The following is a 112440-nucleotide window of genomic DNA, read 5'->3' on the forward strand; positions in this document are numbered from 1 at the left end:
CTCCGACATCATCACGCCCTTGAGCGGGGCGTACGGCCCGTCGTAGGTGACGTGCGCCATGCTCGGCTGGAACCAGAACGTCAAAAACGTGCCGGTCAGCAGCAAGATGACGAAGGAGTACAGCGCGATCTCACCCAGCAGGAACGACCAGTGGTCGGGGAACATCTTGCGCAGATTGCGCTTGAGGAAGCTCCCCGCCCCCAGCCGGTCGTCCAGGAAGCTCGACGGCCCCGCGATCGCCTTGGGGACTGCGGTCATGTGCCACCCCCCGAGTGTCCGGGTGCGAAGGCCCTCCACGTCAGGCGGGCCGCCCAGCCACCGGCGGCCAAGCCCGTGACGACCGACACGGCATAGAGCACCAGCCGGTAGGTGTCCGCTCCGGGGACGTATCGAGCGCTCCTCGCCAAGACGGCCAGGAGCATCGCCGTCAACAGTGCCACGCAGATCGCTGTGACCAGCCCGTACGCCAGCGCACGCAGCAGCCGCCGCCACTTCGGCCTGCCGGAAGGCACCTCGGCGGACGACCACAGCCGGCCGGCGACGGTACGCGGTGGCTCGCCGATCCGTCCCACGACGCCGTAGGAGGTCAGGCCGGAGGGCCCCTGCTTGAGGCAGACCCAGCGGTCCTCTTCCACGAACAGCAGCGTGGTGTCGCCCTCCGGCGGGGTGAACCGGATGAAACGGCCGCCTTCGGGAAAGCGTCTGATCCTGCACCGCGCGTACGGTAGGCGCTCGCGCAAGGCGTCAAGGATCTCAGCCAGCTGACGGTCTTTGAGGCTCATGACCGCTACCTCCTCTGTGGTCCTTCGTCCCGGCACGCCGCGTGGATGCATCCGCGGGCGATGTACCTGTGCGCGACCGGCGTGCCTGCGGGACCGAAATGGTGGAGGAGCCGATCAGGTGCCCACCGGTGGTCTCCATCGGGTCCGGCTGATTTCCGTGGCCCGAAACGGCAAAGGCCGCATCCGGCGCCACCCCCTCCGCCGAAGTCCTTGTCGTCAGAAGGAGGGGAGAAACGATGAACGCCGGATTCCTCATCGTCATGGCACTCGCCGTGCTGCTGGTGACCGCCATGGGAGGCACGCTGGTCGTGACGGTCCTGCGGCAGGTCAGGAACGGGGACCTGCCCGCCCGTCACCGTTGACGCAACCGCCGCGGCTCCTCCGCCGAAGAGATGTTCAGGCTGCTGAACATCTACGGAGGAAACCGCACATGCAGACGGTGACAGCGCCGGCCGTACGGCTGCGCGAGATGGTCGACCGGCGACTGGAAGCCTTGCTGGCTCAAGGCCTGGGCGAACTCGGCTTCCTCGGCGCCGACGCGGCCGTGGTGCGCGACCACCTGGCCAGGTTCGCCCTGGACGGCGGCAAGCGCCTGCGGCCGATGTTCGTCTACTGGGGCCACCGCGCGGCCGGCGGCGACGGCAGGCAGGAGGCGGTGCTGGCGGCAGGCTGCGCGGTCGAGCTGATCCACGTGGCCGCCCTGCTGCTGGACGACGTCATGGACCAGACCGGCGCCCGCCGGGGGCGGCAGAGCGCGCACGCCGGGCTCGCCGCCCTCCACCGGCGGTCGGGCTGGCGCGGCGACCCCGCGCGGTTCGGGGAGTCCGCCGCCTCGCTGCTGGCGTTGCTCGCGTTCACCTGGGCGGACGCCGCCCTGGCGGAGACCGGCCGCGACCTGGGCGAGGCGCTGGACGTCCTGACGCGGCTGCGGGTGGAGGTGATCGGCGGGCAGTACCTCGACCTGGCCTGCTCGGCGCGCGGCACGGCCGACGCCACCCAGGTCCGCGCGATCGCGGTCTACAAGACGGCCAAGTACACCGTCGAGCGTCCTTTGCACCTGGGCCATGCCATCGCGGGCGGCAGCCCGCTCACCCGCCGGCTGCTGACCGCCTACGCGCTGCCGGTCGGCGAGGCCTTCCAGCTCAGGGACGACATCCTGGGCGTCTTCGGCGACCCGGCCGTCACCGGCAAGCCCGTGGGCGAGGACCTCCGCCAGGGCAAGCAGACGCTCCTGCTGGACGAAGCCCGCAGACGGGCGCCCGCCCGCGGCGCCGCGGTGCTGGCCGACGTCCGCGACGAGCGAGACGTCGCCGCCGCGCGCGAGCTGATCGCCTCGTGCGGCGCACTGGAGGCGGTCGAGCGGCGCATCGGCGAACTCGTGGACCGGGCGGCCGCGGTGCTCGACAGCGGCGAGTGGCTGCCTCCGGACGCCAGGGCCGCCCTGGTGGAGCTGGCGGAACTGGCCACGGCGAGGAGCGCCTGATGAGCCGGACCGTGGTGGTCGGCGCGGGGCTGGGCGGGCTGTCGGCGGCGGTGCACCTGGCGGCGGCCGGCCGCGAGGTGGTCGTGGTGGAGGCGCGGGAGGAACCGGGCGGCTGCTGCGGCACCGACACGGCGGGGCCGTACACCTTCGACATCGGGCCGTCGGTCCTGACCATGCCCGGCGTCCTCGCCGCCACCTTCGGCGCGGCGGGCGAGGAGCTGGATCGATGGCTTCCGCTGCGCCGCCTCGACCCCTCCTACCGGCTGTGCTTCGACGACGGTTCGCATCTGGACGTGCGGGCCGGGGAGGAGGCCATGATCGAGGAGGTGCGCGCGGTGTGCGGGCCCGCTGAGGCCGACCGGTACCGGCGCTTCCGGCGGCTGGTGGAGAGGATGTTCCGCCTGGAGTGGCCGGCGTTCATCGACGCGGACATGACGGGGCCGGGCGCGCTGGCGCGCCCGCTCCTGTTGCTGAGGCTGGCCGCGATGGGCGGCCTGCGCCGGCTGGACCGGCTCGCCGCGGCGTACCTGACCGACGAGCGGCTGATCAAGGCGCACACCTTTCAGGCGCTCTATGTCGGCCTGTCACCGGAGCGGGCGCTCGGCATGTACGCGGTGATCGCGTACATGGACACCGTGGGCGGCGTGTACTACCCCGAACGCGGCGGCATGCACGCCGTTCCGGTCGCCATGGCCGGCCTGCTGGAGAAACTGGGCGCCACCATCCGGTACGGCACGCGGGCCGTCCGGGTGACGGCCGACGGCGAGGGCGTGAGCGGCGTCCGCCTGGACACGGGCGAACTGCTCCCGGCCCGCCACGTGGTCGTGGCCGCAGACCGGCTGGCGGCGCAGACGATGCTGCCCCCGGCCGCCCGGGACTGGCGGCTGCGCCGTCCCCGCCTGTCGCCCTCGTGCCTGGTGCTGCACGTCGGCCTGGAGCGAGAACCGCCCGGACAGGCACACCACACCCTGCACTTCGGGCGCGGCTGGCGGGAGACCTTCGCCGCCCTGGAGCGGGGCCGGCCGCAACCTGATCCCAGCCTTCTGGTCACCTGTCCGGGCGACGGCACCCTCAGCGTCCTGGAGCCCGCGCCGAACCTGTGCGGCGCCGACTGGGACCGGCTCCGGCCCCGGCTGGAGGAGAGGCTGCTGGCCCGCGTGGCCGCGCTCGGCTACGGCGACCACGGCACGGCCGCCCGCCTGGTGATCGACCCCCGGGACTGGCGGCGGCGCGGCCACACGGCGGGCACGCCGTTCGCGCTGGACCACCGCTTCACCCAGACGGCGTGGTTCCGCCCCTCCGGGCGCGCGCCGCGCGTGCCCGGACTGCACTTCGCCGGAATGTACACCGCGCCCGGTGTCGGCGTCCCCCCTGTCCTCATCTCCGGGCGGCTGGCCGCCCACCGGATCCTGGAGGACCCCCGATGAGCCTGACCGCCAGTTACGAGCGGTGCCGCCGGCTGCACGCCGCCTACGGCAGGTCCTACTACCTGGCCACGCGGCTGCTTCCCGCCTGGAAGCGGCGGCACGTGCACGCTCTGTACGGCTTCGCCCGCTACGCCGACGAGATCGTCGACTCCTTCACCATGACCGCCGACCGGGCGACCGCTCTCGACCGCCTGGCCACCGGCGTCGCCGCCGCGCTGGCGGGCGAGCCGGTGCACGATCCGGTCCTGCCGGCGTTCGCGCACACCGTGCGTTCCTTCGGCATCGACCGCGGTGACATCGACGCCTTCCTGCGGGCGATGCGCGCCGACCTGACCGTCACCCGCTACGACACCTACGACGACCTGCTCGGCTACATGGAGGGCTCGGCCGCCGTGATCGGGACCATGATGCTGCCCATCCTGGAGCCGCTGCCGGGCCTGGAGACCGCCGCCCGCGAACCGGCCCGCCGGCTGGGCCTGGCCTTCCAGCTCACCAACTTCCTCAGGGACGTGGCGGAGGACTTCGCCAGAGGCCGCGTCTACCTGCCGCTGGAGGACCTGGTGGCGTTCGGGGTCAAGGAGGACGACCTGCAGGGGCCGCCGACCGGTCCCGCCGTGCGCGAGCTGCTGGCCTACGAGGCGGATCGCGCCCGCCTGCACTATCGGGCCGCGCTGAAGGGCGTGGACATGCTAGTGCCCTCCTCCCGCCCCTGTGTCAGGGCGGCCTACGAGCTTTACGGCGGCATCCTGGAGTCGATCGAGCGGGCCGGGTTCGACGTGCTGCCGCGCCGTATCCGCGTGCCGGTCCACCGCAGGGCCGCCGTCTTCGCCCGCCACCTGCTTGCCGCGGCGCAGGCCGGCCGCGCCGAGCGCCGTGTGACCGTGGAGGTGCCATGAGCCGGGTCGTCCTGGACGCGATGGGCGGCGACCACGGCCCCGCCGAGATCGTCGCCGGCGCCGTGGCCGCCGTCCGCGAGCACGGGGTGCCGGTCACGCTGGTGGGTCCCGAGCCGCTGGTGCGCCGGGAGCTGGCGCGGCACGGCGCCGCGGACGACGTCGCCGTCGTGCATGCCCCGGACGCGGTGCCGATGGCCGAGCGGGGCCCGGCCGCCGCCCACGGCTCTACGACGAGCCTGGCCGTGGGCTGTGAGCTGACCGCCGGGGGCGGCGGGGCATTCGTGTCCGCCGGGTCCACCGGGGCGGTGGTCTCCTGCGCCGTCCGCCGGATCGGCCGGGCGCCGGGCGTGCTGCGCCCGGCGCTGGCCGTGGCGCTCCCGACCCTCCCCGGAGGCGCGAGCGTGCTGATCGACGCGGGCGCCACGGCCGATCCGACACCGGAGATGATGGCGCAGTTCGCGCTGCTCGGCGCCCGCTATGCCCAGGCGGTCCTCGCGGTGCCGGAACCGCGCGTCGGGTTGCTGTCCATCGGCTCGGAGCCGGGCAAGGGCAGCCGGCTCGCCAGACGGGCCGAGCAGCTGCTGTCCCGGCTCCCGGTGCGGTTCGCCGGCAACGTGGAGGGCCACGACGTGCTGGCGGGCGCGGTCGACGTGATCGTGACCGACGGTTTCACCGGCAACGTCGTGCTCAAGAACGTCGAGGGCTGCGTCCGCACCGTGCTGACCATGGCCGCGCAAGCCGGGGCGGCGCCGCGTGCCCTGGCCGAAGTGGCCGCGCTTTACCGGCCCGAGACGCACGGCGGGGCGGCCCTGGTGGGGTTGCGCGGCACGGTGCTGGTGGCGCACGGCTCCTCGAGGGCCACCACCGTGGCACGTGCCTGCGCCGTCGCGCACGCGCTGGCGTCCGCCGGCATCGCGGGCGCGGTCGGCCTGCACACGGCCGGCCTGCACGCGGGCGGCCTGCCTGCGGCCGAGCCGGTACGGTGACCGGGCGCTCCCGCTCAGGCGGTCAGCGGGTCGGAGCCGTCCCAGGTGCCCTCCTGGGCGTAGGGGGCGAAACGAGCGAACAGCTCTTCGCTGTACCAGTTGTGCGCCCGCACCCGGGCGATCACGTCCCGGTGCGCGGCTCCCCGGTAGGCGAAGCCGTGCACGGCGGCCTGATCGCGCCACAGCGAGAAGGTCGCCTGACGCGCCAGCGGCCACTCCCCCATGCCGACCGAGCGCAGGCAGCCCTCCTGGTCACGCAGCGACGCGTCGACCGCGGGCACCGAGCGGTAGAAGGCCACCAGGCGGCCCGGCCTGATCGCCGCGCGGGTGAGCACGGCCACCGGCCCCGCCCACTCGGCGGGACGCGCGGACACGTCGGCGAACGGATCGGTCCCGCCCCAGCGGCCGCGGGCGGCCAGCGGCAGCAGCCGTACGTGCCAGGCCTCCCGCGCCTCCGCCCGCCACCGGCCGGCGACGGGCGAGGCGCGCAGGAACCCTTCCAGGTCCTCCTCCGACCGCCAGACCGCGAGCAGCGCCCAGCGGCGCAGGTCCGCGCCCGGCGTCGTCGATCGGCCGCGGCCGGTGCCCAGCAGCCGCCAGAACCGCAGGCCGGCGGTACGGCGCAGCAGTGGCCGGTCGAAGGCCGCGTGCCGCATGGAACCCACCGTGTCGTACCTGATGAGGTGAAACGAAGCGATGCTTGTTGTGCTGGTCCCGGCCATCGCCGGCTACCTCCTCGGCTCGGTGCCGGTGGCGGTCCTCGTGGCGCGTCTGCACGGCTTCGACCCGCGTGACGTGGGCGACCGCAATCCGGGGTTCTGGAACGTCAAGGAACGGCTGGGCTGGCGCGCCGCCGTCCCGGTGTTCGCCGGCGACCTGCTGAAGGGCACGGCCGCCGGGATCGTCGCGCTGGCCGTCAGCGGCTTCCACACCACCGGCTCGGGGGTCGTGGCGGGCGCGAGCGTCGTGCCGGTGTACACGGCGGTCGCGGCCGCCATGGCCGGGCACGCCTGGCCGGTCTTCGCCGGGTTGCGCGGGGGGAGGTCCGTCCTGACGTTCGCCGGCGGGATCGCCGTGATCTGCCCGCCCGCGTTCGCCCTGGCCGTGGTGGCGCTGGCGGCGGTGGCGCTGGCGACCAGGTCTTTCGCGGTCGGCGCCAGGGTGGCGGTCTTCGGGGTGCCGGTGGTGCAGCTGTTGTTCGCGCCGGTCTCGCACGTCGCCGCCACGGGTCTGCTCATGTGCCTGATCGGCCTGCGCTTCGGCCAGGCCGCGCTGGCTTCGCCGCGGCGCTGAGCGGCCCGCGGACGGAGTAGGCGCGCCCGCGCCAGGTGCGCACCGGGCGGAGCGTCGCCCATGTCAGCCGTACGGCTGCCGCCGGGTCCAGCAGAGGCGACACCAGGACGCTCAGCCCGGGCGCGCGGTAGCTGCCGCGCAGCGCCACGGTCAGCAGCAGGCGCACGGCCAGCAGGGTCAGGTCCAGCCGGGTGGGCCTGCCCGCCAGCAGTCGCAGCACCGGCAGGGCCATGGCCAGCCAGATCACCGCCAGGTCGGCGGCCCGCCGGCCGGGCGTGGTCACGTCGGCGAGCGGGAGGGAGCGGCCCCACTCACGCCAGACCTCGCGTGCCGAGTCGTGCATGTCGACTTCCAGCAGGCCACCGGCGTCGAGGAAGCCCACACGCCGGCCGCGGCGCGCCAGCCACCGGGCGAGCGCCACGTCGTCGGTCATGTGGCCGCGGACCGCCGCGAAAGCGGCCGACCGGACCATCGGCTCGCGTCGGAAGCCCATGCACTGGCCGTTGGCCAGCACCCGGTGCGGCGCCGCGGGGCGGGTCGTGTCGGCGGGACCGAGCCGGTAGACCAGGGTGGCCAGCATGGAGGCGTGCAGGGCCTGCTCCACGAACCCGTCGCAGGAAAAGCGGGGACCGACGCTCACCAGGTCGTAATCCTCCAGCGCGGCTGCCAGCGCCCCGGCCAGCCCCGGGCGGGGGCGGGCGTCGGCGTCCAGCGTGACGACGATCTCCCCGCTCGCCGCCGCCACGCCGTGGTGGAGGGCCCACTGCTTGCCCACCCAGCCCTCCGGCAGGGGCGGAGCGGCGATCACCTTCGCGCCCATCGAGGCGGCCAGCCGCGCCGTCCCGTCACTGGAGGCGTCGTCGACCACGACGACCTCCGTGACGGCCGGGTCCGCCGCCACGGCCGCCAGGCAGGGGCCGATCCTGCGTTCCTCGTCGCGGGCGGGGATCACCACGGAGATCGTGGCGGTGACATGCCCGGCCGCGCGAAGCGGGGCCGCCCGCCGCCTGCCGCGCGCCAGCCTGGACAGGGCCGCGGCGGCGGCGAGCGCCTGGGCCACGGTGAGCGGCCTCATGCCGGTCCGCCCCGCGCCGCAGGGCCGAAGTCCTCGGCCACCATGCGGGCCACCATCCGCCCGCCCAGCGCCACCATCGGCAGGCCGCCGCCCGGGTGCGTGGACCCGCCCACCAGGTACAGCCCCCGCCGCGGGCCACGGTTGCCGGGACGCAGGAACGGCGCCAGCCTGCCCCGGTAGGCGGTGCCGTACACGGCTCCGCCCCAGGCGTCGTACCTGTCACGTATGTCCGCGGGCGTGAACATGTCGACGAACCGCAACCGCCCGGCCAGGTCGTGGCCGCGCCCGGCCAGCCGCTCCAGCACCAGGTCCCGGTAGGCCTCGGGGCCGACCGGCCAGCCGCCGGGGTCTCCCGCGGGGACGTTGACGAGCATCACCCAGTTCTCCGCCCCCTCCGGCGCCTGGGACGAGTCGTCCACGGCCGAGCAACCGATGTAGACCGTCGGGTCCCGGGGCGGGCGGCGCCGGTCGAAGATGTCGCCGAACTCCTGCTCGTAGTCTGCGGAGAACACGATCGAGTGATGGGCCAGCCCCGGCGTGCGCCCCTCCACCCCGGCCAGCAGCAACAACACCGACGACGACGGTCCCAGTCCGGCGATGCGCCGCATCCGCCGCCGATCCGGCAGCAGCCTGCCGTACAGCGTCGCGGCGTCGGCGTTGGCCACCACGACGTCGGCCCGCACCCTCTCGCCGCCGGCCAGCCGTATGCCCGTGACCTGCCGGGAGTCGGCGAGCACCGCCTCCACCTGGGTGCCCGGCCGTACCTCGGCCCCGGCCTCTTTGAGCAGGGCCGCCAGGTCGTCGGCCAGCCGGGGCAGGCCGCCGGGCACATACCAGCCGCCCTGCTCGTGCTCCAGCGCCGGCACGCATCCCAGAGCCGCGGGCGCGCGATAGGGGGACGAACCGGCGTAGGTGGCGTAGCGGCCCACGTACTGGCGCAGGCGCCGATCATGGAAGAACCGGCGGGCGAGCCCGGCCAGGGTGCGTCCCGGGGCCACCGCCGCCAGGTCCGACAAGTGTGCCCGCTCCGGCAGACGGGTGGGCGGGCCCGCGAAGAACGTGCGCTCGGCGGCGCGCAGGCAGCGTGACGCCCAGGCGTGGAAGGCCCGCCAGGACCTCCCCTCGCCGGGCGCCAGCCGTTCGACCCGCTCGGCCATCCGGTCCGGATCCCGGCAGGCCGACAGCGCCGACCCGTCCGCGAAGCGGTAGCGGCACAGCTCCTCCGGCTCGACGAAGGTCCTGTGCAGGCCCAGGTCGCGAAAGACGTGCGGCATCGTCAGCAGGGACGGTCCCAGGGAGAAGGTGAACCCGTCGCGGTGGTGCTCGGCCAGCTTCCCCCCGAGCCGGGGGAGCCGTTCGATCACCAGCACCTGGTGGCCGAGCCTGGCCAGCGACAGGGCGGCCACCATGCCGCCCACCCCGCCGCCGACGACGATCACCTCTGCCATTGGATCACCTCTGCCATCGCCGCCTCCACGCCAGCACGACGAAGATCCCCATGCCGATGCCTCCGACGGTTGCGACCAGCGGATCGGGCGGACGGAAGACCACAGCGAAGCCCAGCGTCTCCATCACGGCCATGACCGTGTACAACCACAGCAGGCCACGCCCGGCCAGTCCGGCGCCGGCGACGCGGTCGAGCACCGCCATGATGGCCAGCGAGACCAGCAGCCACCCGGCGAAGTTGCTCCAGGGAATCCCGTGGTAGGGGCCGTCCTCGCGCCACACCCACACGCCCTGCCTGACCATCTGCGGATCCAGGAACAGGTCCCACGCCGTCAGGGCGAGAGCGCCGACCGCCAGGCGCAGCCATCGGCGGCCCGGCACAGCCGCCCGGGCCACGGCGTAGGCGGCCAGGCCCATGCCCGCCCATGCCGCCGCCACCACGACGGGCACGCCGAAGAGCCGGGGATGCAGAGCGTCGGTGTACTCGTACTCGCCGAACGGCCAGCCCGTGCCGACCCCCACGAGCTCGGCCGCATACCCCAGCACCGCCGCCGCGGCGAACCCCGCGGCCGCGCGGCCGGCCCCCGCCGTCGAGGCCGCCAGACCCACCGCGCTCGCCGCGAGCAGGACCACGATGACTTCGGTGAACCGTCCGGGGTCGGCGCTCAACCCGGACGCGACCTGGCACCCGACCATGGCCGCGAGACACGCCAGCCCTGGCGCGATGCTCCACGTATGCGCTTCGCGCGTCACCACCACGTCTTGGCTTTCGCCGAGGGGGCGCCGGCGGTTGCCGATCCTGTCGACGGCGTCTCGTACGGCATGCCGAGCCCGAGCTCCATCCCAGGACACACCGGCACCCCGTCCACATGGCGGCCGCTCGCCGGTCACGCCGCCGCCAGGAGCGAGGACAGGCGGTGCAGACCGCGGGCCGTCCTGGCCTTGACGGTGCCCAGCGGCACGTCGAGATACTCGGCGATCTCCCGCTGGCTAAGCTCGCCGTAGTAAGCCAGGGTGAGGGCCTCCCGCTGGACGGCGGGCAGCGCCGACAGCGCCTGCCGCACCCGGTCGCGGTCGGCGAGGGTCTCGCCGGGGTCCCGGCCATCGCGGTCCGCGGGGTCGCCGATGACCTCCAGCGGAATCGTCGCAGGTCGCCGCGCGCGCAGATGGTCGATGGCCCGCTTGCGCGCGATGCCCAGCAGCCACGCCTCCGGGCTGCGCGTGGAGTCGTATCGGTCACGGGCGCGCCATGCCTCGGTGAAGACGACCTGCAGCACGTCGTCGACGTCCTGCCACGACACCATCCGGGCCAGGTAGGCGCGGATCAACGGGCCGTGGGCGCGATACCAGCCGGTGAGCGGGTCCATGCGGGCTACCTCTCGGCAGATAACTTATTCAAAAGTTATTCAATCCTTCGGGAGGCGCGCACGCAACAAAGAGGGGGGAGATCGCCCCATGGCCGCACCAAAACCGATTTCAGAAGGGGAACGCGGGCCGCGGTGGCACGTCGCCTGTGGTGATGGGCCCACTCACGCATCCGCCGCCGTGCCTGCCCCGGCTCATGCCGACAGGTACGTCCCGCGCGGCGTCCGGTCTCATGCCGTCAACCGCAGGTCGTGACGACGACCACGCCGATCAGCGGCGAGGAGCCGCGCCCGCGCCGCCACCGGGCGGGACGCCGAGGGCTCCGGCGATCCACTCGGCGGCCGCCCTCAGGGAGGTCACACGGGTCAGCCGTGCGGGCAGGAGCTCCGGCCACCCCGGACCGCCCACGAGAACCCTGCAAGGCGGCCGCAGGGACGGCAGCCTGGTGAGCGGCAGAGGATCGCCTGTCGCGGCCAGCTGGGAGTAGACGAAGACCACCGCGGGCCCCAGCCGCCGCATCGCGTCCGCCAGCGCCGCATACGGGGTGCGCGCGCCCAGCACCCGGCCTTCCACACGGTGCTCGGTGGCCAGCGTCGCGGCCAGCGCATGGACCGGAAGGCTGTGCTGCTCCTCCTCGGCGCAGGCCAGGAGCACGAGCCGGGCGTTCGCCGGCTCGGCGGGCCGGCGCGCCAGTCCGTGCAGGGCCGCCAGGACCTGGTCGGAGAACAGGTGCTCGATGTCGACGTCGGCACCGCTCGCCGCCTGCCGGCGGCAGATCGTCTCGAAGGCCGGGCGCACCAGGCGATCCCACGTCCAGACCACGCCGTGCCGGGCCAGAGCGGCAGCGAGGCCTTCCGCCACGGCCCGCCCGTCCAATGCCGCCGCCGCCCGGGCCATCATGGCGGCCGAAGGCACCCCGCCACCGGCAGGATGTCCGGCATCGAGTCCCATCGGGCCAGGCGAAGCCCTCTCCTCGGCGGGTACGGGCTGCACCGAGCTCGTCGTCGACAGCAACGCCCGGCGGGCCGCCTCGGCGGGCGGCATGCCCGCATGGATCAGGCGATTCATCTCCTCCAGGCGGCGCAGGTCGTCCTCGCCGTACCGGCGGTGCCCGCCGGGACTGCGGCGGCTGGGCCCGATGCCGTACCGCAGGTTCCACGTCCGCAACGTCGCGGACGGCACGCCGAGCCGCCGCGAGACGGCCCCGATGCCGTACCCCTGCTGCTCCTGATCGGTCACAGACCTTGCCTTCCTCGCATCCGCCCGCCGCTCATTCTTTCGGTCACGACGACCGTCCGGTTCGCCGGCGGACCGGACCTTCGTGGTGTGGCGGTGGCGCAGTGGGCAGGTAGCGTGACGGGCGGCACCCGCGGCATCGGACGCGGGCGGGTGGAGCGGCGGCGCCGACGGGCCCGTCCGGGCTCATCTGGGCTCGTCCCTGTCACATCCCTGTCACGCCCCGGCCGTCTCGCGGACGACGACGACCTCGCCTGGCGCCACCTCCACGCCACCGTCGGCGGGGCGCGCCGCCCCGGTGACGACCGTGCCGCGCACGGGAACGAAGACCGTCTCGTCGGTGTGATTCATCACGAACAGGTGGGCCGAGTCCGCGCCCGCCCGGCGCACGGCCTCCACGCCCCCGGGCGCCGATACGGCAGGCGTGACGCCGGCTTCGCCGCAGGCGTCCATGAGGATGCGCTCCAGCGCGTCCGCCTCGGGGCGGGTGGCCACGTACCAGGCCGTGCCCCGGCCGTGGGCGTGCCGGGTGAGGGCCGGGCCGCCCGCGGCGGGCCCGCTCGCAAAGGTCCTGACGGCCTGGGCGCCCTCCAGGACGATCCGCTCGCTCCACACCGTGCCGGTCGTGCCGTCGTCGAGGGCGACGGTCTCCTTCTCGCGCAGCGGGAGGAACTCGTCGACGAGCAGGCCGAGCAGGCCGCGGTAGGCCCCGGGATGGCCGCCCAGCCGTACGTGGTCGCGCTCGTCGGCCACGCCGCTGAAGAAGCCGACGACGGCGTGCCCGCCGTCCTCGACGTACCGGCACAGCGAGGCGGCGTCGGCGTCGGTGACGAGGTACTGACTCGGGACGAGCACCAGGCGGTAGCGCGACAGGTCCGTGCCGGGATGCACGACGTCGCAGGTGACGCCGCCCCGCCACAAAGCCGCGTACCAGTGGCGGATCAGGTCCAGGTAGCGCACGTCCACCGACGGGCGGGCCTCCAGCTCCAGAGCCCACCAGGCGTGCCAGTCGAACAGCATCGCCACCTCGGCCTCGACCGCGCCGCCCGCCACGGGCCGCAGCGTCCGCAACTCGGCGCCCAGGTCCCGCACCGCCCGCCACGTGGTGGTCGCCGTGCCCCCGTGCGGGAGCATGGCCGAATGCCACTTCTCGGCCCCCGCCCTGGACTGGCGCCACTGGAAGTACATGATGCCGTCGGCGCCCCTGGCCAGGTGCGCCAGCGAGTTGCGGCGCATCTCCCCCGGCGCCTTGGCGATGTTGCGCGGCTGCCAGTTGACCGCCGAGGTCGAGTGCTCCATCAGCAGCCACGGCCCGCCCCCGGCCATGCCCCGGGCGAGGTCGGCGTTGAGCGACAGGTCGATGTGCGCCTGCGGGTCGGCCGCGGTGAGGTAGTGGTCGACGGCGACCAGGTCGCATTCGCGGGCGAAGGCGAAGCCGTCGACCTTCTTCTCCAGCGTGCCCATCAGGTTGGTGGTGATCGGGACATCGGGGCTGAGCCGCCGCAGGACGGCCGCCTCGGCCCGGTGCAGGGCCAGCAGGGCGTCGGAGGAGAACCTCCAGTAGTCCAGCTGCTGGCCGGGGTTGCGGAAGGCCGGTGTGGCGCGCGGCGGCATCACCTCCGCCCAGTCGCCGTACCGCTGGCTCCAGAAGGCCGTGCCCCAGGCGTCGTTCAGCGCGTCGAGGTCGCCGTAGCGCTCCCGCAGCCAGTCGCGGAACGCCGCCGCGCTGGCGTCGCAGAAGCAGTGCGCGTTGTGGTTGCCCCACTCGTTGTGGACGTGCCACAGGGCCAGCGCCGGGTGACCGGCGTAGCGGGCCGCGAGCTGCTCGACGAGCCTGCCGGCCGCCTCGGCGTAGGCGGGGCTGCTGGGGCAGAACCCCTGCCGGGAGCCGTGCCACAGCCTGACCCCCTCGGCGGTCACCGGCATGGCCTCGGGGTGCCGCGCGAGGAACCACGGCGGCGGCGAGGCGGTGGCGGTGGCCAGGTCGACGGCGATCCCGTGCTCGTGCAGCAGGCCGAGCACCTCGTCCAGGAAGCCGAACTCGTAGCGGCCGGGGCGCGGCTCGATCCACGCCCACGAGAACACCCCCACGGTGACGAGGTTGACGCCCGCCTCGCGCATCAGCCGGGCGTCCTCCTTCCACACCTCCCTGGGCCACTGCTCGGGGTTGTAGTCGCCGCCGTAGGCGATCATGCCGCCCAGCCGGGCGGTCAGACGTGCCATCACGTCGCTCACGACTTCACCGCCCCGGCGGCGAGCCCGGCCCGCCAGTAGCGCTGGAGCAGCAGGAAGGTGATCACGATCGGCACCACCGACACCAGCGACCCGGCGACGGTGAGGATCTGCAGGCCGGGCTCCCGGCTGACCTGGGACTGCCAGGTGAACAGGCCGAGGGTCACCGGATAGAGCCGGTCGTCCTGCAGCATCACCAGCGGCAGCAGGAAGTTGTTCCAGATGACGACGAACTGGAACAGGAAGATCGTCACCAGGGCCGGGGACATGAGCCGCAGCGCGATGGTGAAGAAGATCCGCCACTCTCCCGCGCCGTCCAGCCGGGCCGCCTCGATCAGCTCGTCCGGGACCGAGGCCGCGGCGAAGATGCGTGACAGGTACACCCCGAAGGGGCTGACGACGCTGGGCAGGAACACCGACCAGAAGGTGTTGGTGGCCTCCAGCTTGGCGAACAGCAGGAACAGCGGCAGGGCCAGCGCGGTGGCCGGGACGAGGACGCCGCCCAGGATCACCGAGAAGACCAGTTCCCGGCCGCGGAAGGGGAACTTCGCCAGCGCGTAGCCCGCCAGGGCCGCCAGCAACGTGCCGACCGCCGCCCCGAGCCCCGCGTACAGCAGGCTGTTGACCATCCACCGCAGGTAGACGCCGTCCTGCTCGGTGAACAGGGCCCGCAGGTTGTCGGCCAGGTGCATCTCGGCGAACCAGAAGCCGAAGGTGCTCACCAGGTCGCCCTGGCTCTTGGTGGCCGACACCAGCAGCCAGAACACCGGCAGCAGCATGTAGACGGCCACCAGCGCGAGGAAGACGAACGCCAGTCCCACGGCCGCCGGGCTGTCCCGGCGGCCGCCGAGCCTGGCGTGCCGCGGAGGATGCGCCCCGGCGATGTCGGTGAGCATGCTCATGAGCGGGCCTTTCGACTGCTGAGCTTGAGGAAGCCGAACGACAGGACGAACGTGGCCAGCGCCAGCGTCACCGACATGGCCGCGGCCTCGCTGTAGTTGTTGGCCGACGCCAGCGAGTAGGCCGCCAGGTTGGGGGTGTAGGTGCTGGTGACGCTGGTGGAGATGGCGCGGAAGACCTGCGGCTCGGTGAACAGCTGCAGGGTGCCGATGATGGAGAACACGCCGGTCAGGATCAGCGCCGGGCGCACGATGGGGACCTTGATGCGCCAGGCGATCGTCGTGCCGCCCGCGCCGTCGGTGCGCGCCGCCTCGTAGATGTCGGCCGGGATGGCCTGCAGCGCCGCATAGATGATCAGCATGTTGTAGCCGGTGTAGGTCCAGGTGACCACGTTGGCCATGGACCACAGGATGGTGTCGGCGCCGAGGAAGTCGGGCCGGATCCCGATCCGGCCGAGCAGGTCCACCACCGGCGACAGCCTCGGGTCGTACAGGAAGCCCCACATCAGGGCCGCGATGACGCCGGGGATGCCGTAGGGCACGAAGTAGGCGATGCGGAAGAACCGCTTCAGCCGTACCACGGCCGAATCCAGCAGCAGCGCCAGCAGCAGGGCGAGCAGCAGCATGAGGGGGATCTGCACCACGCCGAACAGCAGGACCCGGCCGAGGCTGCGCAGGAACTCCGGGTCGGTCAGCACCTCGCGGTACTGCGACAGCCCCGCGAAGACGGTGGTGCGCCGGCCGAACGTGCCGCCGACCCGCCTGGTGGCGAACAGGCTCTGGTAGGCGGCGTAGCCGACGGGCGCCAGCGTGAACAGCGTGAACGGGATGAGGAAGGGAGCCAGGAAGAGCCAGGGATCCCAGCGGCGCCTGCGGTGCCGAACGCTCATGGGGGACTCCTTCGGTCAGGGGCGCGGGCGGCCACGGCGCGGCGCGCCGCCCGCTGCCGGCTACTCGGCGACCTGCAGGGACTGCTTGCGCAGCGACTCGGCCGTCTTGCCGTCGACGTCCTGCAGCGCCTGGGCGAGGGTGCCCTTGCCGCCCAGCACGCCGGCGAAGGCGTCGCTCATGAACCGGTAGGTGTCCACCATGGTCGGGCCCCACGTCCACGCGGTGTCGACGCCCTTGCTCGCCTCGGCGAAGACGTCGAAGATCTGCTGCCCGCCGTAGAAGTCGACCGGCGCCTTCAGCGCCGGCAGGTCCAGCCCCGCGGTGGCGGCCGGGTACAGCCCGCCCTCCCGGTTGAGGATCTCCAGGGACTTGGGGTCGGAGTTGAGCCACATCGCGAACTTGGCGGCCTCGTAGGGGTGCTTGCTGCCCGCCAGGACGGCGGTGGTCGAGCCGCCCCAGTTGCCGGCCTTGCCCTCCCCCGCCGACCACTGCGGCATGGGCGCGACGGCCCACTTGCCCGCGGTGGACTTGGCGTTGTCGCGGATGGTGCTGTAGCCCCAGGCGGCGCTGATCCAGGTGACGACGTCGCCGGAGTTCCACGCCTTGTACAGCGCCGGGGAGAAGCCCTGCAGGTCGGTCGCGACCAGCTTCTCGTCGATCATCTTCTGCCAGTAGTCGGCGACCTTGCGGCTGTCGGGGTTGTCCACGGTGACGCTCCACTGGTCGCCCTGCTGGGCGAACAGCTTGGCGCCGCTCTGCCACAGCAGCCCGGTGAACCAGTTGGGGTCGGTCTGGGAGAAGTGCGTGATGAAGGCGTCGGGGTCGGCGCTCTTCAGCTTCCTGGCGGCCTGGTAGTACTCCTCCCAGGTCTTCGGTACGGCGATGCCGTGCTTGTCGAACAGGTCCTTGCGGTAGTAGAGCGCCATGGGGCCGGTGTCCTGCGGGATCGCCCAGACGCCGTCCTTGCCGCCGGAGCCGAAGGTCACCTGCGACCAGGTCCACGGGGCGAACAGGCCGGCGGCCTGCTTGACGGGCTCGCAGGCGGCGATGTCGGTCAGTCCCTCCTGGAGGCGGAAGCTGGCCAGGGAGTCGAACTCGACCTGGCCCAGGTCGGGCGCGTTGCCCGCCTTCAGGGCGTTGTACATGTTCTGGTAGGTGCCGGCGTTGCCGGCCGGCGTGGTCTTGACGGTGACCTGGATGTCGGGGTTCTGGCGGTTCCACTCCTCCACCGCCTTCTCCACGCCGGGCACCCACGACCAGAACGTCAGGTTCACCTTGCCGGAGCTCTTGGGGCACGCCGCGGCCGGGGGCTGCTGCTCGGCGGGGGCCGCGCCTTCACCGCCGCCTCCGCCGCACGCCGTGACGGCAGCGGCGAGGGCCAGGCAGGCCAGGGCTCCCAGGAGGCGCCGGGGCGCCGGGCTGATCGTGCGCAAGGACATCGCGCTCTCCTTGAAATCTCCACGTGCCGCTCCTCGTTGAGCGGCACGCGTCGCAGACGCTTCGTCTGCTTTGCTGGGAAAGTTGGTTGTGAAAAATCCGTCGCCGACGTCGGCTCCGGCACGGCCGCCGCGCGGAAGGCGACGACGAGACACCGCGAGGAATCGAAGAACGCCTCGCGGCCGTCCAGGAATCAGTGATCAAGCAGCGGGCAATGCCGCTTCGATGCGCCGTACGCGCGTAACTGTCGAGAAACCCAGCGGGCGACGCCCCCGTTCACCTCAGCCCCTTACCACCTCCCGGGAAGATGAACTCCTGCACGGCGACGGCTGCCGCCCCGCGGGCCCATTCGTCGAACGGCAGCGGGTCCACGACGATGGGGCAGTAGGCGGCGGCGCCGAACGCCTGCCGGGCGAAAGCCGTACGGATCGGCTTTTCGAACAGGTCGTAGGCGGCCACCCCCTCCCCCGACACGACGATCTTCTCGGGGCCGATGAGGTTCGCCATCGCCGCCAGCCCGCGCCCGATGGCCTCACCGGCACGCCTGAAGACCTCCTGCACGGCGGCGTCCCCGTCGCGGGCCCGCCACACGGCCTGGTCGATGGACAGGTCTGCCTGGCCGGTGACCGCGCGCGCCGCCTCGACGATGGCCTGGGTGGCGGCGATCGCCTCCACGCAGCCCGTGCCGCCGCAGTGGCAGTCCGGGCCGTCGCCGGACACCGGCACGTGGCCGATCTCGCCGGCCACGCCGTTGGCGCCGGCCACCAGCGAGCCGTTGACCACCAGCGCGCACCCGATGCCGGTCCCGATGGTCAGCAAGGCGAAGTTGGCCGTTCCCGCTCCGGCGCCGAAGAGGTGCTCGGCCACCGCGAGGGCCTTGACGTCGTTCTCCAGGGTGACGGTCAGGCCGGTGACCTCGGCCACGAGCGCGCCCAGCGGGACCTCCCGCCATCGCAGGAACGGCGAATATCTGACGAACCCCCGTTCCTTGTCGACGTCACCCGAGACGGCCACGCCGAGGCAGTGGACCCGGCCGGCGTAGTCGGGCGACGCTTCGCAGAGCTCGGTCACCACCTCGCCCAGGGCGGCGACCACGTCCATCACCTCGTTGGACGACAGGGGACGGTGGACGCGGGTGCGCACCTGGCAGCGCAGGTCGGCCAGCACGCCGATCAGCTCGTCGGTCGTGATCTTCACGCCGGCGAAGAACTCCCGGTCCGCGCGGATGGCCAGCGGGCTGGCCGGCCGCCCGGCGCCGCGCCCCACCGGCGCCTCGACGGGCACCTCCTCCAGGTATCCCGCCTCCACCAGCGGCCGGGCCGCCTTGGTGACCGCGCCGGACGACAGCCCGGTCAGCCGGGCGATCTCCGTGCGCGGCACGGGGCCCCGGGCCAGCACCGTGGTGAAGACCTGGGCGGTGGCGCGCGAGGTGATCGGCACTCGCCGCGAAGCGCGTCGGGGCATGGACACAACCTAGAGGCTCGTATTAGCTTCCACAAGACTTTAATTGTGAGATAATCTGCTTCGGCCTCCAGGGGGACACGTGACGTCCGTGAGCTTCGACTCCCACAGCGGCGTGTGGCTGCTCCGCACCAGGACCACCGCCTATGCCATGCGCCTGGACGGCGACGGGCTCCTGCGGCACCTCCACTGGGGAGGACCGCTGTCCCTGGAGGACGCGCGGCGCCTGCCCCCTCCCGCTCCGCCGGCCAGCAGCTTCGACGGCGTCACGGGCGAGGAGTACCCGTGCGAGGGGGGCGCCCGCTTCGGCGTGCCCTCCCTCCAGGTACGGTTCCCCGACCGCAGCCGCGACGTGGAGTGGGACTACGCCGGCCACGACATCGACGGCGGCGAGCTCACGATCCGCCTGCGCGACCGGCACCATCCCCTGGAAGCCGACCTGTGCTACCGCGTCCGCCACGACTGCGACGTGATCGAGAGGTGGACGGTCCTGCGCAACACCGCCGCCGGCGGGCCCGCCTTCGAGCTGCTGCGGGCCGACTCGGCCTGCTGGACGCTGCCGGCCCTGCCGTCCTGCCGCCTCAGCCACACCACCGGCGGGTGGACGGCCGAGGGACGCCTCCACCGCGTCCCCCTCCCCCACGCCGAGACCACGCTCACCAGCAGGCGCGGCGTCTCCAGCCACCACGTCAACCCCTGGCTGATGATCGACGCCGGTGACGCCGACGAGCGGCGGGGGGAGGTCTGGAGCGGCGTCCTGGCGTGGAGCGGCAGCTGGCGCATCACCGTGCAGCGGACGGCGGGAAGCGTTCCGTCCTTCACCGGCGGCGCCGGCCACGAAGGGCCGGCCGTCCTGCTCGGACCGGGCGAATCCTGGCAGACCCCGGTCTTCGCCGGCCTCTACAGCGCCGAAGGCTTCGGCGGCGCCAGCCGTGCCTGGCACCGCTACATCGCCGCGCACGTCCTGCCGCACCCCGACGAGCTGCGCCCGGTGGTCTACAACTCCTGGGAGGCCACGGGCTTCGACGTCGACGAAGAGGGCCAGCGACGCCTGGCCCGGCTCGCCGCCGCCGTCGGCGCCGAGCTGTTCGTCGTGGACGACGGCTGGTACGGCGAGCGCCGCAGCGACGAGGCCGGCCTCGGCGACTGGACGCCGAACCGCGAGCGCTTCCCCCGGGGACTGGCGCCCCTGGCGGCGGAGGTCAGGCGGCTCGGCATGAAGTTCGGGCTGTGGGTGGAGCCGGAGATGGTCAACCCCGACAGCGACCTCTACCGGCGGCACCCGGACTGGGTGCTCCACCTGCCCCACCGCGCCCGCACCACGCTGAGGAACCAGCTCGTCCTCAACTTCGCCCGCCCGGACGTGGCCGAATGGGCCTACTCGTGGCTCGACGACCTGGTGACCGCCCACGGGATCGACTACCTGAAGTGGGACATGAACCGGGCCCTCGCCCAGGCCGGCTGGCCCGGCCACGCCGATCCCGACCGCGTGTGGTCCGAGCACGTGCGCAACGTCTACCGCGTCATGGACCGCCTGCGCGCCCAGCACCCCGCCCTGCGCATCGAGGCGTGCGCGGGCGGCGGCGGCCGCCTCGACCTCGGCATCCTCGCGCACGCCGACCTGGTCTGGCCGTCGGACAACACCGACGCCGTCGACCGCATCGCCATCCAGCACGGCTTCAGCCAGATCCATCCGGCCAGGACCATGTCGGCCTGGGTGACCGACAGCCCCAACCCCCTCACCGGACGCTCGCTCCCGCTGGACTTCCGGTTCCACGTGGCGATGACCGGCGTGCTCGGCATCGGCGGCAACCTGCCGGCGTGGGACGACACCGAGCTCAAGCAGGCCGCGACGCTGGTCGCCGCCTACAAGCGGGTCCGCCCCGTCATCCAGCTGGGCGAGCAGTACCGGCTGCCGGACGCGGTGCAGTACGTCCACCAGGACCGGGTCGTCGTCATCGCCTGGCGCCTGCCCTCGGGCCGCGGCCTGCCCGTCCCGCCCCTGCGCCTGGCCGGCCTGGACCCCGAGGCCGCCTACCGCGACGAGGAGACCGGCGAGGTCCACCTGGGGGCGGCGCTCATGAACCACGGGCTGACGCTCGCCCTGGCGGGCGACCATGCCAGCACGCTGGTCCGCCTGGTGCGGGAGTAGCGGCTCAGGACCAGTCGCGAGCCTCGAAACGGGGGCGGTAGCCGCGCGCCCACTCGGCGAAGGTGGTCGCGGGACGGCCCAGCAGCCCGGGCAGCTCGCCGCGGTCCATGATGTCGACGCCGTGGGTGGAGACCGCGCGGCACAGGTTCTGCATGAAGTAACCGCACCGCAGGAAGGTGTGCCCCACGCCGGTGGCCTCGATGTGCCGCTCCACCGCGTGGTGCGGGATGATCCTGCTGCGGTCCGCGGCCGGCACGCTGACGTAGACGATGTGCCGGCAGCCCGCCCGCACGGCGGCGTCGATGAAAGGGATCATGCTGGTGCGCACGGTGCGCGGATGCGGCAGCGGGAAGAGCAGGAACAGGGTGCTCACGCCGTCGAGCACGGCGTCGAAGGTGGCCGGGTCGTCGTAGTCGAGCCGGGCGACGGGCGCGCCGGGGAACCGCTGCGGACGGTGGGCGGCGATGCGGTACTCCAGCTCGTCCTGTTCCCGCAGGAGCTCGACCACCTCGGCGCCCACGTTGCCGGTGGGACCGGTCACCACGATCATGGTCTCGCCTTCCGCGCCGATGTCATCTCATGATCGCACGGGCGCCGAAGACGGCCAGGGTGCGCCTGGTGCATTCGACCCCGAGATGCAGTTGCTCGACGGCGAGGTGCTCGTCCGGGGCGTGGATGTTGTCGGTCGGCAGGCCGTACCCCACCATCGTGACGGGCGCCCCGAGGACGTCGAGGAGCTCCGGGACGACCGGCTCGGAGCCGCCTCCGCGCAGGAACACCGGGGCGGCGCCCACCACCTCGCGATAAGCCCGCACCGCGGCGAGCGTGAGGGGTGCGTCCCGGTCCATGACGGCCGGGCGGCCGCCCGCCAGGCGGCGCACCTCGACGGCGACCGTGGGCGGCGCGACGGCCAGCAGATGGTCGCGCAACCGGGTGAAGACCTCCTCCGGCCGCTGGTCGGGCACCAGGCGGCAGCCCAGCTTGGCGACGGCGGCCGCGGGGATCACGGACTTCCTCCCGGGGCCGGTGTACCCGCTGACCATGCCGTTGACCTCGAGCGTCGGGCGGACACTGACCCGCTGCGCCAGCGGGTACCCGGCCTCGCCGGCCAGCGCCCTGGCCCCGGTCATGGCCAGGCCCACGGCGTCGTCGACGGGGTTGCCGGCGAACTCGGCCGGGTCCACGTCGCGGACGTCGTCGTAGAACCCGGGGACCAGCACCCGGCGGCTCTCGCCGTCCATCAGCGAGGCGAGCATGCGGGCCAGCACGAGAGCGGGGTTGTCCACGGCGCCGCCGTAGGTGCCCGAGTGCAGGTCGCGCGGGGTACCGCGCACTTCCACCTCCGCGTAGACGCAGCCGCGCACGCCGTACAGGATGAGCGGGGTGCGCCGGTCCAGCATCGGCTGGTCGGCGATGAGCACCGCGTCGCAGGCCAGCCGGTCCCGCTCCCGCCGCAGCAGCTCGCCCGCGTGCGGGCTGGAGATCTCCTCCTCTCCCTCGGCGAGGATCTTGACATTCACCGGAGCGTCGGCGGCCCCGGCGATCAGGGCGAGCAACTGCCCCTTGTCGTCGGAGACGCCGCGCGCTCAGATGGCGCCGTCGCGGACGACCGGTTCGTACGGCGGGCTGGTCCAGGCGTCCAACGGCTCGGCGGGCTGGACGTCGAAGTGACCGTAGATCAGCACGGTCGGGGCGTGCGGGCCGGCCCCGCGCTCGGCGTACACCGAGGGGTGGCCGGGCGTCTCCAGCAGCCGCGCACCGGTGTAGCCGCGGGCGGTCAGGTGGTCGCGCAGCCACAGCGCGGCGCGCCTGACGTCCGGGGCGCGCTCGGGCGTGGTGCTCTCGCTGGGGATGGAGCAGAACTCCAGCACGTCGGCGACCAGGTCAGTCATGGGAGATCCCCAGCGCACCGGCGAGGTGGGCGGTGAGCAGGGCGGTGAAGGCGGCCACGTGCTCGGGACGGGCGGGGTCGTCGTGGCCCAGCCGCCAGTCCAGCGGCCCGGCCAGGAAGTAGCCGTAGAGCAGCCAGGTGACGCTGGACAGCAGCAGTTCCCTGTTCTCCGCGGCGTATCCGGCGTCGGCCAGCCGGTCCAGCACCTTGCCGAAGGCCCGGTAGGGACTCAGCGTGTACTCCGGATCGAGGTCGGCGGGCCCGTCGAGCCACTGGCGGACCCACAGCCTGGGCACGTGCGGCCGGTCACGGGTCATCCGCACCAGCACCTCGGCGGCGTGGCCGAGGAAGGCCAGCGCGTCCGCGCGGGAGCGGAGCGGCCGGGAGTCCAGGTCGGCCAGCAGCGCGGCGGCCACGTCGCGTTCCTGCTCGGCCAGGCGGGCCAGGCACCTGCGGTAGAGGGACGCCTTGCCGCGGGCGTGGTAGTCGACGGTCGCGACGCTGAGGCCGGTGGCCGCCGCGATCATCCGGATGCTCGTCCCGGCGTAGCCGTGCTCGGCGAACAGCGCCGTGGCCGCTTCGACGACCCTCTCCTCGCTCATGAAGCCATCCTCACTCGTAGATCCACGGCAGGCCGGAGACGGCGGTGCTGGTCTGCCGGCGGTCGGTGGCGACGTCGACCACGGCGGGGCGGCCGCAGGCCAGCGCCCGTTCCAGGGCCGGGCGCAGCTCGGCGAGCTCCTCCACGTGCTCGCCGTGGCCGCCGAGGGCGACGGCGAGCTGGTCGTAGCGGGTGGGGTTCAGCTCCGAGCCGGTCAGCCTGCCGAAGCGGCGGCGCTGCCCGTCGCGGATCTCGCCCCATCCGGCGTCGTTGGCGACGACGACGGTGATCGGCAGGCCGTGCCGTACGGCGGTGTCGAACTCCAGCCCCGACAGGCCGAACGAGCCGTCGCCGACCAGCGCCACCACGGGCAGGCCGGGGTGGGCCAGCTTGGCCGCCATGGCGTGGGCGACGCCGACGCCGAGGTGGCCGGTGGAGCCCACCCAGCTCACGCCGCCCGGGATGTGTGCCTGGAGCAGCTGGAGGGCGAAGGCGGCGATGTAGCCGCCGTCGACGACGGTGATGGACTCCCGGGGCAGGACGTCCTGGAGCGCGGCGACGAGCTGGATGGAGTGGATGGGCCCGTGGTGGCCTGCGACGGAGGCCGACAGCTCCCGGCGGGCGTCGAGCACGGAGCGGCGGACCGCCTCCGTCCATGACGGGGCGACCCGCTTGACGCCGGTGAGCTGGGACAGCACCGCCCCGGCGTCGCCGGCCACGGCGACGTCCACGGGGCGGGTCTTGCCGATCGCCTCGGGCCGGATGTCCACCTGGGCCACGGGGGCGTCAGGGGCGAAGAGCGGGAAGCGGCCGTTGCCGATCGTCCAGTCCAGCCGGGTGCCGACCACGAGGAAGGCGTCGGCGAGGGCGGCGGGGGCGGGGAAGAACCCGACGGCGCACGGGTGGTCCTCCGGCAGGATCCCCCTGGCCAGGTTCCTGGTGAGGACCGGCATGCCGGTGGCCTCGGCGAAGGCGACGAGCTCGGCCTCCGCCCGTGACCACCACACGCCGGACCCGGCGATCAGCATGGGCACCTGGGCCTCGTACCCCACCTCCAGCCCGGGCAGCGCGTTGACCAGCCCGGGGGCGGCGTCCACGGTCACCACCCCGACCTGCCGGGTGAAGCGCGCCCAGCCGTCGGCCAGGTGGGCGGCCTGCTGCTCGTGGCGCACGTCGACGAACCTGACGCCGTGGTCGGCGCAGGCGTCGGCGATCTCGTAGTTGTGGCCGCCGACCAGGCCGAAGACGGCGGTGACGCCGTGGGCGGCCAGCTCGCGGACCACCAGCTCGCCGCCCGTCACGCCCGCCTGGGGCCTGCCGCCGCCGGCGGCGACCCGGCCGAGGAAGGCCAGGAACTCCTCGTCGGGCACCTGGCGGCGCAGGGCGACGAGCCTGGTGCGCTCGGCCGGGCCGACCGTGGTGCGAAGCGGCGGGTCGGGGTGCGCCACCAGGTTCACGATGGCCGTGGCGACCAGGTCGGGGTCGGCGGCGTGCTCCCATTCGGCCCGCATCCTGGCGGCGGTCTCGGCCACCACCTCCGCGTAGGGGCTGTCCTCGGGTACGGCGACCGCCGCCACGGCCTCGCGCGGCATGTCGGTCCTGAACTGGCCGCACGGCTCGACCAGGCAGACCCGCACGCCGAGGCCGGCCAGCTCCAGCCGCAGCGCCTCGGAGAACCCCTCGACGGCGTGCTTGCTCGCGTCGTAGACGCTCTGGAACGGAAAGCCGATGCGCCCGCTGTCGGAGGAGACGTTGACGATCGTCCCGCAGCCGCGTGCCACCATGTGCGGCAGCACGGCCCTGGTCACGGTCATCACCCCGAGGGCGTTGACCTCCATGAGCCAGCGGGCCTCGGCCAGATCGCAGTGCAGGAACGGCCCGCCCAGGCCGAGCCCGGCGTTGTTGACCAGGACGTCGATCCGGCCGAGCCGCGCCACGGCCTCGGCCACGACGGACTCCACCGCGCCGGGGTCGGTGACGTCCATGGGCAGGCACTGCTCGCCCGGCGCCACGTCGGCGGCAACGACGTGGTCGCCGGCCGTACGCGCCCGGTCGGCCAGGCGGGCGCCGAACCCGCGGGCGGCGCCGGTGATGAGCCAGACCTTGGTCACACGACCTCCTCGGCGGGACGAAGACGATGGACGCGCAGGGCGGCGAAGCCGAGCACGACGAAGCCGAGCACGCAGCACAGCAGCGGCACCCCGGCGAACAGGAACCTGATGCCCGCCAGGGCACCGGCGGGCTGGCCGGCGCCGGGGACGTAGCCGGTGAGCGGCAGCACCGTGGCGACCAGGAGCCCCTGGACGGCGAAGGCGGCCTTGCTCAGCATGCCGTTGAGCCCGAAGTAGGCTCCCGTCCTGCGCAGGCCGGTCCGTGCGGCGTCGTCGTCGGCGATCTCGGCGAGCAGGCAGAGCCGGGCCACCTGCATCCCCGCCAGGCCGGGGGCCAGCAGGGTGGTGCCGGCGAAGGCGGCCTCGAAGCCGGGCGCCAGCAGCAGCAGGACCACGCCGGGAACGAACACCGCGAAGGCCAGCCGGTAGGACTTGGCGGCGCCGAGCGTGCGCACGATGGCGTTCCACGCGGCATCAGCGGCACCACCAGCACGAACGGCGTGCCCAGCAGGACCGCCTCGGTCAGGCCCCGGCCGACGGTCAGCCCGAAGAGCGTCGCGCCCTGGGCGGCGCCGAGCACGTACTTGATGTAGAAGGGCAGCAGCGCCGGCATGATCGTCCAGATCAGCCAGGTGAGCACGCTCGCGACGGCGAAGACCTGGAACGGGCGGTGGGCCAGGCACATCCGCATCGACCTCCACAGCCCGGGGGCGAGCGCCCGCTCGGCCCGCCGGGCCGGCCCCGACCCGAGCGCGGCCAGGTAGAACACGGCTGTCGCCGTGCCGAGGACCGCCCCCATGGCCGGGTATCCCAGGCTCCTGGACAGCTCCGGCGCGGCCACGAAGGCGGCGAGCAGGGCCACCCCGGCCAGGGCCTCGCGCCAGGCGGCCAGGCTCGCCCGCTCCCTCACTGCCGTGGCCAGCTCGGCGAAGTAGGCGTTGTAGGCCACCGTGACCAGGCTGAAGACGGTGTCGAAGAGCAGCAGGCTGCCCAGGAACCACAGCGGGAGGAGGCCCTGCGGCGGCACCCACAACGCGAAGAACGCCGCGCCCAGCGGGACCGCCCCGAAGAGGATGTACGGCTTGCGCCGCCCCAGCCTGCCGGTGGTGCGGTCGCTGAGGGTGCCGGCCAGCGGGTCGTTGACCGCGTTCCACACGCTGTAGGCGATCCAGGCCGTGCCGGCGAAGGCGGGCGACAGCCCGAGCTCGTCGATGTAGTAGAACTGCAGCAGCAGGCCGGCCGTCTGCTGGCACAGCGTGTTGGCGAAGTTCCCCGAGGCATACGCGATCTTGTTCGGTAATCTCATGCCGGCGCCTCTATCGAACGACCGTTAGAGCGAGTGTGACGCAGCCCCGGCCGCCTGACCAGCCCTGGCGGCCGGGGCCTGGCGGTCACCGACCCGAGGGGGCCTTGCACGGCGCGCCGCCGCAGGTGTCGATCACCTCGCCGGTCGCGAAGAAGTGCGCGAGCTGCGCGCGGGCCTCGGGCGAGCCGCCGGTGTCGCCGTGCGGGTCGTGGCCTTCACGGGGCGGCGTGTTGGTGAGCGGCGGGGGCGGGCTGCCGCTGTCCCACATGACCAGCGCCGACCCGGCGTGGGGAGAGGACGGGACGGCCGGGATGCCCCAGAACGGCGTGACGTCCGGGCTGCGGCCCGGCTCCAGCGCGGGCTGCCTGACGCGGGCGCCCATGGTCCGGGCCAGCACCTCGGTGGCCACGTTGGCCACCTGGTGGTCGCCGAACGCCTCGTGGATCAGCACCCGCTTGGCGGGCGTGCCCGGCAGCGGGTCGGAGGCCAGGTGCGCCGCGTAGCCGTTGCCCTCGCCGCGGTCCCACAGCATCTGGATCAGCCCGAAGACCAGCTGCTGGTCGAGCTTGTCGGGATAGGTGGCATCCAGCAGCGGCTGGAACTGGTCGAAGTCGACGCTGCGGTTGAGGAGCGTGCTGTAGTTGATCGCGGGGACGATCAACGCGGAGCGGGTGAAGTCCTGCGCGACGCCGGTCAGCGCGGCCCCGAGGATGCCGCCCTGGCTGGCCCCGGCGTACACCAGGCCGTTCGGGTCGAACCTGCCGCGGAACGCGGCGTGCGAGGCCAGGCCGTCCGGATGCTTGAGCGCCCGCCCCAGGAACAGGAAGTTCAAAAAGCCCTGCTGGGTCCGGTCGGGGATGGTCTTGAAGCGGCTGAAGTCGCCGAAGACGGTGACGACGTTCGGCACGTCGGCCGAGGACATGCCGATCCAGTCGGTCGCGCACAGCATGATGTTGTGCTCGAAGCTCGCCTGCTTCAGGTCGCCGGCGTCGATCTGGTCGGCGGTGCCGAGCAGGCCGTGCCCGAACAGCGCCGGGCGGGCGGGAGCCGTACCACGTGGCAGGTTGCAGACGAAGCCGGCCGTCTGGGTGTTGCCGCCGGCCTGTGCGGGCAGGCCGTTCGAGCCGTAGGAGAAGGACGATCCGGGCGGCCCGCCGGGCTGGTCGAGGTAGCTCGGCAGCGTGACGGTGCCGCGGACCTTCCGGGCGATCCGCGCGTCCTGCTCGGGCGTGTAGTCGGTCACCTGGGTGACGGTGAAGGCGGGCGCGGCGGCGCCGAGCTTGGCGAAGGCGTCGTCGCGGATGTGGAGCATGCGCGAGGTCAGGCCCCGGGTGCTGGCGACCGTGAAGTCCCAGGCGAGGTAGACGCCCTCGGTCGACACGCCGAGACGCTGGAGTTCGGAGACGGTACGGCGCAGCCGGTCGGACCGCTCGCGGTCGGGGCTGTACCAGGGCTCGCCGTCGAGCAGGTCGGCGGTCTTGGCGCCGGGCGGGATCACGGCGCCGGAAGCGGTGCGGAGGTTGCGCAGGAGCACCAGGTAGCGGTGGCCTTCGGCGAAGTTGCGGGCGGGCCGCACGATCAGCGCCCTGCGGCTGTCGGGAGCGTTGGCGTCGAGCTCGGCCCAGTACGGGTGGCGCTCGCCGGTCGCGGCGTCGACGATGACGATCGGCGCGTCGGGGGCGAGCGAGCGCGCCATGTCGGTGATCGGGGCGGCGCCGGTGGCTCGCAGGTCGATGCCGGGGACCCGGGCGAGGACGGCCTGGCCGGGCGAGAAGCCGTCGTTCTTGTTCCACTCGGCCGGGTCGATCGGGATCAGGCCGACGCTGCGCGGGGTGGCGAGGATCGACAGGTCGACGCGGCGGCCGGTCGGGCTGCCGGCATCGGCGCGGGTGAACCAGTCGTTGGGGAACGGCAGCAGGCAGGCCGCCGGGTCGACGGGGTCGCAGATGTGGTTGGCCGGGATCGCCGCCGCGGGGGCGGCGTGGAGTAACCCGGAGCCGAGGACGAGCGCTGCTGCCGTGGCGACGGTCAGCAGGCGGGATCGAAGGCGCATGGTGGACCTTTCCGGTGGAGGGCGCCTCGATAGCACGCCCTCCCACCAGGCCGGTCAAGTCGCGAAAAGTCGCCAGAAATCTGGTCTAGGCAGGGCCTTGGCCGTGCGCCACACTGGAGTGTCTAACGGTCGTTCGATAGACCTCGGTGAGGCGCCAGGGTCCCGTCAGGCGATGCGCTGGATCATCGTGTTGCTGATCTGGTAGCGGTAGCCCGCTTCGCGGACCGCCGCGTCCTGCTCCGGGTTCATCCCGTACGGCGCGCCGTACAGCCACACGAACCCGGGGGCCTCGCGGCCGGTGACCCGCTCGACGGCCCGGCGCGGCTCGAAGATCTCCCGTTCGACGTCCTCGCGGGTGACCACCTTCGAGATCTGCTCGTGCGAGCCGGTGTGCGGGATCACCACGTGCCGCTCCGCGATCCGGGCCACGTCGTCCCAGCTCATGGCGAGCCGCTCGGCGGCGAGCTCCTCCTCGACCAGGTCGATGTGGTGCGCCTCGGCGAAGGCCCGCTGGTCGGGCACCGGGCAGTCGACGAACCGGGTGATGATCGGGAACCAGGCCACGATGCCGAGCTCGTCACAGATGGGCGCGGCGACGGTGGCGTTGTTGAGGTAACCCTCGTAGAAGACCGGGATGAAGCCCGGCCGGTCCAGGTGCCACTCGCCGGTGGCGTAGAACCGGTCCAGGTCCTCCAGGGTGACGCAGGCGAAGGCGGCGGCGTACGCGGCGAGCTCCGCGCGGAGCTGGTCCGCCGTGGACTGCGGCGTGTTGTGGTAGTTGACCACGCGAAGGTACCGGCCCTCGCGCAGCGCGGCCCGGTGCTGGGCGAACCCGTACCCGCTCACGCCTTGCTCCCCTCGTCGAAGTGCGCCCGCGCCAGCACGGTGAGCACCGAGGCCAGCGCCTTCAGATCGTCGTCGGCCGCGCCGGGGCGCAGCCGCTCGCCGTAGTGGCCGAGCAGGCGGGCCAGCTCGGGCCCCTCGGCGAGCGCGGAGGCGTCCCGTACCGGCGGCAGCCCGCCGGTCAGGTCCTCCAGCGCCAGGACCATCGGGATGCCCTCGCGCTCCAGCGCCCGCTGCTCGCAGTCGGCCAGCACCGTCTCGGGATCGGGGTGGGGAACGTATCCCAGGCTCATCTGTCCTCTCCTTCGTCCACCGGGTCTTCGTCCACCGGGTCGATGACCCGCAGCAGGTGCGCGACCTGCTCGGCCACCGCCTCGCGCGCCGCGCCCAGATAGCCGCGCGGGTCCACCTTCCGCGGCCGGGCCGCCAGATGCTCGCGGACGGCCGCGGTGAACACCTTGTTCAGCTGCGTGGAAACGTTGATTTTCGTCATGCCGTGCCGTACGGCCTCGGCGAGGCCCTCGTCCGGCACGCCGGAGGAGCCGTGCAGCACCAGCGGCACCGGCACGGCGTCGTGCAACCGTGCGATCAGCCCGAAGTCCAGGGCGGCGTCGCGGGTGAGCATCGCGTGCGAGCTCCCGACCGCGACGGCGAGCGCGTCCACGCCGGTGGCCGCGACGTACTCGGCGGCCTCCCCCGGATCGGTGCGCGCTCCGGGCGCGTGCACGCCGTCCTTCCCTCCAATCTCTCCCAGCTCCGCCTCGACGAGGACGCCCCGCGCGTGTGCCGCCGCGACGACCCCGGCGGTGGCGGCGACGTTCTCCTCGTACGGCAGCGCGGAGGCGTCGAACATCACCGAGCCGAAGCCCAGCTCGACCGCCTCGTCCACCAGCGTGGTCCGGGTGGCGTGGTCGAGGTGGACGGCCACCGGCACCGCCGCCTCGCGGGCCACCGCCAGCAGCGCGGCGCCGATCGGCGCGAGCGAGCCGTGGTAGGCGACGGTGTTCTCGCTGAGCTGGAGGATCACCGGACGGCCCGCCCGCCGTGCGCCCTCGACGATGCCCTGGGCGTGCTCGATCTGGATGACGTTGAAGGCCCCCGCTCCCCTCCCGCTGCCGCGGGCTTCGGCGAGGATCTCGGCGGTGGATGTCAGCGGCACTGCGGGGCTTCCTCTCCCGCCCTTAGGGAGACACGTCCGAGGTTGTCGTGATAGGCGGCGAGCTCGACCTGGCCGGCCAGCGGAGCCGTGGCGGCCGCCGCCGACAGTGCGGCCGCGTGGGCGAGCGTGCGGGGCCAATCCCAGCCCTCGGCCAGCCCGACGGCGAGCGCGGCGACGGCCGCGTCCCCCGCCCCGGTGGGATTGCCGCCCACGACCCGCGGCGGAACGGCCCGCCAGGATCCGTCGGGGGTGTCGGCGTACAGCCCCCGGGGCCCGTCCGACACGACGACCGCGTGGGCGCCGTCGCGGCGCAGCAGGCGGGCGCCCGCCTCCAGGCCCGGCAGGCCGGTGGCCCCGGCCAGCTCGGCGGCGTTGGGCTTGACGACCCGCGGCCCGGCGGGCACGGCCTGGCGCAGCGCCACCCCGTCGGCGTCCAGGACGACCGGCACGCCGTGCCGCTCCGCCTGCCGTACCAGCATGGCGTAGGCGTCGTCGGGCAGGCCGCGGGGCAGGCTGCCCGACAGCACCAGCACCGACGCCCCGGGGAGCCGGGACTCCACCCGGTCTCGCAGCGCCGTCCACTCCGACTCCGTGATCACCGGCCCCGGCTCGTTCAGCAGCGTCACGGTTCCCGCCGCCGGATCGACCACGGCGACCGTGCGCCGGGTCTCGCCGCGGGTCGCGACGAGGTCGTGCGCGATGCCGCGGGCGTCGAGGCCGGCCCGCAGCGCGTCGCCGTCCCGGCCGCCCGCGAAGCCCAACGCCGTCGCGGGGACGCCCAGGGCGTGCAGCACGCGGGCGACGTTGATGCCCTTGCCGCCGGCGCGGGCGTCCGTCCCGGCCACCCGGTTGACCGCGTCCACGGTCAGGCCGGCGACCCGGTAGGTGACGTCGAGCGCGGGATTGGGGGTGACCGTGAGGATCACGTCAGCGCTCCCGCGCCGGTGGCGGCCGTGCCCGGGTCCGGCCAGGAGACGAACACCAGGTCCGGGTCAAGTCCGAGGCCGGCGGCGAGCAGCGCCCCCACCCGGGTCACGGCCTCGCGCATGGCCGCGGGATCGCGGAGCCTGCCGCGGACGACGGCGACCGCCCCGAGATCGACCGGCCGGTCCCCGCGCGCCGCATCCTCCGCGGCCAGGGCGGCACGCTGGACGACGACCGCGCCGTCCGGCAGGCCGAGCGCCCCGGCGACCTCGGCCGCCAGCCGCGCCGCCAGCTCGGCGGAGACCGGCGCGGCGGAGGTGATCTGGACGAACGGCACGGTCACTCCACGACGACGGAACGGGACAGGTGCATGGGCGCGTCGCACTCCAGGCCGCGACGGCGGGCGTAGGCCACCGCCAGGCGGTGCACACGCACCAGCTCGGCCTGCGGGTCGGCCGAGGCCACGCGGAGGGTGGCGCCGGTGCCGGCGATCGCCTCGACGACGTCCTCGGGCAACGGGGACAGGGCCCAGACGAGGCTTCGCGGTCCCGCGCAGGCGATGGGGCCGTGGCGGTACTCCAGCGCCGCGTAGGACTCGGTCCACAGCCGGGCCGCCTCCCGGCACTTGAGCGCGGCCTCCTCGGCAAGCCCCCGCGTCCATCCGGTGCCGAGGAAGACCAGGTGGTCGTAGTCCGCCGGGTCGGCCACGAGCGGCTCGGCCAGCGCCGCCCTGGCCTGGGCGGGCAGGCCCGCCACGTCGTCGCCGATCGAGGCGCGCAACAGGGTCAGCGCGGAGGTCGCGTAGCGGGTCTGCACCACCGACTGCTCGTCGGCGTAGTCGAGCAGCACGTGCCGGTGGGTGACCTCGGTGATCGGCGAGCCGGGCGTGCCGGTGATCGCGACGGTGGTCGTGTGCTCCGACAGCTCGCGCGCCAGCCGTACCAGGTCGCTCGTGGTGCCGGAACGGGACAGCAGCACCACCGCGTCGTAGCGGTCGGGGTCGTCCAGCTCGGAGGCGATGGCCGCCCGGGTCTTGCCGTGGCCGAGCCGCTGGCGGCGGTGAGCGTAGGAGTCGAGGATGTAGTAGGAGGTTCCGCAGCCGACGGCGAGCACGCTCGCGCCGCTGCCGGGCAGCGCGGCGCCCAGGCTCTCGGCGGAGTGGATCACACGCTCCCACGTCTCGGGCTGGCTGACGACCTCGCTTTCGGTACGGCGGGCGAGTCCGGACTCGGTCGTGGTGGTCACTGCTTCTCTCTTCCTTGTCCTTCTGGCAGGGGTCCTTCTGGCGGGGTGACGGTGAGCGTTCCGGCGAGTGCGCGGGCCTGGTCCGCCGTCGGTTGCGCGGCGGTGCCGCCCCGGCCCTGCGTGGACAGCGCGCCGCAGGCGGAGGCCGTGCGCAGGGCGGTGGCGAGATCGCCGCCGGTGAGCAGGGAGGCGAGCAGGCCGGCGTCGAAGGAGTCTCCCGCGCCGGTCGTCTCGACAGGGGTGATCCGCGGCGCGTCGACCGTGAGGACCGTGCCGTCGGGATGGTGCAGGAGGGCGCCGTCGCCGCCGCGCTTGACGACCGCACAGGCGCCCCGCGCGGCGATCGCGGCCGCGGCCTCCTCCACGCCGTCCGCGCGGGCGATGCGCACGGCCTCGGCCTCGTTGGGCAGCAGGTAGTCCACGAGCGGCAGCAGCTCGGGCAGGCCGTGGCCGAAGTCGCGGGCGGGGTCCCAGTTGGGGTCCACCGACGTGGTGGCGCCGCGGTCCCGCACCGACCGGAACAGGCCGGGCAGCCCTGCCCACAGGTCGTACTGGAGGAAGTAGGAGCTGACGTGCACGTGCCGGGCGGCGGCCAGGGCCTGCGGCGCCACGTCGGCGGCGGCCAGGCGCCCGATCTCACCGGGGAAGGTGAGGATCGACCGGTCGCCGCGGGAGCCGAGCACGATGCTCATGCCGGTGCGCCGGCCCGGCCTGCGCAGGCAGTGAGTCGTGTCCACGCCGCGCTCGCGGAGCCGCTCCAGCACGAACTCGCCGAGCCAGTCGTCGCCGACGACGCCTACCATGGCCACCCTGGCGCCGAGCCGGGCGGCGCCGCAGGCGGTGATCGCCCCTGAGCTGCCGAGGACGATCTCGGCGTCCTCCACAATGTCCTCGACCTGCCCGAACGAGGGGCGGGTGTCGCCGCACTCGACGATGACGTCCGCGTTGAGCTCGCCCAAGACGAGGAGATCTATGTCAGCCATGCCACCTCACGTTCTGGTCGTCGGGGGTACGGGCATCCTCGCTCCGGCCGTGGAGACGCTGGCGGCCCGCGGAGCGCTGGTGTCCGTCGTGTCCCGCTCCTCCGGGCGGGCGGCCCGCCTGGCGGGAACCGCGCACCCGGTGGTCGCGGACGTCACGGATGCCGCGGCGTTCGCGCGGGCGCTCGACCGGGCGGTCGAGGAGCGCGGCCCGATCAGCCTGGCGCTCGCCTACCAGCCGTTCGCGCCGGATGAGGCCTGGCACGTGCTGGCCGCCCGGGTCGAGGGCCTGCTGGTGGCGCTGCTCGTCAGCGCCTATGCCGCGAAGGACGCGCCCGCGCCGCCGCTGGCCGAGGGCAGGCACGGGCGGGCCGACGTCCGCCACCTGCTGCTCGGCTGGCACCGTGACGCCGGAGGCGTCCGCTGGCACACGCCGCGGGAGGTGTCGGCCGCCGCGGTGGGCGTAGCCGACCGCGGGGAGAGCGCCGTGCTGGGGGTGATCCGCCCGTGGAGTGAGCGGCCAGGGTCCTGACCGGGACCGGCTGTCACGCATGCGGCTCCTGTTCACGGGCGACGATCAGCCCGGCAAGCAGTTTCTCTCAGAAACACTCAAAACTCTCAAGCAGAGACCGTACCGGAGCGCAGGCATGCACTGTCAAGCGGCAAAGGTGTCCGAAACAAGCAGTGATTGCATCAATAACGCGCAGATCTGCAAAGCTTCTGAGAGGTATTGACGCTTAATGGATGAAGTTGATAGGAACGGCCCTACTGGTCGGAACCCCCCGAGGAGGCCCCATGAATCTCAGCCGTCGCCGGTTCCTGCGCGCGACAGGTTCCGCGGTCATCGGCGCAGCAGCCGCGAGCGGCCTCGCGGCCTGTGGCGGCACGTCGTCCACGAGCGGCGGCGCGTCGAAGGGAACGCTGACGTTCTCGGTCTGGGGCTCCGACGCCGAGATGGGCGCCTTCAACGCCGTCGCCCGGGCCTTCGAGAAGCAGCACCCGGACATCAAGATCAAGGTCGAGCGGCTGCCGTACGAGCAGATGCGGCAGACCCTGGACGCCCGGCTGCAGTCCGGCCAGGGCCCGGATCTGTTCCGCGTCACCTACAACGACATCGGCATCTACAGCTCCCAGGGCGTGCTGCAGGACCTCAGCTCCACCATCGGCGGCGAGAGCTCGGCCTTCATCGACGCGCTGTGGGCGGGCGTGCAGTACGAAGGCAAGCCGTACGGCGTGCCCCACCACACCGACACCAGCGCGGTGCTCTACAACAAGGAGCACTTCGCCAAGGCCGGCATCAAGGACGTGCCCGCCACGCTGGAGGAGGCGTGGACCTGGGAGCAGTTCATCGAGGTGGCCGAGAAGCTCAAGGCCGTCAACCCCGGCGGCGCGGCGTTCGGCGTCAACTGGCAGCAGTACGGCGCCTACCGCTGGTTCAACTGGCTCTGGCAGGCCGGCGGCCGGGCCCTGGCCGCCGACGGCAAGAGCGTCGCCCTGGACTCCCCGCAGGCCCGGCAGGCGCTGGCCTTCACCAAGTCGTTCTACGACAAGGGGCTGATGCCCAAGAACATGCTGGTGAAGACCAGCAACAGCCCCGACCTCGTCTTCCCGTCCGGGAAGATCTCCATGGCGTTCGCCGGCGACTTCCTGCTCCCCGACATCACCACCCGCGTCACCGACTTCGAGTTCGGCGTGACCTTCCTGCCCAGGGGAGCCGCGGGCGCCGCCGCCGACCTCGGCGGCAACGCGATCGCGGTCACCACGCAGAGCGCCAACCCGGAGGCGGCCGCGCAGTTCGCCAAGTTCCTGGCCTCGCCGGAGAACATGAAGATGTTCTGCGAGAAGACCACCGTGCTCCCCGTGCGCAAGGACCTGGCCGCGGCCAAGCTCGACTACGCCGTCCGCCCCGATCTGATGCCGGTCTTCCAGCAGCAGGCCACCACGATGCCGCCGGACCTGGTGAGGCTGGTGACGCTGCCCGGCTTCTCCGGCGTCAACGACGCCCTGGTGCAGCAGCTGGAGGCGTACTTCGCCGGAGGGCAGTCCCCCGACGACACGCTCGGCGGGCTGACGGCGGCGATCCAGAAGGCGATCACCGCCTAGACCTGAGGAGGCCACAGGCAGATGGCATCGGTGAGCAGTCTCCCCCGGGAGACACCTGCCGTCCCGCCACCGGCGGGACGAGGAGTGCGACCGGCACGACTGCGGTCCCGGCGCAGCCGCGAGGCGATCGCGGGGCTGCTGTTCGCGGCCCCGGCCATCGCGGTCTTCGCGGTCTTCATGTTCTGGCCCCTGGTCAAGGTGGTCTGGATCAGCCTGCAGAAGACCAGCGGGTTCGGCATCGCCCGGTGGGTGGGCCTGCGCAACTACCAGGACATCCTGGCCGACCCGATCTTCTGGCGGGCGCTGCTCAACACCACGCTCTACACCGCGCTGTCGGTGCCCCTCTGCCTGGTCGCGGGCCTGGCGGCGGCGCTGCTGCTCAACAAGCGCATGCCGGCCCGCGGCCTGCTCCGGGCGATCTACTACATGCCCGCGGTGATCTCGGGGGTGAGCAGCGCGCTGATCGCCGTGTGGATGTTCAACGAGGATCTCGGCATCGTCAACCGGCTGCTGGACCTGCTGGGCCTCGACCCGGTGCACTGGCAGTCCGAGGGGCTGCCGGCGATGCTCTCGCTGGTCGCCGTCGGCCTGTGGATCGGGCTCGGCTTCAACATGGTGGTCTACCTCGCGGCCCTGCAGGGCATCCCGCGCCAGGTGTACGAGGCCGCCCGCTGCGACGGCGCGTCCCGGTGGCAGACGCTGCGCTCCATCACGATCCCCTCGCTGGCCCCGACGACCTTCTTCCTGGTGGTCATCGGGATCATCAACAGCTTCCAGGTGTTCGACATCGTCTACGTGATGACCGGCGGCGGCCCCGGCAACTCCACGACGATGCTCGTCACCTACGCCTACACCACCGGCTTCGAGCAGCGCCAGCAGGGCTACGCCTCCGCCATCGGCGTGCTGCTCTACCTGATCGTGCTGGTGATGACCATCGTCCAGTGGCGGGTCAACCGCCGCAGGGACACGCCGTGAGGAGGGACGCCATGACGGTTCCAGGTGCGGGCTCCCCCGGGAGCCGTACGGCGAGGCTGCGCTTCGCGCTGGCGGCCACCGGGGCGCTGGCGATGCTCTTCCCAGTCTACTGGATGGTCGTCACCGCGCTGTCCTCCCCCGCCGAGCTGCGCAGCGCGGAGCTGCGCCTGTGGCCGAGCGCGATCAACTGGGCCAACTTCACCGGTCCCTGGAGCAAGTTCCCCTACCCGACCTGGTTCCTCAACTCCGTCGTGATCGCCGTCACGGCCGTGGTGCTCACCGTGGTGATCAACCTGATGGCCGGGTACGCGTTCGCCAAGCTCCGCTTCCCCGGCCGGAACGTGCTGTTCATCCTGATCCTCAGCACGTTGATGGTGCCGGTGCAGGTCGTGATGGTGCCGCAGTTCCATCTGGTGGTGGACTTCGGCATGCTCGGGTCCAACTGGGGAGTCATCGTGCCCCGGCTGGCCGAGGCGTTCGGGCTGTTCATGGCCCGGCAGTTCATGATGGCCATCCCCGACGAGCTGGTCGAGGCGGCGCAGGTGGACGGCGCCGGCCAGCTGCGGATCTTCACGCGGGTCGTGCTGCCGCTGTGCAAGCCGCTGATCGCCGTCCTGGTGATCTTCACGTTCATGTGGCGCTGGAACGAGTTCGCCTGGCCGCTGATCGTGCTCAAGGAGGCCGAGAGCTACACGCTCCAGGTGGGGCTGCTGTTTCTGAAGAACCAGTACGGCCACGACTACGGCGCCCTGCTGGCCATGTCGCTGGTGTCGATGATCCCCATGCTCGTGGTCTTCGCGCTGTTCCAGCGGCACTTCGTCGAGGGCATGGCCCGCTCGGGCATCAAGTGATGGGAACGACATGATCAACGTCTGTGTGACGCTCGACTTCGACGACGCCTGGCTCGCCGACGTGGCCGCGGTCTCCCCCGAGGTGCGCGTGCACAAGCACCTGGCCGCCTCCGCGGATGAGCTCCCGGCCGGCCTGCTGGCCCGCACCGACGTGCTCTACACCAACACCGCCTTCCCCACGCGCGCCCAGGCGCCGCGGCTGGGCTGGGTGCAGCTGGACACCTCCGGCTGCGACCACGTCGTCGGCACCGACCTGTGGGCCGCCGAGACGCCGATCACCACCATCGGCGGCGTCTCCCCCAAGCCGCTGGCCGAGTACGTGCTGATGATGATCCTCGCCCACGCCCACCACCTGCCCGAGATCATCGCGTTGCAGGGCCGGTCGTTCTGGCCGGACCTGGACTACCGCTGGAACCGGCTGATGCCGCGCATGATCCCGGGCTCGACGGTCGGCGTCGTGGGCTACGGCCGGATCGGCCGCGAGATCGGCCGGCTGGCCCACGCCTTCGGGATGAACGTCATCGGCATGCGCAGGGGCGGGCCGCGGGCCGGCGAGCGGTACGGCGAGCCCGCCCAGGAGGCGCAGGCCGAGGTGGTCGGCCCCGAGGGGCTGCACGACCTGCTCTCCAGGTCGGACTACGTCGTGCTCACCGTGCCGCACACCCCGCAGACGCACCACCTGCTCGACGCGGCGGCCTTCGCCAGCATGAAGGCGGGAGCCGTACTGATCAACGCGGCCCGGGGCGGGGTGGTCGACGAGGAGGCGCTGCTCGCCGCGCTGCGCTCCGGCCAGGTCGGCTTCGCCGCGCTCGACGTCTTCGCCACCGAGCCGCTGCCCGCCGGCAGCCCGTTCTGGCGCGAGAGCAATGTACTGATCACCCCGCACGTGGCAGGATTCGCGCCCGGCTACCGCGATCAGGTCCGTGCGCTGTTCACCGAGAATCTGCGCCGGTTCATCGCGGGCGACCCCCTGTTGAACCTGGTGGACAGAAAGGCCGGGTACTGATGCTGAGTGAGAAGCGCAGGAGCAGGCTCCTGGAGCTCGTGCGGCGCAACGGCTCGATCGGTGTCGACGAGCTCGCGGAGCTGCTCGGGGTGAGCGTCTCGACCGTCCGGCGGGACCTGGACGAGATGGACGAGCGCGGGCTGCTGCGCCGGGTGCACGGCGGCGCGGTGGCGATCGACCAGCCCGAGCCGCACGAGAACTCCATCACCGAGCGGGCCGTGCGCAACCTCGAGGAGAAGACCCGCATCGCGGCCCGCGCCGTCGAGCTCATCGCCCCCGGCAGCACGATCCTGCTGACCGGCGGCTCCACGACCGCGCAGCTCGTGCCCCACCTCAAGACGGTTCCCGACATCACCGTGGTCACCAACTCCATCGCGATAGCCCACGCCATCGGCACCACGGCCGAGCCCGTGCAGGTGCTCGTGCTCGGCGGGCTGATGCGCAACGTCGAGCTGTCGCTGCTGGGCCACCTCACCACCCAGGCGCTCGCCGACGTGCACATCGACACGGCGTTCTTCGGCGCCTACGGCATCGACCCCGACTACGGCGTCCTCGGCGCGCACCTGGCCGAGGCGGAGACCGACCGCAACATGATCGCCGCCGCCCGCCGCCTGGTGGTCCTCGCGGACCACAGCAAGTTCAGCCAGCGCAGCGCGGTGCGCATCGCCCCCATCTCCCGCGTCGACACCGTCGTGACCGACCGCCTGACCCCGGACAGCGCGGTGGCCGCGCTGCGGGCGCAGAACGTCACCGTGATCCAGGCCTAGATTGGAGCTCTTCCCGGCATGACCGACTCCCGAGTACTCGTCCTGATCGGCGCGGGCAGCGCCGTGTTCACCCGAGGGCTGCTCGCCGACCTGATCTCCGCCGACGACCTCGGCTCGTGGGAGATCCGCCTCGTCGACGTCGGCGAGGAGGCGCTCTCGGTCGCCGCCCGTCTCGCGAACCTGATGGTCGAGGCCCGCGGCGCCCAGGAGAGGATCGCGGTCCGGGCGTCCACCGACCGCGCGGCGATGCTGCCCGGCGCCGACTACGTCGTCACCTGCGTGGGGGTGGGCGGCCGTCCGGCCTGGCAGGCCGACCACGAGATCTGCATGGAGCACGGCGTCTTCCAGCCGGTCGGCGACTCGGTGATGCCGGGCGGCATCTCGCGCCTGCTGCGCACGGTGCCGGTCATGGTGGAGATCGCCCGGGACGTCGCCGCGCTCGCCCCCGGAGCGTTCTTCTTCAACTACAGCAACCCGATGACCGCCAACGTCATGGCCATGACGAAGTACGCCGGAGTGGACGTGGTGGGCCTGTGCCACGGCATGCACCACGTGCAGCGCGAGCTGGCCGCGTTCGCCGGGCTGCCGTTCGAGGAGACCTCGACGCTGTACGCGGGCATCAACCACCTGACGTTCATCTACGACTTCCGGCACAACGGGCGCGACGCCTGGCCGATCGTCCGCGAGCGGATGGAGCGGGAGCTCTCCCAGCCGGCCGACCCCGCCGACATCGGCTCCATCTGGGAGAACGGCAAGGCCTGGCACAACCCCTTCTCCTGGGAGATCTTCCGCCGGTACGGCGCCTACCCGGCGGCCAATGACCGGCACGTGGTGGAGTTCTTCCCCGAGCGCTGGGCGAACGGCGACTACTACGGCAAGAAGCTGGGCGTGGACGCCTTCTCGGTGCCGGAGATCCTGGAGTGGGGCGAGGGCCGCTACCAGGCCATGCGCGCCCAGGCCGAGGGCGAGGCCCCGCTGGATGAGTCGATCTTCGATCGCTCGACCGGCGAGCAGGAGCAGCTCATCGCGATCATCCGTTCGATCACGTTCGACCGGCGCGAGATGTTCTCGGTGAACGTGCCGAACCGCGGCGCGGTGCCCGGCCTGCCCGACGACGCCGCCCTGGAGATCCCGGGAGTGGCCACCGCCCGCGGCCTGCGCCCCGTGCAGGTGCCCGACCTGTCCGCCCCGCTCACCTCGATCCTGGCCCGGCGGCTGGCCTCCGTCTACCTGGCGGTGGAGGCCGCGATGACGGGCAGCCGCGACCTCGCGGTGGAGGCCGTGATCGCCGACGGGGCGGTGACCGATCCGGCCGCCGCCGCGGCGCTGACGGACGCGCTCATCGCCGCGCACAAGCGCTTCCTGCCGAACTTCGCCTGACCACAGACGGCCATCAGGCCCTTGGAGAAGACATGAGAATCGCCCGTGTACGGCGCGGAGACGGAAAGATCTTCGTCGCCCGAGTCCAGGACGGCCTCGCCGTCCCGGTGGCCGAGCAGCGGCCCGCCTTCATGGCCGACGCCCTGCGCGACCTGATCGCCGACGGCGCCGCGATCGCCACACTGGAGCCGGTCGCCCCCGCGCTGCCCCTGGCCGAGGTCACCCTGCTCAGCCCGCTGGCCGCCCCGCAGAAGATCGTCTGCATCGGCCTCAACTACGCCGACCACATCCGCGAGACCGGACTGGAGGCCCCGCAGCGGCCGCTCGCCTTCGTCAAGACCGCGCACACGCTGGCCGGGCCGTACGAGGAGATCGTGATCCCGGAGGGCGCCACCGGCCAGCTCGACTGGGAGGCCGAGCTGGCCGTGGTCATCGGCAGCGCCGCCCGCGACGTCTCCCCCGCACGGGCCCTGGAGCACGTCTTCGGCTACACCGCCGCCAACGATCTGTCCGCCAGGGACGCGCAGTTCGCCGACGGGCAGTGGTTCCGCGGCAAGAACTTCGACGGCTTCTGCCCGCTGGGCCCGTGGATCGTGACTCCCGACGAGCTCGGGGACCCGCACAGCCTGGCCGTCGGCGCCCGCGTCAACGGCGAGACCGTCCAGGACGGCTCCACCAAGGAGATGATCTTCGGGGTCGGCGAGATCGTCTCCTACCTGTCCCGCTACCTGACCCTCCATCCCGGCGACGTGATCGCCACCGGCACCCCGCACGGCGTCGGCATGGGCCGCAGCCCGCAGCTGTGGCTGAAGGACGGCGACGTGGTCGAGGTGGAGATCGAGGGCATCGGCACGCTGCGCAACACGGTGAGGTTCGCATGAGCCGCTGGGGCTTCCCCGTCGTCGACTTCCACTGCCACCTCCCCGGCCCCGAGCCCACCCAGGACCGGCTGGACGCCGAGTACGAGCACGTCTGCGGCCCGGCCAAGCTGGCCCGGCTCCGGGAGAACGCCAAGGGCTACCACGAGCGGGTACGGCGCGCCCGCACGCTGCCGCCCACCGGGCCGGAGACCCGGTCCACCGAGGAGGTCGCGGCCGCCTGGCGTGCCGAGGCCGACGACGTAGGCCTGGCCCGCGTGGTGTTCATGAGCGGCGGCGGCAACGACCGCCTGGCGAAGGTCGTCGCGGCGCACCCGGACCGGTTCGCCGGCTTCGCCAACCACCAGCCCTGCTCTCCCGGCGCCGCCGCCGAGCTGCGGCGGGCCGCCGGCGAGCTCGGCCTGTCGGGCTACAAGGTCATCGCGCCGTGGGTGACCGTGCCGCTCGCCGACCGGTCGCTGTGGCCGGTGTGGGAGGTCTGCGAGGAGTACGGCCTGCCGGTCGTGATGCACTTCGGCCCGGTGAACGGCGGCGGCGGCCTGGGGCACGCGCCCAACATGGACCCGATCGCCCTGCACGACGTGGCCAAGGCGTTCCCGACCGTGAACTTCGTGGTGGCGCACTTCGGCTGCGGTTACCCGGGTGAGCTGCTCCGCCTCGGCTGGGCCAACGCCAACGTGCACGCCGACACCTCCAGCAACCACGAGTGGACCCGCTGGATGCCCTACGAGCTCACGCTCAAGGACCTGTTCCGGCGTTTCCGCGAGACCTTCGGACCGGAGCGGATCCTGTTCGGCACCGACTCCTGCGACTTTCCGTGGGGCTACATCCGGCAGTACGCCGACGAGCAGGTGCGCATCGTCCACGAGCTCAACCTGTCCGCCCGCGACCGTGGGCTGATCTTCGCGGGGAACGCGGCGCGGCTGCTCGGCCTGGACCTTCCAGGCGTCACAACGACCAGGGAGGACGTGGCATGACCACCGGTATCGCCGACGATCCCGACCGCGCGCCGGCCCGCTCCCACCTGTACGCGATGGGCATGACCGAGGAGGACATGCGCCGCCCGGCCGTGGGCATCGCCTCCACCTGGACCGGCACGATGCCGTGCAACCTCACCCACCGCGAGCTGGCCGCCCACGTGGCCACCGGGGTGCGCCGCGCGGGCGGTACCCCGATGGAGTTCAACACGATCGCGGTGTCCGACAACCTCACCATGGGCACGCCCGGCATGCGGGCCTCCCTGGTGAGCCGGGAGGTCATCGCCGACTCGATCGAGCTGATGGGCCGGGCCCACCAGTTCGACGCCATGGTCTGCATCGTCGGCTGTGACAAGACCGTGCCCGCCGCGATCATGGCGCTGGCCCGCCTCGACGTCCCCGCGGTGGTCCTCTACAGCGGCAGCATGATGCCCGGCCGGTGGCGCGGCCGGGATGTCACCATCCAGGACATGTGGGAGGCGCTGGGCGAGCGGGCCGTCGGGCGTCTCAACCAGGACGAGGTCGACGACCTGGCCCGGCACGCTTGCCCGGGAGCGGGCACCTGCGCCGCGCAGTACACCGCCAACACCATGGGCGGCGTTGCCGACTTCCTCGGCCTGGCCCCCTTCGGGACCGGTGACATCCCGGCGGTGGCCGACGGCAAGAACGCCGCCGCCGAGCGGGCGGGCGAGATCGCGATGGCGGCGCTGGCCAGGGACGCCCGGCCCTCCCGGATCCTCACCGAGGCATCCCTGTACAACGCGATCGTGTCGGTGGCCGCGATGGGCGGCTCGACCAACGCGGTGCTGCACCTGCTCGCCATCGCGCGCGAGGCGGGAGTGCCGTTGCGGATCGACGAGATCGGCGACGTCTGCCGGAAGGTGCCGATCATCACCGGGCTCAAGCCGAGCGGCCCGCACACCGCCGCCGACCTGTGGCGGGCGGGCGGCACCGCGCTGGTGGCCAGGCGGCTCCTGGAGGCGGGGCTGCTGCGCGAGGACGTCACGCTGGTCGACGGGCGCACCCTGGCCGAGGTCGCGGCCGACGCCGTGGAGGCTCCCGGCCAGCGCGTGGTCACCTCCGTGGCCGCCCCGGTCAAGCCTCCGGGCGCGCTGGCGATCCTGCGGGGCTCGCTCGCCCCGGACGGCTGCGTGCTCAAGCTCGGCGGGCGGCCCGATTTCCGCTTCGAGGGCCCGGCCAGGGTCTTCGACTCGGAGGAGGAGTGCTTCGCCGCCATCCAGCGCGGCGGCGTCATGGCGGGCGACGTCGTGATCGTCCGCTACGAGGGTCCCGCGGGCGGCCCCGGCATGCGGGAGATGCTGTCGATCACTGGCGCCCTCGTCGGCCAGGGGTTGGGCGATTCCGTGGCGCTGGTGACCGACGGGCGGTTCAGCGGCGTCTCCCACGGCCTGGTCATCGGCCATGTCGCCCCCGAGGCGTTTCACGGCGGGCCGATCGCCCTGGTCCGCGACGGCGACACGGTCGTCGTCGACACCGCCGCCCGTACCCTGGACCTCGTGGTCGGCGAGGAGGAGCTGGCACGCAGGCGCGCCGCTTGGCGCCGCCCGGATCGGCCCGTGGAGCGGGGCGTGCTGTCCAGGTACGTGGCGTCCGTCGGCTCGGCGTCGGACGGGGCGGTGACCGTCTGAAAAGGACGCGGCAAGGGGACGGCGCGTACGGCTGACGCCCTTGACGGTCCGGGGTTCCTCGACCAGCGTGGCAGGAGATCGAACCGCGTTCGGAGACCGCCGTGCCCGTGCCCCGCTCCATCCTCACCAAGACCGACCCGGCCGACCTCGATCTGGACGTCGTCCGGGGTGAGTGGCCCGCCGACCTGACCGGCTTCGTGGTGATGAGCACCGCCGACCAGCGCACCCATCCCGTCCACGCCTTCTTCGGCGACGGCATCCTGGTCCGCCTCGCGCTGCGCCCCGACGAGCGGGGCCGGTTCGCGTGGCGGCCGCGCCTGATCGAGTCGCCGTCGGTACGGCTGCGCCGGGCGCGGCCCGGCCTGTTCGTCCCCGGCCCGGTCGGCACCTCCTCCCCCTTCGGCACGGTCAACGCGGCCAACACGGCGCCGCTGCCCTGGAGAGACCGGCTGTTCGCCACCTGGGACGCGGGACGCCCCGTCGAGGTCGACCCGGTCACGCTCGGCTTCCTGGCCGAGGTGGGGCACCGCGACGACTGGGCGCCCGCGCTGGACGCGCCCGTCCTGCCCTCGATCCTGTCGACCGCCCACCCGGTGATCGACCCGGAACGCGGCTGCCTGTGGTCGGTCACCCGCGACCCCGTCACCGGCGTGGTGTCGGTGGTGCGCTACGACGGCGAGGGCAGGCACGTGCGCCGATGGCCCGTCGACGGCGTCGCCTTCCCCCAGGCGACGCACACGATCACCCAGACCCGCGACTGGCTCGTGCTGGCCGACACCGCCTACAAGGTCGACCTGGAGGAGGTGCTCGGGGCCGGCGACAGGAAGGTCGCCAACAACCCCGGCGGGCCGCTCGTCCTGGTCCGCAAGGACGCCCTGGAGCGGACGCCGCCCGGCGCGGGCGTACCGGGGACGGTCTTCCGCATCGCGCCCGAGGTCAACCACTTCTACGCCACCTACGACGACTCGGCGGGCATCCGCGTCGTCATGGAGCACACCCCGGGCGTCGACATCGGGCTGTACCTGCGCGAGGACGACGTCGACGTCTTCGGCAGGCCCGTCGACCCGGCGCTGCGCGGCATGTACTGCCACGGCGCCACCCCGGCCGTCGTCACCGTGCTGGAGTTCGATCCCGAACGCGGCACCGTGACGGATGTGGCCCGGCTGCGCGATCCGGCGCGCTACTGGCAGGCCGAGCTGTCGGCCGTCGACTGGTCCTTCGAGGGGCTGCTCGCACCCACCCGGCACCACATCGTCTTCCAGGGCTTCCACCCCGAGGCCGTCACCCGACGGCTGCTGCGCAACTACGGCACGCGGATCGACCCGTCGCTGTTCCCGCGCGAGGGGACGCCCTCGGTGCTGGCCTCGCTGGAGCGCGACTCGCTCAAACCGCTGGCGGAATGGGACTGGCCGCTGGAGGACTACCCGACCTCCCCGGTGTTCGTGCCGCGGGCGCCCGGCGGGCCCGGCCGGTCCCGCTACGCGGGCGCCGATCCCGGCGGGCACGACGGCTACCTCGTGGTGGTCGTGCACAACGACGCGCGGTTCCGGGTGGAGGTGTTCGACGCCGGCGACGTCTCGCGGGGGCCCGTGGCGACGCTCGCGCCGCCGTACGGGACCGTGATCCCCTTCATGATCCATGCGGCGTGGATGCCGGCGTGCGTGCCGCACGACCCGTCCATCGAGCGGCTGCGCTTCGCCGACGACCTCGACGAGCGCCTCGACCGGCTGGATCCGGACCTGCGTGAGGTGGCGCGCCGGGTGGCCGCTCAGCTTTAGGCGGCTGTCACGCCCGGCAGGACTCCAGCCGGTCCCAGTCCAGCTCGACGCCGTGTCCGGGCCGCTCGGGCGCGATCGCGCAGCCGTTCACGATCTTCAGCGGCTCGGCCAGGAAGCGGTCGAGGGCGAAGCCGTGCGCCTCCATGTAGGTGCGGTTCGGGGCCGAGGCGAGCGGGTGGACGGTGAGGTCGTGGACGCCGTGGGAGGTCACCGGGAGGTTGTGCGCCTCGGCGAGCGCGCAGATCTTGCGGAAGACGGTCATGCCGCCGCAGTTGCTCACGTCGGGCTCGGGATAGGTCACGGCGCCGGCGGTGATGAAGGTCTGGAACTCATACAGCGTGTGCAGGTTCTCCCCGGTCGCCACCGGCACCCCGCCCTCGCGCACGACGCGCAGGTGGCCCGCGACGTCGTCGGGGATGGTGGGCTCCTCCACCCAGACCAGGCCGAACTCGCGCAACGCGCGGCCCGCCGCGACGGCCTGGTCGGCGCTCCACTTCATGTTCGCGTCGACCATGAGCGGGAAGTCGTCGCCCAGATGCTCACGCATCCGGCGCACCCGCTCGAGGTCCTCGCGCAGGCTCGGCCGGCCGACCTTCATCTTGATGGCTCGGAAGCCCTGCTCCTGGAAGCGGTCGGCCTGCGCCAGCAGCTCCTCGATCGGGAAGTCGAGGTCGATGCCGCCGGCGTAGACGGGGACCTGCGGATCGTAGCCGCCGAAGTAGCGCCACAGCGGCAGCCCGGCGCGGCGGGCCTTGAGGTCCCACAGCGCGATGTCGACGGCGGAAATCGCCGAGGTGAGATGCCCGCCGCGGCCGGCGTAGTGCAGGTGCCACCACATGTCCTGCCACAGCCGCTCGATGTCGTCGGCGTCCTGGCCGGCCAGCCTGCCGGCGAGGTAGCGGTCGATCATCACCTGGATGGCCGCCGCCCCGGCGTGCACGGTGTAGGTGTAGCCGAGGCCCTCGGCGCCGTCGGCGTCCCGTATCCGGACGGTGAGCAGCTCGAAGTCCACCATCACGCCGTGGGTGCTGTCGCTGTAGGCGGTCGGGGTGGGAAGCCGGTACAGGTCCGTGCGGACATTGTCGATCTTCGCCATGGTGGTCCCTTCCGTCAGCCGCGCGTCCCTGTCGTTGACGTAAGAAAACCGGTTTTCTTACCGGGTGTCAAGGACGGCGGCGGTTCGCGGGGTGCGGGCTCAGCGGCGGGCGGGCGCGGTGGAGGCCCGGAGCATCAGGGCCGGGTGGGCGGCGAGCACCACGTCGGCCGGGGCGCCGCCCCGCAGCTGGCCGATCAGCGCGTCGACGGCGGCGGCGCCCAGCTCCACCAGCGGCATGGCCACCGTCGTGAGGGGCGGGTCGACGTAGTCCGCCTGGGGCAGGTCGTCGAACGCGACGACCGACACGTCGCCGGGTACTTCCCGCCCGAGCTCGCGAAGCGCCCGCAGGACGCCGATCGCCTGGGTGAACGTGCTGGCGTAGACGGCCGAGACCGTCCGGTGCCGGCGCAGCAGCCGCAGCGCCGCCCGGTAGCCGCCCTCCTCGGAGATCTCCGCGCGCTGCACCGGGCACGCCTCCACCCCGGCGTCCCGGCACGCCTGGAGGAAGGCGGCTTCGCGGTCGAGCGCGGGGACGATGCCGGCCGGCCCGGCGACGTGGCCGATGCGCCGATGGCCGAGCCCGGCCAGGTGACCGACCGCCTCCCGGCTCGCGGCGGCGACGTCCATGGTCACGTTACGCCCGGAGCCCGGGATGGCCCGGTTGACGAACACGTGCGGCACCCGCCGCCCGGCCAGCAGCCCGACGATCGGATCGCCCGGCTTGGCCGAGGCCACGATCAGCCCGTCGACGCGGCCCGCCGACACCAGGTCGGTGAAGGAGGTGTCGGTGGCCAGGTCGCCGGTGTCCTCGGCGATGAGCAGCACGTACCCGTGTTCGCGGGCCCGCTGGAAGGCTCCGCGCACGATGCGCGAGTAGGTCAGGTTCGTCAGATCCGGGATGAGCAGGGCGAGCGCGCGGGCTTCCGCCCCCGCCAGGGCTCGGGCCCCGGCGTGCGCCCGGTAGCCGAGCTCGACCGCGGCCTGGATGATCCGCTCGCGGGTCTCCGGGCGGACCGAGACCGTCGGATCGTCGTTGAGCACCCGCGAGGCGATGGACTTGGTGACACCGGCACGCGCGGCGACGTCCTCCAGGCGCGTGCGGCGACCGCTCGCCGTACCCGCCGACGTGCCGTGGGACCGCGCCACCGCTCACCTCATCCGTGCAGAACCGCCGAGGCAAGACTAGCCTCACCGTTCCTCGCCCTGCTGCAGCCGCTTCACCAGCTGCTCGGCCGCCCGCATCGTGAGCGCCCAGATGGTCAGCTGCGGGTTGACGCCGTGGCAGGTCGGGAAGACCGCGCCGCCGAAGACGTACAGCCCCGGGGTGTCGTGCACGCGCAGCGTGGGGTCCACCACGGACGCGCGCGGATCCTCGCCCATCCGGGCGCCGCCGAGGTCGTGGCTGCTGCACACCCCGCGGAACCGCGTGCCGCGCCAGGTCTTGGCGGCGCCCATGGCGCGCAGGATCTCCTCGCCCTTGGCCTCCATCCACGCCAGCAGCCGGTTCTCGTTGGGCCGCAGGTCGGCGGTGATGCGGACGACGGGCAGCCCCAGCCCGCTGCGGTCCCGGTGATCGGGGTCGAGGTCCAGGAAGTCGGTGTGGTAAGGCAGGGAGTCGGGCTGGATGCGCAGCGCCGCCACGTGCTGCCACCGGCGGATGTGGTCCTTGTACGGCTTGCCCCAGCGGCGCACGCCGTCCGGCACGGGGTCGCGGCTCACCTGGATCGGCAGCCGCTGGTTCTCGACGTTGTAGGTCGCCCCGCCCACGAAGCCGTGGGCGGCCGAGTCGAAGCTCGCGGCGTTGAAGTCGTCCAGGCTCCACATCTGCGCCGCCGGGCCGGTGTGGCCGTTGAACACGACGTCGGGGAAGTAGCCGAACACGTCGTCCCACAGCTTGGTCATGAAGTATTTGCCGACCTGGCCGGTGTTGTTGCCCAGGCCGCCGGGATGCCGGTCGTCGCGGGACAGCAGCAGCAGCCGGACGTTCTCGAACGTGTAGCCGCACAGGATGACCGCGCGGGCCCGCTGGACGTGCCGGGTGCCGTTGGCGTCGACGTACTCCACGCCGTCGGCGTGGCCGTCCCGGTCGGTCAGGACACGCAGCACCCGGCAGTGGGTGCGCAGGTCGAGGTTCCCCGTCGCCAGCGCGTCGGGCACCGAGGTCAGGCCGGGGTTCCACCGTTCGTTGAAGAACGAGCCGAACCCGGCGCTCCACGGATGGTAGGTCGTGGCCGGCAGGCCGTTGTACGGCACGCTGTTCATGCACACCGGCGTCGGGTAGGGGTGCAGGCCCATGTCCTGGGTGGCCTCGCGGAAGACCTCGGCCAGCCGGAAGGTGCGCAGCGGCGGCATGGGGTAGGGCTTGCTGCGCGCGACGAACGGGTTGGACTCGTCGCCCGCGACGCCGGCGATGTACTCCACCACGGTGTAGTACGGCTCCAGCTCCTCGTAGCCGATCGGCCAGTCGGCCAGGGCGTGGTGCTCGGGCAGCACGCCGGTGCCGTACGCCTCCCGCACGTGGCTGAGGAAGCGGAAGTGGTGGGGGTGCATGCGGCGCAGCGCGCCGCCCCAGTGCACGACCGACCCGCCCACGCCGTTCATCATCCGGCCGAGGGAGAAGGTGGCCGGGCGCGTCGGCTCGCCGGCGTCGCGGCGCCAGCGCGGCGTCTCGCTGAGGTACTTCGGTCCCATGTCGCCGCGGCAGTAGTAGGTGGCGCCGACCTCGTCGGGGACGTAGTCGTGCTTGGTGCGGTACGGCCCGGCCTCGAGGGCGACGACCTTCAGGCCGGCGCGGGCCAGGATCGGCGCCACGAAGCCGCCGACGGCGCCCAGCCCGACGAGGACCACGTCGGTGGGGCCGTCGGGCGGCAGCACGCTGCGTTGCGGGTCGTAGCCGGGGATCTCCAGGGGCTCGCGGTCGTCGGTGGCCGACCAGCCGGCGTCGGCGAGCGAGCGTATCTCGCCGCCCCGGTCGACCGGCTCCTCGGCGAGGTGGTCCTCGGCGGTGTGCTCGAACCAGATGCCGGGATGGCCCAGGAACCTCCAGCCGAGCTTGTCGCGGTTGCCGCCGTGCGCGGGGTCGGCGAAGAGCCCCTCCTGCAGGTGCAGCCGCAGCAGGTCGAAGAACTCGGCTTGCGGCGGCACGTGGAAGCCGGGCAGCCGCCCGTGCTCCATGTCGGCGAGCAGCCCGTCCTGCTCCTCACCGCCGCACCGGGCGAACGGCGTGCCGTGGCGTGCGCGGGCCGCCCGGTCCAGGGCCCGCAGGCCGAGCCGGTAGGTGTCGGCGTGATCGTGGTAGGCGCCGGACAGCGCCCGGTCGACGTAGGTGACGACGCCGATCGCCGAGGCGGCGGGGCTGTTCTCGTCGGCGGGGAAGAGGCGGTCGAACACGGCCGCCGCGATCCGCGCCTCGTAGGGGTTCAGCGTGATGAGTGCCGTGTCCACGAAGGATCCCTTCTGTAGCTCAGCGCACGACCGTGCCGGTGGACATGGTGAGCAGCCCCAGCTCCGCGCGGGTGGGCTGCCCCTCCCAGTCGCCGGGTGCGGTGACCGCGAACGCGCCGCACGCCGCCGCCGTGGCCAGCCGCTCCTTCACCGGCGCGCCGCGCAGCAGCTCGGCGAGGTAGCCGGCGACGAAGGCGTCGCCCGCGCCGACCGCGTCCACGGCGTTGACGGGCACCGGCGCGACCTCGTGCACCTCGCCGTCGACGCAGGCGACCGCGCCGCGGGCGCCCAGCTTCACCACCGCCTGCCGCGGACCGAGCGCGCACAGCCCGCGCGCCAGGTCCGCCGGCTGCCCCGCGACCCCCAGCAGGCCGGCCTCGTCGTCCCCGGCGAAGAGGATGTCGCAGGCGGAGGCGAGCTCCCGGAGCACGGGTCCGGCCTGGTCCCGGCTCCACAGGGCGGCGCGGTAGTTGACGTCGAAGGACACGGGCACGCCGGAGCTCCTCGCGAGGCTCATGGCCGCTTCGACGGTCGCGCGCGGGGAGGGGCCGAGCGCGGGGGTGATGCCGGTGAGGTGCAGGACTCCGGCTCCCACGATCCGGTCCCAGCGCAGGTCGTCGGGGTGCAGGCGGGTGCCGGGGCCGCCCGCGCGGTAGTAGGTGACCCGGGTGATGTCGGCGGTGCGCCGCTCCTTCACCATGAGGCTGGTCGGGACGCCGGGATCGGTGACCACGCCGGAGACGTCGACACCCTCCGCCCGCAGCCGGCTGACGACCAGCTCGCCGAGCTCGTCGGCGCCCACCCGGCCGATCCACGCGGCGGGGCAGCCCAGCCGCCGCACGCCGATGGCGACGTTGGACTCGGCGCCGCCGACGCTCAGCGTCAGCGACGGCGCGTGCCTGAGCCGTCCCACGGCCGGCGTGGTGAGCAGGGCCATGGTCTCGCCGATCGTCACGAGCCCGCGGTGACCTGTCATGATCATGGTATTCAGCCCCGGTACCGCAGGTAGACCGTCTTCTTGCGCAGGTAGCGCTGGTAGCCGTACTTGCCGTCCTCGCCGCCGAGGCCGGACATCTTCCAGCCGGTGTGGAAGCCCTGCGGCTGCTCGGGCCCGATCTTGTTGACGTAGACCTCGCCGAACTGGAGGTCGTCCACGGCCCGCATGGCGATGTCGATGTTCTGCGTGAACACGTACGCCGTCAGGCCGTAGTCGGTGGAGTTGGCCCAGGCGATGACCTCGTCGTACTTCTCGAACGGCACGATCGGCAGGACCGGCCCGAAGACCTCCTGCCGCACGATGTCCATCTCGTTGCCGACCCCGGTGATCACAGTCGGGCTGAACCAGTAGCCCTTGGCGAACTCCGCGCCCGCGGGACGGTCGCCGCCGTAGACCACGGTCGCGCCGGCGGCCTCGGCTCCGTCGACGAAGTCCTTGACCTTCCGCCACTCCTCGGCCGAGACCTTCGGGCCCATCTGCGCGTCCTCCCGCGTCGGGTCCGCGACCTTGACCTGCTTGGCGACCTCGACGAACCGGCTGGCGAACTCGTCGTACCGGCTGGCGTGGACGTAGGTGCGCTCGTTGCAGGTGCACACCTGCCCGCAGTTCCAGAACCTCGCCTCGGCCGCCCGCTCCACGGCGGCGTCGAGGTCGGCGTCCTCGAACACGATCACGGGCGCCTTGCCGCCGAGCTCCAGCGAGACCGGGATCACCTTGGCCGCGGTCTGCCGGAGGATCTCCTGCCCCGCACGGCTGGACCCGGTCAGGGTGACCATCTGGGTCACCGGGTGCTCGCACATCTGCTTGCCGACGACGCGGCCCTCTCCCGTGACGACGTTGACCACGCCGTCCGGAACGCCGGCCTGCTGGCACAGCCGCGCCAGCGCCAAGGCGGCCAGGGGTGTCACCTCGCTCGGCTTGAGCACGACGGCGTTCCCCGCCATGATCGCCGGCGCCACCTTCCGCGCGAAGATCGCCGCCGGGTAGTTCCACGGCGTGATGGCCGCGACGACGCCGTACGGCTCCTCGCGGACCATCAGGTGCTCCCCCGGCTGGTTGGGCGGGAATATCTCGCCGATGGGCGCGTACTTGTTGCCGTGGGCGACGTCGAAGAACAGCCTCGTGCCGACGATCTCGCCGCGGGCCTCGGTGATGGTCTTGCCCTGCTCGGCGACCACGATCTGGGCGAGCTCCTCGGCGTGCGCGTCGATCTCCCGCATCACGGCGGCGAGCACCTCGGCGCGCTCGGGGAGGCTGCGCCCGGCCCATTCCCGCTGGGCGGTCTCGGCGGCGCGCATGGCCTGGTCGACGTGCTCGGCCGTGGCCTCGGGCACCTCGGTGAACACCTCGCCGGTGGCCGGATTGTCGACCGGCCTGGTCTGCGGGCTGTCCACCCGCTCGCCGCCGATGAACATCGCCGGACGCTCGCCGAGGAGCCGGTCCGGGCCGAAAAGCTGGTATGCCATGGTGTCGGGTCCTTTCCTGCAGCGGAAGGTCACGGGCGGCGCGGGTCCAGCAGCGCCTTGACGACGTGGCGTTCGGCGAGCGCGGTGAAGGCGTCCTGCCAGTCGCCGAGGGGGAACACGGTGGCCAGCGGCGCGGGGTCGAGGGCGCCGCGCGCCATGAGCGCGAGCGCGGCGTCCCAGCTGGACCAGGAGCTGGACAGGGAGAACGTCACATCCAGCGCCCGGTTCATGGCCGTCGCCCACGGCACCCGGATCTGCGGGCTGTCACTGACGCCGAGCACCAGCAGCCGGCCACGGCGGCGCAGCGCGCCGATCGCCGCCGCCAGGGCGTCCGGCGAGCCGGAGGACTCGATCACGAGGTCGGCGCCGCGGCCGCCGGTGATCTCATGCGCGCGCTCGGCCACGTCCGCGGTGGTCGAGTCCCAGGTCTCCAGGCCGAGCCGCCGCGCCAGGTCGAGCCGCGACCGGCTGGAGGGGCGGCCGACGAGGACGACGCGGCCGGCGCCGCAGGCGCGGGCGGCCATCGCGGACAGCAGGCCGATCGGCCCGGGCCCGAAGACCAGCACGACCGAGCCCGGGTGGACGGGCATGCGTTCCAGCCCGCTCAGCACGATGGCGGCCGGTTCGCACAGCGCGGCCGCCAGGTCCGGCACGCTGTCGGGCACGCGGTGCAGCAGGTGCGCGGGCACGTGAACCAGCTCGGCCATGCCGCCGTCGATGCCCCATCCCGGGGACCGCTTGCGCGCGCAGATCTCGGCGTGCCCGCGGCGGCACAGGTGGCAGACGCCGCAGGCCAGCGCGTGCGGCTCGCACACCACGCGGTCGCCGACGGCCCACTCCCCGACGCCGTCGCCGACCGCGGCCACCCGGCCGAGGAACTCGTGCCCGACGGTGACCGGCGGCCAGCTCGGGAAGGCGTTGTGCATGATGTGCAGGTCGGTGCCGCAGATCCCGGCGTAGAGCACGCGCAGCACGACCCAGCCCGCGGCCGGCTCGGGCTCCTCGACGTCGGCCAGCTCGAAGTGCTCGTGCTCCTTGGCGAGCTTGCGCAGGGCCTTCACGACGCCCCCCGCACGAGGACCTTGACCTGGCGCCCGGCGCGCAGGTCGGCGATCGCGCCGGCCGCCTCCTCCAGCGGCACGGTCCCGGTGAGGAACGGCTCCGGGTCGACCTGTCCCGCGCAGATCATCTCGGTCGCGGTGCGGATGTCGTCGCGGGAGTAGACGCGGGTGCCGATCAGCGTGATCTCCTTGAAGGTCACGGCCTGCAGGTCCACCGCCGCCGGCGTCCCGTAGACGCCCACCAGCACGATCCTTCCGGCCGGCGCCGTCGCGGCCGTCATCCCGGCGGCGACGGCGGGGTGGGCGGCGGCGTCGAAGAACACGTCGGCGGACAGGTCACCGAACGACTCCACGGACTCGAAGCCGAGCTCGGCGGCCAGGCCGCGGCGCAGCGGGGACGGCTCGGCCACGACGACATCGCCCGCCCCGGCGCGCCGGGCGCACAGGGCCACGGCCAGGCCGACCGGTCCGGCGCCCGCCACGATCACCGTCTGGCCGAGCCGGAGCCCGGACTGGCGCACCGCCCTGACCGCCACCGCCAGCGGCTCGGCGAAGGCCAGGTGCCGCAGGTCGGCGGTGGGCGGCACAGGGATGAGCCGATCGGCCGGGACGGCGACCTGCCGCGCGGCTCCGCCCGGCGCGTCGATGCCGATCAGGCGCAGCGAGGCGCAGGTGTGCGGCCGTCCGTTGCGGCAGGGGCCGCACCTGCCGCACGGCAGCAGCGGGTCGACCACGACCTTGGTGCCGGCCGGCAGCCCGGCCGCGTCGGCGTGGACCGTGCCCGAGATCTCGTGGCCGATCACGATCCCGGGCTTGGCGCGCGGATGCTCTCCGGCGCAGATGTGCAGGTCGGTGCCGCACAGGCCGCAGTAGGCCACGTCGACGAGCGCCCAGCCGTCCGGCACCGCGGGCCGGGGCTCCTCGCGCACGACGACGTCGTGGCCGCCGTTCCAGACCAGGGCCGGCACGCTCATGCGCGCACCGCCTTCGGCTCGTTGACCGGGCACCGGGGCCGCTCGCCGCGCAGCACGCGGAGCGCCTCGCGGGCCACCTCCGTCTTGAGGGTGTGGAAGGCCTCTTCGGAGTACCAGGCCGCATGCGGTGTCATCACCACCCGGTCGTGCCGGGCCAGGGCCCGGCCGATCTCGTCCGGCGGCTCTGCTTCCAGCACGTCGAGGGCCGCCCCGGCGATCCGGCCGCGGTCCAGCGCGTCGAGCAGGGCGGCGGTGTCGACGAGCCCGCCGCGCGCGGTGTTCACCAGGTACGCCGTCGGCTTCATCGCCGCCAGCTGCGGCGCGCCGATCAGGTGGCGGGAGCCGGCGGCCAGCGTGGCGTGCAGCGAGACCACGTCCGCCGAGGCCAGCAGGTCCTCCAGCGGCACCTTCTCGATCACGCTCCCGTCCTGGCCCGGGCGCGCGGCGAGCGGGTCGGCGCCGATCACGCGCAGCCCCAGCGCGGCGGCCCTGCGACCGGCCGCCGTGCCGATGGCGCCGCAGCCGACGACGCCGAAGGTGAGCGTGCCCAGCCGCCGCAGGGGGCGTGCCACCCGGTAGTCCCACCGGCCCTCCCGCACCGCGCGGTCGAGGGACGCGATCCCTCGCAGCAGCGACATGGCCAGCGCGATGGTGTGGTCGGCCACCTCCCCCACGCCGTAGTCCGGCACATTGGCCACCCACACGCCGCGCTCGGTCGCGGCGGCCACGTCCACGTTGTCCACGCCGACGCCGTACCGCACGACCAGCCGGCAGCGGGGCAGCGCGTCCAGCACCGGGCCCGTGATGGGCACGTACTGGTTGATCAGCACGTCGGCGTCGGCGGCCTGGTCGGCGACGTCCTCGGGCGTTTTGCAGGCGGCCAGCCGCAGCGACACGCCTTGGCCGCGCAGCACGCTCTCCTCCGGCGCGATCGTGCCGTGGTCGCAGTCCGTGATCACCACCGTGCCCAGCCGGGCGTTCACGGCGTTCGAGATCATCACAGGTTCCCCAGTCGCTTCGAGATCTCCCGCGCCGCCTTCATGACCAGCGGCGCGATGGCCGGTTCGTTGGCGAGCACCCGGTCGGCCGGTCCTGCTACGGACACGGCCGCCACCGGGGCGCCGTGGACGTCGCACACCGCCGCGGCGAGGCAGCCGACGCCGGGTTCGACCTCGCGGTCGTCGACCGCGTATCCCTGCTCCCTGACGAGGCTGATGTGCTCGCGCAGCGTCGCGGCGTCGGCGGGCGAGCGGTCGGTCAGGCGCGCGTACCGCAGCGCCGGCAGCCGCTCGGCCAGCACGTCGTCCGTCAGCGCGGCGAGGTAGGCCTTGCCGAGCGCGGTGCAGGTCATCGGCCTGCGGGTGCCCAGCCGGGCGGTCACCTTCAGCGCCCCCGGCCCCTCCTGCTGCAGGATGTAGACCATCTCGTCCCCGTCCGGGACGGCCAGGTTCACGGTCTCCCCGACCAGGTCGGCGAGCTGGTGGAGGTGCTCGGGCGCGAGGCGCACGATGTCGCTGCCGCGCAGGGCCGACGCGCCGATGGCCACGGCGCGCAGCCCGAGGCGCAGGCCTCCGCCGGGCGCGTCCTCCAGGAAGCCCGCGGTGCGCAGCCGGTCGACGAGCCGGTAGGTGGCGCTCCTGCTGAGCCCCAGCTCCCCGGCCAGCAGGGCCGGGGTGGCGGTCCCGGCCCGGGCCACGGCCTCCAGCATGGCCAGGCCCTTCTCCAGGATCGTGCCGCCCCCGGCCGGCCGGTCGCCGCTTGTGCCCGTCATGCCGGCGCCGTCCCGCCCGAGGCCCTCCGCCGCGAGAGCTTGACCTGCAGCAGCACGACGAGCAGGAGGAACCCGCCTCTGATCACCGACTCCCAGAAGGAGCTGATCTCGATCGCGCCCATGCTGTTCTCGAACACGATCAGGTTGAAGATCAGCTGGAGCAGGACGACGCCGACGAGGGTGGACATCACCGAGCCGACGCCGCCGGTGAGCAGCGTGCCGCCCACCACGACGGCGGCGATCGCCGACAGCTCCCATCCGATGCCGGTGTCGGTGCTGACCGATCCGGTCTGGGCCGCCAGGAACGCCCCGGCGAGGCCGGCCAGCGCGCCCGACATGGCGTACACGACGAACTTGGTGCGTGCCACCGGCAGCCCCATCAGGCGGGCGGCGTCCTCGCTCCCGCCCACGGCCAGGACCGTGCGGCCGAAGGCGGTGTAGCGCAGCACCGCGGCGCCGATGAGAAAAGCCGCGAACATGAAGACCGCGGAGACCGGCAGGCCGAGCAGCTCCCAGCGGCCGAAGTCCTGGAAGCTGCCGGTTCCCGAGGCGACGACGGCCTTCTTGTCCGACAGGTACAGGGCCAGGCCCCGCACGCCCAGCAGCGCCGCCAGCGTGACGATGAACGGCTCCAGGCGGACCTTGGCGATCAGCACGCCGTTCAGGGATCCCAGCGCCAGGCCCACCAGCACGGCCAGCCCGAAGGCGGGCACGAGGCCGGCCCCGCTGGCCTGGGCGGCCACGACGCCGCCGAGCAGCGCCACCGAGCCGACGGACAGGTCGATGCCGCCGCTCATGATGACGAACGTCATCCCGAGCGCGACCAGGGCGAACTTCGCGTCGTCCGCCAGCAGGTTGGCCAGGTTCTCGCCCGCGAACCGGTCGCCGTAGCGCACGATCCCGAACACGAGCAGCGCGATGAGCGCGATGAGGGCGCCGTGGCGCTGGAGCGCCAGGACGTTCGACGCCCGCGTGCGGAAGGCGAGCAGCTGGTTCATCCGGCCCCCTCCCCGGCCTGGCGCTGGACGTAGATGGCGGCGACGATGATGAAGCCGGTGATCATCTGGGCGACCTCCCGGGACACGCCGTGGGCGATCAGAGTGTTCTGCAACAGGCGCAGCATGAGCGCGCCGATCACCACGGCCACCGGGGAGATCCGGCCGCCCGTGAGCGGCGTGCCGGCGACGGCGACGGCGGCGATCGCGTCGAGTTCCATGCCGAGGCCGGTGTTGTTGGCGTCGGAGGCGGAGACCCGCGCGACCTCCATGAGGCCGACCAGGCCGGCGAGCGTGGCCGACGTCGCGTAGGCGATCAGCTTCACCCGCCGGACGGGGACGCCGGCGAGCCGGGCGGCCGGTTCGTTGTCACCGGTGGCCACCAGATAGCGGCCGAACGGCGTCGAGCGGGCGACGAACCAGATCGCCGCGGCGACGACCACCAGGAGGACGACCTGGACCGGGATCCCGGCGATCGCGCCGAGGCCGAAGAACTGGAAGGCCGGGTCGTCGACGTTCTGCAGCCGTCCGTCGGTCAGCAGCTGGGCGATCCCCCGTCCGGCGATGAACAGGATCAGCGTCGCGATGATCGGCTGCACGCCGTACCGGGCGACCAGGGTGCCGTTGAACAGCCCGCACAGCAGCGCGGCCAGCAGCGCGAGCGCGACGGCCGGCACCAGGCCGGTGCCGCTGAGCAGCGCGAGCGCGCCGACCTGTCCGGAGATCGCCATGACGGAGCCGACGGACAGGTCGATGCCCCTGGTGGCGATCACCATGGCCATGCCGAGGGCGACGATGCCGACGGGAGCCGCCTGGCGCAGCTGGACGTAGAGCAGGTTGGCGGGGGTGAGGAAGTTCGCGGTGAACAGCGCGTTGAAGATCAGCAGGGCGACGAGGGCGGTGCCGGCGCCGTACCGCTGCGTGTAGGCGGCCCATGAGGTCTTGCGGCGTACGGCGGGCGCGGCGGCCGCGGACGGCGCGGCGGGTGTGGTGGTGGTCTCCGGCATCCGTCTCACCTCGCCCCGTCCTCGGCTTCCACGGCGGCCCCGTGCGCCATGGCGGCCATGATCCGCTCCTCCGAGATCTGGTCGCCGCGCAGTTCGGCGACGTTGCGCCCGTCGCGCAGCACGACGACGCGGTCGGCGTTCTCCACGAGCTCCTCCAGCTCGGAGGAGATGAACAGCACGCCCAGGCCGTCGTCGGCCAGCTCGCGGATCAGCGACTGGATCTCCTGCTTCGCGCCCACGTCGATGCCCCGGGTCGGCTCGTCCAGGACGAGCAGCCGCGGATTCATGCACAGCCAGCGGGCCAGCAGCACCTTCTGCTGGTTGCCGCCCGACAGCTCCCGGATCGGCTGGTCGGCGCTGGACACCTTGATGCCTATGCGCTCGATGAACCGCTCGACGATCTGCTGTTGCCGCCGCCTGTCGACGATGCCGGCCTTGGTCAGCCGGGGCAGCAGGGCAAGGGTGAGGTTCTCCCGCACCGACATCTGCGGGATGATCCCCTCCACCTTGCGGTCCTCCGGGGAGAAGCCGATGCCCCGGCGGATCGCGTCCCGCGGCACGGCGAACCGGACCGGCTCGGCGTCCACCCGCACCTCGCCGGAGTCCGGCGCGTCGGCGCCGAACAGCACGCGCGCGGTCTCCGAGCGGCCGGACCCGAGCAGTCCGGCCAGTCCGACGATCTCCCCTGAGCGGACCGCGACGTCCACCCCGCGCAACGCCTGCCCGAGCTCCAGTCCGCTCGCCTCGATGACCGGGGCGGCCTCCGCCTGGTGGGGCGCCCGGGAGGCGGCCCGCCGTACCTCGGCCAGGTCCCGGCCGATCATCTTGGACACCAGCTCGTACTTGGAGATGTCGGCCATGGCGCGGTCGTCCACCGTGCGCCCGTCACGCATGATCGTGACCCGGTCGCAGACGGCGTACAGCTCGTCGAGACGATGGGACACGAACACCACGGACACGCCACTGTCCCTGAGCCGGCGGATGACGTCGAACAGCACGGACACCTCGTGCTCGGCGAGCGACGACGTCGGCTCGTCCATGATCACCAGCTTGGCGTCGAACGACAGCGCCCGGGCGATCGCGGTCATCTGCTGGGTGGCGATGGAGAACTCCCGCAGCGGCCGGGTGACGTCCACGTGGACGTCCAGGCCGGCCAGGAGCTCCCTGGCCTCGGCGTTCATCCGGCGCCAGTCGAGCAGGCCGAACCGGCGGCGCTCCCTGCCGAGGAAGATGTTCTCGGTGACCGTGCGGTAGGGGACGAGGTTGACCTCCTGGTAGATGGTCGCGATGCCGCCCAGCTGGGCCGCGTGGGGCGAGTCGAAGGCCACCGGCCGGCCGTCGAACGTGACGGTGCCGCCGTCGGCCTTGTAGACGCCGGTCAAGACCTTGATCAGAGTGGACTTGCCCGCGCCGTTCTGGCCGATCAGCGCGCGCACCTCGCCGCGATTGACCTGGAAGGAGGCCTCCGCCAGGGCGGGGACGCCGAGGAAGCTCTTGCGGATGCCGCGCATGTCGAGCAGCGGCGGGGATGGCGAGGATTGTGTCATGCTCGGTTCTCCTCGGGCCGGGGCAGGGCCGTCCCCGCCCCGGCGAGCGGCAGGCGGATGTCGTCAGCCGGATGTCGTCAGTACGCCTCTTCGATGAACTGCTTGGCGTTGCTCTGGTCGAAGAACCGGTCCTGGTTGACCAGCACCGTGGGCACCGGCTTGCCCTCGGCGTACTCCTGCATCGTCTTGAAGGCCGCCGGGCCGAAGCGCGGGTTGCACTCCACGGTCGCGTAGAGCTCACCGCGGGACACCGCCTGCAGCGCGTCCCGGGAGCCGTCGATCGACACCACGACGACGTCCTTTCCGGGCGTCTTCCCCGCGGCCTTGATCGCCGAGATGGCGCCGATCGCCATCTCGTCGTTGTGCGCGTACACGGCGTTCACGTCGGGGTTGGACTGCAGGAGCGTCTCCATGACCTGCTGGCCCTTGGCGCGGGTGAAGTCGGCGTCCTGGGAGGCGACGATCTTCATGCCCGGGCACTGCTTGATCGCCTCGTCGAAGCCCTTCTTCCGGTCGATCGCCGGCGAGGAACCGGTGGTGCCCTCAAGCTCCACGATGTTCGCCCGGCCACCGGTCGCCCGCGCCAGCGCCACCGCGGCACGCAGCCCTTCCTGCACGAAGTCCGACCGGATCACGGTGACGTAGTGCTCGCCCGGCTTGGCGATGTTCGTGTCCACCGCGCGGTCCAGCAGGAACACCGGAATGTCGGCCTTGGCCGCGTCGACCACGACGTTCGCCAGCTGCTCGGTGATCGGCGCGATGAACAGCGCGTCCGGCTTCTGGGCGATCAGGCTGCGGATGTCCTGGATCTGCTTGGCCTGGCTGTTCTGCGCGTCGGTGATCGTGAGCTGGTGGCCCAGCTTGCCGGCCTCGGCTTTCATGCTCTCGGTCTCGGCGAGCCGCCACGGGTTGTTGCTGGCGTTCTGGCTGAAGGCCACCCGGTAGGTGTCCTTCTTGGCGAGCTTCGGGGCGTTCTCGGCGACCGGGACGTTCTGCGGTGGCGCCGAGTTGCCGGGGTCCTGCGCCGTGGCCAGCTTGCACGCGGGGTCCGGCGCCTTGGTGCCCTCCGCGGCGGTTTCCCCGCCGCCTCCGCCGCCCACCGTCGTGCACGCCGAGAGCACGCCCATCATCGTGAGCGTGGCGGCGACCAGCGCCCGGCGCGTTTTGTTCAGCTGCACTTGTCCTCCAGGGATGGGAGCGCGCCCGCATGGCGGAGCGCGATGCGTCCGGCGGACGGCTTGAGGGGCGATCGGTCGCCGAGCGGCTCAGGGTCCCGCGCCGTCCCAGTTTGTGGGGATGCGCACCCGCGTTGTGAGACGACGGTAGCCACCCAGCCACGCCGGCACAAGACCTCGCACGGGAAAAACTACGGATAAAAACCGGTTTTCTAACGTCGCGGCGAGGAGGCCGGGCACGAGGGTACGGCGCGGCCGGAGACTCCCAGCCGCCGGGTCCGGTCACGTGCCTCGCAGCCCGGTCGGCACAGGGGCGGCGTGACGACCGAGCAGCAGGGCCGGCCGGGCCGGCCAACGTAAGGCCATGCGGGATGCCCGGGCGTGGCACAGCGACGCTCCTGCGGGTTTTGACACCGCATTACCCCCGTCTGGCGACCTGATCCGTAACGTTTGGCCATGACGGCTTCGCAAGACCGGATCCTCGATGCGGCGACCCGGCTGTTCGCGGCCCTCGGGTACGACGGGACGTCGATCGATCTGATCGCCCAGACGGCCGGAGTCTCACGGCAGGAGCTCGCCCGGCGGTACGACGGCAAGCAGCACCTCTACCTCGCCGTCATGGAGCGGGCCTACCAGGCGGAGATGACCGCTCTCCAGGCCGTGCTGAGCACCATGTCGTACGGCGACGCCGCCTCCTTCGCCGCCTCCGTGCACCGGCTCATCGACGCCTACCTGGCCTTCGCCGCGGACAACCCGCACATCCACGCCCTGTGGATGCACCGCTGGCTGTCGGACGCCCTCGACATCGCCGAGCTCGAGTCGCGGTACGTCCACCCCCTCTACACGGCCACCCTGGCGGCCTTCGAACCGGCGGCGACCGCCGGTTACATCGACGCCGAGATCGACCGCGAGTATCTCCTCCACTGCATGATGTGGTGCGTGCAAGGCTTCGGCCGGAGCGGGGCGCCCGGCCGCGACAGGGCACGCGGCGGTTTCTGCAGCCCTGCCGATACGCGGCGGTTCAGCCTGACTCTTCACACGATGATCCATCGCACCCTCCGCCTTCCCGGCGACTACCAGCGGAGGCCATGAAGGCGAGATCGCCACCCCCTCACGGTCCGTGGGAGTACGGCACCGTCGAGGAGCTGAACTGCCACCAGTTCACGTTGAACAGGTAGCCGCCCCCGCCGGTGAACCGGAGATACAGGTCGCGGGTTCCCGTCGCACCGCTGACCGGGCAGGAGACGGTGGTCCACGCCTGCCAGCCGCCCGTGCCCGGGACGGTGCACGTCCCGGCCAGTGTGCCGTTGACGCCGTCCAGGCGTAGCTCGATCTTCCCGCCGCCCGACGCCGAGGCGACCCTCGCGGTGAACGAGGTCGCGCCGGCACCGAAGGCGACACCCTTGACCTTGATGGAGTCGCCGTTCTCGATCCAGCCGACGTTCATTCCGCCTTCGATGGACGGCTCGGTCTCCACTCCGGACGCCCAGGCGATCGTCTCGGCTTCCTGGCGTGTGTAGGGGTTGAGGGTGCCCACCTGCGGTGCCCCGGCCGCGGTCATGGTGATCGTGGGGATGGAGCCGTCCGGCCCGTAGGTGAACTTCTCCACGGCGACCGAGCGGGTGAAGCCTCCGCCGCCCGGCAGGGCGCCGTTGTGGTAGAAGAAGTACGAGCCGCCCTGGAAGTCGATGACGCCGGGGTGGTTGGTGAAGCTGCTGCCCTGCGTGGGCATGACCGTCCCCCGGTAGGTCCATGGCCCGGTGGGACCGGGGGCCGTGGAGTAGGCGATGAACTCAGGGCAACACTTGGCCGCGAACACGATGTAGTACAGGCCGTTGCGCTTGTAGACCCAGGGCCCTTCCTCGAACAGGGTCGGGCGGTTCGGGTCTCCGGTGCGGGTGCCGAACCCCGCCGTGGTCAAGGGGATCTGCGTCGGGCTTCCGGAGTAGGAGATCATGTCGGGGTTCAGCTTCACGTACCACAGGTTCGGGTTGCCCCAGTACAGGTAGGCCTGCCCGGTGTCGTCGATGAAGACCGTGGGGTCGAACTCGCCGTTCTCGACCAAGGGACGTCCGAGGGCGTCCCTGAACGGCCCGGTCGGGCTGTCCGCAACCGCGACCCCGATCGCCATCCGGCCGGTCGCCCGGTTGGTCGTGGGCACGTACCAGTAGAACTTGCCGTTCCGGTGGATGGCCTGACCCGCCCACGCGTCGGACCTCGCCCAGGCGAAGCTGCTGACACGCAGCGGGGAACCGTGGTCGGTCCAGTTCACCATGTCCGAGGACGACCAGACCCGCCATTCGTTCATGGTGAACCACGTCGAGCCGTCCTCGTCGTGTCCCGTATAGAGGTAGACGCGGCCGTTGTGCACCAGTGGGGCCGGATCGGCGGTGTAGATGGTCTGGATGATTGGATTGTCCGCTTGGGCTGCGGAGGCCGGGAACAGCAGGACGACGCAGAGAAGGCCGGCCAGCCAGCGGCGTGCGGGGGTCATGAGCGGGTCCACTTCTGGTTGGTGCCGCCGTGGCAGGTCCAGATCTGCACCCTGGTGCCGTTGGCGGTGCCGTACCCGGCCACATCCAGGCACTTGTTCGCGCCCACCGCCGTGATGGTGCCGTCGGCGTTGAGGCGCCACTTCTGGTTGTTCTGCCCGTTGCAGTCCCAGATGATCACGGCGGTGCCGTCCGCCGTCCCGGCCCCGCTCACATCCAGGCACTTGCCGCCGTAGACCCGCAGCTCACCCGAACCGGTGGCGGTCCACCTCTGGTTGGCCTGCCCGCCGCAGTCCCAGATCTGCACCTGCGCGCCGTTGGCCTGCGAGGCGCCGCTGACGTCCAGGCACCGCCCCGATCCCGCACCCTTGAGCGCGAACGTCGCGTTGCCGTCCCGGGGTCCGGCGGACGCCATCACGGCCTGGGCGCCTGGCGGCCAGTTGCCGTCCGTGACGGTGACGTTGCCGCTGACGACGTTGCCACGGTCGCCGTTGGTCACGTTGGTGCTGCCGTTGGTGGACCAGTTGCCGGTGACGGTCCAGTTGCCCATGTTCTCCCCGCCCCAGTAGTTGGCTGTGACCCAGGTGCCGGTGTTCGAGAGCACGTTGCCGGTGACGGTGTAGTACCGGGATCCCTCGTCGAAGTAGACGCCGAACCAGCCGTTGGTCCGCAGGCAGTGGTTCTGGCTGATCGACGAGTTCGGGTTCGCCGACAGCGTGTAGATGCACCCGCCGTCGGTCATCTGCTGCATGACGTCGTGCACGTAGTTGCCGACGAGCCGGTTCCCGGACGCCGTGGTGGGGGTGGTGTAGCGCGGCTGGTAGTCGTACAGGCCCCGGTTGGCGTAGTGGTTGCTGCCGCCGGCGTCGTTGGCGCCCCAGCCGTACCCGATCGACATGCCGGTGTAGGGCATGTTGTAGACCTCGTTGTGGGACACGTCGGTGCCGGTGACGTAGGTGGTCAGGACCGAGACGCTGCCCCGGTAGTCCAGGCCGAGGTCGTGGATGCGGTTGTTGCTGACGGTGATGTTCCGGTTGACCATCCGCTGGTCGCCGGGGTGGTGGGCGTCGGCGCGCACGCCGCCGACCACGACGCCGCCCGCCGAGCTGCGGGCGATCTCGGACCGCGTGACCGTGATGTCGCCGGCGCCCAGGCCGACACCGCTGGCGTGCGCGTTGGCGTCGTTGCCGATGCCGATGGCCGTCTGCCCCAGGTTGACGAACCTGGAGTCGGTGAAGGTGATGGCGTTCGCTGCGGAGACCTGGACGGCGGCGGGCATCTGCAGCCAGTGCGGCCGCGCGGCCTCGAACTGCCGGCAGCCCTGCTGGCAGGAGGTCAGCCGGTCGGCGGGCCAGTTCCAGTCGCCCGCGAGGTAGGCGCCCGTCTGCTGGTCCGCGTAGCCCTGGTTGCTGCTGGGCCCGAGCCACGTCGTGCCCGTGAAGGTGATCCCGCTGAAGGTGATGTGGTGCGCGGGCGCGTCGTAGGTGCCTCCGATGCTCACCAGGTACTGCAGGATCGGCAGCTCGACGCTGAGGTCGCTCATGTTCTGCCCGGCCGCCGGGATGTAGTACAGGGCGCCGGTCCCTGGGTTGATGTACCACTCCCCCGCCGTGTCCAGGAACTCGTACGCGTTGGCCAGGTACAGCGGCCCCGCCCGGTGCGGCTGCGTGAAGGTGTCGTATCCGAAGGTGTTGTTGTTCCAGCCCGGCTGCTGCATCGTGATGAAGTTTCCGCTGATGCTCTGCACCCTCACATACCGGTCGGTGAAGGAGTTGACGCTCTCCATCTCGACCCGGTTCTGGTTGGCCAGATTGTTCAGGTAGCTCAGCGCGCTGTTGCCGAACCTCAGGCCAGTGGGAGTGGCCGTGAAGTCGGCCCGGTTCACCTGGGTGCGGGCGCGCGTGGCGACAGCGCCGTTGACGTACAGCTGCCGGGTGTCGATCCCGGCGCCGACGTTCGCGCGCCAGATGTTCTTCCCGGCGTCGGCCACGGTCCATCCGGTGACCGCCCTGGCTCCGGTGATGACGGGGCGGGCTCCGGACGCGGCCTGCCACTTGACGGTGTAGCCGTTGTTGCCGGAATCGGCGGCCGACAGCCGGAGCGGCGCGGAGAGCCGGTAGACGCCGTCGGCCAGCTCGACGACGATGTCCCCCGACATGGCGCCGTTCAGCGAACGTACCGCCGCCTGCGCCGCGGCCAACGAGCACGGCTGGGCGGACGTGCAGGCGGTGCCGGTGCCCGTGGGTGACGCGTACAGGGTCGTCGTGGCTGCCAGGGCCGAGGGGGCCGGGGCGACGAGGGCGAACGCCGCGGCGATGACGCCGCACAGGACCGATCTCAGTGATCGCACTGGGGTTCCTTTGGTCGGGGCCTCACCCCATTAGGTTCAGCGTCCTGATGCCCGTCAAGAGAATAAGCCTACTTATCCGGAGAATGCTGGCTTTGACCAGCGGAGATTGCCGAATGTCTCGGTGAAACTTTCGCATGTGTCGTACTCATCGGCGGCTGTCATACGCTTGCGGGGTGAGCGAATACCGGCCGGGCTACGAGGTCGCCGCCGAGCAGGTACTGGAACTGATCGTCCGGCTCGGCCTGCGTCCGGGCGATCGCCTGCCGACGGAGAACGACCTGGCCCGGCAGCTGGGGACCAGCCGCACCGTGGTCCGCGAGGCGGTGAAGATACTCTCCGCGCTCGGCCGGGTGCGCGCCCAGAAGGGCCGTGGCCTGTACGTGGCCGACGACGAGGGGATGCTCGGCGCCGGGCGGTGGGCCTCGTTCTTCCTTCCCGCCGACCTCGACCACGTCTACATGCTGTTTGAATTCCGCCGGACGCAGGAGATGGAGACCAGCCGCCTGGCCGCCTGCCGGGCCACTCCCGCGGAGCTGAGGGCAATCGAGGAGGCGGCCGGCAGGTGCCGCCGCGGCTTCGAGACAGGACGTGAGGACCTGTTCAACGAGGGCGACGACGCTTTCCACACCGCGATCGCCACGGCCTCGCACAACCTGTTCCTCCGGGTGGCGGTACGCGAGGCGCGCCGGTTGCAGGCGCAGTCGAACCTCATCGGGCTGCGGGGCTCCGTGGGCGGGCACGCGGCGCAGGCCGTCGAGGAGCATGAGGCCATCTACCAGGCCATCCGCGCCGGCGACCCGGAAGCGGCCGCCCGGGCCGCCGCCCTCCACATCGACAACACCCTCGACGACTACCGTAGGGAGATCCAGCAACGTCTCTTCTCCCATCCGGCCGGCGACCGGCCGATCGTCTCCGGTTCCTCCGCGAGACCCACCCTCTAGTCGGGAAGGCTGGAGGCCAGCAGCCGCCGCCCGGCGTGCTCCGGCCGGATGTTGGGGCCTCCCGCGGCCCCGATCTCGGGAGACCGGGTGACCGTGGTGATCGCGTGCTCGTCGAGCGTGATGCCGAGACCCGGCGAGTCCCCCAGGATGAACGCGCCGTCCTCGACGTACAGGTCGAGCGAGATCCCGAGCGGCGGCACCAGGTTCTGCACCTCGCTGGCCAGGTGGTTCGGCACCGACGTCGCGGCGTGCAGCAACGCGACCGGCGTGCCGCCGATCGGGCTGACCGGCAGGTCGTGCGCGTGCGCCAGCGCGGCGACCCGGAGGAAGTGGGTCACCCCCCAGACCACGGCCGTCTGAACGATGTCGACGGCGCCCGCGGCCAGCAGCGGGCGGAACTGTTCGAGCCCGGTGAGGTTCTCCCCCGTGGCGACGGAGGCGCGGATTCCGCGGCCGACGACGGCCAGGCCCTCGGCGTCCCACCGCCGGACCGGCTCTTCGACCCACGTGAGATCCAGGGTGCGCTCGAGCTCGCAGACGTGCCGGACCGCCTGCTTGCGCGTCCAGGCCTCGTTCGCGTCGAGCATCAACCCGGGCCGCGCTCCTCCCCTGGCCTCCGCCAGAACGTCCCGCACCAGCGTCAGGCGGTGCAGGTCGCGTTGGACATCGAGGCCGCCCTTGACCTTGGCCGCCCGCAGACCGTGCTGGGCGTAGACCTGGTAGACCGAGACGAGTTCGTCGTCGGTCAGTCCGATGTCGAGGCCCGAGGCGTAGCCGGGAACCCGCCGGTCCCGCCCGCCCAGCAGGCGCCAGAGCGGTTCACCGGCCGCCTGCGCCTTGATGTCCCACAGGGCGGAGTCCAGCGCGCCGATCGTGCCGAACACGGCGCCCGCGTGCCCCGCCTTGAAGGTCCGCCGCAGCATCCGGTCGTAGAGCGCGGTCACGCCGCGCGGATCCTCGCCCTCGATCGCGGCGAAGACGGCGTCGATCTCCACGGCGGGCCCCAGGCCGATGCCGGTGATCCCCTCGTCGGTGTCCACCATGACGATCGGCACCGGGACGATCCCGTCGGCGAAGACACCGTTGGCGTCACCCACGCACCGGCCCCACTCCTGGACCGTCGTCGTGGTCCGATACCCCGTTATCCGCATGTCAGCCCTTCGTGGAACCGGCCGTGACGCCGTCGGCGATCTGGCGCTGGAGGAACAGATAGATCATCAGCACGGGTATGGCGGCGATCAGGACTCCCGAGGCGAAGGTGGGGATGTCGGCGGAGTACTGGCCGCGGAGCGCGTTCACCCCGATCATGAGGGTGCGATGCTCGGGCGACGGCATCATGAGCAGGGCGATGAGCACGTCGTTCCAGCAGAACAACGCGTCGAGGATGCCGACCGACAGCAGTGCCGGGACGCCCAGCGGGAGCATGATCCGGCGGTAGACGCCGTACACCGAGTTCCCGTCGATCCTGGCCGCGTCGACGATCTCCGCCGGAATGGTCCGGTAATGGCTTGTCATCAGGAATACGGTGAACGGGAGAAACTGCGCGACATAGGCCAGGATCAATCCCGGATAGGTGTCGACGAACCCGATGTCGGCCATGATCTTGGTGAGCGGCACCATGATCACCTGGAACGGGATGAACAGCCCCGCGAGGCACCCGAGGAAGATCATCGATGACCCGCGGAAGCGCAGCCGGCTGAGCGCGAAGCCCGCCATCGAGCCGAAGAGCAGCAGCAGGGCGACGGCGACGGCCACGACGACGAACGAGTTGACGAAGTAGCGCGCCATGCCCGCCCCGGCCCACGCCTCGGCCAGGTTGTCCAGGCGCAGGCCGTCCGCGGGGGCGAACCGGTCCAGGACGTACTCGCGCCGGGTCTTCATCGCGACGTTGGCGGTGAAAAGGAGGGGATAGATCGTCGCCAGGGCGAGACCGGCCATGGGAACGGCGGCCAGCCACCTGGCCAGGCGCATGCCGGGCATCAGTCCTGCCTTCCCGTACGGCGGAGCAGGGTGATCTGCAGGAGCCCCACCACGAGCATGACGACGAACAGGACCGTCGAGGCGGCGGAGGCGAGCGCCGGCCGGTTCATCTGTCCCTGCTGGTGCCAGATGTAGAACTCCGGCAGGTAGGTCGACCCTTCCGGGCCTCCGCCGGTCATGACGAAGAGCAGGCCGAACATGGACGTCAGCATCCCGATCATCGTGGTCACGAAGACGAACTGGATGGTGCGCGTCAGGCTCGGGATGATCACGTGCCAGATGATCTGGCGCAGCGAGGCGCCGTCCACGCGGGCGGCGTCCAGCAACGAGCCGTCCAAGGTGCTGAACCCGGCGAGGAACACCACCAGGGCCATCCCGAACGTCGCCCAGACGTGCACGCCGACGACGGTGAACATGGCGATGCCCGGATCGCCGAGCCAGTCGACCGGCCCGGCTCCGATCGCCCCGAGGGCGGCGTTCACCGGGCCGTCGAACCCGAGCAGGAGGTTGAAGATGGCGCCGACGATCACCGGCGACAGCACGGCCGGGAAGAAGTAGACGCTGCGATAGATGCGATGGCCCGGCACGCGCAGGTAGATGAAGGTCGCCAGCAGCCCTGGGATCGCCACCGCCAGGGGAAGCAGCAGCACCAGCAGCCCGACGTTCCGCAGCGAGGTGCGAAACAGCGGGTCGCCGGCCAGTTCCAGGTAGTTGCTCAGGCCGACGGGGGTTCCGTTGAGCTCGCCGTCCCCCGTGAAGGAGAAGTTGACCCCCAGGACCAGAGGCCACAGCCGTAGCGCCAAGATGATCAGTACGGCCGGGGCCACCAGGACGTAGGGCGCGAGGCGGTCGACGCCCGCCCTACGGAAGCTCGTGCGGGAGCCCGGACGGCCTCTCCGAGGCTTCACGGCCTCCCCGCCGGCCCGCCCGGAGCGGACCGACGGCGAAAGTTCTCCGATCGGCACGCGCTCAGCTCGCCTTGTCGGAGGCGGCCAGCTGCTTCACGGCCTTGTCCACCGTGGCCGATCCGCTCAGGAGCTGCTGGGAAAGCCTGCCCATCAGGTCCAGGGTCTTGGAGGACAGCGCGACGTGCAGGGCTGGCTTGCCAGTCTTGAGCTGGGACACGATCGTGGCGGCGGCCGGGCCGGCCTGCGAGACGTCGATCGTCGTGTCGGACGCGATCGCGCCCGCCTTGGCGTGGAAGGCGGTCAATGCCTCGGTCGAGGTCAGGGATCGCACCAGACCGGCGGCCAGGCCCGGGTCCTTCGTCCACTTGGCGACCGCGTAGCCGATCCCGCCGTCATAGGGAAGGCTCGGGGTGGCGCCGTCGGTGACGACAGGGGCCTGCATCACGCCGATCTTGTCGGGCGGGAGGAATTCGCCGAAGTCCTTCCAGTGCCCGATGTCGGACATCAGCCCGATGATGTGGGCGGCCTTGCCGGTCTGGAAGACGCCGAAGATGTCGGTGAACATCGCGGTGGAGTTGGCGCCCTCGTTGTTCAGCCCCTTGTCGCCGGCTTCCTTCCACAGCTCGAAGATCCGCTTCACGTGGGGGGAGGTCCACTCCCGCTTCCCGGCGATCCAGCTGTCGTACTCCTGGGGCGTCAGGGTGCCGGACCCGAGGCCGGACATGAAGAACTGGATCCCGAAGCCTTCCTTGTTGCCCAGCGCGAAGCACGCCGCCCCGGTCGCCTTCTTGATGGCGGCGCAGCCGCGGACCAGCTCGTCCCAGGTCTTGGGCGGGCTCGCGGGGTCGAGACCGGCCTTCTCATAGAGCGCTTTGTTGTAGTAGATCGGGTGCCCCTGCAGGGTCACCGGCGCGGCGTAGACCTTGCCGTCCTTGCTGAAGGCGTCCCAGCCCGTCAGCCGGCTCTTGTCCTCGGCCACGTACTGGTCCAGCGGGAGGAGCGCGTCGACCCGGTCACGGATCTGCCCGCCCCCGTTGAAGAGCATGACGTCCGGTCCCTTGCCGGCCTGGATCGCCGTGCCGAGCAGGGTGTAGTACTGGTCGAACGGCTGGGCGACGAACTCGACGGTCACTCCCGGATGCCGCTTGGCGAAGTCGGCCTTGGCCTTCTCGATGTAGTCGCTCGCGACCGACTCACCGGACTTCCAGTCCCAGACGACGAGCTTTTGCTGGGCGCCTCCGGACGGAGCCTCTTTCGGTGCCGCGCTCCCGCAGCCGGCCACGACCAGTCCCGCGGCCATCAAGCCTGCCCATAACGCCCGCCGCTTCATAGCTGCCCGCCTTCCAGGCGACCGGATCGACTCCGGCAAACGTAATTCGTATGACGTCTTACGTCAATGGAACTCACGTATACTGGCGCGGTGGCGCTGTCACACGCCAGGCCACCGGAGGGGGATATGACGGCATCGCGGGAAACGGCCGGCAGTGTCCCGGCGCCACCGGCCTGGGCACGACGCCCGGCCAGCCTCGCCAGAGCGGTGACCGCCGAACTGGTGGAGCGCATCGTCCGAGGCGTCCACCCGCCGGGAACCGCGTTGCCTCCCGAGCCCGCGCTGTGTGAAGCCTTCTCCGTGAGCCGCACGGTCGTCCGGGAAGCGGTGAAAGTCCTGCAGGAGAAGGGGCTGGTGCAGGTCCGCCAGGGCGCCGGCACCATGGTGACCCCACCGACCATGTGGGACATGCTCGACGAGCTCGTCCTGGCCGCGACCATCGCCGAGGACGAGAGCCTGACGATTCTCGACGACCTCGTCGTCACGCGGCGGCTGCTGGAGTCCGACATGGCGCACGTCGCCGCCCGCATGGCCGGGCCGGACACCGTGGAGCGGCTGCGAGCGCTCGTGGATCGGATGGACGAGCTCGTGGACGATCCGGTCACCTATGCTGAAAGCGACCGCGCCTTCCACGACACGATCATGCAGACGTCAGGGAACCGCATCGCTCGTGGCGTCGTGCGGTCTCTGGAGAACCACGTCATCAACACCGCCCGGTACATGGGCCGGACCGAGCGGTCCCTGTGCGTGGCGTCGAACCTCGGCCACCGCCGCATCTACGAACGCATCGCCGCCCATGATCCGGAAGGCGCCGCCGCGGCGATGTTCAACCACATAACCGAGGCCTGGATCGTCCGCCGCAGCGGAACGGCCGACCCCGTACGGCTACGGCGGTAACGCCGACCCTGAAAGTTTCACGCCGGCACGTCGGCGGCGACCATGGCCGATCCCCTGGCCAGACGAAGGGATGACGGAACGCGTCGAGCGAGCGCTCGCGACGACGCAGTGGCCGGACCTTGACAGGCCTTGTCACGATCGTATTTGCTCCGCTGCACCATCGCCTCCAGCCCCCAGCGGCCTTGTGCGGGGATGCCTGTCGACCGAGTGGCGATCGGGTGCGGGGCGACCTCGGAACTCATGAGGAGGTCTTCACGGCGACCCTTTGTGAACGCTAACACTGCAGGTCTTCAAGATCACGAGAACGGCACAGGTATCTCCATGATGTCGAGACTTCGATCCCTCCTCACCGCCATCGTGTCCACGGCACTGCTCGGCGTTCTGGGCACGGCGCAGACGGCGCTGGGCGACAGCGCGACCCCGTCTCCCGCGAACCAGAGCACGCTCGCGGCCACGGCGGGATGTGGCAAGACCCCGACGCTGAGAAGCGGTACGCAGTGGATCACGACCAGCGGGAAAAATCGTAGCTACATTCTGAGAATTCCGGACAACTACCACAACACCACTCCCTACCGGTTAATCTTCGGGTTCCACTGGAGGGGCGGCACCGCCAACGACGTCGACTCGGGCGGAACCAGCGGGTACCCCTGGTCCTATTACGGGCTCAGGGCCCTGTCGAACAACACCGCGATCTTCGTCGCGCCTCAGGGCATCAACAACGGCTGGGCCAACTCGGGCGGTGAGGACGTCACCTTCGTCGACGACATGATCCGGCAGATCGAGTCGGACCTCTGCGTGGACACCTCCCAGCGCTTCGCTCTGGGCTTCAGCTACGGCGGCGGCATGAGCTATGCGCTCGCGTGCGCCCGGCCGACGGTCTTCCGCGCGGTGGCGGTCTACTCCGGCGCACAGCTCAGCGGATGCAGCGGCGGCACCGAGCCCGTCGCGTACATCGGACTGCACGGCCTCAGGGACTCGGTGCTCAGCATCTCCGCGGGGCGGTCGCTGCGCGACAGATTCGTCAGGAACAACGGCTGCACGCCCCAGAACCCGCCGGAGCCGGCGCAGGGCAGCCTGACGCACATCGTCACCCACTACTCGGGGTGCCGGGCCGGGTATCCGGTCGCATGGGCGGCGTTCGACGCGGGCCACACTCCCGCTCCCGTGGACGGGACGCCCGGCGACTTTGAACCCGGCGAGAGGTCCTGGACCAGGGAAGTCGTGTGGAATTTCTTCGCCCAGTTCAGAGGCGACCCGGCTCCGACGGCGTTCGCGCTCAAGGGTGCGGGATCGGGGCGGTGCCTGGACGTCAGCGGCGCCTCGCAGGCCAACGGCGCGCAGGTGCAGATCTGGGACTGCGGCGGGCAGGCCAACCAGAGGTGGACCGCCACCGGTTCGGGTGAGCTGCGGGTCTACGGCGGCAAGTGCCTGGATGTGAGCGGGGCCGGGACGGCGGACGGCACCGCCGTGATCATCTGGGACTGCAACGGGCAGAACAACCAGAAGTGGCGCCTCAACGCCGACGGCACCATCACGGCGGTGGGCGCGAACAAGTGCCTGGATGTGGCCGGGTACGGCACCGCCAACGGCACCAGGGTGCAGATCTGGACCTGCCACGGCGGCACCAACCAGACATGGACCCGCGCCTGAGGCCATCGAGCCACAGTCGCGAGGTACTGGTCACCGCATCGGCGGGCCTTTCCCGCCGATGCGGTGGCCTCGACCCGAACGTGGCACGGAACGTGTCGAAAGTTTTCGGCCCTCCGCTTCCGCCCATCGATGAAGCATTGAGCGTTCCGTGCCGGTGTTGGCGGCGCCTGGACTTCCCCGCGGAGCAGGTACGGCTGCTGCCCATGAAGTGCTGGTGGGCCGCTCCGCCGGCGACATCGCGCTGACCGCGCGGGTCGCGGTGAGCGGTTCCGCTCCAGGGCCACGCATCGTCGACAGGCGTACCTCGGCTGCGGACTTCGACGGCCACACGGGCGTCACCCTGGTCGGCGCCAGCCGTACCGCCGGAGACGCGGTCGCTCCCGCCGGCTCCGGCCCAGCCCGCAACCCTGTTGTTCCGCTCCGGCGACCTGTCCAACGCGCTCCGGGTCGACATCGAGGCCGTCCTCCTCTCGGGGTGTCCGGCCACCGCTCCGCCTCCTGCGCGAAGGCCCAGCGGCGGACGTGGAGTGGCCTGGGAGCGTGGTGTCACCCAGGCCTGACCATGACGCGTATCTCGTGGGAGGACGCCATGGTTGCGTGATCACCTCTGCCGGGCGGCCTCCCTTCGGCTCTCGGGGTTCTCCTGTGGTGGTGGCGGCGAGTTAATACATCGGGCCCATGGGTCGTCAAGCGGTGATGATCCTCGATGCTCGGCCGATGCCGGGACGGCGCCGCTCGCACGTGCGTGCCGACCAGCGAGTTCGCAACTTACGGGCGCTCCGGATGAAATTTACACGGGATCGGCCGGCCCGCTTCCCTCCCGTCGCGCCCCGAGGACGCCTCGTCATCGCTCTGTCGCGCCAGCCTCCGCAGGATCAGGACTCGATGGATGCGGCCGAAAGTTTCATTCAAGTGTTGACATGTTTCGATTCCATTTCCACACTCAGTCTGAGGCGGTCGGCCCTGCCGATGTGGTGGTCGGTGCGGGCCGCCGGTCATGACGCCTTCGTGGTGGGTGCCTCTGTCCGAGGTGCGGCGTCGTTCACCGGGTTTCCCGCATGTCCCTCCGTCCGTGATTCAGTCTGGAGTCAGGCATGGGTATGAAGGCTTTACCCCCATCCGCGCATCAACGTTTCGGTGTTCTCCGCGGGATCATCGTGGCCGGCGCCGTCGTCGCCGTCGGTGCGGCGCTGCTGGTTACGGCTCCCGCTGACGCCGCGGCGAGTACGCTGGCCGCGGCCGCCCAGCAGACTGGGCGGTACTTCGGCACAGCCATCTCCGCGAGCAGGCTGGGCGACTCGCAGTACACGACGATCGCGAACCGCGAGTTCGACATGATCACCGCCGAGAACGAGATGAAGATCGACGCCACGGAACCCAACCGGGGGCAGTTCAACTTCAGCGCCGGCGACCGGATCTACAACTGGGCCGTGCAGAACGGCAAGCGGGTACGCGGGCACACGCTCGCCTGGCACTCCCAGCAGCCGGGCTGGATGCAGGCGCTGTCCGGCAGCAGCCTCCGCCAGGCGATGATCGACCACATCAACGGCGTGATGGCGCACTACCGAGGCAAGATCTACGCCTGGGACGTCGTCAACGAGGCCTTCGCCGACGGCAACTCCGGCGCCCGGCGCGACTCCAATCTCCAGCGGACTGGCAACGACTGGATCGAGGTGGCCTTCCGTACGGCGCGGGCCGCCGACCCGTCCGCCAAGCTGTGCTACAACGACTACAACATCGACAACTGGACCTGGGCCAAGACGCAGGCCGTCTACAACATGGTCCGCGACTTCAAGCAGCGCGGCGTGCCGATCGACTGCGTCGGCCTGCAGTCGCACTTCAACAGCAACAGCCCCTACAACAGCAACTACCGCACGACCATCCAGAGCTTCGCGGCCCTCGGCGTCGACGTGCAGATCACCGAGCTCGACATCCAGGGCGGATCGGCGACCACCTACGCCAACGTGGTCAACGACTGCCTGGCGGTGCCGCGGTGCACCGGCATCACCGTGTGGGGCGTCCGCGACACCGATTCGTGGCTGGGGGCGAGCGCCAGCGCGCTGCTGTTCGACGGGAACGGCAACAAGAAGCCCGCGTACACCGCCGTCCTGAACGCACTCAACAACGCGAACCCCTCGCCCACGCCCACGCCCACGAACCCCGGTGGCGCGGGACAGATCCGGGGCGTGGCATCGGGACGGTGCGTGGACGTGCCGAACTCCAGCACCGCCGACGGCACGCAGGTCCAGCTGTGGGACTGCCACAGCGGCACCAACCAGCAGTGGTCCTACACCTCCGCACAGGAGATCCGCGTCTACGGCAACAAGTGCCTGGACGCCGGCGGCAGCGGCAACGGCGCCAGGGTGCAGATCTACTCCTGCTGGGGCGGCGACAACCAGAAGTGGCGCCTCAACTCGGACGGCTCCATCGTCGGAGTCCAGTCGGGTCTGTGCCTCGACGCCGTGAACAACGGCACCGGCAACGGGACCCAGCTCCAGATCTACTCCTGCTGGGGCGGCAACAACCAGAAGTGGACCTGGAACCGGAGCTAGGAGGCTGGATCATGAGACGGCACCTGCGGGTGCCGATCGGGTCCGGGACGGTGATCGCCACAGTGGCCGTCGTGGTGATCACCGTCCTGGCCGGTCTCCTCGCCCTGGCGCCCAGGGCGAGGGCGGCGACGTTGACCCAGATCGGCGACTTCGGAGCCAACCCCGGCAACATCCAGATGTACCTCTACGTACCTGACAACGCGGCCCCGCGTCCCGGGATCCTGGTGGCGATGCACGGCTGCAACGGCCGGGCGGTCGACTTCCACCGGCAGACCGAGTTCGCGTCCCTGGCCGACCGGTACGGCTTCGTCGTCATCTACCCCCAAGCCAACAAGAGCGCCAACGGCCTGTCGAACTGCTTCGACGTGTGGTCGAGCGAAGCGCTCCGGCACGGAGGCGGCAGCGACCCCGCCTCGATCGTGTCGATGGTGAACTACGTCGTACAGCGCCACAACGGTGACCCCGCGAGGGTGTTCGCCACCGGGTTCTCCTCCGGCGCGATGGAGACCGTCAACCTGCTCGCCACCTATCCCGACGTGTTCAAGGCGGGGGCGCCCTTCGCCGGCGTGCCCTTCGGCTGTCTCGGCCCGCCCGGATGCGGCGACCGGACTCCGCAGCAGTGGGGCGATCTGGTCCGCAACGCCTACCCGGGCTACACCGGTCCCCTGCCGCGGTTGATGACCTGGCACGGCACCGCGGACGACGTGCTGAACTTCAGCATGTTGCAGAAGCAGGTCGACCAGTGGACCAACGTGCACGGGGTGAGCCAGACGCCCACCTCGACCACCAGCCCGCAATCGGGCTGGACGCGGAGGGTCTACGGGTCCGGCCAGGTCGAGGCGTACACCATCAGCGGAGCCGGCCACAACCTGCCGCACCCCGGTATGGCCGTCCACGCCATCCGGTTCTTCGGCCTCGACGGCACCAGCCCCACGCCCACCCCGAGCGTCACCCCGAGCGCCACTCCAGGCGGCAACGTCCAGATCAGGGGTGCCGCCTCCGGGCGCTGTGTGGACGTGCCGAACTCCAGCACCGCCGACGGCACGCAGGTCCAGCTCTGGGACTGCCACGGCGGCACCAACCAGCGGTGGACACTCACCTCGTCGCAGGAGCTACGGGGTGTCGGCGGCAAGTGCCTCGACGCGGCCGGGACGGGCAACGGGGCCAGGATCCAGATCTACTCCTGCTGGGGTGGCGCCAACCAGAAGTGGCGCGTCACCTCTGACGGGACGATCGTCGGCGTGCAGTCGGGGCTGTGCTTGGACGCCACCGGAACGGGCAACGGCACCCGTCTCCAGCTCTACTCGTGCTGGGGCGGAGCCAACCAGCGGTGGACCCTGAACGCCGCCTGATGCATTCCCTGGTTTGGGCGGTCTCTAGGCGATCGCCCAAACCAGGTATCGGGCGCGCCGCCTCGATCCCGTGGGCTGTCGACGTTGACGGCTTCGGCGGCGCTGAATCTCAGGACCAGTCTGCGCGCTTTCCCGAGAAAACGATCAGACGCGCGTCCACCGTTGGTTGGCGGCGCCGTTGCACGTCCAGATCTGGAGGGAGACGCCGTTGGCCGTGGAGTGGCTGGGGACGTCCAGGCACTTGTTCGCGCCGAGGGCGGTGATGCTTCCATCGGTGTTGAAGCGCCACTTCTGGTTGTTCTGGCCGTTGCAGTCCCAAATGATCACGCTGGTTCCGTCGGCGGTGCCGTTGTTGTTCACGTCGAGGCACTTGCTTCCGTAGACCCGCAGTTCACCGGCCGCCGTGGAGGTCCACTGCTGGTTGGTGCCACTGTGGCAGTCCCAGATCACCACCCGGGTTCCGTTGGCCTGGGAAGCTCCGGAGACGTCGAGGCATCTTCCCGACCCCACGCCCTGGATCCGGGACGCGGGATTGGGCGTTCCGCCGCTCACCCGGTACACGACGGTGCCATGGGACGGCACGCTCGCCGAGATGGTCCCGGTGGTCGAGGTGACGGCGTTCGTCCAGGCCTCACGCAGGGTGAAGGAGCTGCCGGACAGGCCGATCGCCGAGGCGGTGGTGCTGATCGTCGTCGTGCTGCCGCCCTGGTTGAACAGCGCGACCGCGACGTCGCCGTTGCTCAGCCGTTTGGCCAGGATGCGGCGGGTGCCGTCGTTGCTGATCTGGGTCGCTTGGAGGCCGAGCGGGTCCTGGTTGATGGCGATCAGGTTCTGGTTCTTCATGATCGCGGCGGTCGCGGCGTCCATGTTCCGCATGTCGTTGCCCGCGATCAGCGGTGCGGCCATGATGGCCCACAGGGCGAAGTGGCTGCGCATCTCGGTGTCGGTCATGCCGCCCCGGCCGACCACCATCATGTCGGGGTCGTTGAACTGCCCCAGCCTGGCGTAGCCTGCCAGGGGCACGTTGACGTTGACGATGTTCTGGATGCCCATCGGGTAACCGTTGGTCTGGCCGGAGTCCCAGACGTTGGTGATGTCCTCGGTCGTGCGCCAGATGTTGGCCACGTCACCCCAGTTCCGCTGCGGGCCGGTCTTCTCGTGGATGCTGTTGGGGTTGATGCTGTAGAGGATCGGCCGGCCGGTGGCCGCCAGGGCGTCGCGCATCTTCGCGAAGGTACGGACCTGGTCGTCGATGGTGCCGGTGGGTGAGCACCAGTCGTACTTGAGATAGTCGACGCCCCAGGCGGCGAACTGCCGGGCGTCCTGGACCTCGTGGTTGAGACTGCCGGTCGCGCCCGGGTAGGCACCGAAGTACTGGGCGCAGGTCCGGTCCAGGGGCGCCTGGTAGAGACCGAACTTCAGGCCCCTGGCGTGCAGGTAGTCGCCGAGCGCCTTCATGCCGCTCGGGAATCGCGACGGGTTGGCCTGCAGGTTGCCGGCCGAGTCGCGGGTGGGGTTGAACCAGCAGTCGTCGACGACGACGTACTGGTATCCGAGGTCGCGCATGCCGGAGCTGACGAGCGCGTCGGCAGTCTGCCGGATCAGCGTCTCGTTGATGTTGCAGCCGAAGGTGTTCCAGGTGTTCCACCCCATCGGCGGGGTGCGGCCCACGCCGTTGTCCAGCGCTTGGGCTTGGGTGGCGGGGGTGAGCGCCATGGTCAGGGCCACCATGGTCAGCAGCGCTCGGGTTCGTTTCCTGCTCATGGAGATCGCTCCTCGGCGAACGGAGATCGCTTCTCAGCGAATGGAGATCGCCCCTCGGCGAACGGAGATCGCTTCTCAGCGGGTCGGAGGCGCGGCGGGCTCGGCCGTACACCGAGCCCGCCGTACCATCACCGCTGCAGTGTCAGCAGGCCCGGCCGGTACGGCCACAGGCCGTAGTCGCCGCCGGAGTTGGGGTCGCGTCCCTGGTAGAGCAGCTGCAGGTTGCAGGGGTCGACGGTCATGGTCTGATCGGCGCTGGTCCGGATCAGCTCGCCGTGGCTGATGTCGTTGGTCCAGGTGGCGCCGCTGTTGGCCTTGCCGGCGAAGGGGTTGCTCTCGGTGGCGGCCTGGGGTGTCCAGGTGCCGTTCAGGCTGGTGGCGGTGAACGAGCGGAAGTAGCGGCCCTGCGAGCCGATCGCCTCGACGATCATGAGATACCGGTTCTGGCCCTGGAGCTTGTAGACCTGGACGGCTTCGAACAGGTTGTTCGTCGTGTCACTCATGATCACGGTCGAGGTGCTGCCGAAGCTGCCCGGGAAGTTCCCGATGGGCATGCTGGCCCGGTAGATCTTGCCGTTGTCCCCGGCGAAGAACAGGTACATGGTCGTGCTGTCACCGATGAGCGTCTGGTCGATGGGCCCTGTGTTGGAGCCCGAGATGCTTCCGGAGAAGAGCACCTGCTCCGCTGACCAGCCATTGGGGTTGGCGGGGTCGCTGGAGGTCCGGTAGGAGAAGGCCGTCCTGCCCCACTGGTAGGCCAGCACCCAGATGTTCTTGGGGGCGAAGTAGAGGAGCGTGGGTGCGACAGTGGCGGACGACATCGCGTTCTGGCTGGCCGAGGCCATTTCCGACCAGTTGGTGAAGGGGCTGAAGTTCATCGACCCCCACCTCGTCCCCGTGTCGTGCGTCGTGGCGTAGACCAGGTGCCTGCCGTTGTAGGGGGCGACGGTGAAGTCCTTGAGCGAGACCCATCCCGGCTTGGGCTGCGCCAGCGGGCCGGTCGAGGTCCAGCGGTACGTCGACGGGAGATCGCAGCCTGGGTTGCCGCCGCCGACCTTGACGAGCTGCCACTGCTGGTTGGCGCCGCCCCAGTCGTCGTACTGCACGATCTTCGCGCCGTCGGCGGTGGAGGCGCCCTGGACCTCCAGGGCTTTGGCGCTGTGGCGGCTGATCAGCCGGACGAAGCCATCCGCCGAGTCGGCCGGCCGCCACTGCTGGTTGGCGCCGTTGTGATCGGCCCACTGCACGATGGCGGCGCCGTTGGCGGTGGACCAGTTGTAGACGTCCAGCACCTTGCCGGAGTGGCGGGACTTGATGCGGTAGTAACCGCCGCCGGAGTCGACGAACTGCCACTGCTGCTGGTTGCCGTTGTTGCGCGTCCACTGGGGGATCCGCCCGCCGTCGGCGGGCGACAGGTTGTAGACGTCCAGGGCTTTGCCGCTGTTGCGGTTGACCAGCACGTACCAGGCGTTGGTGTCGACGGTCGCCGCGTTCGCCGGTTGGGTGGCCACGAACAGGCTCACCAGCAGCGCGGCCACCGTCGCGAGGACGGTCAGGGGTTTGGTTCTCACTTCGTCTCCGATTCCATCAGGGGGTGGTGAGGTCGAAGCGGCGCACGGTCACCGCGCCGCCAAGAGCCTGGGTGGCGTAGTTGAAGATGCCGAAGCGGTAGCCCATGAAGAACTGCCAGGCGTTGTTCAACGTGAAGGCCGGGCCGAGGCTGACGAAGTTCGTGCCGTCGGTGCTGTAGGAGAAGCGGGCCTGCCTGCCCGAACCCGGCCGGATGTCGGCGTTGACCCTGAGCCAGATCCGGCCGCCGGAGATGCTCGCGCTCGCCGCCTCCGTGCCGGTGCCGGTGGTCTGCCACGAACTGTTCATGGTCAGCCCGTTGGTCATCACGACCCGGTACGCGCCGTTGTCGCGTCTGACGCCGATCCAGGCCGACTGGTCACGCAGCATCGCCAGCCCGGCGCGGTCGCCGTCGGCCATCTGGGAGTAGTCCAGCTCGATCGTCGCCGTCGACGACGGGCCCTGGATGCGGTGCGTCAAGGTGTTCCGGGCGTTGTAGAGGTCGCCCGTGACCGTGGCGGTCTGCAGGCGCAGGCCGTTGCCGGTGGAAAAGCGGCTGGTGTCGGGGTTGTGGTTCCACTCCCAGCGGTGGCCGAGGGTGGGTGAGGTGAAGGTGTCGGGCCCGATCATGGGCGCCACGGTCCGGCTGGTCTGGATGTTCGGCTTCGGGTAGTTCACGCCCCAGCCGCCGTTGACCGTCTGCACGGCCGGCCAATCGTTCGTCCACGTGATCGGCGCGAGGGCCGGGACCCGGCCGCCGGGGTAGGCGTCGACGAAGGACATGTAGTACCAGTCACCGGCCTGGGTCTGCACGAGCCCGCCCTGGTGCGGGACACCGCCGCCGGGAATGGGACCGGGCATGTCGAGCAGCACCTGGCGCATCTCGTACGGGCCCCACGGTGAGGTGGACCGGAGCACGTACTGGCCGTTGGCCGGGCGGGTGAGCCAGATGTAGTAGTAGCCGCCCCGCTTGTAGAACCGGGCGCCCTCCAGCGTGCCGACGCTCGAAGGGGTCTGGAAGACCTGCTGGGCGCGGACCTGGCTGAGGCCGTCCGAGGAGAGCTGGGCGACGCTGATCGTGCCGTTGCCGTAGGCGACGTACATGGTGTCGTTGGTGTCGATCAGCAGGCCGGCGTCGTAGTAGCAGTTGTTGATCTGCGACCGCTTGGTCCAGGTGCCGTCGACGGCGGAGGCGGTGTAGACGTAGGTGCGGTTGAACTCGACGCAGCCGATCCAGTAGTAGGTGCTGTTGCTGGGCCGGTAGTTCAGGGTCGAGGCCCAGATGCCCTTCACGTACGCCCGGCCGCCGTTCAGATCGTAGGCGCCCGAGCCGAAGTCGAGCCTCGGGACCGAGTGGCCGGCGTATTCCCAGTCGACCAGGTTGTAGGAACGCAGGATCGGCGCGCCGGGCGAGTAGTGCATCGTCGAGGCCGAGTAATAGTAGGCGTCGCCGACCCGGATGATGTCACCGTCGGCGAAGTCCTGCCAGACGACCGGGTTGGTGAAGTCGCCGCCCGGGTTCGGGCCGCCGCCGACCTTGACGAGCTGCCACTGCTGGTTGGCGCCGCCCCAGTCGTCGTACTGCACGATGTTCGCGCCGGCGGCGGTCGAGGCGCCCTGGACCTCCAGGGCCTTGGCGCTGTGGCGGCTGATCAGCCGGACGAAGCCATCCGCCGAGTCGGCCAGCCGCCACTGCTGGTTGGCGCCGTTGTGATCGGCCCACTGCACGATGGCGGCGCCATTGGCGGTGGAGAAGTTGTAGACGTCCAGCACCTTGCCGGAGTGGCGGGACTTGATGCGGTAGTAGCCGCCGCCGGAGTCGACGAACTGCCACTGCTGCTGGTTGCCGTTGTTGCGCGTCCACTGGGTGATCCGCCCGCCGTCGGCGGTCGACAGGTTGTAGACGTCCAGGGCTTTGCCGCTGTTGCGGTTGACCAGCACGTACCAGGCGTTGGTGTCGACGGTCGCCGCGCCGGCGGGCTGGGCGCTGAGGAGCGTGGCCACGAGCAGCAAGGATGAGAGGACGGCGAGCACACGTCTCAGGTGGACCGGGGGCTGGTGGCGTAACCACATCAGAAGAGCTCCTCAGGGGCGGGGGGTGAGATGACCGGTCCTGGCCGCCACGGCCGGCTACCGGCTTTCACGTGGCCGGGGCGCCAGGATTGTTAGCGATAACATCACCTTCACGACGCATCCCGGAAGGTCGGCGCCGCTGCGGATGCGCTCATCGGGTCGATCCGCACCACGTAGCCCCGGGCGCGGCAGGGGCAGATCGGGTAGGCGGACGACGGCGACGACCACCCGCTGCCAGCGGCCCCGGCACCCGGTAGCGGGTCGTGTCGGCCCGGATCCTCGGGGAGCCGTCGTCGGCATCCAGACGGATCGCGCCGATGTGATGCCGCAGGAGGCTTCCCGGCACGTTCACCGACTCGAGGGACACCCCGGTCGACTCGGCGAGGCCGGGCAGCATGCGACACGACCGGCTGTGATGGGGGGTCGAACGAGGAGGAGCGGACGCGCCCGGCGCGATCGGCGTGCCGGACGCAGGAGTCAGGAGAGTTGGACGACTTCGGCCGCACCCGGTTCGGCAGCCCCCATCGGGAGACCAGGGCGTCGCGCCCGGCGTCGCCCATTCCGGCGATCGGGCAGTGCTTGGCGTTCAGCGGTGCACCGATGTCCGCCGCCGGCCACGGGTCGAAGTCGCTGTTGACCGGGCCGAACGAGCCACCCCGCAACCGCAGGCCGTCCTCGATGGCCGGCACGAGGCCGGCGGCTGCGGCGCCCGCAACGGTCAGCGCTCCTCCGCCGATTCTCGGCTCGATGATCGGGATCATGCTTTTCCTTGGAGGTGCGCTGGCAGGCGAGTTCGTCCGGACCGGCAGGCCCCGGCCGCCAGGGCATGATGCAGGTTGCGAACTGATCGTGAGGCTCATGTCGTGGCCGTCGCGGAGCATCTCGAACGCGACGTCAGGAGTGGCCTCGCGAGGATGGCCGGTCACCGGCGATGGGCGAGCGGGCTCTGTACGCAGCCGGCGTACGAGATGGAGGGGCATCCAACACTCCTTGGTCAGGTCTCAAGGGCGACGGACCGTTGTTATCGTTAACATTCGTGGTCTCAGCTCTCCATGGCGTGTTCCCGTAGGTGCGTTGTCGCGGAGTACATCCCACGTCAGATCCGGCGTCAACGAGTCACCAACCCTCGCCGGCCTGCGCATTGCCGCTGACACGCTCACAGCCTGGACATTCGCCGTCGTGGAGATCGCCTCTCGCTGCCTGCGGCGGTGAAAATTTCACAGAAGTCAGCAGCTGCCGCCACGATGTCGCCGAACGTCGCGCTCTCCAGCACCGCGATGGCCACCCGGCCCATCACGTCCTTGACTTGCATGGCCATCTTGCCTCCTTCTCCGTTCTCAGCCTTCCGGTCCTCGCGACGGTCCGGCAGCGGCGAACGTCCCCTCCTCGGAGGGCTTAGGTCCCAGGTCAGAGAGCAGGCGGCTCATGAGACGCCTCCCGCACGGGGGTGGCCATGCCGAGTGGTGTGACGGCCTCCGGCTGCACGACGACAACCGGACACGGGGGCCAGCGCAGGCACGCCAGCAGCACCGTGCCCAGTCGTCCGTCGCCCGCCCGGTGCGCCGAGGACCCCAGGACCAGCAGGTCCGCGCCGGCGGCCGCGCGCAGCAGAACCGGCGTCGCCCGCCCGCGCACGAGGCTGGAGCCGATCTCCAGGGTGGGGTGCCGCTCGCGGGCCAGCGCCAGGGCGCGTTCGACCACCTGGCAGGCCTGGGAGAAGCCGTCCACCGGATCCGTGCGGTGGCCTCCGGCGGCATAGCAGGCGGCTTCCGGTTCGGCTCCCCAGGCGTGCACGACCACGAGTTCGCCGCCCCCGCGCGCGAGCTCGTCCGCCGTCCACAGCACCGCCGCCTCGGCCGCCGCCGAACCGTCCACGCCCACCACTTCGGCTCCCCAGGCGTGCACGACCACGAGTTCGCCGCCCCCGCGCGCGAGCTCGTCCGCCGTCCACAGCACCGCCGCCTCGGCCGCCGCCGAACCGTCCACGCCCACCACCACGCCTCGCTGCTTCATACCTCGACGGTCGCCTGGATGGCGGGCAGCGGGTGGGGGCGTTCTCCTCGGGATCACCGGGACCAACGGCCCTGCCGTCCCGTCACGAAGGCACACCGGCGCGCCGCGTGGCGTCGGGGCCACCGGGAGCGCGGCCCGGCCCATGACCGGCACGGGTGCGCAGCCTGAGCACCGCCAGCCCCGTCAGCGCGGCGACGGTGGCCGCCATGAGCGCCCCGCCGGCCAGCCCGATGACGGCGACCAGCCAGCCCGGCTGGCCCTCCTGCCACAGCGGCGTGGTCACCCCGGTGAACACCGCGAGGGCGACCAGCCACGCCCCGGCCGTCGCGGGCACCCACCACCCGGCTCCACGGACGTGGCGGCGCAGCACCCGCCACTGGAACCAGCCCATCGCGGCGAGCAGCACCAGGCCGAGGGCGACGAGCACGGCGGGGTGCCAGGTGAACACGTGGTCGCCGAGGACCACGGGCAGCGCGCCGACCGTCCAGGCGACGGCCGCGCCGCCCGCCGTGGCGCGCACCCACTCCGCGGTTCCCACAGCGGGGAGGGCGGTCCGCAGGGCGTACGCCTGGGCCATGCCGAGCACGACGCCCTCGACGGTGCCCGCCATCACCACGGCGGCGCCCTGCAGCAGCGGCCCGATGCCCCATGCCCCCAGGCCGGATCGCCCGCCACGGCCGCGCCGACGAGTGCGGGGACGGCGAAGCGGAGGACCTCACCCAGCGTGACGGCGACGACCCAGCGACGCCACAGCCGGCCGGAGTCCTCCGCGATGGGTGTCGCGGGTTGCAGACGCACGGTGACCGCCACCGCGTCCTGCAGAGCCAGGGGCAGCGTGTCACGGCCCACGCTTGCCGCCACGGCCCGCAGGGCGGCGGCCACCTCCGCCGGGTCGCGGCTCACCGTGGCGTGCCCGGCGCGGTCGATCCCACGCAGCCGGACCGCCACCCGGCCGTCGGTTTCGAGGTTGCGCCACCAGGTCCTGGACCGGCGGCTCACCACGTGAAGCGTGTCGCCCTCCTGGGCGTATCGCACGGGAATCGTGATCGGGCTGCCGCTGCGGCGTCCGGTGACCGTCAGCGCCGTCACCCACCGCGACACCAGGTCGTGCCACGGCGTGCGCAGCGCCAGCCGTACCACCGGGTCGGCCAGCCGCGTCTGCAGGCGGTCCAGCGCCCTCGCGGCGGCCATCACCGCCGCCTTCCGCCGTGGGCTCGTGGGAACCGGCCGATGGGGGATGAATCACGGGATGCGCCATGGCTCCACGGTGACGGCACGGACGGATCGCCCGTAGAGCAGTTGGTCCCTGCCGGGCGGGCCGTTCGGCCCGCCCGGGCACACGAGCGCCGTCACGGCCCGCGGGGACATGTGCATCGTCACGGCACGTCCCACTTCCGCGCGAGCTCGGCGTAGGTACCGTCCCGCTTGATCGCGGCGAGGGCCCGGTCGACGGCGGTCACCAGGTCCGGGGTGGCCTTGCTGAAGCCGATGCCCAGCGGCTGCGGCGCGTCGGGGACCTGGGCCACGATCCGCAGTCCAGGGGTCTGCCTCACGAACCACCTGGCCACCGGGTAGACCTTCATCACCGCGGTGATGCGGCCCGCGCGCAGGTCGCTCATGGCGTCCTTGATGCGGGCGAAGGGATAGACCTTCACGCCGACGATCCGGCCCTCGGCCCGCATCCTCGTCGCGACGTCGTAGTCGGTGGTGGCCGCCTGGACGCCGACCGAGGCGTCCTTCAGATCGTCGATGCCGTGGATGTCCGGACTCTTCGCGGTGTCCACGATGATGCTCAAGGTCGTGGTCATGTAGGGCCTGGACCAGGCGAGGATCTTCTCGCGCGCCGGGGTGACGGTGATGCCGCCGACGATGCAGTCATAACGGCCGTCCCGCATCTGCTGCAGGATGGTCTCCCACCGGGTGTCGACGAACCTGGGCTTCAGGCGCAGCCGCTCGGCGACCTCCTTCATCAGGTCGACCTCGAAGCCGACCCGGGCGCCGTCTTGGATGTACTCGAACGGTGGGTTGACGAAGTAGGTGCCGATGCGCAGGACCCCGGGCGTGAGAGTGTCGGGCGGGGGATCCGCCCGGGCCTGGAGACCGCCGCACACGAGGCTCATGAGCGACAGCACGACCGCGCATGCCCGCCATGCCATGGCGTCACCTGCTTCCCCGCGGTGCGGCCAGGCCGCAACCGGACGAACCCCATCACGTGACCGGCGCCCCCGGGTGACGGCTTCATCAGCGCAAGGTTAACTCTCGTCCTGACTCCCGGTGAACCGCCCCCGATCGCGGCTCTCACGGTCACCGCTGTGATGAGACCGCAGGCCGTCCGCGCGAGCCGCCGATCGCCTTTTGCGGCTCGCCTTTTACGGCGGCCCCTCATAGCCGGCGGGCGGCGTCCTGCCCGTGAAGGGTGCGACGGGGAGGGGACGGTCGGTGAGGAACGCGGCGATGACGTCGAGCACCGCCGTGCGCCCGCCGTGGTAGACGTTGTGGCCGGCGCCGGGCATGTAGATCAGGCGCGCGTTCGGGAGCAGGTCCCGGTAGGCCGTCGCGGAGCGCCAGGACAGGTAGTCGCACGAGCCCTTGACGATGAGGGCGGGTGTGGGCAGGCCGGCCAGCGCCGGGCGCGGGTCGCCGGGGCGCGGGGCGGTCGCCGACTGCGGGTACTGCATCGCGTAGAAGCCGGTGCCCCGGACCGGCCGCTCAGGCGGCTCCGCGCCCCGGCAGTGCAGCGCCGGCTGGGCAAGGCCCACCACGGTGTCATTGCGGGCGTCGGCCTCGGCGTCGGGCATGAACGCGTGCGCCGCCGACGGGTTGACCTGCAGCAGGAAGTACGCCAGCAGCGGGCGGGGCGCGAGCAGTTCGGCAGACAGCTCGGCCTTCCGCGCCGGGTCGAGGCGGCCGCTGACGAGGGTGGCGCTGGTGTCGGCGGGGTCCACGGGCCCGGGCGAGGTCAGCACCAGCTTGGCGACCCGGCCGGGATGGGCGGCGAGGTAGCGTGCGGCGATCTCGCCGCCGTAGGAGTGGCCGAGCAGCACGACCCTGTCCAGCCCCAGCCGCTCGCGCAGGCCTTCCAGGTCGGCCACGTCGCGTTCGCGGGTGTAGCCGCGCGGGTCGGCCAGGCGCGCAGAGCCGTCGGTGCCCAGCTGGGCGTAGAGGTAGACGTCGAATCCCCGGCCGGTGAGGGCGGCCAGCGAGCGGGCGTTCTCCTCCAGTTCGGGCACGCCGGGGCCGCCGTGGACCACGATGATCGGCGGGCGCCGCGTCGTGGTGCGTGCGGGCAGCTTGACCACGGTGAGCCGGGATCCGGTGGCCAGCCGTACCTGGAAGGCACCCGGTACGGCGATGCCCGACGGCGGGGATGCCGGCCGCGGCACGAGGGCGGCCCAGGCGAACACCGCGGCCGGCAGGAGCGAACCGGCCGCGAACATGGCCCACCGCGCCGCGCGCCGCCGCGCCGCCGATATCCGCCTGGCCGCGACCAGCGCCGTGCCGGCGTAGCCCACGGCCAGGAACGCCCCCATGCCGGCGCCCACGAACAGCGCCGGTGTGGCGGTGACCTTCGCGACCGCCATCAGCAGGGCCAGGCCGCACACCGAGGCCACCAGCGTCACAGCGACCACGGCCAAGCCTGTCACCAGCCGCGACCGGCGCCGGCCGGTGGCACGCCGACTCCCCTCCATCACGGGCCCCAGTCAACCCGGGCATCGACGGCCCACGCCCCAGGGGAACACCTGAATCTCCCCTGACCCGACCCTGAACACCCGAAGGGCGGGCTCACCGGACTCCTGTACGCCAGGGCGTTCGACGTAGACGGCCGCGCGCATCGGCGAGGTCTGCGGCGTCCGGGCCTACGCCACCGACGCCTGGGTGGACTCATCGACAAGGGCGCCGAAGGCAAGCGCGCCGGAGGGCGCCGATCATCGAGGAGATCCGTGAGCCGGCGTCTTGCCGCCGTCCAGGATGACCCGGACGCCCGCCCGTTCAGCGGACCCCGCGGTTCTCCGGCACGCCACGCACTGGGACGAGGCCGTCACCAAGCTCGGCTACGAGCATCTGCGCCGCCATGATCTTCGCCGCGCCGACCTTGACTCCATTACCGACGCCGACCGGCCTTGTGCATCAGTCGGGAGGGCAGGATTTGAACCTGCGACCCCTTGACCCCCCAGTCACCTTTGAAGATCGCAGGAGCACTGCGAATTTGCGGCTCGACCTGCACGACGCTCCATGGATGTGCTTGGCTGTCCGGCGCCTTCCAGGGCGGTTGTCACCCAGTTAGTCATCCGTCATCGGGTTGCCGTTGGCGGGTGACAGCGGCCGTGCCGGTGCCGTACAGAACTCGCGGTAAGCCTCGCGAAGCTCGCTCGCCTCGGGCAAGCGTCTCGCCTCCACCGCGTTGATCACCTCACCCGCCCGCCAGTAATTCGACGGCACCAAGAGCCCGCTCGTGATGGCTGACAGCGTCACCTCGCTGGCCTCGTCGGGCTGGCCGGTGGCAATGAGCGCCAATGCCAGGTCCAGGCGGGCGGACACTGCTCGGCGGGGGCGCGGCGGACCCTCCGGCGGAGACTCCAGCCGGGCGAGCACTTGCCGGGCGTACCGCTCAGCCGCCGGGTCACCCAGCCACGACAGGGTGGTGGCGATGTACGCCTCGCTCTTGGCCGGGTCGTAGCGATAGTGGTGTTCGGGCCGGTCGGGCATCGGGAGCGCTGACACCAGCTTGGCGACGCGGTTCAGGGCGTCTCGGGTCTCCGGCCCGGCCCCCAGGCGCGCCCACGCCCGGCCTTCCTGCGCGGTCGCCTGGATGTAGGCCGAACTGCGCCGGGGAGCGAGGGCCTGGGCACCCTGCGACAACGTGATGGCTCGCTGGTAGTCGCCGACAGTCAGGACCTGCCACGCCTCCGTCTCCAGACACCAGGCCGCTATCTCAGCGTGTTCCGCCTGCTTGGCAAGCTCGGCGGCGGTCCTGAGCCGCGCGCCACCGGCCCGGAACTGGTTGAGGTCGATGTGGCAGGTCGATGCCAGCAGCGAGAGCCAGCCTCCGATCACGAGCAAGCGGCGGTGCTCCGCGAGGGTCTTCCTGGCGTCCATCAACTGGGCCACGTACGCCAGGTGCCGCCGTACGCGGCTGAGCAGTACGGCCGGTGGCGTGCGCGGGTAGGCGGTCGCGAGGTCGTCAACGGCCAGTTCCAGGCGCTCCAACGTCTCGTTGCCCACGTCGCTCGCCGCGCAGCGCCGTGCCAGTTCCAGGGCGTCGAGCTCGTCGTCTTCAGGGGCCGTGGTACTGGCTGCGGGCGCATCGGGGGTCGCGCCGAACAGTTCCTCTTCGCTCAACCCGAACACGCGGCAGTACAGCAGGCGATAGGGATCGTCCGGCTGGTGCTGCCCCGCCTCGTACGCCTTGATGCGCCGCACGATGGATTCACGTGACGGCAGGTGCGCCCTCGTTGCGCTGTCGGCTGCCTCGCACAACTGCTTGGCCATCTCGGTCTGCGACCAACACCGCTTACGCCGCTCGGCCCGAAGCCGGACCGCCCAGGCGGGCACGTTCTTGGCCGCCATGCGTCTGCCTCTCGTCGTGACGGGGGACATCACCACTATCCCCCAGTGTCCCTCAGGCGCACCTATTGGCGCAGGCCAGTCGGCGGTGTGATGGATGACAACGAGGTGAACAGCGGAACCTGCCGAAGCGCCCAATCGCCCGGCGGGTCCTTGATCAGGAATCGAGGTCCTGACCCGTGATCAAGCCTAGTGGGCACGGTTTTCCTGCTGGAGCGGATTGCCTCGCGGTGCTGACGTCTCCGGCCGTGGGCGCGGCGTCCGACTTGCAGTCTGCGCTGCGTGGTCTCGGCATCGAGGCGGATGTCACCGATGGCTACGGCCTGGCCGTGGTCTCTGTCTGGGTCGGTCTGTTGGTCTGGTGCAACGGTGAGCGGTTCTGGTGGCGGTCGGGCTGGGACGAACGGCGCAAAAGGCCGGTGTACGCCTGGCATCCCGCCTGCGATCCGGAGCGTGCCGCTCGCCGCGTCGCCTTCCGCTACCGGGATCTGCGCAGGACACGCCCGCTGGCGGCGCTGCGTCGTGGGGAGTGCGGCTGATGTACGTGCCCGCGTACGTCTCGATGTCGGTGGGCCTGCCCTCGCGGGAGTACGTCTATGCCTGCCTGGTGGCCTGGTTCAGGTCCTGCCAGGCGGCCCTGGCCAGTGAGGACGACCGTGCGGTGATCGCCCGCTACCTTGCGTCCGACGGTCTGGCCGCTTCCTCGTGAGACGGGGTGCGGTGGCACGGTCTGTCTCCCGCCGGAGCGCGGCGGCGGGGGATGCCCCCGTCCTCGTGCCATCGCACCCGCTTGCGGGGTACGGCGGCGCGGTGATCCTTTCCGTCTTCCGGGTGGCGGGAAGCATGCCGCATCCCGCGCCGCCGTACCCGTCGCGAGAGCGGGCCGGTCATCCCGCGGCCCCCTCCCTGGCGCGGTCATCGACGATCTGGGCTTCGACTCCGCGGCCAAGTACAGTCGGGTACGCCGGACCACCCGGCGCGATGTGAGAGTTGAATCGGGTGGTCCGGCACCGTGATAGTCTTTGGACCACAAGCCCGGACGAGGAGACAACCTCCTTGACCGAGGACTGACGGGACGTAGCGCAGCTTGGTTAGCGCACCAGACTGGGGGTCTGGGGGCCGCGAGTTCGAATCTCGCCGTCCCGACATACCGAAGGGGTTTGATCACCGTAACTTGGTGATCAAACCCCTCTACTATGTCGGCCATGCGAACTCTCACATCGCGCACCACCCCTACCCCAATAGGCACACCCGATATGAGCCGTCTCCGCGATGCCGCCGAAAGCATCGCTACAGCCTGGTTCCAGATCCGAGGCTTCGAAATCGACGAACCGCGGAAGCCCACCACCTACGACCTCGTGGTTCGCAAGGGCGACCTCGTCAAGACGGTCCAAGTGAAGACCACCACTTACCGAGACAACGGGAACTGGCTCGTCAACATCGGACGCCGACCCTCGAACGTCTCCAAGAGCGTGTCCCGCCTCGCCTACGTCAACGGCACCGTGGACTGGTTCTTCATCATCGACGGCGACCTGGCGATCTACCTCGTCCCCGCATCCGAAGTAGCGGGACAGGTCACTATGACCTTGAGTCACTACCAGGACTACCGCGTCGGCTCAGCCGCAAGCCTGGCCATCCAACTCTAAGAATCAAACGAGGGCCCCGATTTCGGGGCCCTCGTCACGCCTGGGCCGACACCTCGATGCTCTGCGGGTACGCCACCAGATGACGCTTGAGAAGTAAGTCCGCTCGCCCCGCTTGACGTCATAGCCTTAGCGCACATCCAAGGCGCCCGCGCACACTCGCGGGCGGGAAAGGACGGCGGCGGGTGGCACGCAGGCCGACGATCGACCGGGCGGAGCTGGCGAGGCTGGTGGCCGAGGGGCGGAGCGTGCGCGAGCTGGCCGAGCACTTCGGAGTGAGCGAGTCGGGGGTACTGCAGGCCAAGCGGGCGGCCGGGCTGGCCAAGCCGATGCTCGACCACAGCGCGGCCATCCCGTGGAAGCTGGCCAGGCGGCACGCCCAGTCCGGTCCGGCGACGAACCTGCGCAACCTGTCGGCCGTCGCCCAGGGCAGGACCCTGGCGCCGGAGAAGGTCAACACCGCGCTCCGGTGGGCGCAGCGGCTGGTCGACAACGGCCTGGACGTCGCCTACGACCCCGAGCGGGGCTTCGCCGAGGTGCCCGCCGATCCGCGCGGTTCTCACGTGGCGCAAGTGCTCGAAGCTGCGCGAAAGGCGCTACAGGCGGACTGAGTCCGCGTTTCGGACAGCGTCTCCAGGGCAGTCGCTGAGCGACCAAGAGACACCCCCCGGAGGCGTGGATATGTCCATGGAAACCCTCATCTGGGTGGCCGTTGTGGTGGTCGCGGTGGTGGCTGTCGCCGCCGTGGGTTACGTGGTGCTGCAGCAGCAGCGTCGTAACCGCCTCCGCGCACGGTTCGGCCCGGAATACGACCGTCTGGTGGCGGAGTCGGAGAACCGCAAGGAGGCCGAGCAGGAGCTGCTGGCCCGTGAGCAGCGGTTCTCGCAGCTGGACATCCGGCCATTGGCCCCCGAGAGCCGCCAGACCTATGCCAAGCGCTGGACGGAGGTCCAGGAGCGCTTCGTCGACTCCCCCGCCATGGCGGTGACCGAGGCCGACCAGCTGGTGACGGCGGTCATGGCCGAGCGCGGTTACCCCACCGACGACTTCGAGGAGCGGATGTCGACCCTGTCGGTGGCGCACGCCGCGACCCTCGACCACTACCGCAAGGCGCACGACATCAGCGCCAGGGCGGCGCGCAAGGAGGCGTCGACCGAGGATCTGCGCCAGGCGATGGTGCACTACCGCGCGCTGTTCCAGGAGCTGCTGGAGGAGCCGGCGGAGCGCCAGGACCGCGCCGGCCAGGACCACGCCGACCACCAGGACCGCGTGGAACACCAGGACGCCGAGCACCACCGTCGCCACGACAACACCACAGGACGGTGATCCCATATGCAAGACAGGCGGACCGATGAGGAGCTGACGGCGACGCGGCTGGAGGAGCAGCACCGCGACGCCGCCGAGGCCGAGCGTGCCGAGCAGGAGCGCGCCGGCCAGTTCGAGGCCCAGCGGGCGAGGGAGGGGCAGGAGAGCCCGGAGCCCGTCCGCGACGAGGCGACGTCCCAGCCGCACGACTACCGCACCGACCTCCAGGGCGAGCAGCCGCTGGCCCGCGAGGACGAGAACCGCGGCGAGCCGGCGACCTACGACCAGGACCGCGACGAGGGCCGCGACGAGCTGCGCGTCCCCGGCCAGCGGGCCGACGAGAGCGCGACGACGCCCGGCGCCGCCACGACGCCGAGCGCCGCGCCCTCCGGCACCGCGACACCCGAAGCCGGTGACGTGCTCATCGCTCCCGAGCCCGAGCACGCGCACGCCGTGCCGTACCAGGGCGGCGACGCCCTGCTGGACCGGGATCCCGCGCAGGTGCGGGAGCGCTGGCGCGACGTGCAGTCCGGGTTCGTGGACGAGCCGCGCCAGGCGGTCGAGCGCGCCGACGAGCTGGTGGAGGAGCTGGTCGTCGCCCTGACCACCTCGCTGACCGGCCGGACCAACGAGCTGCGCGACCGGTGGAAGAACGCCGGCGAGCAGGACACCGAGCAGCTGCGCCGCGCGCTGCGCGACTACCGCGCGGTGCTGGAGCGGCTGCTGACCCTGTCCGAGGGGAGGTGAGCGAGCGTGCTGGCAGTCGTCGCGGCCATCATCTTCGGCCTGGGGTTCCTGTTCGACTTAGTGAACGTCCGGATCGGCGCCGGGATCTCCGGCACCACCTTCATGCTGCTGGGCCTGTGCCTGCTGGCCCTGCACCAGGCGGGCGTGGGTACGGCGAGCATCCGCAGCTACAGCGGATGGCGGGGCAGGACCCGACGCTGAAAGGCCCACGGTAAGCCCGTAGGACATAGAGACAGGGACGTCCCCGCTCGCAGGGGACGTCCCTGTCATCATGACTCCCGGGCGGCGTACTCGAACTCCTGGCGCGGATGCGTCAGAGCGCCCAGCGCGACGATGTCCCGCCGGAAGAACAGCGCGAGCGTCCAGTCGACCAGCACCCGCACCTTCCGGTTGACGGTCGGCACGCGCGACAGGTGGTAGGTGCGGTGCACGAACCACGCCAGCGGCCCCCGCAGCTCGCGCCCGTAGATCTGCGCGACGCCCTTGCGCAGGCCGAGGCTGGCGACCGAGCCGGCGTAGGCGTGCCGGTACTGCCGCAGCGGCTCCTGCCGCAGCGTGGCCACGACGTTGCCGGCCAGGACCTTCGTCTGCCGTACGGCATGCTGCGCGTTGGGCGCGGTGAGCCGGCCCGGCTTGGTCAGGTCCGGTACGGCGGCGCAGTCCCCCGCGGTGAAGACGTTCTCGCGCCCGTCCACGGTCAGGAAGGCGGTGGCCTTGACGCGGCCCTTGTCGTCGATCGGCAGGTCGCCGGAGCGGACGACGGGGTGCGGCTTGACCCCGGCCGTCCACACCAGCGTGGCGGCGTCGAACTCGGTGCCGTCGTCGAGCACGACGTGGCCGTCCTTGACCGACTCCAGCCTGGTGCCCAGACGCACGTCGATGCCGCGGGCGCGCAGCTGCTCCAGGGTCCAGCGGCCCATCTCGGGCCCCACCTCGGGCAGGATGCGGTCGGTGGCCTCGATGAGGTACCACTTCATGTCGCCCGGCTCGATGGTCGGGAAGTAGCGGCAGGCGTCGCGGGCCATGTCCTCCAGCTCGGCCAGCGCCTCCACCCCGGCGTAGCCCCCGCCCACGAAGACGAAGGTCAGCGCCTCGCGCCTGATGGACTCCTCGGTGACGGAGGCGGCCAGGTCGAGCTGGGCGAGCACGTGGTTGCGCAGGGCGATGGCCTCCTCGACGGTCTTGAAGCCGATGCCGTACTCGGCTAGCCCGGGGATGGGCAGCGTGCGGGAGATCGAGCCGGGCGCCACGACCAGCAGGTCGTACTCCACGCGCCGCGGGTCGCCGCGGCGCGGGCTGAACTCCACGAACCGCCCGGCGGTGTCGATCCTGGTGACCCAGCCGTTGAGGATCGTGCAGCGTTTCAGGACTCGGCGCAGCGGGACGACGACGTGGCGCGGCTCGAGGTTGCCGGCCGCGGCTTCGGGGAGGAACGGCTGGTAGGTCATGTAGGAGTCGGCGTCGATCACGGTGATCTCCGCCTCGCCCGGCCGCAGCCTGCGCTGCAGGCGCAGGGCGGTGTACATGCCGACGTAGCCGCCTCCGACGATGAGGATGCGCGGTCTCATGGCATGGACCCCTTCCCCGCGGGTCCCGGTTCAGGCCTCACCCGGGAATCTCCCGCCCGCGCCGCTGCCCGTGAAACGCATGGTGACGGTGCTGCCGCCGGGCCCGGTGCGGACGGCGAAGGCGTCGGCCAGCAGGCGCGCCAGCCACAGGCCCATCCCCCTGGTGGCGTGCGGGGCGGGGGCGGCCTCCCCCGGCGTGCCCTCCGGCGTCCAGGTGCCGCGGTCGTGGATCTCCACGACCATGGAGTCGTCGGCGCACCACACGACCAGCTGGGCGCCGTCGGGGTCCCCGTGGGTGACGGCGTTGGTGGCGACCTCGTTGACGGCCACCACCACGTCGCCCACCGCGTCCTCGCCCAGGCCCAGCCCACGGGCGGCGTCCTCGGTGACGTGCCTGACCTTCGGCAGGTCGGCCAGCCGGAACGTCATCCGGCTGACGGGCACCCCGGACGGGGGGCCGGTGAAGCCCGGGGACGGACCTGGGACCTCCCTCGTCACCGTTCCGCCAATCGTTGCCGACGAGCACCCGCCCGGCGGGGCGTCTACCCCACGAGCTCGGTGCGAAGCTGGTCGAGGACCTTGCGCAGAATTCTCGAGACGTGCATCTGTGAGATGCCGAACTCCGCCGCGATCTCGGCCTGGGTCATGTTGCCGAAGAAGCGCAGCAGCAGGATGTGCTTCTCCCGGTACGGGAGGGCGTCGATGAGGGGCTTGACCGCCTCGCGGTCGACCATGGTGCTCAGGGAGTCGTCGGCCTCGGGGATGAGCTCGCCGAGGGAGGCCGCGTCGTCGTCGGCGCCCAGCGGGGCGTCCAGCGACAGCGTGCTGTAGGCGGCCGAGGCGTCCAGCGTGAGCAGGACCTCCTCCTCGGAGATGTTCATCTTGGCCGCCAGCTCCTGGACCGTGGGCGAGCGGCCCAGGTCCTGGCTCAGGTCGGAGATCAGGCGGTTCAGCTCCGAGCGCCGCTCCTGGTACAGCCGCGGCACGCGGATCGCCCAGGTGCGGTCGCGGAAGTGGCGCTTGACCTCGCCGGTCATGGTGACCACCGCGTAGCCGCGGAAGGCGTGACCGAGCGTGGGGTCGAATCCGTTGATCGCCTTCATGAGGCCGACGTAGGCGGCCTGCAGCAGGTCCTCCAGCGGCTCGCCGCGGTAGCGGTAGCGGCGTGCTATCTCCATGGCCAGCGGGCGGTGCATCTCCACGATCCGCTCGCGCAGCCGTTCCCTGTCGTAGTCGGAGATTCCCGGCCTGGCCATGTCGGCCAGGAGCTCCTCGGCGGTCATCTCTTCGAGCGCGCGTTCCTGCAGAGCCATCGGTTGACTCCTCTATGGGAATGACGGCCCCCGCACAGGAAAAAAGCCCATGCAGAGGCACAGCTTTCGCAAGCCCTCTGCTGGACTTCGCGCCAAGTATCCCCCGTTTCCCTCGATGTATTCATCGCTCGCGAGGTGACAGTAAGGTTGCCTCGTGACAAACCCGGACGCCGCTCTCAGCCTGACGCCGTCCACCGCCGACGGGTTCACCGTCCTGCGCGTGGCAGGCGTGCTCGACGCCACGACCCGTGAGCAGTTCGCCGAGGGGCTGGCGGGCATACCGGGCGACCTGATCCTGGACCTGTCCGGCGTCACGTTCATGGACTCGCGCGCGCTAGGGCTGATCGTGCACCGCTGGCAGACCAGCCTGACCGCCGACGTGAAGTTCGCCCTGGTGGGCGTGCGCTACTCGACCGCCAAGGTGATGTGGATCACGGGGCTGGCCGAGCGGCTGCCGCTGTATGACTCGCTCGAGGCGGCCCTAGCGTCGGCGTGAGCCGCGCTGATGCTCCTCGACAAGCTGCCGGGCCAGGTCGGCCACCTTGATCTGGTGCTGCTGGGAGACCCGGCGCAGCTCCTCGAAGGCGTCCTCGGCCGAGCAGCCGCTGGCCTTCATGATGATGCCCTTGGCCTGGTCGATGAGCGAGCGGCCGGCCAGAGCCTCCTGCAGCTGGGCGGCGCCGGTGCGCACCTCGTCGAAGTCCCACATGTTGGCCATGGCGACGCTGAGCTGCTCGGCGAGCATGTCGGCCAGGGCGGCGGCGCCCTCCACCGGGAAGGCGTCGGGCCGCACGGAGTACAGCCCCACCACGAACTGGGCCGGCGCCACCTCGACCGGCAGCACGAGCACCGACCGCACTCCGTAGCTGACGGCGAGCGTCGCGTATCGTGGCCATCGAGCTTCATGCAGGACGTCGGGCACCGTCGCCCGGCGGCCGGTCTTCCTGGCTTCCAGGCTCGGGCCCTCGCCGAGGTCCCGCTCGGCCTCCACCAGGGTGATGAGCTCGCTGTGGGAGGCGGAGACCAGCACCCGGCTGTCGCGCCACTGCTCGACCGACCCGCCTGAGCAGCCGGGCACGCCGGTGGCCAGCGTGGTCGTCAGACCGCGCAACACGCGCTCGGTCGAGGTCTCCTCGCTGAGCCGGCCGAGTGCGGCAAGATCTCTTGCGAGACCGGGAGTGATCATCGCCTTGAAGTCCATGACACGAGATCCCTTCCCGTCGAGCCTGGATTAATCGTAACGTCGAGGAGATGACCGACCCTATGTCGCTTGACGCGCTCGAGCACGCGGTAGACCAGCTCAGCGCCCGCGTGGCCCAGCTTCGCGAGGCCAGTTCGGCCTACCCCGACGCGCCGGGGCCCACGCTGGCCGCGGCGCTGGCCGAGCTCGCCACCGCCGTCGACCTGCTGGAGGCCGCCCGCGTGGAGCTGCGCAAGGCTCCGGGCAGGCAGCAGCAGCAGAAGAAGGGGTCGGGACAGCGGGAGCTGAAGCTGCTGCGGCAGGTCTTCCGCGCCTTCCCGGTGCCGGTCGCGCTGCTGGACGGCGGCGGCGTGGTGCGGCGCGTGAACGAGGAGACCACGCGGCTGCTGGGCAGCCCGGACGGCTACCTGGTGGGCCGCTCGTTCCCGCTGCTGGTTGACGTCTCCCGGCGAGCCGCGTTCCGCTCGCACCTGACCTCGGTGCTGCAGACCGGGCAGCCGGCCGCCTTCGAGTCGCGCCTGGCCCACCAGGGCAGGACGCACACGGTGCAGCTCGTGCTGACCCGGCTGACCATGCCGGGCGAGCCGCAGCCGATGGTCGCCGCCGTGGCGCTGCCCACCGAGGTCCAGCCGCCCGAGCCCGGCTGGGGCCGCCCGGACCTGTCGGAGGCCCACCTGCTGGTGGAGGCGGCCAGGCGGCAGGAGGTGCTGGCCAGGACCTCGGCGCTGCTGCTGGAGCCCGACAGTCTGCTGCAGCCGGTGGGGCTGGCGCGGGCCGCCCGGCTGCTGGCGGCCGAGCTGGGCGACTGGGTCATCGCCGACCTGGTGCGCGGCGGGCGGCTGCGCCGCTCGGCGGTGGTCGCGCCGCGCGACCACCCGGTGGGCGAGCTGGTACGGCTGGTCGAGCAGGCCGAACCCGCCGCCAGCCCCATGATCACCCAGGTGCTGGAGCGCGGCTCCGGCCAGGTCCACGAGATGGTCGACGACGAGACGCTGCTGGGGCCCTCGGCCGGGGGGCCGCTGGCGACGGCCATCGACGCCGGGTCGCTGCTGTGCGCGCGGATCGGGGACGGCGAGGGCGTGCTGACGCTGGTGCGCTCCCACGACAAGCCGCCCTTCACGCTGGCCGACCTGTGGCTGGTGGAGGAGATCGGCGAGCAGCTCGGCCTGGCGCTGCGGGCGCAGGCCGAGATCGCCAGCCGGTCGCGGGTGGCCGACGCGCTGGTGGCCAGCGTGGTGCCGCGCACGCTGCCGGACGTGCCCGGGTTCGAGGCGGCGGCCATCTACCACCCGGGCGCCTCGGTGGGTGCCGAGTTCTACGACGTCTTCCCCGTCTCCGGCGGCTGGGGCTTCGCCCTGGGCGGGGCGGCGGGCAAGGGTGAGGAGGCCGCCTCGGTCAGCGCCATGGTCCGCGGCGGGCTGCGGCTGCTGAGCGTCTGGGAGTCCGATCCCGACCAGGCCGTGCGCAAGGTGAACGAGGCCCTGGTCAGCCAGGGCACCGGCATGTTCGTCATGGCCCTGGCCGGGTTCGTGCGGGGCAGGAGCATCCGGCTGTCCTCGGCCGGTCACCACCCCGCCGCGCTCGTGCAGCCCGACGGCACGGTCCGCTTCACCGCGGGCGGCGGCGTGCCGCTGGGCATCTCGCCGCAGGCCGAGACGCAGGTGGAGGAGCTGACGCTGCGCCGGGGCCAGCAGCTCGTGCTGTACTCCGAGGGCCTGCTTTCCTCGCGCGACCACCGCGGCGAGCCGTACGGCGAGGACCGGCTGGCCGACGTGCTGGCCAGGACCGTGGGGCAGGCGCCGGCGACGGTCGTCAAGGCGGTCGAGGAGGACCGGCACGCCTTCGCCGGTGGCCAGGTGTGGGACGAGATCGTGGTGATGGCGTTGCGGGCGGTGTGACCTCGCCCGTTGTGACCTCGCCCGTTGCATCATGCGGCATATCGGGTATTTCCTTGTGGTAGTGCCTAAGACGCAGGCACCCCATCTGGACCTCCCTGCCTGGGGGTGCCATGAACATAGCGATCGTGTCCTCCGCCGGAGGAACCCGCCGTCACCAGATCCTCTCCGCGGCCCGCGAGCTGGGCCACGAGCATCGGGTGACCATCTACTCCCGCCGCCAGTGCCCCGACGGCAAGGACCGGGTGCGTGTGGCGCCCGGCGTCGTGGTGGAGCACCTGACCGCCGGGCCGCCGCGGCCGCTCCAGCCCGACGAGGCCGCGCCGTACCTGCCGCTGGTGAGCCGCCAGCTGGCCCAGCGGTGGCGTGAGGATCCCCCGGACGTCATCCACGCCTACTCCTGGACCGGCGGGCTGGCCGCCGTCGCCGGGTCCAAGGACCTGGGCGTGCCCATCATGCAGTCCCTGTGCCACCGGCTGCCGCCCGCGCACGACACGCCCCAGCACCTCAAGCTCGAACGGGCGCTGGGCCGCCGCGCCGACACGGTCATCGCCGGGTGCGGCGACGAGGAGTCGGAGCTGGTACGGCTGGGCGTGCCCCGCGACCACATCACGGTCGTGCCGTACGGGGTGGACACCGGCAGGTTCCACCGCCACGGACCGGCGGCCGCACGCGGCGGCAGGCCGCGGCTGCTGCACGTCGGCGGCGTGACCCCCGAGGACGGCGCCCACACCGTCATCCGGACCATGGCCGGGCTCCCCGACGTGGAGCTGGTCGTCGCCGGCGGCCCGCCGCCGGAGCAGCTGGGCGACGACCCCGAGATCGCCCGGCTGCGCGCCCTGGCCGAGCAGATCGGCGTGGCCGAGCGCGTGACGCTGCTGGGCAGGGTGCCGCGCAGCTCGGTCCCCCGCCTCATGCGAGGCGCCGACATCGTGCTCACCCTGCCGCGCGAGACCGGCACGGGCTCGGTGGCGCTGGAGGCCATGGCCTGCGGCGTGCCCGTGGTCGCCTCCGCGGTGGGCGCCCACCTCGACTCGGTCATCGACGGCGTCACCGGCCTGCTGGTGCCGCCCGACCGCCCCGCGCACACCGCCCGGCTCACCCGGGAGCTGCTGGCCGACCCCACCCGGCGCACGGCGCTGGGCTACGCCGGGGCCGACCGCGCCCGCTCCCGCTACAGCTGGGACCGCATCAGCCACGAGCTGCTGAGGGTCTACGAGGACGCGCTGGCCGCCCATTGAGCAATCCCGGGCCTTGAAGGCGCCCCGAGCACGGAGCGCCGAACGCGCGACGGACGAAACTCTGCCAGAGTGATCGGCATGGACGTCGCAGACGCACGATCCCTCGCCCTGGCGCTCAAGTCGCTGCTGCAGCAGGCCCACCATCTGGTGGACGAGTCCCAGCCGCCGCCCGAGCTGTACGTCAAGGTCTCCGACCACGTCGGCGGACGGCTGCGCGACCTGGTCTCGGTGACCCTGGCCTTCCCGGAGTGGGAGCACGTCAACCTGCAGCGCGGCGTGGACGCCTACCTCGCCGCGCACAGCCCGCAGGCCGAATGGTTCGGCGTGTCGGGGCATGGCCGCGAGCACACCGACTTCATGAACCTGCTGGCGGTCAGCTCCCGCTGGGAGCGCTACGAGATCGGCGCGGTGGACTACCGGACCGCCGCCACCGGCCCTGACGAGGCCGTCGAGGTGGTGACCTTCGGCCTGGTGCTGACCCGCGCCCCCGACGGCGCGCCCATCGTGCTGGGCATGCGCGGCCCGGCCGAGATGTACGGCATGGAGGGCTGCCGGGTGGAGATCCTGGCCGCCTCGCGGTCCAGCGCCACCGCCGCGCGGGCCGAGATCGAGCGGCTGATGCGCGAGCACGACGTGTACCGCGGGCAGGTCCTCACCTTCGGCTTCAACGAGCACCGCGGCAACAGCGTCGTGAGCTTCTTCCCCCGCCCCGCCCTGCGCCCGCAGGACGTCATCCTGCCCGAGGGCGTGCTGGAGACGGTCGAGCGGCACGTCATCGGCATCGCCGAGCACGCCGAGGCGCTGCGGGCGCACGGCCAGCACCTCAAGCGCGGCCTGCTGCTGCACGGGCCGCCCGGCACGGGCAAGACGCACACGGTCCGCTACCTCATGAGCCGCCTGCCCGGCGTGACGGTGATCGTCATGTCGGGCCCGGCCATGCAGTTCATCGGCCAGGCGGCCGGGCTGGCCCGGCGGCTGCAGCCCGCGGTGGTGGTGCTGGAGGACGTCGACCTGGTCGCGCAGGACCGCAGCCTCATGGAGGACTCCAGCCCGCTGCTGTTCACGCTGTTCGACGCGATGGACGGGATCGGCGGCGACGCCGACGTCACCTTCGTGCTGACCACCAACCGGCCCGAGGTGCTGGAGGACGCGCTGGCCAACCGGCCCGGCCGGATCGACCTGGCCGTGGAGGTGCCCAGGCCCGACGCCGAGGCCCGGCGGGCGCTGCTGCGCCTGTACAGCCGCGACCTGGAGCTGCGCGCCGACCTGGAGCCGATCGTCGCCAGGACCGAGGGCATGACCGCGTCGTTCTTCAAGGAGCTGCTGCGCCGTGCCGTGCTGGTGGCCCTGCGCGAGGACGGCCGGGTCGGCGCGCTGACCGACGGGCACCTGTCGGCGGCGCTGGAGGAGATGATGGCCTCCCGCGAGGCGCTGACCCGCTCCCTGCTGGGCTCGGCCCCCGGCGACGAGGAGGAGGGACAGGGCGAGGAGCCGCCGGGCTTCCCGGCGCCGGGAATCGCGGCGGCGCGGCCCGGCCGGGTCTTCCTCCGCCCTAGGTGAGCTATACCAGGCGCGCGGCCTTGAGCCCCAGGTGCACGGCCAGCCGGTCGTCGCCGTCGCCGAGGTCGCGCCCCAGCCGCCGCTCGGCCTTGGCCAGGCGGTAGTACAGCGTCTGGCGGTGGACGCCGAGCCTGGCCGCCGCCTCCTGGGCCTGCCCGCCCAGGTCGAGGTAGGTCTCGACGGTCCGCGCCAGCTCGGGGTCCAGCCCCGAGGTCTCGGCGGCCAGCTCGCGCAGGTCGGCGGCGGGCAGGCGGGCCAGCAGCCGGTGCACGCCCAGGTCTCGCCAGCGGGCGAGCGGGGCGAAGCGGGGGAAGTGCTCGGCCACGCGCAGCGCGTGCCGGGCCTCGCGCCAGCTCTGCCAGGCCTCCGAGGCGTCCGGCCGGGGCGCGCCCAGCCCGGCGGCCGTGCCGTACAGGGACTGGACGGTGCAGGCGACCTCCTCGGCCAGGTGCGCCGGGCACAGCAGCGCCACCGGCGAGCCGACGCGGGCCAGCACGCCGCGCGGCAGCGTCCACAGCGGCGCCACCCGGTCCGACTCCCGTACGGCTATCGCCGCCACCGGCCCGGCCAGGTCCAGCACGGCCCGCCCGCGCTCCTCCGGATCGGGCGACAGCAGCCAGTCCAGCTCCCTGCCCTGTGCCTGGCGGCTGCGCGCCTCGTGGGCCAGCACCTGCGCGGCCCGGGCGACCAGCGGGGCGGCGCGCTCCAGCACCGCGTCGGTGAGGCTGCCGGAGTCCAGCAGCCACAGGTAGCCGTAGGCCACCTCCCGGTGCCGCAGCGGCCAGCAGACCCGGGCCTTCAGCTCGCCGTGGGCCGGGATGCGGACCGGGCCCTCGGCGCGGGCGATGCCGAAGCCCTCGAAGTAGTCGCGCACCTCCTGCGTGGCGGCCCGGCGCAGGATGGACTCCTGCCGCACCGAGTCGACCTCGCCGCGCTGCGCGCCGTACGCCAGCAGCCGGAAGGACCGGTCCTCCAGCGTCGCCGAGGCGCCCAGGACGCGGGCGATCTCCTCGACGGTGTCCTGCAGCTCCGCCTGGTTGTACATTTGTCCAACAGCATGCCACATCCGCCGTGACGAACGTCGATGGAGCAGGTCTGAGCCGGCGACTTACGCTGTGAGCATGCTCGGTCAACTGCTGCTCGCCGCATCGCGGAGCAGGCTCGTGCGTCGCTCGGTGTCGGGCCTGCCGCTCACCCGCAAGGTCGTCGACCGCTTCGTCGCCGGTGAGACCACGCACGACGCCGTCGCGGCGGTGCGCCGCCTGACGGCCGCCGGGCTGTCGGCCACCGTCGACCACCTGGGCGAGGAGACCCGCGACTCCGCCCAGGCCGCCGCGACGGCCAAGGCGTACGTCGCGCTGATGGACGCCCTGCGCGAGGCCGGGCTGCGGGCCGAGGCCTCGGTGAAGCTGTCGGCCGTCGGCCAGGCCATCGACGAGAAGATGGCGCTGGAGCACGCCAGGGAGATCTGCGCGGCGGCGCACGCCGCCGGCTCGATGGTCACCCTGGACATGGAGGACCACACGACCGTCGACTCCACGCTGGAGGTGCTGCGCGCCCTGCGGGAGGACTTCCCCGCCACCGGCGTGGCCATCCAGGCCTATCTGCACCGCACGCCCGGGGACCTGCGCGACCTGGCCGTGGAGGGCTCCCGCGTGCGCCTGGTCAAGGGCGCCTACCGCGAGCCCGCCTCGGTGGCCCACCAGAGCAGGACGGACGTCGACAGGGCCTACGTGCGATGCCTGCGCATCCTCATGGCGGGGAAGGGGTACCCCATGGTGGCGACGCACGACGACCGGATCATCTCCATCACCGAGCTGCTCGCCGATCGTTTCGGCCGCACCTTCGGCGACTACGAGTACCAGATGCTCTACGGCATCAGGACCGACCGCCAGGAGGAGCTGGCCGCCGCGGGCCACACGGTCCGCGTCTACGTCCCCTACGGCGACGACTGGTACGGCTACTTCATGCGCCGCCTCGCCGAACGCCCCGCCAACGTCGCCTTCTTCCTTCGTGCCCTTGGGGGTAAGTAGCAATGGACGCCATCAGCAACGTGCCGGTCCCGGCCAACGAGCCGGTGTACGGCTACGCGCCGGGCAGCGCCGAGCGCACCGCGCTCGAGAACCGCATCAAGGAGCTGGCCGGATCCGCCATCGAGCTGCCGATGACCATCGACGGGCAGCAGCGGATGGGCGGGGGCGCGCCGATCGACGTGGTCCAACCGCACAACCACGCCGCCGTCCTGGGCCGTACCAACGACGCTACGGCCCAGGACGTGCAGGACGCGATCTCCGCGGCGCTGGCCGCGGCCCCGGCGTGGCGGGCGCTGTCCTTCGACGAGCGGGCCGCGGTCTTCCTCAAGGCCGCCGAGCTGCTGGCCGGGCCGTGGCGCGCGACGCTGAACGCCGCGACCATGCTGGGCCAGTCCAAGTCGGTGCAGCAGGCGGAGATCGACTCGGCGTGCGAGCTGATCGACTTCCTGCGGTTCAACGTGGCCTACGCGCGGCAGCTCTACGCCGAGCAGCCGATGTCGTCGCCGGGCGTGTGGAACCGGATGGAGTACCGCCCGCTGGAGGGCTTCGTCCTGGCGATCACGCCGTTCAACTTCACCGCCATCGCCGGCAACCTGCCGACCTCCGCCGCCCTGATGGGCAACGTCGTGGTCTGGAAGCCGTCGCCCACCCAGCAGTTCGCCGCCCACTTCACCATGCGGCTGCTGGAGGCCGCCGGCCTGCCGCCCGGCGTGATCAACATGGTCACCGGCAACGGCCAGGCCGTCTCGGAGGCGGCGCTGACCCACCCGGCGCTGGCCGGCATCCACTTCACCGGCTCCACCGCGACCTTCCAGCACCTGTGGCGCACGGTCGGCGAGAACATCTCGGCCTACCAGAGCTACCCGCGCCTGGTGGGCGAGACCGGCGGCAAGGACTTCGTGCTGGCCCACCCGTCGGCCGACCCGGGGGTACTGCTGACCGCCCTGGTCCGCGGCGCCTTCGAGTACCAGGGCCAGAAGTGCTCGGCCGCCTCCCGCGCCTACATCCCGCGCTCGATCTGGACCCGGCTCAGGGACGACCTGGTCGGCACCGCCGAGTCGCTGACCGTCGGCGACGTGGCCGCCGACCTGTCCACCTTCATGGGCGCGGTCATCGACGAGCGGGCCTTCGCCAAGCACAAGGCCGCCATCGACCGGGCCAAGGCCACCTCCTCGATCGACGTCCTCACCGGCTCCTACGACGACTCGACCGGCTACTTCGTCAAGCCGACCGTCCTGGTCTGCGACGACCCCACCGACGAGGTCTTCGTCAAGGAGTACTTCGGCCCGATCCTGGGCGTCCACGTCTACGACGACTCCCGTTTCGACGCCGTGCTGGAGCAGATGGAGTCGGTCTCGCCGTACGCGCTCACCGGCTCGTTCATCGCGCAGGACCGCCACGCCATCGCCGCCGCGTCCGAGAAGCTGCGCTTCGCCGCGGGCAACTACTACGTCAACGACAAGCCCACCGGGGCGGTCGTCGGCCAGCAGCCCTTCGGCGGCGCCCGCTCCTCGGGCACCAACGACAAGGCGGGCTCGATCTTCAACCTGATCCGCTGGGTGAACGCCCGCACGATCAAGGAGACGTTCGTCCCGCCGACCGACTACCGCTACCCGCACATGGGCTGATCCCCGAATGCGGCGGGGCGCCCCGGACCCCTGCCCCCGGGGCCCCCCGCCCTGTCTCGCGGAGGCTTTCAGCCCTTGAGCCCCGAGCGCGAGATGCCCTCGATCACCCACCGCTGCGCGACCGCGTACAGCAGCAGCACCGGGACGCTGGCGATGACCGCCCCGGCCATCAGCAGGTCGTAGCGGATGTTGTTGGCGCTCTGGAAGTTGCCCAGCCCCGCCGGGAGCGTGAGCGCCTCGGGGCTGAGCAGCACGTAGAGGGGCCACAGGAAGTCGTTCCAGTTGGCCAGGAACGACAGCAGGAACAGCGTCGCCAGGGCCGGCTTGGACAGCGGCAGCGCCACCGAGACGAAGATCTGCCAGCGGTTGCAGCCGTCGAGTTCGGCGGCCTCCTCCAGTTCGCCGGGGAGCGTGAGGAAGAACTGCCGCAGGAAGAACACCCCGAAGGCGCCGGCCGCCGCGGGGACGATGACGGCGGGCAGGCTGTCCACCCAGGCCAGCTGGTTGACGATGAGGAAGTTCGGGATCAGCAGCACCACCGGCGGCACGAACAGGGTCGCCACGATCATCGAGAAGATCGGCGTGCGCAGCCGGAAGCGCAGCCGGGCCAGCGCGTAGGCGGCGGGCGCGGCGGTGACCAGCACCAGCACGGCGTGCCCGGTCGCGGCCAGCAGGCTGTTGAGGAACCAGGTGAGCACCGGGCTGTCGGGGCTGGAGAGGATCTCCCGGTAGGCGTCGGTGGTGACCGGGTCGGGGATCCACCGCGGGGTGGTGGACTGGGCCGCCTCGCGCGTCTTGAACGACGTGACGAACATGTACAGCAGCGGGCTCAGGTACAGCGCCGCGATCACCGCCAGCACCAGGTGCAGCAGCGCCCGCCGCAGGCCGCGCAGGTCTCGTGTCATGGTTTCCGCCTGTCTCGGAACGCGCCGAACACCAGGGCGCTGGCCACCATGAGGAACGCCGCGAGGATGAAGCTCATGGCGGAGGCCGTCCCCATGTCGAACTGGCGCAGGCCGGTCTCGGCGATGAGGTAGATCGCGGTCTTGGTCTGGTCGGCGGGGGCGCCCGCGGTGATGAGGTAGGACTGGCCGAACATGTTGGCCGAGGCCAGGATCGTGGCGTTGACCACGAACACCATGACGGGCCGCAGCCCCGGCAGCGTGACCGCGCGGAAGCGCCGCCACGGGCCCGCCCCGTCCACCATCGCCGCCTCGTGCAGCTCGCGCGGGATGTCCTGCAGCCCGGCCAGGAAGATCACGGAGTTCAGCCCCAGGGTCCACCACACGGTCACGCCCACCAGCGCGATCCAGGCGGGCGGCACGTCGGTGGTCCACTGCACCTCCAGCCCGAGGTAGTGGTTGACCAGGCCGATGTTGCCGTCGAGCAGGTAGCGCCACAGCAGGCCGACCACGGCCACGCCCAGGACGTAGGGCGCGAAGTAGACGGCGCGGTAGACGTTGCGGCCCTTGAACCGGCCGTTCATCAGCAGCGCCACGGCCAGCGGCAGGACGATGAGGATCGGCACGGAGGCCACGGTGAAGATGCCGGTGGCGCGCATCGCCATCCAGAAGCGGGAGCCGTCCACGCTGCCCGGGTCGAACAGGTCGGCGTAGTTGCCCAGCCCCACGAACGGCTTGGCCGGCAGGTTGATGTCCCACTCGTGCAGCGAGGTCCAGAAACCGAACCCGATCGGCACGACCATGAACACCGTGAACAGCGCCAGGTAGGGCGCCAGGAAGGCGTAGGGCGTCCACCACCGCATCCGCCTGGCCGTGCGGGCGGGGGCGGCATGCCGTACCGCCCCCGGAGCCGTCGTGACGCTCACTGCCCGTACTTCCGCTTGTTCTCCGCCAGCAGCTTGTCGGCCGTCGCCACGCCCTCCTTCAGCGCGTCGGCGGGGCCGGCCTCCTTGAGCACGGCCTTGGCCACGGCCAGCTCCAGCGCCTTGACCTGCACGTCGCCCACGCCGGGCAGGGCGGGCAGGAAGTGGAAGACGCTCATGTCGGCGGCCAGCTTGACCTGCGGCAGCTCGGCGACCTCGGGCGCCTGCCGGGCGGAGTTGCGCGCGGGGATCATGCCGGCCTTGGCCCACTCGGTGGACTGGCGGCTCATGTGGCCGATGAAGACCTTGGCCGCCTGCACCTTGTTGGGGTCCTTGCCGGCCTGGCTGGTGAGCACGAAGTTGTGGGAGGCGCTCCACACCGCGGGGGTGCCGCCGATGTTCGGGATCGGCGCCAGGCCCCACTTCAGGCTGGGCGCGTTGGTCTTGAGGTCGTTGATCTGCCAGATGCCGTCCCAGGTGAGGCTGACCTTGTCGTTCTTGAAGGCGGCGTACTGGCTGTCGATGGCGACCTTGGCCGGGCTGTAGCCCTTGTCGATCTGCTCCACCATCCAGCTCAGGGCCGCCACGCCCTGCTCGGAGCCCCACAGCGCCTTGGTGCCGTCCTCGCTGTACAGCTCGCCGCCGTGCTGCCACAGCAGGCTCATGAACATCAGGTGGGCGGGCCACTTGTTGGGCATCCAGAACGGCTGGGCGACGCTGGCCTTCTTCAGCTCGGCCAGCGCCTCCTCGTAGCCGGCCTTGTCGCCGGGCGCCTCCTTCAGCCCGATCTTCTCCAGGTGCGCGGCGTTGTAGTAGTCGCCCAGGCAGTGCACGTCCAGCGGCACGCTGTAGCGCTTGCCGTTGTAGACCCCCGCGTTCCACACGGCCGGGATGAAGTCGCCCTCGGTGAGCTGGAGCGCGCCGACGACGTCGTCGACGGGGACGAGCACCTGGCGGACGGCGAAGGTGCCGATCCAGTCGTTGTGGATGACCGCCACGTCCGGGCCGTTGCCGGCGGAGATGGCGGTCGGCATGGCCGGGTAGAGGTCCTCCCACCGCCGGGTGACGTTGCGCACCTCGATCCGCCCGGCGTACTCCTTGTTGAAGGCGTCGATCATGGTGCGCATGTGCGGGCCGTCGCCGCCGGTGAAGCCGTTCCAGTAGCTCAGGGTGACCTTGGGCCCGGTGTACTCGCCGCCCGTGAACGCGGGGGCGGCGGCCGTCGGCGTGGTGGAGCCCGTGCCCAGGCGGGTGCCGCCGCCGCAGGCGGCCAGCGCGGCGGTCAGGCCGGCCGCTCCCGACAGGTTCAGAAAGGCGCGGCGGGACAGTGGATGGGTCATGTCCTACTCCTTAGCGGCGAAACGGACGAATGTCCAAGAGGTGGGCGGGAGGGTGAGGGTCGCGGTGCCGTCCTGGCAGTCCAGGCCGGAGCCGGGCCGCGGGGTCACCCGGTCCGGCTCGGCGGCGGTGTTGCGGGCCGAGGGGTCCTCATCGGCCAACTCCAGGTGCTCCACCGGGGCCAGGCCGCGGGGCAGCGCGACCTCCAGGGCGCACGGCTCGCGGCGGTCGCGGTTGACGACGAACAGGGACAGCTCGCCGGTGGCCGGGTCGTGGGTGGCCGTCGCCCACACCACGGGCGCCTCGCCGTACTTGGCGGTCTCGATCGTGGGCGAGTCGGGCTCCACCCGCAGCACCTGGCCGCGCGCGTGCCGGGCGGTCAGCGCGAAGGGGTGGAAGATGGTCTGCCGCCAGGCGGGGCCGCCCGGCTCGGTCATGATGGGCGCGATCACGTTGGCGAGCTGGGCCTGGCAGGCGACGCCGACCCGGTCGGCGTTGCGCAGCAGCGTGATGAGCAGGCTGCCGACCACGACCGCGTCGGTGACGTCGTAGCAGTCCTCGATCAGCCGCGGGTGCCTGCTCCACTCCAGCGAGTCCTCGCCCTTGAAGCGGCTCTGGTACCAGACGTTCCACTCGTCGAAGGACAGCTTGAGCTGCTTGCGGCTGCGCAGCTTGGCGGCGACGTGGTCGGCGGTCGCGGCAATGGAGCGGATCATGTGCTCCATGTCGGCGGCGCTGGCCAGGAAGGAGTCCACGTCCCCGTCGGAGGGGTCGTAGTAGGCGTGCAGCGAGACGTAGTCGACCAGGTCGTAGGTCTCCTCCAGCACCTCCGCCTCCCAGGCGCCGAAGGTCTCGATGGTGCTGTTGGAGCTGCCGCAGGCGACCAGGGATAGGGTGGGGTCGAAGCGCTTGAGTGCCCGCGCCGTCTCCGCGGCGAGCCTGCCGTACTCCCGGGCCGTCTTGTGGCCCATCTGCCAGGGCCCGTCCAGCTCGTTGCCCAGGCACCACAGGCGGATGTCGTGCGGCTTGTCCACCCCGTGGGCGCGGCGCAGCTCCGACAGCCGGGTGCCGCCCGGGTAGGTGGCGTACTCCACCAGCTGGAGGGCCTCCGCGACGCCGCGGGTGCCGAGGTTGAGCGCCATCATCGGCTCCACGTCGGCCTTGGCGGCCCAGGCCATGAACTCGTTGAGGCCGAAGCGGTTGTCCTCGACGCTGCGCCAGGCCAGGTCGAGCGTGGTCGGCCGCTGCTCGACGGGGCCGACGCCGTCCTCCCACCGGTAGTTGGACACGAAGTTCCCGCCCGGGTAGCGGACGAGCGTGACGCCGAGCTCGCGTACCAGGTCCAGGACGTCGGTGCGGAAGCCGTCGGCGTCGGCGCTCGGGTGTCCCGGCTCGAAGATCCCGGTGTACACGCAGCGGCCCATGTGCTCGACGAACGAGCCGAACAGGCGGGGCTCAACCGGCGCGATCCGGAAGGCGGGGTCGAGCGTGAGACGAGCGCGGGTCGTCAAAGGGATGGCCTCTCTGTACGACGATGGTGATGCAGAGGTTCTACAACGTTGTTTCAACGTTGTAAACAGGGGTCCGCGGCCTGATATCGGGGCGTTACCATCGACTACGCCGCCCCGGGCGGGCG

The 112440-nt window shown here is 71.7% G+C and carries 101 protein-coding genes, 1 tRNA gene and 3 pseudogenes; 38 read left to right on the forward strand and 67 right to left on the reverse strand.

The window, feature by feature from the left end:
- Positions 1-258, reverse strand: a pseudogene (locus BSB02_RS29620) (cytochrome bc1 complex cytochrome b subunit); the annotation flags it as partial.
- The gene (locus BSB02_RS29625) at positions 255-782 is read right to left on the reverse strand and encodes a hypothetical protein (protein WP_084963873.1); all 528 of its coding nucleotides are present in this window, start codon (positions 780-782) and stop codon (positions 255-257) included. The gene BSB02_RS29625 and the pseudogene BSB02_RS29620, both read right to left, overlap by 4 nt.
- 236 nt (positions 783-1018) lie before the next feature.
- On the opposite strand from BSB02_RS29625, the gene BSB02_RS43175 reads away from it, so the two are divergent.
- The 5 genes from BSB02_RS43175 (at position 1019) to BSB02_RS29645 (ending at position 5574) form a co-directional block, all read left to right on the forward strand.
- A complete protein-coding gene (locus BSB02_RS43175) occupies positions 1019-1144 on the forward strand; it encodes a hypothetical protein (protein WP_276206369.1) in 126 nt (41 codons plus the stop codon).
- Positions 1145-1212: 68 nt separating this feature from the next.
- Positions 1213-2265: a polyprenyl synthetase family protein gene (locus BSB02_RS29630; protein ID WP_158088756.1), complete on the forward strand. Its 1053-nt coding sequence runs from the start codon at positions 1213-1215 to the stop codon at positions 2263-2265.
- Positions 2265-3692 (forward strand): phytoene desaturase family protein, encoded by a 1428-nt coding sequence (locus tag BSB02_RS29635; RefSeq protein WP_084963875.1) that lies wholly within the window; start codon positions 2265-2267, stop codon positions 3690-3692. Before BSB02_RS29630 ends, BSB02_RS29635 begins: the two co-directional genes overlap by 1 nt.
- Entirely contained in the window at positions 3689-4588 is a 900-nt protein-coding gene (locus BSB02_RS29640) for a phytoene/squalene synthase family protein (RefSeq protein WP_084963876.1), read from the forward strand. The genes BSB02_RS29635 and BSB02_RS29640 overlap by 4 nt, the downstream gene beginning before the upstream one ends.
- Complete coding sequence (locus tag BSB02_RS29645) at positions 4585-5574, forward strand: phosphate acyltransferase (RefSeq protein WP_084963877.1); 990 nt, start codon at positions 4585-4587, stop codon at positions 5572-5574. Before BSB02_RS29640 ends, BSB02_RS29645 begins: the two co-directional genes overlap by 4 nt.
- A 14-nt stretch (positions 5575-5588) precedes the next feature.
- Here BSB02_RS29645 and BSB02_RS40010 read toward each other — a convergent pair whose 3' ends face one another.
- On the reverse strand, positions 5589-6230 hold the full coding sequence (locus BSB02_RS40010; protein ID WP_240506740.1) for a spheroidene monooxygenase: 642 nt from the start codon (positions 6228-6230) through the stop codon (positions 5589-5591).
- A gap of 40 nt (positions 6231-6270) precedes the next feature.
- Between BSB02_RS40010 and BSB02_RS29655 the strand changes: the two genes are divergently transcribed.
- Positions 6271-6867: a glycerol-3-phosphate acyltransferase gene (locus BSB02_RS29655; protein ID WP_084963879.1), complete on the forward strand. Its 597-nt coding sequence runs from the start codon at positions 6271-6273 to the stop codon at positions 6865-6867.
- Here the strand turns inward: BSB02_RS29655 and BSB02_RS29660 are convergent.
- The 10 genes from BSB02_RS29660 to BSB02_RS29705 all read right to left on the reverse strand — a co-directional run bounded on the left by BSB02_RS29660 (position 6809) and on the right by BSB02_RS29705 (position 18912).
- The gene (locus BSB02_RS29660) at positions 6809-7942 is read right to left on the reverse strand and encodes a glycosyltransferase family 2 protein (RefSeq protein ID WP_084963880.1); all 1134 of its coding nucleotides are present in this window, start codon (positions 7940-7942) and stop codon (positions 6809-6811) included. The two genes, BSB02_RS29655 and BSB02_RS29660, sit on opposite strands and share 59 nt — an antisense overlap.
- Positions 7939-9390: a phytoene desaturase family protein gene (locus BSB02_RS29665; RefSeq protein WP_084963881.1), complete on the reverse strand. Its 1452-nt coding sequence runs from the start codon at positions 9388-9390 to the stop codon at positions 7939-7941. The genes BSB02_RS29660 and BSB02_RS29665 overlap by 4 nt, the downstream gene beginning before the upstream one ends.
- Positions 9391-9394: 4 nt before the next feature.
- A complete protein-coding gene (locus BSB02_RS29670) occupies positions 9395-10141 on the reverse strand; it encodes a carotenoid biosynthesis protein (protein WP_240506742.1) in 747 nt (248 codons plus the stop codon).
- A gap of 134 nt (positions 10142-10275) precedes the next feature.
- Positions 10276-10755, reverse strand: coding sequence for an RNA polymerase sigma factor (locus BSB02_RS29675; RefSeq protein ID WP_084963883.1), 480 nt, complete (start codon positions 10753-10755; stop codon positions 10276-10278).
- A 268-nt stretch (positions 10756-11023) separates the two neighbouring features.
- The gene (locus tag BSB02_RS29680; RefSeq protein ID WP_084963884.1) at positions 11024-11992 is read right to left on the reverse strand and encodes a MerR family transcriptional regulator; all 969 of its coding nucleotides are present in this window, start codon (positions 11990-11992) and stop codon (positions 11024-11026) included.
- 213 nt (positions 11993-12205) lie between these two features.
- On the reverse strand, positions 12206-14224 hold the full coding sequence (locus BSB02_RS29685; protein ID WP_084963885.1) for a beta-galactosidase: 2019 nt from the start codon (positions 14222-14224) through the stop codon (positions 12206-12208).
- Positions 14221-15123, reverse strand: coding sequence for a carbohydrate ABC transporter permease (locus BSB02_RS29690; protein ID WP_084963886.1), 903 nt, complete (start codon positions 15121-15123; stop codon positions 14221-14223). The genes BSB02_RS29685 and BSB02_RS29690 overlap by 4 nt, the downstream gene beginning before the upstream one ends.
- Positions 15120-16010: a carbohydrate ABC transporter permease gene (locus BSB02_RS29695; protein ID WP_084963887.1), complete on the reverse strand. Its 891-nt coding sequence runs from the start codon at positions 16008-16010 to the stop codon at positions 15120-15122. Before BSB02_RS29695 ends, BSB02_RS29690 begins: the two co-directional genes overlap by 4 nt.
- Positions 16011-16070: 60 nt before the next feature.
- The gene (locus BSB02_RS29700; protein ID WP_084963888.1) at positions 16071-17450 is read right to left on the reverse strand and encodes an ABC transporter substrate-binding protein; all 1380 of its coding nucleotides are present in this window, start codon (positions 17448-17450) and stop codon (positions 16071-16073) included.
- Between the two features lie 274 nt (positions 17451-17724).
- On the reverse strand, positions 17725-18912 hold the full coding sequence (locus BSB02_RS29705) for an ROK family transcriptional regulator (RefSeq protein WP_084963889.1): 1188 nt from the start codon (positions 18910-18912) through the stop codon (positions 17725-17727).
- 79 nt (positions 18913-18991) lie between these two features.
- Here BSB02_RS29705 and BSB02_RS29710 point away from each other — a divergent pair, with 79 nt between their 5' ends.
- Complete coding sequence (locus BSB02_RS29710; RefSeq protein WP_206184954.1) at positions 18992-21061, forward strand: alpha-galactosidase; 2070 nt, start codon at positions 18992-18994, stop codon at positions 21059-21061.
- Between the two features lie 4 nt (positions 21062-21065).
- On the opposite strand, the gene BSB02_RS29715 is transcribed toward BSB02_RS29710, so the two are convergent.
- From BSB02_RS29715 to BSB02_RS29780, 15 genes and pseudogenes are all read right to left on the reverse strand, one after another.
- Positions 21066-21611, reverse strand: a complete 546-nt coding sequence (locus BSB02_RS29715) for an NmrA family NAD(P)-binding protein (RefSeq protein WP_084963890.1) — start codon at positions 21609-21611, stop codon at positions 21066-21068.
- A 22-nt stretch (positions 21612-21633) separates the two neighbouring features.
- A pseudogene (locus BSB02_RS29720) lies at positions 21634-22635 on the reverse strand (M20/M25/M40 family metallo-hydrolase); the annotation flags it as partial.
- A gap of 12 nt (positions 22636-22647) precedes the next feature.
- A complete protein-coding gene (locus tag BSB02_RS41660) occupies positions 22648-22953 on the reverse strand; it encodes a zinc-binding metallopeptidase family protein (protein ID WP_206184956.1) in 306 nt (101 codons plus the stop codon).
- Positions 22946-23554 carry a TetR/AcrR family transcriptional regulator gene (locus BSB02_RS29725; RefSeq protein WP_084963891.1) on the reverse strand — a complete coding sequence of 203 codons (609 nt, stop codon included), beginning with the start codon at positions 23552-23554 and terminating at the stop codon, positions 22946-22948. The genes BSB02_RS41660 and BSB02_RS29725 overlap by 8 nt, the downstream gene beginning before the upstream one ends.
- A gap of 10 nt (positions 23555-23564) precedes the next feature.
- A complete protein-coding gene (locus tag BSB02_RS29730) occupies positions 23565-25664 on the reverse strand; it encodes an SDR family NAD(P)-dependent oxidoreductase (RefSeq protein WP_143591313.1) in 2100 nt (699 codons plus the stop codon).
- Positions 25661-26119, reverse strand: coding sequence for an MFS transporter (locus tag BSB02_RS42565; protein WP_158088757.1), 459 nt, complete (start codon positions 26117-26119; stop codon positions 25661-25663). The genes BSB02_RS29730 and BSB02_RS42565 overlap by 4 nt, the downstream gene beginning before the upstream one ends.
- 44 nt (positions 26120-26163) lie before the next feature.
- Positions 26164-26970, reverse strand: a pseudogene (locus tag BSB02_RS29740) (MFS transporter); the annotation flags it as partial.
- 85 nt (positions 26971-27055) lie between these two features.
- Entirely contained in the window at positions 27056-29023 is a 1968-nt protein-coding gene (locus tag BSB02_RS29745; protein WP_084963893.1) for a hypothetical protein, read from the reverse strand.
- A 165-nt stretch (positions 29024-29188) separates the two neighbouring features.
- The gene (locus BSB02_RS29750) at positions 29189-29869 is read right to left on the reverse strand and encodes a polysaccharide deacetylase family protein (RefSeq protein WP_084963895.1); all 681 of its coding nucleotides are present in this window, start codon (positions 29867-29869) and stop codon (positions 29189-29191) included.
- On the reverse strand, positions 29866-30159 hold the full coding sequence (locus BSB02_RS29755) for a hypothetical protein (protein ID WP_084963896.1): 294 nt from the start codon (positions 30157-30159) through the stop codon (positions 29866-29868). Before BSB02_RS29755 ends, BSB02_RS29750 begins: the two co-directional genes overlap by 4 nt.
- The gene (locus tag BSB02_RS29760) at positions 30156-31025 is read right to left on the reverse strand and encodes a class II fructose-bisphosphate aldolase (RefSeq protein ID WP_084963898.1); all 870 of its coding nucleotides are present in this window, start codon (positions 31023-31025) and stop codon (positions 30156-30158) included. Before BSB02_RS29760 ends, BSB02_RS29755 begins: the two co-directional genes overlap by 4 nt.
- Positions 31016-31951 carry a 1-phosphofructokinase family hexose kinase gene (locus BSB02_RS29765; protein ID WP_084963900.1) on the reverse strand — a complete coding sequence of 312 codons (936 nt, stop codon included), beginning with the start codon at positions 31949-31951 and terminating at the stop codon, positions 31016-31018. Before BSB02_RS29765 ends, BSB02_RS29760 begins: the two co-directional genes overlap by 10 nt.
- The gene (locus tag BSB02_RS29770) at positions 31948-32286 is read right to left on the reverse strand and encodes a hypothetical protein (protein ID WP_084963901.1); all 339 of its coding nucleotides are present in this window, start codon (positions 32284-32286) and stop codon (positions 31948-31950) included. The genes BSB02_RS29765 and BSB02_RS29770 overlap by 4 nt, the downstream gene beginning before the upstream one ends.
- Positions 32287-32288: 2 nt before the next feature.
- On the reverse strand, positions 32289-33194 hold the full coding sequence (locus BSB02_RS29775) for an SIS domain-containing protein (protein ID WP_084963903.1): 906 nt from the start codon (positions 33192-33194) through the stop codon (positions 32289-32291).
- Entirely contained in the window at positions 33191-34177 is a 987-nt protein-coding gene (locus BSB02_RS29780; RefSeq protein ID WP_084963905.1) for a carbohydrate kinase family protein, read from the reverse strand. Before BSB02_RS29780 ends, BSB02_RS29775 begins: the two co-directional genes overlap by 4 nt.
- On the opposite strand from BSB02_RS29780, the gene BSB02_RS29785 reads away from it, so the two are divergent.
- From BSB02_RS29785 to BSB02_RS29835, 11 genes are all read left to right on the forward strand, one after another.
- The gene (locus tag BSB02_RS29785; RefSeq protein WP_084963907.1) at positions 34176-34706 is read left to right on the forward strand and encodes a Rossmann-fold NAD(P)-binding domain-containing protein; all 531 of its coding nucleotides are present in this window, start codon (positions 34176-34178) and stop codon (positions 34704-34706) included. The genes BSB02_RS29780 and BSB02_RS29785 overlap by 2 nt on opposite strands.
- A gap of 263 nt (positions 34707-34969) precedes the next feature.
- Positions 34970-36277, forward strand: a complete 1308-nt coding sequence (locus tag BSB02_RS29790) for an ABC transporter substrate-binding protein (protein ID WP_158088758.1) — start codon at positions 34970-34972, stop codon at positions 36275-36277.
- Between the two features lie 84 nt (positions 36278-36361).
- The gene (locus tag BSB02_RS29795) at positions 36362-37252 is read left to right on the forward strand and encodes a carbohydrate ABC transporter permease (RefSeq protein WP_206184957.1); all 891 of its coding nucleotides are present in this window, start codon (positions 36362-36364) and stop codon (positions 37250-37252) included.
- 11 nt (positions 37253-37263) lie between these two features.
- Entirely contained in the window at positions 37264-38103 is an 840-nt protein-coding gene (locus tag BSB02_RS29800) for a carbohydrate ABC transporter permease (protein WP_084963912.1), read from the forward strand.
- Positions 38104-38113: 10 nt separating this feature from the next.
- Positions 38114-39109, forward strand: a complete 996-nt coding sequence (locus BSB02_RS29805) for a D-2-hydroxyacid dehydrogenase (RefSeq protein WP_084963914.1) — start codon at positions 38114-38116, stop codon at positions 39107-39109.
- Positions 39109-39876 (forward strand): DeoR/GlpR family DNA-binding transcription regulator, encoded by a 768-nt coding sequence (locus tag BSB02_RS29810; RefSeq protein ID WP_084963916.1) that lies wholly within the window; start codon positions 39109-39111, stop codon positions 39874-39876. The genes BSB02_RS29805 and BSB02_RS29810 overlap by 1 nt, the downstream gene beginning before the upstream one ends.
- A gap of 18 nt (positions 39877-39894) precedes the next feature.
- The gene (locus BSB02_RS29815) at positions 39895-41256 is read left to right on the forward strand and encodes a family 4 glycosyl hydrolase (protein WP_084963918.1); all 1362 of its coding nucleotides are present in this window, start codon (positions 39895-39897) and stop codon (positions 41254-41256) included.
- 32 nt (positions 41257-41288) lie between these two features.
- Complete coding sequence (locus BSB02_RS29820; RefSeq protein ID WP_084963920.1) at positions 41289-42137, forward strand: fumarylacetoacetate hydrolase family protein; 849 nt, start codon at positions 41289-41291, stop codon at positions 42135-42137.
- Positions 42134-43111: an amidohydrolase family protein gene (locus tag BSB02_RS29825; protein ID WP_084963922.1), complete on the forward strand. Its 978-nt coding sequence runs from the start codon at positions 42134-42136 to the stop codon at positions 43109-43111. Before BSB02_RS29820 ends, BSB02_RS29825 begins: the two co-directional genes overlap by 4 nt.
- Positions 43108-44760, forward strand: a complete 1653-nt coding sequence (gene ilvD / locus BSB02_RS29830) for a dihydroxy-acid dehydratase (RefSeq protein ID WP_084963923.1) — start codon at positions 43108-43110, stop codon at positions 44758-44760. Before BSB02_RS29825 ends, ilvD begins: the two co-directional genes overlap by 4 nt.
- Positions 44761-44861: 101 nt before the next feature.
- The gene (locus BSB02_RS29835) at positions 44862-46538 is read left to right on the forward strand and encodes a carotenoid oxygenase family protein (RefSeq protein WP_084963925.1); all 1677 of its coding nucleotides are present in this window, start codon (positions 44862-44864) and stop codon (positions 46536-46538) included.
- A 7-nt stretch (positions 46539-46545) separates the two neighbouring features.
- Here the strand turns inward: BSB02_RS29835 and BSB02_RS29840 are convergent, their stop codons facing one another.
- The 13 genes from BSB02_RS29840 to BSB02_RS29900 form a co-directional block, all read right to left on the reverse strand.
- Positions 46546-47634, reverse strand: coding sequence for a mandelate racemase/muconate lactonizing enzyme family protein (locus tag BSB02_RS29840; protein WP_084963927.1), 1089 nt, complete (start codon positions 47632-47634; stop codon positions 46546-46548).
- Between the two features lie 99 nt (positions 47635-47733).
- On the reverse strand, positions 47734-48780 hold the full coding sequence (locus tag BSB02_RS29845; RefSeq protein WP_084963929.1) for a LacI family DNA-binding transcriptional regulator: 1047 nt from the start codon (positions 48778-48780) through the stop codon (positions 47734-47736).
- Between the two features lie 42 nt (positions 48781-48822).
- Positions 48823-51078: a GMC family oxidoreductase gene (locus tag BSB02_RS29850; RefSeq protein WP_084963931.1), complete on the reverse strand. Its 2256-nt coding sequence runs from the start codon at positions 51076-51078 to the stop codon at positions 48823-48825.
- A gap of 19 nt (positions 51079-51097) precedes the next feature.
- On the reverse strand, positions 51098-52054 hold the full coding sequence (locus BSB02_RS29855; protein WP_084964018.1) for a sugar kinase: 957 nt from the start codon (positions 52052-52054) through the stop codon (positions 51098-51100).
- Positions 52055-52065: 11 nt separating this feature from the next.
- A complete protein-coding gene (locus BSB02_RS29860; protein ID WP_084963933.1) occupies positions 52066-53541 on the reverse strand; it encodes an aldehyde dehydrogenase family protein in 1476 nt (491 codons plus the stop codon).
- A gap of 29 nt (positions 53542-53570) precedes the next feature.
- Positions 53571-54602: a zinc-dependent alcohol dehydrogenase gene (locus BSB02_RS29865; protein ID WP_084963934.1), complete on the reverse strand. Its 1032-nt coding sequence runs from the start codon at positions 54600-54602 to the stop codon at positions 53571-53573.
- On the reverse strand, positions 54599-55576 hold the full coding sequence (locus BSB02_RS29870) for a zinc-dependent alcohol dehydrogenase (protein WP_084963937.1): 978 nt from the start codon (positions 55574-55576) through the stop codon (positions 54599-54601). The genes BSB02_RS29865 and BSB02_RS29870 overlap by 4 nt, the downstream gene beginning before the upstream one ends.
- Positions 55573-56574: a C-terminal binding protein gene (locus BSB02_RS29875; RefSeq protein WP_084963939.1), complete on the reverse strand. Its 1002-nt coding sequence runs from the start codon at positions 56572-56574 to the stop codon at positions 55573-55575. The genes BSB02_RS29870 and BSB02_RS29875 overlap by 4 nt, the downstream gene beginning before the upstream one ends.
- Positions 56574-57347 carry an IclR family transcriptional regulator gene (locus BSB02_RS29880; protein ID WP_084963940.1) on the reverse strand — a complete coding sequence of 258 codons (774 nt, stop codon included), beginning with the start codon at positions 57345-57347 and terminating at the stop codon, positions 56574-56576. The genes BSB02_RS29875 and BSB02_RS29880 overlap by 1 nt, the downstream gene beginning before the upstream one ends.
- Positions 57344-58345, reverse strand: coding sequence for an ABC transporter permease (locus BSB02_RS29885; protein WP_084963942.1), 1002 nt, complete (start codon positions 58343-58345; stop codon positions 57344-57346). The genes BSB02_RS29880 and BSB02_RS29885 overlap by 4 nt, the downstream gene beginning before the upstream one ends.
- On the reverse strand, positions 58342-59349 hold the full coding sequence (locus BSB02_RS29890) for an ABC transporter permease (protein WP_084963944.1): 1008 nt from the start codon (positions 59347-59349) through the stop codon (positions 58342-58344). Before BSB02_RS29890 ends, BSB02_RS29885 begins: the two co-directional genes overlap by 4 nt.
- 5 nt (positions 59350-59354) lie before the next feature.
- A complete protein-coding gene (locus tag BSB02_RS29895; RefSeq protein ID WP_084963946.1) occupies positions 59355-60896 on the reverse strand; it encodes a sugar ABC transporter ATP-binding protein in 1542 nt (513 codons plus the stop codon).
- 77 nt (positions 60897-60973) lie between these two features.
- Positions 60974-62074, reverse strand: a complete 1101-nt coding sequence (locus BSB02_RS29900) for an ABC transporter substrate-binding protein (protein ID WP_206184958.1) — start codon at positions 62072-62074, stop codon at positions 60974-60976.
- 453 nt (positions 62075-62527) lie between these two features.
- Between BSB02_RS29900 and BSB02_RS29905 the strand changes: the two genes are divergently transcribed.
- Positions 62528-63163 carry a TetR/AcrR family transcriptional regulator gene (locus BSB02_RS29905; RefSeq protein WP_084963948.1) on the forward strand — a complete coding sequence of 212 codons (636 nt, stop codon included), beginning with the start codon at positions 62528-62530 and terminating at the stop codon, positions 63161-63163.
- Positions 63164-63182: 19 nt separating this feature from the next.
- Here BSB02_RS29905 and BSB02_RS29910 read toward each other — a convergent pair whose 3' ends face one another.
- Positions 63183-64565 carry a glycoside hydrolase family 43 protein gene (locus tag BSB02_RS29910; RefSeq protein ID WP_084964023.1) on the reverse strand — a complete coding sequence of 461 codons (1383 nt, stop codon included), beginning with the start codon at positions 64563-64565 and terminating at the stop codon, positions 63183-63185.
- The gene (locus BSB02_RS42570; RefSeq protein ID WP_240506746.1) at positions 64562-66913 is read right to left on the reverse strand and encodes an RICIN domain-containing protein; all 2352 of its coding nucleotides are present in this window, start codon (positions 66911-66913) and stop codon (positions 64562-64564) included. Before BSB02_RS42570 ends, BSB02_RS29910 begins: the two co-directional genes overlap by 4 nt.
- A gap of 173 nt (positions 66914-67086) precedes the next feature.
- Here BSB02_RS42570 and BSB02_RS29920 point away from each other — a divergent pair, with 173 nt between their 5' ends.
- Positions 67087-67854 carry a FadR/GntR family transcriptional regulator gene (locus tag BSB02_RS29920; RefSeq protein WP_206184959.1) on the forward strand — a complete coding sequence of 256 codons (768 nt, stop codon included), beginning with the start codon at positions 67087-67089 and terminating at the stop codon, positions 67852-67854.
- Here the strand turns inward: BSB02_RS29920 and BSB02_RS29925 are convergent.
- The 4 genes from BSB02_RS29925 to BSB02_RS29940 all read right to left on the reverse strand — a co-directional run bounded on the left by BSB02_RS29925 (position 67851) and on the right by BSB02_RS29940 (position 72042).
- Complete coding sequence (locus BSB02_RS29925; RefSeq protein WP_084963951.1) at positions 67851-69005, reverse strand: mandelate racemase/muconate lactonizing enzyme family protein; 1155 nt, start codon at positions 69003-69005, stop codon at positions 67851-67853. The two genes, BSB02_RS29920 and BSB02_RS29925, sit on opposite strands and share 4 nt — an antisense overlap.
- 1 nt (position 69006) lies before the next feature.
- Positions 69007-69834, reverse strand: coding sequence for a carbohydrate ABC transporter permease (locus BSB02_RS29930; protein WP_084963952.1), 828 nt, complete (start codon positions 69832-69834; stop codon positions 69007-69009).
- The gene (locus BSB02_RS29935) at positions 69834-70742 is read right to left on the reverse strand and encodes a carbohydrate ABC transporter permease (RefSeq protein ID WP_084963954.1); all 909 of its coding nucleotides are present in this window, start codon (positions 70740-70742) and stop codon (positions 69834-69836) included. Before BSB02_RS29935 ends, BSB02_RS29930 begins: the two co-directional genes overlap by 1 nt.
- Positions 70743-70803: 61 nt before the next feature.
- Entirely contained in the window at positions 70804-72042 is a 1239-nt protein-coding gene (locus BSB02_RS29940) for an ABC transporter substrate-binding protein (protein WP_206184960.1), read from the reverse strand.
- Positions 72043-72279: 237 nt separating this feature from the next.
- Here BSB02_RS29940 and BSB02_RS29945 point away from each other — a divergent pair, with 237 nt between their 5' ends.
- The 4 genes from BSB02_RS29945 to BSB02_RS29960 all read left to right on the forward strand — a co-directional run bounded on the left by BSB02_RS29945 (position 72280) and on the right by BSB02_RS29960 (position 78523).
- Positions 72280-72969 (forward strand): FadR/GntR family transcriptional regulator, encoded by a 690-nt coding sequence (locus BSB02_RS29945; RefSeq protein ID WP_240506748.1) that lies wholly within the window; start codon positions 72280-72282, stop codon positions 72967-72969.
- 321 nt (positions 72970-73290) lie between these two features.
- Positions 73291-74619, forward strand: a complete 1329-nt coding sequence (locus BSB02_RS29950; RefSeq protein WP_240506749.1) for an RICIN domain-containing protein — start codon at positions 73291-73293, stop codon at positions 74617-74619.
- A 1157-nt stretch (positions 74620-75776) separates the two neighbouring features.
- Complete coding sequence (locus BSB02_RS29955; RefSeq protein ID WP_240506751.1) at positions 75777-77171, forward strand: endo-1,4-beta-xylanase; 1395 nt, start codon at positions 75777-75779, stop codon at positions 77169-77171.
- Positions 77172-77182: 11 nt separating this feature from the next.
- On the forward strand, positions 77183-78523 hold the full coding sequence (locus tag BSB02_RS29960; RefSeq protein WP_084963962.1) for an extracellular catalytic domain type 1 short-chain-length polyhydroxyalkanoate depolymerase: 1341 nt from the start codon (positions 77183-77185) through the stop codon (positions 78521-78523).
- 144 nt (positions 78524-78667) lie between these two features.
- On the opposite strand, the gene BSB02_RS29965 is transcribed toward BSB02_RS29960, so the two are convergent.
- The 11 genes from BSB02_RS29965 to BSB02_RS30010 all read right to left on the reverse strand — a co-directional run bounded on the left by BSB02_RS29965 (position 78668) and on the right by BSB02_RS30010 (position 91510).
- Complete coding sequence (locus BSB02_RS29965; RefSeq protein WP_084963964.1) at positions 78668-80287, reverse strand: glycoside hydrolase family 27 protein; 1620 nt, start codon at positions 80285-80287, stop codon at positions 78668-78670.
- Between the two features lie 128 nt (positions 80288-80415).
- A complete protein-coding gene (locus BSB02_RS29970) occupies positions 80416-81825 on the reverse strand; it encodes a non-reducing end alpha-L-arabinofuranosidase family hydrolase (protein ID WP_206184967.1) in 1410 nt (469 codons plus the stop codon).
- Between the two features lie 49 nt (positions 81826-81874).
- Positions 81875-83860, reverse strand: coding sequence for an RICIN domain-containing protein (locus BSB02_RS29975; protein ID WP_240506755.1), 1986 nt, complete (start codon positions 83858-83860; stop codon positions 81875-81877).
- Positions 83861-84039: 179 nt separating this feature from the next.
- Positions 84040-84690 carry a hypothetical protein gene (locus BSB02_RS43880; RefSeq protein ID WP_240506757.1) on the reverse strand — a complete coding sequence of 217 codons (651 nt, stop codon included), beginning with the start codon at positions 84688-84690 and terminating at the stop codon, positions 84040-84042.
- 395 nt (positions 84691-85085) lie between these two features.
- A complete protein-coding gene (locus BSB02_RS40760; RefSeq protein WP_158088759.1) occupies positions 85086-85247 on the reverse strand; it encodes a hypothetical protein in 162 nt (53 codons plus the stop codon).
- Between the two features lie 89 nt (positions 85248-85336).
- The gene (locus BSB02_RS29985) at positions 85337-85942 is read right to left on the reverse strand and encodes a universal stress protein (RefSeq protein WP_158088760.1); all 606 of its coding nucleotides are present in this window, start codon (positions 85940-85942) and stop codon (positions 85337-85339) included.
- Between the two features lie 82 nt (positions 85943-86024).
- A complete protein-coding gene (locus tag BSB02_RS29990; protein WP_084963973.1) occupies positions 86025-86558 on the reverse strand; it encodes a hypothetical protein in 534 nt (177 codons plus the stop codon).
- Positions 86552-87133, reverse strand: coding sequence for a nitroreductase/quinone reductase family protein (locus tag BSB02_RS29995; RefSeq protein WP_084963975.1), 582 nt, complete (start codon positions 87131-87133; stop codon positions 86552-86554). Before BSB02_RS29995 ends, BSB02_RS29990 begins: the two co-directional genes overlap by 7 nt.
- A 185-nt stretch (positions 87134-87318) precedes the next feature.
- Positions 87319-88098, reverse strand: a complete 780-nt coding sequence (locus tag BSB02_RS30000; RefSeq protein ID WP_084963976.1) for an ABC transporter substrate-binding protein — start codon at positions 88096-88098, stop codon at positions 87319-87321.
- 213 nt (positions 88099-88311) lie between these two features.
- On the reverse strand, positions 88312-89571 hold the full coding sequence (locus BSB02_RS30005; RefSeq protein WP_240506768.1) for an alpha/beta hydrolase: 1260 nt from the start codon (positions 89569-89571) through the stop codon (positions 88312-88314).
- A 652-nt stretch (positions 89572-90223) separates the two neighbouring features.
- Positions 90224-91510, reverse strand: a complete 1287-nt coding sequence (locus BSB02_RS30010; RefSeq protein WP_206184961.1) for a helix-turn-helix domain-containing protein — start codon at positions 91508-91510, stop codon at positions 90224-90226.
- Positions 91511-91686: 176 nt separating this feature from the next.
- On the opposite strand from BSB02_RS30010, the gene BSB02_RS30015 reads away from it, so the two are divergent.
- The 8 genes from BSB02_RS30015 to BSB02_RS30050 all read left to right on the forward strand — a co-directional run bounded on the left by BSB02_RS30015 (position 91687) and on the right by BSB02_RS30050 (position 95403).
- The gene (locus BSB02_RS30015) at positions 91687-92046 is read left to right on the forward strand and encodes a hypothetical protein (protein WP_143591319.1); all 360 of its coding nucleotides are present in this window, start codon (positions 91687-91689) and stop codon (positions 92044-92046) included.
- Positions 92046-92216 carry a hypothetical protein gene (locus BSB02_RS40765; protein ID WP_158088762.1) on the forward strand — a complete coding sequence of 57 codons (171 nt, stop codon included), beginning with the start codon at positions 92046-92048 and terminating at the stop codon, positions 92214-92216. The genes BSB02_RS30015 and BSB02_RS40765 overlap by 1 nt, the downstream gene beginning before the upstream one ends.
- A gap of 362 nt (positions 92217-92578) precedes the next feature.
- Positions 92579-92653, forward strand: a tRNA-Pro gene (locus BSB02_RS30025).
- A 59-nt stretch (positions 92654-92712) separates the two neighbouring features.
- The gene (locus BSB02_RS30030) at positions 92713-93153 is read left to right on the forward strand and encodes a group I intron-associated PD-(D/E)XK endonuclease (protein WP_143591321.1); all 441 of its coding nucleotides are present in this window, start codon (positions 92713-92715) and stop codon (positions 93151-93153) included.
- Between the two features lie 182 nt (positions 93154-93335).
- Positions 93336-93761 (forward strand): helix-turn-helix domain-containing protein, encoded by a 426-nt coding sequence (locus tag BSB02_RS30035; RefSeq protein ID WP_084963985.1) that lies wholly within the window; start codon positions 93336-93338, stop codon positions 93759-93761.
- A gap of 76 nt (positions 93762-93837) precedes the next feature.
- Positions 93838-94476 (forward strand): hypothetical protein, encoded by a 639-nt coding sequence (locus tag BSB02_RS30040; RefSeq protein WP_240506765.1) that lies wholly within the window; start codon positions 93838-93840, stop codon positions 94474-94476.
- 6 nt (positions 94477-94482) lie between these two features.
- Complete coding sequence (locus BSB02_RS30045) at positions 94483-95202, forward strand: hypothetical protein (protein WP_084963987.1); 720 nt, start codon at positions 94483-94485, stop codon at positions 95200-95202.
- A gap of 6 nt (positions 95203-95208) precedes the next feature.
- Positions 95209-95403 (forward strand): hypothetical protein, encoded by a 195-nt coding sequence (locus tag BSB02_RS30050; protein ID WP_084963990.1) that lies wholly within the window; start codon positions 95209-95211, stop codon positions 95401-95403.
- Positions 95404-95471: 68 nt separating this feature from the next.
- On the opposite strand, the gene BSB02_RS30055 is transcribed toward BSB02_RS30050, so the two are convergent.
- The 3 genes from BSB02_RS30055 to BSB02_RS30065 form a co-directional block, all read right to left on the reverse strand.
- Positions 95472-96770, reverse strand: a complete 1299-nt coding sequence (locus BSB02_RS30055) for an NAD(P)/FAD-dependent oxidoreductase (protein WP_084963991.1) — start codon at positions 96768-96770, stop codon at positions 95472-95474.
- 30 nt (positions 96771-96800) lie between these two features.
- A complete protein-coding gene (locus BSB02_RS30060; RefSeq protein WP_084963993.1) occupies positions 96801-97199 on the reverse strand; it encodes an ATP-binding protein in 399 nt (132 codons plus the stop codon).
- Positions 97200-97312: 113 nt separating this feature from the next.
- Positions 97313-98083 carry a SigB/SigF/SigG family RNA polymerase sigma factor gene (locus BSB02_RS30065; protein WP_084963995.1) on the reverse strand — a complete coding sequence of 257 codons (771 nt, stop codon included), beginning with the start codon at positions 98081-98083 and terminating at the stop codon, positions 97313-97315.
- Between the two features lie 154 nt (positions 98084-98237).
- Between BSB02_RS30065 and BSB02_RS30070 the strand changes: the two genes are divergently transcribed.
- A complete protein-coding gene (locus BSB02_RS30070) occupies positions 98238-98579 on the forward strand; it encodes an STAS domain-containing protein (RefSeq protein ID WP_084963997.1) in 342 nt (113 codons plus the stop codon).
- Here BSB02_RS30070 and BSB02_RS30075 read toward each other — a convergent pair.
- Positions 98565-99284, reverse strand: a complete 720-nt coding sequence (locus BSB02_RS30075) for a GAF and ANTAR domain-containing protein (RefSeq protein WP_084963999.1) — start codon at positions 99282-99284, stop codon at positions 98565-98567. The genes BSB02_RS30070 and BSB02_RS30075 overlap by 15 nt on opposite strands.
- 50 nt (positions 99285-99334) lie before the next feature.
- On the opposite strand from BSB02_RS30075, the gene BSB02_RS30080 reads away from it, so the two are divergent.
- The 3 genes from BSB02_RS30080 to BSB02_RS30090 all read left to right on the forward strand — a co-directional run bounded on the left by BSB02_RS30080 (position 99335) and on the right by BSB02_RS30090 (position 103980).
- Positions 99335-101182 carry a SpoIIE family protein phosphatase gene (locus tag BSB02_RS30080; RefSeq protein WP_084964001.1) on the forward strand — a complete coding sequence of 616 codons (1848 nt, stop codon included), beginning with the start codon at positions 99335-99337 and terminating at the stop codon, positions 101180-101182.
- Between the two features lie 110 nt (positions 101183-101292).
- A complete protein-coding gene (locus BSB02_RS30085) occupies positions 101293-102420 on the forward strand; it encodes a glycosyltransferase (RefSeq protein WP_084964003.1) in 1128 nt (375 codons plus the stop codon).
- A gap of 78 nt (positions 102421-102498) precedes the next feature.
- Complete coding sequence (locus tag BSB02_RS30090; RefSeq protein ID WP_084964030.1) at positions 102499-103980, forward strand: AAA family ATPase; 1482 nt, start codon at positions 102499-102501, stop codon at positions 103978-103980.
- A 1-nt stretch (position 103981) separates the two neighbouring features.
- On the opposite strand, the gene BSB02_RS30095 is transcribed toward BSB02_RS30090, so the two are convergent.
- Positions 103982-105025, reverse strand: coding sequence for a PucR family transcriptional regulator (locus tag BSB02_RS30095; RefSeq protein WP_084964005.1), 1044 nt, complete (start codon positions 105023-105025; stop codon positions 103982-103984).
- A 76-nt stretch (positions 105026-105101) separates the two neighbouring features.
- Between BSB02_RS30095 and BSB02_RS30100 the strand changes: the two genes are divergently transcribed.
- Together BSB02_RS30100 and pruA are read left to right on the forward strand one after the other, a co-directional pair.
- Positions 105102-106013: a proline dehydrogenase family protein gene (locus BSB02_RS30100; RefSeq protein WP_084964006.1), complete on the forward strand. Its 912-nt coding sequence runs from the start codon at positions 105102-105104 to the stop codon at positions 106011-106013.
- A 2-nt stretch (positions 106014-106015) separates the two neighbouring features.
- Positions 106016-107641 carry an L-glutamate gamma-semialdehyde dehydrogenase gene (pruA, locus tag BSB02_RS30105; RefSeq protein WP_084964008.1) on the forward strand — a complete coding sequence of 542 codons (1626 nt, stop codon included), beginning with the start codon at positions 106016-106018 and terminating at the stop codon, positions 107639-107641.
- Positions 107642-107709: 68 nt separating this feature from the next.
- Here pruA and BSB02_RS30110 read toward each other — a convergent pair whose 3' ends face one another.
- The 4 genes from BSB02_RS30110 to arfA are packed head-to-tail and all read right to left on the reverse strand — an operon-like array spanning position 107710 to position 112315.
- Positions 107710-108546 (reverse strand): carbohydrate ABC transporter permease, encoded by an 837-nt coding sequence (locus BSB02_RS30110; protein ID WP_143591323.1) that lies wholly within the window; start codon positions 108544-108546, stop codon positions 107710-107712.
- On the reverse strand, positions 108543-109469 hold the full coding sequence (locus BSB02_RS30115) for a carbohydrate ABC transporter permease (RefSeq protein ID WP_206184962.1): 927 nt from the start codon (positions 109467-109469) through the stop codon (positions 108543-108545). Before BSB02_RS30115 ends, BSB02_RS30110 begins: the two co-directional genes overlap by 4 nt.
- Complete coding sequence (locus BSB02_RS30120) at positions 109466-110806, reverse strand: ABC transporter substrate-binding protein (RefSeq protein ID WP_084964010.1); 1341 nt, start codon at positions 110804-110806, stop codon at positions 109466-109468. Before BSB02_RS30120 ends, BSB02_RS30115 begins: the two co-directional genes overlap by 4 nt.
- 3 nt (positions 110807-110809) lie before the next feature.
- The gene (gene arfA, locus BSB02_RS30125; RefSeq protein ID WP_084964012.1) at positions 110810-112315 is read right to left on the reverse strand and encodes an arabinosylfuranosidase ArfA; all 1506 of its coding nucleotides are present in this window, start codon (positions 112313-112315) and stop codon (positions 110810-110812) included.
- Positions 112316-112440 lie beyond the last annotated feature (125 nt).

It is taken from the genome of Thermoactinospora rubra (assembly GCF_002093975.1).
Taxonomy (GTDB): Bacteria; Actinomycetota; Actinomycetes; order Streptosporangiales; family Streptosporangiaceae; genus Nonomuraea; species Nonomuraea rubra_A.

Excerpts from the sequence above, each read along its gene's own strand:
- BSB02_RS29880 (WP_084963940.1), bottom strand. The coding sequence starts at position 57,347 with ATGACGGGCACAAGCGGCGACCGGCCGGCCGGGGGCGGCACGATCCTG.
- BSB02_RS43880 (WP_240506757.1), bottom strand. The coding sequence starts at position 84,690 with ATGATCCCGATCATCGAGCCGAGAATCGGCGGAGGAGCGCTGACCGTT.
- BSB02_RS29755 (WP_084963896.1), bottom strand. The coding sequence starts at position 30,159 with ATGAGCCTGGGATACGTTCCCCACCCCGATCCCGAGACGGTGCTGGCC.
- BSB02_RS29840 (WP_084963927.1), bottom strand. The coding sequence starts at position 47,634 with ATGGCGAAGATCGACAATGTCCGCACGGACCTGTACCGGCTTCCCACC.
- BSB02_RS29985 (WP_158088760.1), bottom strand. The coding sequence starts at position 85,942 with ATGAAGCAGCGAGGCGTGGTGGTGGGCGTGGACGGTTCGGCGGCGGCC.
- BSB02_RS29890 (WP_084963944.1), bottom strand. The coding sequence starts at position 59,349 with ATGCCGGAGACCACCACCACACCCGCCGCGCCGTCCGCGGCCGCCGCG.
- BSB02_RS29660 (WP_084963880.1), bottom strand. The coding sequence starts at position 7,942 with ATGAGGCCGCTCACCGTGGCCCAGGCGCTCGCCGCCGCCGCGGCCCTG.
- ilvD (WP_084963923.1), top strand. The coding sequence starts at position 43,108 with ATGACCACCGGTATCGCCGACGATCCCGACCGCGCGCCGGCCCGCTCC.
- BSB02_RS29905 (WP_084963948.1), top strand. The coding sequence starts at position 62,528 with ATGACGGCTTCGCAAGACCGGATCCTCGATGCGGCGACCCGGCTGTTC.
- BSB02_RS29690 (WP_084963886.1), bottom strand. The coding sequence starts at position 15,123 with ATGAGCATGCTCACCGACATCGCCGGGGCGCATCCTCCGCGGCACGCC.
- BSB02_RS30000 (WP_084963976.1), bottom strand. The coding sequence starts at position 88,098 with ATGGCATGGCGGGCATGCGCGGTCGTGCTGTCGCTCATGAGCCTCGTG.
- BSB02_RS29870 (WP_084963937.1), bottom strand. The coding sequence starts at position 55,576 with ATGAGCGTGCCGGCCCTGGTCTGGAACGGCGGCCACGACGTCGTCGTG.
- BSB02_RS30100 (WP_084964006.1), top strand. The coding sequence starts at position 105,102 with ATGCTCGGTCAACTGCTGCTCGCCGCATCGCGGAGCAGGCTCGTGCGT.
- BSB02_RS29860 (WP_084963933.1), bottom strand. The coding sequence starts at position 53,541 with ATGGCATACCAGCTTTTCGGCCCGGACCGGCTCCTCGGCGAGCGTCCG.
- BSB02_RS29910 (WP_084964023.1), bottom strand. The coding sequence starts at position 64,565 with ATGACCCCCGCACGCCGCTGGCTGGCCGGCCTTCTCTGCGTCGTCCTG.
- BSB02_RS29705 (WP_084963889.1), bottom strand. The coding sequence starts at position 18,912 with ATGCCCCGACGCGCTTCGCGGCGAGTGCCGATCACCTCGCGCGCCACC.
- BSB02_RS29655 (WP_084963879.1), top strand. The coding sequence starts at position 6,271 with ATGCTTGTTGTGCTGGTCCCGGCCATCGCCGGCTACCTCCTCGGCTCG.
- BSB02_RS30095 (WP_084964005.1), bottom strand. The coding sequence starts at position 105,025 with ATGTACAACCAGGCGGAGCTGCAGGACACCGTCGAGGAGATCGCCCGC.
- BSB02_RS30010 (WP_206184961.1), bottom strand. The coding sequence starts at position 91,510 with ATGGCGGCCAAGAACGTGCCCGCCTGGGCGGTCCGGCTTCGGGCCGAG.
- BSB02_RS29790 (WP_158088758.1), top strand. The coding sequence starts at position 34,970 with ATGAATCTCAGCCGTCGCCGGTTCCTGCGCGCGACAGGTTCCGCGGTC.
- BSB02_RS29940 (WP_206184960.1), bottom strand. The coding sequence starts at position 72,042 with ATGGCCGCGGGACTGGTCGTGGCCGGCTGCGGGAGCGCGGCACCGAAA.
- BSB02_RS29695 (WP_084963887.1), bottom strand. The coding sequence starts at position 16,010 with ATGAGCGTTCGGCACCGCAGGCGCCGCTGGGATCCCTGGCTCTTCCTG.
- BSB02_RS29665 (WP_084963881.1), bottom strand. The coding sequence starts at position 9,390 with ATGGCAGAGGTGATCGTCGTCGGCGGCGGGGTGGGCGGCATGGTGGCC.
- BSB02_RS29780 (WP_084963905.1), bottom strand. The coding sequence starts at position 34,177 with ATGGCTGACATAGATCTCCTCGTCTTGGGCGAGCTCAACGCGGACGTC.
- BSB02_RS30055 (WP_084963991.1), bottom strand. The coding sequence starts at position 96,770 with ATGAGACCGCGCATCCTCATCGTCGGAGGCGGCTACGTCGGCATGTAC.
- BSB02_RS30085 (WP_084964003.1), top strand. The coding sequence starts at position 101,293 with ATGAACATAGCGATCGTGTCCTCCGCCGGAGGAACCCGCCGTCACCAG.
- BSB02_RS29925 (WP_084963951.1), bottom strand. The coding sequence starts at position 69,005 with ATGCGGATAACGGGGTATCGGACCACGACGACGGTCCAGGAGTGGGGC.
- BSB02_RS40765 (WP_158088762.1), top strand. The coding sequence starts at position 92,046 with ATGTACGTGCCCGCGTACGTCTCGATGTCGGTGGGCCTGCCCTCGCGG.
- BSB02_RS29675 (WP_084963883.1), bottom strand. The coding sequence starts at position 10,755 with ATGGACCCGCTCACCGGCTGGTATCGCGCCCACGGCCCGTTGATCCGC.
- BSB02_RS29625 (WP_084963873.1), bottom strand. The coding sequence starts at position 782 with ATGAGCCTCAAAGACCGTCAGCTGGCTGAGATCCTTGACGCCTTGCGC.
- BSB02_RS41660 (WP_206184956.1), bottom strand. The coding sequence starts at position 22,953 with ATGACTGACCTGGTCGCCGACGTGCTGGAGTTCTGCTCCATCCCCAGC.
- BSB02_RS29805 (WP_084963914.1), top strand. The coding sequence starts at position 38,114 with ATGATCAACGTCTGTGTGACGCTCGACTTCGACGACGCCTGGCTCGCC.
- BSB02_RS29810 (WP_084963916.1), top strand. The coding sequence starts at position 39,109 with ATGCTGAGTGAGAAGCGCAGGAGCAGGCTCCTGGAGCTCGTGCGGCGC.
- BSB02_RS29630 (WP_158088756.1), top strand. The coding sequence starts at position 1,213 with ATGCAGACGGTGACAGCGCCGGCCGTACGGCTGCGCGAGATGGTCGAC.
- BSB02_RS40760 (WP_158088759.1), bottom strand. The coding sequence starts at position 85,247 with ATGGCCATGCAAGTCAAGGACGTGATGGGCCGGGTGGCCATCGCGGTG.
- BSB02_RS29930 (WP_084963952.1), bottom strand. The coding sequence starts at position 69,834 with ATGCCCGGCATGCGCCTGGCCAGGTGGCTGGCCGCCGTTCCCATGGCC.
- BSB02_RS29700 (WP_084963888.1), bottom strand. The coding sequence starts at position 17,450 with ATGTCCTTGCGCACGATCAGCCCGGCGCCCCGGCGCCTCCTGGGAGCC.
- BSB02_RS29825 (WP_084963922.1), top strand. The coding sequence starts at position 42,134 with ATGAGCCGCTGGGGCTTCCCCGTCGTCGACTTCCACTGCCACCTCCCC.
- BSB02_RS30060 (WP_084963993.1), bottom strand. The coding sequence starts at position 97,199 with ATGACGTTCCGGCTGGCCGACCTGCCGAAGGTCAGGCACGTCACCGAG.
- BSB02_RS29885 (WP_084963942.1), bottom strand. The coding sequence starts at position 58,345 with ATGAACCAGCTGCTCGCCTTCCGCACGCGGGCGTCGAACGTCCTGGCG.
- BSB02_RS29640 (WP_084963876.1), top strand. The coding sequence starts at position 3,689 with ATGAGCCTGACCGCCAGTTACGAGCGGTGCCGCCGGCTGCACGCCGCC.
- BSB02_RS30075 (WP_084963999.1), bottom strand. The coding sequence starts at position 99,284 with ATGGACTTCAAGGCGATGATCACTCCCGGTCTCGCAAGAGATCTTGCC.
- BSB02_RS29950 (WP_240506749.1), top strand. The coding sequence starts at position 73,291 with ATGATGTCGAGACTTCGATCCCTCCTCACCGCCATCGTGTCCACGGCA.
- BSB02_RS30045 (WP_084963987.1), top strand. The coding sequence starts at position 94,483 with ATGCAAGACAGGCGGACCGATGAGGAGCTGACGGCGACGCGGCTGGAG.
- BSB02_RS29785 (WP_084963907.1), top strand. The coding sequence starts at position 34,176 with ATGCCACCTCACGTTCTGGTCGTCGGGGGTACGGGCATCCTCGCTCCG.
- BSB02_RS30080 (WP_084964001.1), top strand. The coding sequence starts at position 99,335 with ATGACCGACCCTATGTCGCTTGACGCGCTCGAGCACGCGGTAGACCAG.
- BSB02_RS29745 (WP_084963893.1), bottom strand. The coding sequence starts at position 29,023 with ATGCGCCTTCGATCCCGCCTGCTGACCGTCGCCACGGCAGCAGCGCTC.
- BSB02_RS29725 (WP_084963891.1), bottom strand. The coding sequence starts at position 23,554 with ATGAGCGAGGAGAGGGTCGTCGAAGCGGCCACGGCGCTGTTCGCCGAG.
- BSB02_RS29960 (WP_084963962.1), top strand. The coding sequence starts at position 77,183 with ATGAGACGGCACCTGCGGGTGCCGATCGGGTCCGGGACGGTGATCGCC.
- BSB02_RS29820 (WP_084963920.1), top strand. The coding sequence starts at position 41,289 with ATGAGAATCGCCCGTGTACGGCGCGGAGACGGAAAGATCTTCGTCGCC.
- BSB02_RS29995 (WP_084963975.1), bottom strand. The coding sequence starts at position 87,133 with ATGGCCGCCGCGAGGGCGCTGGACCGCCTGCAGACGCGGCTGGCCGAC.
- BSB02_RS30030 (WP_143591321.1), top strand. The coding sequence starts at position 92,713 with ATGCGAACTCTCACATCGCGCACCACCCCTACCCCAATAGGCACACCC.
- BSB02_RS29715 (WP_084963890.1), bottom strand. The coding sequence starts at position 21,611 with ATGATCGTGGTGACCGGTCCCACCGGCAACGTGGGCGCCGAGGTGGTC.
- BSB02_RS43175 (WP_276206369.1), top strand. The coding sequence starts at position 1,019 with ATGAACGCCGGATTCCTCATCGTCATGGCACTCGCCGTGCTGCTGGTG.
- BSB02_RS30040 (WP_240506765.1), top strand. The coding sequence starts at position 93,838 with ATGGAAACCCTCATCTGGGTGGCCGTTGTGGTGGTCGCGGTGGTGGCT.
- BSB02_RS29635 (WP_084963875.1), top strand. The coding sequence starts at position 2,265 with ATGAGCCGGACCGTGGTGGTCGGCGCGGGGCTGGGCGGGCTGTCGGCG.
- BSB02_RS29800 (WP_084963912.1), top strand. The coding sequence starts at position 37,264 with ATGACGGTTCCAGGTGCGGGCTCCCCCGGGAGCCGTACGGCGAGGCTG.
- BSB02_RS30065 (WP_084963995.1), bottom strand. The coding sequence starts at position 98,083 with ATGGCTCTGCAGGAACGCGCGCTCGAAGAGATGACCGCCGAGGAGCTC.
- BSB02_RS29875 (WP_084963939.1), bottom strand. The coding sequence starts at position 56,574 with ATGATCTCGAACGCCGTGAACGCCCGGCTGGGCACGGTGGTGATCACG.
- BSB02_RS29965 (WP_084963964.1), bottom strand. The coding sequence starts at position 80,287 with ATGAGCAGGAAACGAACCCGAGCGCTGCTGACCATGGTGGCCCTGACC.
- BSB02_RS30090 (WP_084964030.1), top strand. The coding sequence starts at position 102,499 with ATGGACGTCGCAGACGCACGATCCCTCGCCCTGGCGCTCAAGTCGCTG.
- BSB02_RS30110 (WP_143591323.1), bottom strand. The coding sequence starts at position 108,546 with ATGACACGAGACCTGCGCGGCCTGCGGCGGGCGCTGCTGCACCTGGTG.
- BSB02_RS29895 (WP_084963946.1), bottom strand. The coding sequence starts at position 60,896 with ATGACACAATCCTCGCCATCCCCGCCGCTGCTCGACATGCGCGGCATC.
- BSB02_RS29815 (WP_084963918.1), top strand. The coding sequence starts at position 39,895 with ATGACCGACTCCCGAGTACTCGTCCTGATCGGCGCGGGCAGCGCCGTG.
- BSB02_RS30120 (WP_084964010.1), bottom strand. The coding sequence starts at position 110,806 with ATGACCCATCCACTGTCCCGCCGCGCCTTTCTGAACCTGTCGGGAGCG.
- pruA (WP_084964008.1), top strand. The coding sequence starts at position 106,016 with ATGGACGCCATCAGCAACGTGCCGGTCCCGGCCAACGAGCCGGTGTAC.
- BSB02_RS40010 (WP_240506740.1), bottom strand. The coding sequence starts at position 6,230 with ATGCGGCACGCGGCCTTCGACCGGCCACTGCTGCGCCGTACCGCCGGC.
- BSB02_RS29855 (WP_084964018.1), bottom strand. The coding sequence starts at position 52,054 with ATGACAGGTCACCGCGGGCTCGTGACGATCGGCGAGACCATGGCCCTG.
- BSB02_RS29645 (WP_084963877.1), top strand. The coding sequence starts at position 4,585 with ATGAGCCGGGTCGTCCTGGACGCGATGGGCGGCGACCACGGCCCCGCC.